The 90,832-nt window shown below is 66.8% G+C and carries 88 protein-coding genes; 49 read left to right on the top strand and 39 right to left on the bottom strand.

Features of this window, described 5'->3' with window-relative positions:
• Nucleotides 1-33: 33 nt before the first annotated feature.
• Nucleotides 34-2,334 (bottom strand): NADP-dependent malic enzyme, encoded by a 2,301-nt coding sequence (locus AC27VE_RS16800; RefSeq protein WP_427961504.1) that lies wholly within the window; start codon nucleotides 2,332-2,334, stop codon nucleotides 34-36.
• Between the two features lie 108 nt (nucleotides 2,335-2,442).
• On the opposite strand from AC27VE_RS16800, the gene AC27VE_RS16795 reads away from it, so the two are divergent.
• From AC27VE_RS16795 to AC27VE_RS16770, 6 genes are all read left to right on the top strand, one after another.
• Nucleotides 2,443-3,411 (top strand): LysR substrate-binding domain-containing protein, encoded by a 969-nt coding sequence (locus AC27VE_RS16795; RefSeq protein ID WP_006222584.1) that lies wholly within the window; start codon nucleotides 2,443-2,445, stop codon nucleotides 3,409-3,411.
• Between the two features lie 109 nt (nucleotides 3,412-3,520).
• Nucleotides 3,521-4,069: a hypothetical protein gene (locus AC27VE_RS16790; protein ID WP_488704480.1), complete on the top strand. Its 549-nt coding sequence runs from the start codon at nucleotides 3,521-3,523 to the stop codon at nucleotides 4,067-4,069.
• Complete coding sequence (locus tag AC27VE_RS16785) at nucleotides 4,069-4,560, top strand: hypothetical protein (RefSeq protein ID WP_488704482.1); 492 nt, start codon at nucleotides 4,069-4,071, stop codon at nucleotides 4,558-4,560. The genes AC27VE_RS16790 and AC27VE_RS16785 overlap by 1 nt, the downstream gene beginning before the upstream one ends.
• Nucleotides 4,561-4,662: 102 nt before the next feature.
• Nucleotides 4,663-5,001: an EF-hand domain-containing protein gene (locus AC27VE_RS16780; protein ID WP_488704479.1), complete on the top strand. Its 339-nt coding sequence runs from the start codon at nucleotides 4,663-4,665 to the stop codon at nucleotides 4,999-5,001.
• Between the two features lie 21 nt (nucleotides 5,002-5,022).
• Nucleotides 5,023-5,826: an AraC family ligand binding domain-containing protein gene (locus AC27VE_RS16775; RefSeq protein WP_488704478.1), complete on the top strand. Its 804-nt coding sequence runs from the start codon at nucleotides 5,023-5,025 to the stop codon at nucleotides 5,824-5,826.
• Between the two features lie 96 nt (nucleotides 5,827-5,922).
• Complete coding sequence (locus AC27VE_RS16770) at nucleotides 5,923-6,828, top strand: DMT family transporter (protein WP_488704477.1); 906 nt, start codon at nucleotides 5,923-5,925, stop codon at nucleotides 6,826-6,828.
• Here the strand turns inward: AC27VE_RS16770 and AC27VE_RS16765 are convergent.
• Entirely contained in the window at nucleotides 6,825-7,301 is a 477-nt protein-coding gene (locus AC27VE_RS16765; RefSeq protein WP_006222578.1) for a MarR family winged helix-turn-helix transcriptional regulator, read from the bottom strand. The two genes, AC27VE_RS16770 and AC27VE_RS16765, sit on opposite strands and share 4 nt — an antisense overlap.
• A gap of 133 nt (nucleotides 7,302-7,434) precedes the next feature.
• Between AC27VE_RS16765 and AC27VE_RS16760 the strand changes: the two genes are divergently transcribed.
• On the top strand, nucleotides 7,435-8,838 hold the full coding sequence (locus tag AC27VE_RS16760; protein ID WP_488704476.1) for an MATE family efflux transporter: 1,404 nt from the start codon (nucleotides 7,435-7,437) through the stop codon (nucleotides 8,836-8,838).
• On the opposite strand, the gene AC27VE_RS16755 is transcribed toward AC27VE_RS16760, so the two are convergent.
• Nucleotides 8,759-9,724 carry a LysR family transcriptional regulator gene (locus tag AC27VE_RS16755; RefSeq protein WP_488704475.1) on the bottom strand — a complete coding sequence of 322 codons (966 nt, stop codon included), beginning with the start codon at nucleotides 9,722-9,724 and terminating at the stop codon, nucleotides 8,759-8,761. The two genes, AC27VE_RS16760 and AC27VE_RS16755, sit on opposite strands and share 80 nt — an antisense overlap.
• A 136-nt stretch (nucleotides 9,725-9,860) precedes the next feature.
• Between AC27VE_RS16755 and AC27VE_RS16750 the strand changes: the two genes are divergently transcribed.
• Together AC27VE_RS16750 and AC27VE_RS16745 are read left to right on the top strand one after the other, a co-directional pair.
• On the top strand, nucleotides 9,861-10,277 hold the full coding sequence (locus AC27VE_RS16750) for an SEL1-like repeat protein (RefSeq protein WP_315134113.1): 417 nt from the start codon (nucleotides 9,861-9,863) through the stop codon (nucleotides 10,275-10,277).
• Nucleotides 10,274-11,044, top strand: a complete 771-nt coding sequence (locus tag AC27VE_RS16745) for a sulfite exporter TauE/SafE family protein (protein ID WP_280026540.1) — start codon at nucleotides 10,274-10,276, stop codon at nucleotides 11,042-11,044. The genes AC27VE_RS16750 and AC27VE_RS16745 overlap by 4 nt, the downstream gene beginning before the upstream one ends.
• A gap of 24 nt (nucleotides 11,045-11,068) precedes the next feature.
• Here the strand turns inward: AC27VE_RS16745 and AC27VE_RS16740 are convergent, their stop codons facing one another.
• The 3 genes from AC27VE_RS16740 to AC27VE_RS16730 form a co-directional block, all read right to left on the bottom strand.
• The gene (locus tag AC27VE_RS16740) at nucleotides 11,069-11,893 is read right to left on the bottom strand and encodes an SDR family oxidoreductase (protein WP_006222571.1); all 825 of its coding nucleotides are present in this window, start codon (nucleotides 11,891-11,893) and stop codon (nucleotides 11,069-11,071) included.
• Nucleotides 11,894-12,098: 205 nt separating this feature from the next.
• Nucleotides 12,099-12,248: a hypothetical protein gene (locus AC27VE_RS16735; protein ID WP_488704474.1), complete on the bottom strand. Its 150-nt coding sequence runs from the start codon at nucleotides 12,246-12,248 to the stop codon at nucleotides 12,099-12,101.
• Between the two features lie 146 nt (nucleotides 12,249-12,394).
• Nucleotides 12,395-13,282 (bottom strand): LysR family transcriptional regulator, encoded by an 888-nt coding sequence (locus AC27VE_RS16730; RefSeq protein WP_088589508.1) that lies wholly within the window; start codon nucleotides 13,280-13,282, stop codon nucleotides 12,395-12,397.
• 114 nt (nucleotides 13,283-13,396) lie between these two features.
• On the opposite strand from AC27VE_RS16730, the gene AC27VE_RS16725 reads away from it, so the two are divergent.
• The gene (locus tag AC27VE_RS16725) at nucleotides 13,397-14,293 is read left to right on the top strand and encodes an alpha/beta fold hydrolase (protein WP_488704473.1); all 897 of its coding nucleotides are present in this window, start codon (nucleotides 13,397-13,399) and stop codon (nucleotides 14,291-14,293) included.
• Nucleotides 14,294-14,451: 158 nt separating this feature from the next.
• Complete coding sequence (locus tag AC27VE_RS16720; protein WP_006222567.1) at nucleotides 14,452-14,784, top strand: hypothetical protein; 333 nt, start codon at nucleotides 14,452-14,454, stop codon at nucleotides 14,782-14,784.
• A gap of 113 nt (nucleotides 14,785-14,897) precedes the next feature.
• On the opposite strand, the gene AC27VE_RS16715 is transcribed toward AC27VE_RS16720, so the two are convergent.
• Together AC27VE_RS16715 and AC27VE_RS16710 are read right to left on the bottom strand one after the other, a co-directional pair.
• Entirely contained in the window at nucleotides 14,898-15,440 is a 543-nt protein-coding gene (locus tag AC27VE_RS16715; RefSeq protein WP_280026531.1) for a GNAT family N-acetyltransferase, read from the bottom strand.
• 6 nt (nucleotides 15,441-15,446) lie between these two features.
• Entirely contained in the window at nucleotides 15,447-16,016 is a 570-nt protein-coding gene (locus AC27VE_RS16710) for a helix-turn-helix domain-containing protein (RefSeq protein ID WP_488704472.1), read from the bottom strand.
• A 98-nt stretch (nucleotides 16,017-16,114) separates the two neighbouring features.
• Here AC27VE_RS16710 and AC27VE_RS16705 point away from each other — a divergent pair, with 98 nt between their 5' ends.
• The 8 genes from AC27VE_RS16705 (at nucleotide 16,115) to AC27VE_RS16670 (ending at nucleotide 22,732) form a co-directional block, all read left to right on the top strand.
• Nucleotides 16,115-17,635 carry a phospholipase D family protein gene (locus tag AC27VE_RS16705; protein ID WP_488704471.1) on the top strand — a complete coding sequence of 507 codons (1,521 nt, stop codon included), beginning with the start codon at nucleotides 16,115-16,117 and terminating at the stop codon, nucleotides 17,633-17,635.
• A gap of 83 nt (nucleotides 17,636-17,718) precedes the next feature.
• A complete protein-coding gene (locus AC27VE_RS16700) occupies nucleotides 17,719-18,429 on the top strand; it encodes a 2OG-Fe(II) oxygenase (protein WP_488704470.1) in 711 nt (236 codons plus the stop codon).
• 2 nt (nucleotides 18,430-18,431) lie between these two features.
• Nucleotides 18,432-19,091, top strand: a complete 660-nt coding sequence (gene alkB, locus AC27VE_RS16695; RefSeq protein WP_488704469.1) for a DNA oxidative demethylase AlkB — start codon at nucleotides 18,432-18,434, stop codon at nucleotides 19,089-19,091.
• A 101-nt stretch (nucleotides 19,092-19,192) separates the two neighbouring features.
• A complete protein-coding gene (locus AC27VE_RS16690; RefSeq protein WP_488704468.1) occupies nucleotides 19,193-20,200 on the top strand; it encodes a formylglycine-generating enzyme family protein in 1,008 nt (335 codons plus the stop codon).
• Between the two features lie 54 nt (nucleotides 20,201-20,254).
• Nucleotides 20,255-20,641 (top strand): VOC family protein, encoded by a 387-nt coding sequence (locus AC27VE_RS16685; protein ID WP_006222559.1) that lies wholly within the window; start codon nucleotides 20,255-20,257, stop codon nucleotides 20,639-20,641.
• 19 nt (nucleotides 20,642-20,660) lie between these two features.
• Nucleotides 20,661-21,470: an AraC family transcriptional regulator gene (locus AC27VE_RS16680; protein ID WP_488704467.1), complete on the top strand. Its 810-nt coding sequence runs from the start codon at nucleotides 20,661-20,663 to the stop codon at nucleotides 21,468-21,470.
• Nucleotides 21,471-21,575: 105 nt separating this feature from the next.
• A complete protein-coding gene (locus AC27VE_RS16675) occupies nucleotides 21,576-21,944 on the top strand; it encodes a cupin domain-containing protein (RefSeq protein ID WP_488704466.1) in 369 nt (122 codons plus the stop codon).
• 41 nt (nucleotides 21,945-21,985) lie between these two features.
• Nucleotides 21,986-22,732, top strand: a complete 747-nt coding sequence (locus AC27VE_RS16670) for an SDR family oxidoreductase (protein WP_167390091.1) — start codon at nucleotides 21,986-21,988, stop codon at nucleotides 22,730-22,732.
• Nucleotides 22,733-22,741: 9 nt separating this feature from the next.
• On the opposite strand, the gene AC27VE_RS16665 is transcribed toward AC27VE_RS16670, so the two are convergent.
• Nucleotides 22,742-23,275: an MgtC/SapB family protein gene (locus AC27VE_RS16665; RefSeq protein ID WP_488704465.1), complete on the bottom strand. Its 534-nt coding sequence runs from the start codon at nucleotides 23,273-23,275 to the stop codon at nucleotides 22,742-22,744.
• Nucleotides 23,276-23,424: 149 nt separating this feature from the next.
• Here AC27VE_RS16665 and AC27VE_RS16660 point away from each other — a divergent pair, with 149 nt between their 5' ends.
• Nucleotides 23,425-24,207, top strand: a complete 783-nt coding sequence (locus tag AC27VE_RS16660; RefSeq protein ID WP_088589497.1) for an SDR family oxidoreductase — start codon at nucleotides 23,425-23,427, stop codon at nucleotides 24,205-24,207.
• A 24-nt stretch (nucleotides 24,208-24,231) separates the two neighbouring features.
• Here the strand turns inward: AC27VE_RS16660 and AC27VE_RS16655 are convergent, their stop codons facing one another.
• On the bottom strand, nucleotides 24,232-24,924 hold the full coding sequence (locus AC27VE_RS16655; protein ID WP_006222553.1) for an HAD family hydrolase: 693 nt from the start codon (nucleotides 24,922-24,924) through the stop codon (nucleotides 24,232-24,234).
• 153 nt (nucleotides 24,925-25,077) lie between these two features.
• On the opposite strand from AC27VE_RS16655, the gene AC27VE_RS16650 reads away from it, so the two are divergent.
• Nucleotides 25,078-25,707 carry a 2OG-Fe(II) oxygenase gene (locus AC27VE_RS16650; RefSeq protein WP_488704464.1) on the top strand — a complete coding sequence of 210 codons (630 nt, stop codon included), beginning with the start codon at nucleotides 25,078-25,080 and terminating at the stop codon, nucleotides 25,705-25,707.
• Here AC27VE_RS16650 and AC27VE_RS16645 read toward each other — a convergent pair.
• Genes AC27VE_RS16645 through AC27VE_RS16635 form a run of 3 tightly spaced genes read right to left on the bottom strand, consistent with a single transcriptional unit; the run spans nucleotide 25,646 to nucleotide 28,617 of the window.
• Nucleotides 25,646-26,656: an alpha/beta hydrolase gene (locus AC27VE_RS16645; protein ID WP_488704463.1), complete on the bottom strand. Its 1,011-nt coding sequence runs from the start codon at nucleotides 26,654-26,656 to the stop codon at nucleotides 25,646-25,648. The two genes, AC27VE_RS16650 and AC27VE_RS16645, sit on opposite strands and share 62 nt — an antisense overlap.
• A 2-nt stretch (nucleotides 26,657-26,658) precedes the next feature.
• Nucleotides 26,659-27,543 carry an alpha/beta fold hydrolase gene (locus AC27VE_RS16640; RefSeq protein ID WP_488704462.1) on the bottom strand — a complete coding sequence of 295 codons (885 nt, stop codon included), beginning with the start codon at nucleotides 27,541-27,543 and terminating at the stop codon, nucleotides 26,659-26,661.
• Nucleotides 27,544-27,561: 18 nt separating this feature from the next.
• Nucleotides 27,562-28,617 (bottom strand): sugar phosphate isomerase/epimerase family protein, encoded by a 1,056-nt coding sequence (locus AC27VE_RS16635; RefSeq protein ID WP_488704461.1) that lies wholly within the window; start codon nucleotides 28,615-28,617, stop codon nucleotides 27,562-27,564.
• Nucleotides 28,618-28,727: 110 nt separating this feature from the next.
• Between AC27VE_RS16635 and AC27VE_RS16630 the strand changes: the two genes are divergently transcribed.
• Complete coding sequence (locus tag AC27VE_RS16630) at nucleotides 28,728-29,342, top strand: TetR/AcrR family transcriptional regulator (protein WP_088589627.1); 615 nt, start codon at nucleotides 28,728-28,730, stop codon at nucleotides 29,340-29,342.
• Nucleotides 29,343-29,354: 12 nt separating this feature from the next.
• Here AC27VE_RS16630 and AC27VE_RS16625 read toward each other — a convergent pair whose 3' ends face one another.
• Nucleotides 29,355-30,338 (bottom strand): Bug family tripartite tricarboxylate transporter substrate binding protein, encoded by a 984-nt coding sequence (locus AC27VE_RS16625; RefSeq protein ID WP_006222547.1) that lies wholly within the window; start codon nucleotides 30,336-30,338, stop codon nucleotides 29,355-29,357.
• Between the two features lie 87 nt (nucleotides 30,339-30,425).
• On the opposite strand from AC27VE_RS16625, the gene AC27VE_RS16620 reads away from it, so the two are divergent.
• The 3 genes from AC27VE_RS16620 to AC27VE_RS16610 are packed head-to-tail and all read left to right on the top strand — an operon-like array spanning nucleotide 30,426 to nucleotide 35,051.
• Complete coding sequence (locus tag AC27VE_RS16620; RefSeq protein ID WP_488704481.1) at nucleotides 30,426-33,050, top strand: aconitate hydratase AcnA; 2,625 nt, start codon at nucleotides 30,426-30,428, stop codon at nucleotides 33,048-33,050.
• Nucleotides 33,047-33,943: a GntR family transcriptional regulator gene (locus tag AC27VE_RS16615; RefSeq protein WP_488704460.1), complete on the top strand. Its 897-nt coding sequence runs from the start codon at nucleotides 33,047-33,049 to the stop codon at nucleotides 33,941-33,943. Before AC27VE_RS16620 ends, AC27VE_RS16615 begins: the two co-directional genes overlap by 4 nt.
• 52 nt (nucleotides 33,944-33,995) lie before the next feature.
• Entirely contained in the window at nucleotides 33,996-35,051 is a 1,056-nt protein-coding gene (locus AC27VE_RS16610) for a lactonase family protein (RefSeq protein ID WP_424625093.1), read from the top strand.
• A gap of 25 nt (nucleotides 35,052-35,076) precedes the next feature.
• Here the strand turns inward: AC27VE_RS16610 and AC27VE_RS16605 are convergent, their stop codons facing one another.
• The 3 genes from AC27VE_RS16605 to AC27VE_RS16595 form a co-directional block, all read right to left on the bottom strand.
• The gene (locus AC27VE_RS16605) at nucleotides 35,077-37,551 is read right to left on the bottom strand and encodes a TonB-dependent siderophore receptor (protein WP_488704459.1); all 2,475 of its coding nucleotides are present in this window, start codon (nucleotides 37,549-37,551) and stop codon (nucleotides 35,077-35,079) included.
• 98 nt (nucleotides 37,552-37,649) lie between these two features.
• Nucleotides 37,650-38,621 carry a FecR domain-containing protein gene (locus AC27VE_RS16600; protein ID WP_427961454.1) on the bottom strand — a complete coding sequence of 324 codons (972 nt, stop codon included), beginning with the start codon at nucleotides 38,619-38,621 and terminating at the stop codon, nucleotides 37,650-37,652.
• Nucleotides 38,618-39,139: a sigma-70 family RNA polymerase sigma factor gene (locus tag AC27VE_RS16595; RefSeq protein ID WP_488704458.1), complete on the bottom strand. Its 522-nt coding sequence runs from the start codon at nucleotides 39,137-39,139 to the stop codon at nucleotides 38,618-38,620. The genes AC27VE_RS16600 and AC27VE_RS16595 overlap by 4 nt, the downstream gene beginning before the upstream one ends.
• A gap of 131 nt (nucleotides 39,140-39,270) precedes the next feature.
• Between AC27VE_RS16595 and AC27VE_RS16590 the strand changes: the two genes are divergently transcribed.
• A complete protein-coding gene (locus tag AC27VE_RS16590) occupies nucleotides 39,271-40,932 on the top strand; it encodes an ATP-binding protein (protein WP_488704457.1) in 1,662 nt (553 codons plus the stop codon).
• 13 nt (nucleotides 40,933-40,945) lie between these two features.
• Here the strand turns inward: AC27VE_RS16590 and AC27VE_RS16585 are convergent, their stop codons facing one another.
• The 3 genes from AC27VE_RS16585 to AC27VE_RS16575 form a co-directional block, all read right to left on the bottom strand.
• Nucleotides 40,946-43,408 carry a TonB-dependent siderophore receptor gene (locus AC27VE_RS16585; protein WP_488704456.1) on the bottom strand — a complete coding sequence of 821 codons (2,463 nt, stop codon included), beginning with the start codon at nucleotides 43,406-43,408 and terminating at the stop codon, nucleotides 40,946-40,948.
• Nucleotides 43,409-43,546: 138 nt separating this feature from the next.
• A complete protein-coding gene (locus AC27VE_RS16580; RefSeq protein WP_488704455.1) occupies nucleotides 43,547-44,551 on the bottom strand; it encodes a FecR domain-containing protein in 1,005 nt (334 codons plus the stop codon).
• A gap of 11 nt (nucleotides 44,552-44,562) precedes the next feature.
• Nucleotides 44,563-45,072 (bottom strand): sigma-70 family RNA polymerase sigma factor, encoded by a 510-nt coding sequence (locus AC27VE_RS16575; RefSeq protein ID WP_006222537.1) that lies wholly within the window; start codon nucleotides 45,070-45,072, stop codon nucleotides 44,563-44,565.
• 158 nt (nucleotides 45,073-45,230) lie between these two features.
• On the opposite strand from AC27VE_RS16575, the gene AC27VE_RS16570 reads away from it, so the two are divergent.
• The 3 genes from AC27VE_RS16570 (at nucleotide 45,231) to AC27VE_RS16560 (ending at nucleotide 49,269) form a co-directional block, all read left to right on the top strand.
• A complete protein-coding gene (locus tag AC27VE_RS16570; RefSeq protein ID WP_427956005.1) occupies nucleotides 45,231-45,710 on the top strand; it encodes a sigma-70 family RNA polymerase sigma factor in 480 nt (159 codons plus the stop codon).
• Entirely contained in the window at nucleotides 45,707-46,714 is a 1,008-nt protein-coding gene (locus AC27VE_RS16565) for a FecR domain-containing protein (RefSeq protein WP_488704454.1), read from the top strand. Before AC27VE_RS16570 ends, AC27VE_RS16565 begins: the two co-directional genes overlap by 4 nt.
• A 110-nt stretch (nucleotides 46,715-46,824) precedes the next feature.
• Nucleotides 46,825-49,269: a TonB-dependent siderophore receptor gene (locus AC27VE_RS16560; RefSeq protein ID WP_488704453.1), complete on the top strand. Its 2,445-nt coding sequence runs from the start codon at nucleotides 46,825-46,827 to the stop codon at nucleotides 49,267-49,269.
• Here the strand turns inward: AC27VE_RS16560 and AC27VE_RS16555 are convergent.
• Nucleotides 49,266-50,078 (bottom strand): LysR family transcriptional regulator, encoded by an 813-nt coding sequence (locus AC27VE_RS16555; protein ID WP_488704452.1) that lies wholly within the window; start codon nucleotides 50,076-50,078, stop codon nucleotides 49,266-49,268. The genes AC27VE_RS16560 and AC27VE_RS16555 overlap by 4 nt on opposite strands.
• Before the next feature lie 112 nt (nucleotides 50,079-50,190).
• On the opposite strand from AC27VE_RS16555, the gene AC27VE_RS16550 reads away from it, so the two are divergent.
• Complete coding sequence (locus AC27VE_RS16550) at nucleotides 50,191-50,925, top strand: SDR family oxidoreductase (RefSeq protein ID WP_488704451.1); 735 nt, start codon at nucleotides 50,191-50,193, stop codon at nucleotides 50,923-50,925.
• Nucleotides 50,926-50,929: 4 nt separating this feature from the next.
• On the opposite strand, the gene fhuE is transcribed toward AC27VE_RS16550, so the two are convergent.
• The 4 genes from fhuE to AC27VE_RS16530 form a co-directional block, all read right to left on the bottom strand.
• Complete coding sequence (gene fhuE, locus AC27VE_RS16545; protein WP_488704450.1) at nucleotides 50,930-53,281, bottom strand: ferric-rhodotorulic acid/ferric-coprogen receptor FhuE; 2,352 nt, start codon at nucleotides 53,279-53,281, stop codon at nucleotides 50,930-50,932.
• Nucleotides 53,282-53,492: 211 nt separating this feature from the next.
• The gene (locus AC27VE_RS16540; RefSeq protein ID WP_088589483.1) at nucleotides 53,493-54,491 is read right to left on the bottom strand and encodes a FecR family protein; all 999 of its coding nucleotides are present in this window, start codon (nucleotides 54,489-54,491) and stop codon (nucleotides 53,493-53,495) included.
• Entirely contained in the window at nucleotides 54,488-54,991 is a 504-nt protein-coding gene (locus tag AC27VE_RS16535) for an RNA polymerase sigma factor (RefSeq protein ID WP_427955995.1), read from the bottom strand. Before AC27VE_RS16535 ends, AC27VE_RS16540 begins: the two co-directional genes overlap by 4 nt.
• Before the next feature lie 103 nt (nucleotides 54,992-55,094).
• Entirely contained in the window at nucleotides 55,095-55,337 is a 243-nt protein-coding gene (locus AC27VE_RS16530) for a hypothetical protein (protein WP_006222529.1), read from the bottom strand.
• Nucleotides 55,338-55,598: 261 nt separating this feature from the next.
• Between AC27VE_RS16530 and AC27VE_RS16525 the strand changes: the two genes are divergently transcribed.
• The gene (locus AC27VE_RS16525; protein WP_488704449.1) at nucleotides 55,599-57,704 is read left to right on the top strand and encodes a PTS sugar transporter subunit IIC/EAL domain-containing protein; all 2,106 of its coding nucleotides are present in this window, start codon (nucleotides 55,599-55,601) and stop codon (nucleotides 57,702-57,704) included.
• Here AC27VE_RS16525 and AC27VE_RS16520 read toward each other — a convergent pair.
• A complete protein-coding gene (locus AC27VE_RS16520) occupies nucleotides 57,697-58,578 on the bottom strand; it encodes a prohibitin family protein (RefSeq protein WP_006222527.1) in 882 nt (293 codons plus the stop codon). The genes AC27VE_RS16525 and AC27VE_RS16520 overlap by 8 nt on opposite strands.
• A 296-nt stretch (nucleotides 58,579-58,874) precedes the next feature.
• On the opposite strand from AC27VE_RS16520, the gene AC27VE_RS16515 reads away from it, so the two are divergent.
• Nucleotides 58,875-59,543 carry an aspartate/glutamate racemase family protein gene (locus AC27VE_RS16515; RefSeq protein ID WP_488704448.1) on the top strand — a complete coding sequence of 223 codons (669 nt, stop codon included), beginning with the start codon at nucleotides 58,875-58,877 and terminating at the stop codon, nucleotides 59,541-59,543.
• 7 nt (nucleotides 59,544-59,550) lie between these two features.
• Here the strand turns inward: AC27VE_RS16515 and AC27VE_RS16510 are convergent, their stop codons facing one another.
• Nucleotides 59,551-60,198, bottom strand: a complete 648-nt coding sequence (locus AC27VE_RS16510) for a DMP19 family protein (RefSeq protein WP_427955986.1) — start codon at nucleotides 60,196-60,198, stop codon at nucleotides 59,551-59,553.
• 181 nt (nucleotides 60,199-60,379) lie between these two features.
• Here AC27VE_RS16510 and AC27VE_RS16505 point away from each other — a divergent pair, with 181 nt between their 5' ends.
• Together AC27VE_RS16505 and AC27VE_RS16500 are read left to right on the top strand one after the other, a co-directional pair.
• Nucleotides 60,380-61,444: a M4 family metallopeptidase gene (locus AC27VE_RS16505; RefSeq protein ID WP_424625082.1), complete on the top strand. Its 1,065-nt coding sequence runs from the start codon at nucleotides 60,380-60,382 to the stop codon at nucleotides 61,442-61,444.
• Nucleotides 61,441-61,770, top strand: a complete 330-nt coding sequence (locus AC27VE_RS16500) for a protealysin inhibitor emfourin (protein WP_488704447.1) — start codon at nucleotides 61,441-61,443, stop codon at nucleotides 61,768-61,770. Before AC27VE_RS16505 ends, AC27VE_RS16500 begins: the two co-directional genes overlap by 4 nt.
• Before the next feature lie 15 nt (nucleotides 61,771-61,785).
• Here AC27VE_RS16500 and AC27VE_RS16495 read toward each other — a convergent pair whose 3' ends face one another.
• A complete protein-coding gene (locus AC27VE_RS16495) occupies nucleotides 61,786-63,018 on the bottom strand; it encodes an MFS transporter (protein WP_488704446.1) in 1,233 nt (410 codons plus the stop codon).
• Nucleotides 63,019-63,163: 145 nt separating this feature from the next.
• Here AC27VE_RS16495 and AC27VE_RS16490 point away from each other — a divergent pair, with 145 nt between their 5' ends.
• Nucleotides 63,164-63,964 (top strand): AraC family transcriptional regulator, encoded by an 801-nt coding sequence (locus AC27VE_RS16490; RefSeq protein ID WP_315134010.1) that lies wholly within the window; start codon nucleotides 63,164-63,166, stop codon nucleotides 63,962-63,964.
• Here the strand turns inward: AC27VE_RS16490 and AC27VE_RS16485 are convergent.
• Nucleotides 63,928-64,320, bottom strand: coding sequence for a DUF4148 domain-containing protein (locus AC27VE_RS16485; RefSeq protein WP_280026485.1), 393 nt, complete (start codon nucleotides 64,318-64,320; stop codon nucleotides 63,928-63,930). The genes AC27VE_RS16490 and AC27VE_RS16485 overlap by 37 nt on opposite strands.
• A gap of 226 nt (nucleotides 64,321-64,546) precedes the next feature.
• Between AC27VE_RS16485 and AC27VE_RS16480 the strand changes: the two genes are divergently transcribed.
• The 3 genes from AC27VE_RS16480 to AC27VE_RS16470 are packed head-to-tail and all read left to right on the top strand — an operon-like array spanning nucleotide 64,547 to nucleotide 68,536.
• The gene (locus AC27VE_RS16480) at nucleotides 64,547-66,043 is read left to right on the top strand and encodes an MFS transporter (protein WP_427955977.1); all 1,497 of its coding nucleotides are present in this window, start codon (nucleotides 64,547-64,549) and stop codon (nucleotides 66,041-66,043) included.
• A gap of 13 nt (nucleotides 66,044-66,056) precedes the next feature.
• Nucleotides 66,057-67,112 carry an HlyD family secretion protein gene (locus AC27VE_RS16475; protein ID WP_427955974.1) on the top strand — a complete coding sequence of 352 codons (1,056 nt, stop codon included), beginning with the start codon at nucleotides 66,057-66,059 and terminating at the stop codon, nucleotides 67,110-67,112.
• On the top strand, nucleotides 67,109-68,536 hold the full coding sequence (locus AC27VE_RS16470; protein ID WP_488704445.1) for an efflux transporter outer membrane subunit: 1,428 nt from the start codon (nucleotides 67,109-67,111) through the stop codon (nucleotides 68,534-68,536). Before AC27VE_RS16475 ends, AC27VE_RS16470 begins: the two co-directional genes overlap by 4 nt.
• Before the next feature lie 19 nt (nucleotides 68,537-68,555).
• Here AC27VE_RS16470 and AC27VE_RS16465 read toward each other — a convergent pair whose 3' ends face one another.
• The 5 genes from AC27VE_RS16465 to AC27VE_RS16445 form a co-directional block, all read right to left on the bottom strand.
• A complete protein-coding gene (locus AC27VE_RS16465) occupies nucleotides 68,556-70,970 on the bottom strand; it encodes a TonB-dependent siderophore receptor (protein ID WP_488704444.1) in 2,415 nt (804 codons plus the stop codon).
• Between the two features lie 59 nt (nucleotides 70,971-71,029).
• Nucleotides 71,030-72,019, bottom strand: coding sequence for a FecR family protein (locus AC27VE_RS16460; RefSeq protein ID WP_427955966.1), 990 nt, complete (start codon nucleotides 72,017-72,019; stop codon nucleotides 71,030-71,032).
• Entirely contained in the window at nucleotides 72,006-72,521 is a 516-nt protein-coding gene (locus AC27VE_RS16455; protein ID WP_488704443.1) for a sigma-70 family RNA polymerase sigma factor, read from the bottom strand. Before AC27VE_RS16455 ends, AC27VE_RS16460 begins: the two co-directional genes overlap by 14 nt.
• A gap of 76 nt (nucleotides 72,522-72,597) precedes the next feature.
• Nucleotides 72,598-73,377, bottom strand: coding sequence for a trans-aconitate 2-methyltransferase (tam, locus tag AC27VE_RS16450; protein WP_006226483.1), 780 nt, complete (start codon nucleotides 73,375-73,377; stop codon nucleotides 72,598-72,600).
• 170 nt (nucleotides 73,378-73,547) lie between these two features.
• The gene (locus tag AC27VE_RS16445) at nucleotides 73,548-74,534 is read right to left on the bottom strand and encodes a TerC family protein (RefSeq protein ID WP_035213838.1); all 987 of its coding nucleotides are present in this window, start codon (nucleotides 74,532-74,534) and stop codon (nucleotides 73,548-73,550) included.
• 106 nt (nucleotides 74,535-74,640) lie between these two features.
• Here AC27VE_RS16445 and AC27VE_RS16440 point away from each other — a divergent pair, with 106 nt between their 5' ends.
• The 3 genes from AC27VE_RS16440 to AC27VE_RS16430 all read left to right on the top strand — a co-directional run bounded on the left by AC27VE_RS16440 (nucleotide 74,641) and on the right by AC27VE_RS16430 (nucleotide 76,687).
• Nucleotides 74,641-75,534, top strand: coding sequence for a LysR family transcriptional regulator (locus AC27VE_RS16440; protein ID WP_006226485.1), 894 nt, complete (start codon nucleotides 74,641-74,643; stop codon nucleotides 75,532-75,534).
• Nucleotides 75,535-75,616: 82 nt separating this feature from the next.
• Entirely contained in the window at nucleotides 75,617-76,018 is a 402-nt protein-coding gene (locus tag AC27VE_RS16435; RefSeq protein ID WP_488704442.1) for a hypothetical protein, read from the top strand.
• A 51-nt stretch (nucleotides 76,019-76,069) separates the two neighbouring features.
• Complete coding sequence (locus AC27VE_RS16430) at nucleotides 76,070-76,687, top strand: hypothetical protein (RefSeq protein WP_427955958.1); 618 nt, start codon at nucleotides 76,070-76,072, stop codon at nucleotides 76,685-76,687.
• Here the strand turns inward: AC27VE_RS16430 and AC27VE_RS16425 are convergent, their stop codons facing one another.
• A complete protein-coding gene (locus AC27VE_RS16425) occupies nucleotides 76,688-77,089 on the bottom strand; it encodes a hypothetical protein (protein WP_006226488.1) in 402 nt (133 codons plus the stop codon). It abuts the gene before it with no gap.
• 148 nt (nucleotides 77,090-77,237) lie between these two features.
• Between AC27VE_RS16425 and AC27VE_RS16420 the strand changes: the two genes are divergently transcribed.
• Nucleotides 77,238-78,524, top strand: a complete 1,287-nt coding sequence (locus AC27VE_RS16420; RefSeq protein WP_488704441.1) for an XAC2610-related protein — start codon at nucleotides 77,238-77,240, stop codon at nucleotides 78,522-78,524.
• Nucleotides 78,525-78,527: 3 nt separating this feature from the next.
• Here AC27VE_RS16420 and AC27VE_RS16415 read toward each other — a convergent pair whose 3' ends face one another.
• From AC27VE_RS16415 to AC27VE_RS16405, 3 genes are all read right to left on the bottom strand, one after another.
• Nucleotides 78,528-80,894 (bottom strand): TonB-dependent siderophore receptor, encoded by a 2,367-nt coding sequence (locus AC27VE_RS16415; protein WP_488704440.1) that lies wholly within the window; start codon nucleotides 80,892-80,894, stop codon nucleotides 78,528-78,530.
• A gap of 173 nt (nucleotides 80,895-81,067) precedes the next feature.
• Nucleotides 81,068-82,063 (bottom strand): FecR family protein, encoded by a 996-nt coding sequence (locus tag AC27VE_RS16410; RefSeq protein ID WP_235659812.1) that lies wholly within the window; start codon nucleotides 82,061-82,063, stop codon nucleotides 81,068-81,070.
• Entirely contained in the window at nucleotides 82,050-82,556 is a 507-nt protein-coding gene (locus tag AC27VE_RS16405) for an RNA polymerase sigma factor (RefSeq protein ID WP_006226492.1), read from the bottom strand. Before AC27VE_RS16405 ends, AC27VE_RS16410 begins: the two co-directional genes overlap by 14 nt.
• A gap of 123 nt (nucleotides 82,557-82,679) precedes the next feature.
• Here AC27VE_RS16405 and AC27VE_RS16400 point away from each other — a divergent pair, with 123 nt between their 5' ends.
• The gene (locus tag AC27VE_RS16400) at nucleotides 82,680-83,261 is read left to right on the top strand and encodes a YdcF family protein (protein ID WP_488704439.1); all 582 of its coding nucleotides are present in this window, start codon (nucleotides 82,680-82,682) and stop codon (nucleotides 83,259-83,261) included.
• A gap of 54 nt (nucleotides 83,262-83,315) precedes the next feature.
• Nucleotides 83,316-84,359, top strand: coding sequence for a histone deacetylase family protein (locus tag AC27VE_RS16395; protein WP_424625072.1), 1,044 nt, complete (start codon nucleotides 83,316-83,318; stop codon nucleotides 84,357-84,359).
• A gap of 20 nt (nucleotides 84,360-84,379) precedes the next feature.
• Here the strand turns inward: AC27VE_RS16395 and AC27VE_RS16390 are convergent, their stop codons facing one another.
• A complete protein-coding gene (locus AC27VE_RS16390; RefSeq protein WP_006226495.1) occupies nucleotides 84,380-85,714 on the bottom strand; it encodes an MFS transporter in 1,335 nt (444 codons plus the stop codon).
• Nucleotides 85,715-85,846: 132 nt separating this feature from the next.
• Here AC27VE_RS16390 and cyoA point away from each other — a divergent pair, with 132 nt between their 5' ends.
• The 5 genes from cyoA to AC27VE_RS16365 all read left to right on the top strand — a co-directional run bounded on the left by cyoA (nucleotide 85,847) and on the right by AC27VE_RS16365 (nucleotide 90,807).
• Nucleotides 85,847-86,890, top strand: coding sequence for a ubiquinol oxidase subunit II (cyoA, locus tag AC27VE_RS16385; protein ID WP_427955945.1), 1,044 nt, complete (start codon nucleotides 85,847-85,849; stop codon nucleotides 86,888-86,890).
• Between the two features lie 81 nt (nucleotides 86,891-86,971).
• A complete protein-coding gene (gene cyoB, locus AC27VE_RS16380) occupies nucleotides 86,972-88,975 on the top strand; it encodes a cytochrome o ubiquinol oxidase subunit I (RefSeq protein WP_427955943.1) in 2,004 nt (667 codons plus the stop codon).
• A complete protein-coding gene (gene cyoC / locus AC27VE_RS16375) occupies nucleotides 88,968-89,609 on the top strand; it encodes a cytochrome o ubiquinol oxidase subunit III (protein ID WP_006226498.1) in 642 nt (213 codons plus the stop codon). Before cyoB ends, cyoC begins: the two co-directional genes overlap by 8 nt.
• Nucleotides 89,606-90,028: a cytochrome o ubiquinol oxidase subunit IV gene (gene cyoD, locus AC27VE_RS16370; protein ID WP_006226499.1), complete on the top strand. Its 423-nt coding sequence runs from the start codon at nucleotides 89,606-89,608 to the stop codon at nucleotides 90,026-90,028. Before cyoC ends, cyoD begins: the two co-directional genes overlap by 4 nt.
• Nucleotides 90,028-90,807 (top strand): SURF1 family protein, encoded by a 780-nt coding sequence (locus AC27VE_RS16365; RefSeq protein WP_006226500.1) that lies wholly within the window; start codon nucleotides 90,028-90,030, stop codon nucleotides 90,805-90,807. The genes cyoD and AC27VE_RS16365 overlap by 1 nt, the downstream gene beginning before the upstream one ends.
• Nucleotides 90,808-90,832: the final 25 nt, after the last annotated feature.

The following is a 90,832-nucleotide window of genomic DNA, read 5'->3' as shown; positions in this document are numbered from 1 at the left end:
TTACGGGGCATTTTTTTTGGCAATGCAAGCGCATCAGGCCGAGGTTTCCACCCGGTTGGCGTCCAGCACGGTCATGGCCGTCATGTTGATGATGCGGCGCACGGTCGAGCTGGAGGTCAGGATGTGCACCGGCGCATTCGCGCCCAACAGGAACGGACCCACCGCCACGTTGCCGCCGGCCGCCGTCTTGAGCAGGTTGTAGGCGATGTTGCCAGCGTCCACGTTCGGGCACACCAGCAGGTTCGCTTCGCCCTTCAAGGTGGACGACGGCAGGATGCGCATGCGCAACGCTTCGTCCAGTGCGCAGTCGCCGTGCATTTCGCCATCGACCTCAAGCTCGGGTGCCTGTTCGCGCACGATTTCCAGGGCGCGGCGCATCTTGGCGCCCGAAGCCGAGCTGCCCGACCCGAAGTTCGACCGCGACAGCAGCGCCACCTTCGGCGCCAGGTTCATGCGAGCCATTTCCTGCGCCGCCATCACCGTGAATTCGGCGATCTGCTCTGCCGTGGGCTCGTCGTTCACATGCGTGTCCACCAGCACCACCGTGCGCTCGTTGAGCAGCAGGATGTTCATGGCGGCGTACACGTTGTGGCCCGGACGGCGGCCGATCACCTCGTCCACGAAACGCAGGTGGTCGTGATAGGCGCCGACCGTGCCGCAGACCATGCCGTCGGCGTCGCCCAGGTGCACCATCATCGCGCCGATCAAGGTCAGGCGGCGGCGCATTTCCACGCGCGCCATTTCCTTGGTGATGCCACGGCGGCACATCAATTCCCAGTACGTGGTCCAGTACTGGTGGAAGCGTTCGTCGTATTCCGGGTTGGTCACTTCGACGTCTTCGCCCAAACGCAGGCGCAGGCCGAATTTCTCGATGCGCGACAGCAACACGGCGGGACGGCCCACCAGGATGGGACGCGCCAGGCCTTCGTCGACGATCACCTGCACGGCGCGCAGCACGCGTTCGTCTTCGCCTTCCGTGAACACGATGCGCGACTTGCCGCCGCCACGCACGATGCGCTTGGCCGCCGAGAACAGCGGCTTCATGAACGCGCCCGAGTGGTACACGAACTGCTGCAGCTGCTCTTCGTAGGCTTCCAGGTCGGCCAGCGGGCGCGTGGCCACGCCGCCGTCCATCGCCGCCTTGGCCACAGCCGGCGCGATGCGCACGATCAGACGCGGATCGAACGGCTTGGGGATCAGGTATTCAGGCCCGAACGAGATGTCGTAGGTGCCGTAAGCGGCGGCCACGACTTCGTTTTGCTCTTCTTCGGCCAATTCGGCGATGGCGTACACCGCCGCCATTTCCATTTCACGCGTGATGGTGGTCGCGCCCACATCCAGCGCGCCGCGGAAGATGTACGGGAAGCACAGCACATTGTTGACCTGGTTCGGGTAATCCGAACGGCCCGTCGCCATGACCACGTCGTCGCGCACGCCGTGCGCCACTTCCGGCAGGATTTCCGGCGTGGGATTGGCCAGCGCCAGGATCAGCGGGCGCGGGCCCATCGTCGCGACCATTTCAGGCTTGAGCACGCCACCCGCCGACAGGCCCAGGAATACGTCGGCGTCCTGGATCACTTCGGCCAGCTTGCGGGCTTCCGTCTTTTGCGCGAAACGCTCCTTGTCCGGGTCCATCAGCACGGTGCGGCCTTCGAAGACCACGCCTTCCAGGTCCGTCACCCAGATGTTTTCCAGCGGCAGGCCCAGGTCCACCATCAGGTCCAGGCAGGCCAGCGCGGCAGCGCCGGCGCCGGAAGTCACAACCTTGACCGACTTGATGTCCTTGCCCACGACCTTCAGGCCGTTGATGAAGGCGGCCGAAACCGTGATGGCCGTGCCGTGCTGGTCGTCGTGGAAGACGGGAATCTTCATGCGTTCACGGAGCTTGCGCTCGACGGTGAAGCATTCCGGGGCCTTGATGTCTTCCAGGTTGATGCCGCCGAAGGTGGCTTCCAGGCCGGCGATGATCTCGACCAGCTTGTCCGGGTCGGTTTCGTTGATTTCGATGTCGAAGACATCCAGGCCGGCGAATTTCTTGAACAGCACCGCCTTGCCTTCCATGACCGGCTTGGAAGCCAGCGCACCGATGTTGCCCAGGCCCAGCACCGCGGTGCCGTTGGAGATCACGCCGACCAGGTTGCCGCGGGCGGTGTAACGGTAGACATTGGCCGGGTCGGCCACGATCTCTTCACACGCCGCCGCCACGCCCGGCGAGTACGCCAGTGCCAGGTCGCGCTGGTTGACGAGCGGCTTGGACGCCACCACAGAAATCTTTCCCGGGGTGGGGAACTCGTGATAGTCCAGGGCTGCCTGGCGGTCGGAAGGGTTGTTCATGGGGCTGTAGCCTCGCTGTCTTGAATATGCAAAAATTCTAGGCCCCAAGACATAAGACGATCATTCGGATTTAATATTGTCCCATTACCTTTACCTTATGGCCTGTCTATGACAGCCTTTGACCCGGATGCCGTCATCCGGAAACTGACCTCGCGGCTGAAGATGCGCCATCTGATGCTGCTGCTGCAGATCGAGCAGCACGGGTCGCTGACCCGGGTGGCCGAACACATGGCCACCAGCCAGCCGGCGGTGACGAACGCCCTCGCCGAACTGGAAAGCATGTTCGACGTGCCGCTCTTTGACCGGTCGGTTCGGGGCATGACGCCCACCGCGCTGGGCGCCGTGGTGTTGACGCGCGCCCGGGGGCTGGTCCATGACCTGGGCCATCTGGTGCAGGAAATGGAGGCTGTGGCGGCCGGGCACGCCGCCCACCTGCAGATCGGGGTCATCCCGTTCGTGTCGGGGCAGATGTTGTCGGCCGCCATCAGCCGCACCCTGCCGCAAGGCCGTCGGATCACCGCCACCATCCACGAAGGGCAGGGCCCCGCCCTGCTGCGCCAACTGCGCGACCACACCCTGGACATCGTGGTGGGTTGGGCCACGCCGTCGGTCGACCTGAGCAATATCGATTTTGAAGTGCTGTACCACCAGCAACCGCGCCTGATCGCCAGCCGCCGCCTGGCCGCAAGGCTGGGCCGGTCGCGGCTGGAGTGGAACCGGCTGGCCGACCTGGACTGGATCCTGGGCACCCCCGGCAGCCCCATCCGGGAACAGGTGGCCGACATTTTCCTGCGCGCCGGCCTGCCGCCGCCGCCCCCGTCGGTGCAAAGCGATTCCTCCAAGCTGATCGGAGAAATGATCGTGGCAAGCGACCGCGCCGTATCCATCCTGCCCGCCGACATCGCGGACGAACTGGTGCGCATCGCTGGCGCGGCCATCGTGCCCTACTCCTTCGACTGGACGCTGCCGCCGATCTCGCTGTTCACGCGGGCGGACGGATTGCGCCGCAACGTAGACGCCTTGTTCGCCTCCGCGTTGCGCGAGGTCTATACCAAGGGCGCGCGGCCCGGCGCCTGAACCTGGCCGCGCGTGCGTCGGAATGCCAAGAAATGTAAAGGCCGCGCCCGCGCCGTGGCCGCGCCTCCTATACTTGCGGCGCCAAGCAACACGCAGGAGGGCACGCCGTTTGTTCACCATCTCGCCACCCCACGCGAGCCGTCGCGCGCTTGCCCTGATTGCCCTTGCGGCGCTGGCCATGTTGTCCGGCTGCAGCTCGCTGCTTAGCGAAGGCACCGGCGCCGCGGCCGGTATCGCCGGCACCGCCATCGCCAACAAAGTTACCGACAACGCCACCGTCGCCACCGGCATCGGCCTGGGCGTGCAGGCCGGCGCCAAGGCCGCGCTGGCCTATGCCCAGCGCAAGACCCGGGGCGAAGAACAAGACGCCATTGCCACCGCTGCCGGCCCGCTCGACGTGGGCGCCGTGGCGCCGTGGCGCGTGAAGCACCAGTTGCCCATCGAAAGCGACGCCCAAGGGCAGGTCGCCGTCAGCCGCGCCTTCGGTGGCGCGGGCCTGGAATGCAAAGAAGTGGTCTTCTCGATCGATACGCCTGCCAGCAAGGCCGGCGACGAACCGCTGCGCGAATTCTTCGTCACGACGGTCTGCCGCGACGGCGCGCATTGGCGCTGGGCGAATGCCGAACCGGCCACCGCGCGCTGGGGATCGTTGCAGTGATGCGCCGCGCATGCCTGCTGGCGCTGGCGGCGGCCCTGGGCCTGAGCGGCTGCCAAAGCTCCTCCATCGGCGGGGCGACGGGCGCCGTGGTCGGTACCGTCAGCGGCGCGGCCACGGCAAATCCGGTGGCCGGTTACGCCATCGGCGTCACGGTGCAGGCCGCGGTCGACGCCACCGTGAAATACGTGCTGCGCGAATGGAAGAACGACCAGCAGAACGTCATGGCCAACGCGGCAGGCGAATTGCCCATCGGCCAGGTGCGGCAATGGCAGATCCGCCACGCGTTGCCCGTCGGCAACGAACGCGGCGGCATCCAGGTGGTACGCGATATCGATACCCCCCTGGCGCGCTGCCGCGAGGTGCTGTTCACGGTAGAGCAGGACGACGCGCCCGCTCCCGCCTACACCAGCACGATCTGCCGGCACCCCGGCGGGCAATGGAAGTGGGCGGCGGCCGAGCCCTCGGTGGCGCGCTGGAACGGGCTGCAATAGGCCTACGGGGAAAAGGCAGCCAGGCATTCCGTTGCAGCGCGTTGAGGGGTTTTCGGCTACGCTGCAATCATCACGGCATTGGCCGGCAAGGGAATGAAAGACATGAAGAAGATGCTTACCTTGAGCGCCGCACTCACGGCGCTGGCTCTCGCGGCGCCCTTCGCCGCGGCACAGTCTGCCCAGGGCAATATCCGCCTGTCGCCCGCGCAGATGCAGCGTTTGGATACCGACAAGAACGGCGTCGTCAGCCAAAGCGAATATCAGGCCTTCATGGAAGAATCGTTCGCCAAGCTGGACACCAATGGCGACGGTTACCTGAGCAAGAGCGAGTTGCCGAAGGACCTGACCGCGGAACACTTCGCCGCCATGGACACCAACAAGGACGGCAAAATCAGCCGCGCCGAGTTCATCCAGCAGGTCATGAAGGAATACAAGGGCTAAGCCCTTGCGATCGGCCCGCTGATGCAGCCAGGCCAATTCATCATGCCGCGCAGCGCGCTCCCCGGCGTGCAGGCCGTGGCTGCGTGCAGCGGGCATGCCTTTTCGCGCCACACGCATGACCAGTTCGGCATCGGCGTGATCCGCGCGGGCGCGCAGGTCTCGCATAGCGGACGCGGCCGGGTAGAGGCCGGCCCCGGCCACGTCATTACCGTCAATCCGGGCGAAGTCCATGACGGCGCCCCCATCGGCGACGCCATGCGCGCCTGGCAGATGCTGTATCTGGACCCTGGCGTGATTGCGCGCAACGCGGCCGAGCTGGTCGCTGACGAAAGCCGCTACGAATTCGAACATCCCGCGCAGGACAAGCCAGGCCTGGCGCGCGACGTGCTGGCGCTTTATGCCCACGTCACGGACAAGGCGCCCGACGCGTTGGCGTGCGACACCCTGCTATTGCGCATCGTGGCCGCCGCGCACAGCCCCTATGCGCCGCAGGCGTCCTCCCGCGCGATCCCTGCCGCGATACGCCACGCCCGCGCCCTGATCGACGACGACCCGGCCGCCGCGCTGTCGCTGGCCGACCTGGCGGCGGTCAGCGGCCTGAGCCGCTATCAAGTGCTGCGCGCCTTTGCAGGCGCCACGGGCTTGACGCCCCACGCCTATCAGATGCAACGCCGCTTGCTGCTCGCGCGCCGGCTGATCCGCGAAGGCAAACCGCTGGCGGACGCAGCCGCGGCGGGCGGCTTTGCCGACCAGAGCCACATGACCCGCCTCTTCGTGCGCACCTACGGCGTATCGCCCCGGCGGTACGCGCTGGCGGCGCGCTGACCCGCCTCCCTTCCTTTCCCGCCCTGCAATTTCGTTCAAGACCCGCGGCCCGCCCGCGCCCTACGCTGCGCCTTTCTTCATACGCGGTAGATGGACATGAGCGGAAAGATGCAGGGGTATTGCTACCTGGCGGCGGCCATGGTGCTGGTGGGCAGCACGGTCGTGGCCAGCAAGGTCATCGGAACCGGGCTGCCGCCCTTCACCGCGACGGCGCTGCGGTTCGCCATCGCGCTTCCTTGCTTTGCACTACTGATGGCCGCGACCGGCGCGCGCCTGCCGCGCCTGGGCCGGCGCGACTGGGCTTTGTTGGCGGCGCAGGCCATCGCCGGCAGCGTGGGCTACACCACGCTATTGATCGCCGGGCTGCAGCGCACGTCCGCGGTGGACGGCGGCGTCATTCTGGGGACCCTGCCGCTCGTCACCGCGGCCATTGCGATCGTGCTGCTGGGCGAACGCCCGGGCAAGGCCATGCTGGCCGCCATCGTCGCCGCGGGCTTCGGCGTCTGGCTGATGACGCGCCATGGCGCTGACGCCAGCGGCGCGCCCTCGTGGATCGGCAATGCGCTGATCCTGGGCGCGGTCCTGTGCGAAGGGCTGTTCATCCTGCTCAACAAGCGGCTGCGCGTGCCCGTGCCGCCGCTTGCGCTATCCACCGTCATGACGGGCTTCGGGCTGGCCTTTTCTGCGCTGGCGAGCGTGGCGGAATCGCCCTGGCAGATCAGCGTGTCCGGCGATGCGTTGGTGGCGGTCGCTTACTACGCGGTGGTGCCCACCGTGGGCGGCTTCCTGCTCTGGTATGCCGGCGCCGCGCGCGTCGATGGGTCCGAAGCTGCGCTCTTCACCGCGTTAGCCCCGGCATCGGCCGTCGCACTGGCGGCTGGCCTGCTGGGCGAATCCCTGACGGGTGCGCAGATTGCGGGGATGGCTTGCGTGCTGGGCGCCGTAGCGCTGCTGGGATGGACAGGCCTCAGGCGGTCCTTGGCCACGCCCACGGGCCGTTAACCGCGGCTGAACGCCAGCGCGAATTCATCGGAAAAGATATCGGCCAGCGCATGCCGCAAGGCGGCCGCGCGCTCTGCGCCATAGGCGGCTTCGAACCGGTTCTGCGCGTCTTTCCACAGGCGTTTGGATTCCGCCAGCTTGGCGCGGCCCGCATCCGTCAGCGCCACGCGGCGGCTGCGGCCATCGCGTTCGTCGCGCGCCATCTGCACGTAGCCGTCCCGTTCCAGTGGTTTCAGGTTGTGCGCCAGCGCGGAACGGTCCAACACCATGGCGCGCGCCAAGTCAGTCATCGACGGCGTGCCGGCGCGCGCGATGTGGATCAGGATGGAATGCTGCGAGACTTTCAGGCCGCAGGGCGCCAGCACCGTGTCATACAACTGCGACACGCGCCGGGTCGCTTTGCGCAGCGCGGCGCCGTTGCAGACCAGGGGATCCGGAACGATGGCGGGGACGGAAGAATCGGCGGCGGACATGGCGGCGGGGACGGCAAGTTGGGAAGGGCAAGGCCATTACGCTACTGCCGGGCCAGGCTCGCGTCCAGCCCAATCTTGACAGGTATTGGCATATGCACGTAAATTTTACCGCATCCTGTTCCGGCCAACCTCCATGTCAGCGACACCTCCGCCACGCCCTGCCAATGCGCGCTTGCAGGCCATGCTTGAAGCGCCCATCGCCCCCACGCTGGCACGCCTGGCCTGGCCCAATATCCTGATGATGTCGGCGCAGTCGGCCACCGGCCTGATCGAGACCTGGTTCCTGGCGCGGCTGGGCACCTCGGTGCTGGCGGGCGTGGCGCTGGTGGTGCCCGTGCTGTTCCTGATGGGCAATATGTCCCAGGGTGCAATGGGCGGCGGCATCTCCGCCGCCGTGGCACGCGCGTTGGGCGGGGGCCGCCAGCAAGAGGCCGATCAGCTGGTGTTGCATGCCGTCGTGCTGAATGCGCTGCTGGGGCTGCTCTTCTGCGTGCTGCTGCTGGCCTTCGGACCGCAGCTGTATGGCGCGCTGGGCGCCGAAGGCGAAGCGCTGGAGGCCGCCCTGGCCTACTCCAACGTCATCTTCGGCGGCATCGTCCTGATGTGGTTGATGAACGCGTTCGCCAGCGTGATCCGGGGCACCGGCAACATGCTGGTGCCGGGCGCCGTAATCTGCGGCGGCGCCTTGCTGCTGATCCCCTTGTCGCCGTGCCTGATCTTCGGATGGGGGCCGTTCCCCGCACTGGGCGTGGCAGGCGGCGGCTGGGCGCTCGTCATCTATTACGGCGTGGGCGCGCTGATCCTGGGCGCCTATTGCGCCAGCGGGCGCAACCCTGCGCGGCTGGTCGCCAGCCGGCTGCATCTGAACCTGATGCGCAGCATCCTCAGCGTGGGCGCGCTGGCCACGCTGAACCCCTTGCTGACCAACGCGCTGGTGGCGCTGACGGCGGCGCTGGTCGGCGCGTATGCCGGCACCGCCGCCGTGGCCGGCTACGGCATCGCCGTGCGGCTGGAGTATCTGCTGATTCCGATCGCCTTCGGGCTGGGCGCCCCCATGGTCGCGATGGTGGCGTCCAACATCGGCGCGGGGCAGCCTGAACGCGCCATGCGGATCGCCCTGACCGGCGGCGCGATGGCCTTCGTGCTGGCCGAAGCCATCGGACTGGCCGCAGCATGCTTTCCCGAGGCCTGGCTGCGCCTCTTCGGCGCCGAAGACCACATGCTGCAGGCCGGCTCGGACTATTTGCGCATGGTCGGTCCGGTCTACGGGTTCTTTGCCCTGGGGTTCTCGATGTACTTCGCCTCGCAAGGCGCGGGCCGGCTGAAGTGGCCGCTGATCGCCGGCTGCCTGCGCCTGCTGGTGGCTGTGGGCGCGGGTGGTGTCGTCCTGCACCTGACCGGTTCACTGACCCTGTTTTTCCTGACGGCCGCCGTGGCGATGTGCCTGTACGGCCTGATCATCCTGAGCGCGGTCGCGTCGGGGTCCTGGTTCGACCGGGGCCATCTGCGCAGACCTCAGCCGCTGGCGCGTCCGTAGTGCGGGGCGCGTCGCGCAGCGCGTAGGCGACCAGTTCGGCGGCGTAGGCCGGCAAGGCGTCGCGCACGCACAGCACCAGGTCGCGCGTGGCCCAGTCATCGGCCAGCGCAACGCGCGCGACGCCCGCGGCGCGGCCGTAGCGCACCGCGGCCACGCGCGGCACGATGGCGATGCCCACGCCCTGCCCCACCATCCGGCATACCGCGTCGAAGCTGCGCAGGCGCACGCGGTACGACAGCACTTTTCCGCCGCGCCGCGCATGGTGCGCGATGTGCTCCTGCAAGGCGCTGCCTTCCACCAGGCCCACGAACTCCTCGTCCGCCACCTCGGCCAGCATGACGGCCGGACGGCCGGCCAGCGCATGGCCGCGCGGCACGATCAGCGTCAGCGGATCATGGCGGAAGGTAAGCGTATGCAGGCCATGCAGGTCCGTCGAATCCGCCAGCACGCCGATATCGCAGGTGCCCGCGCGCAGCGCATCGGCGATCTCGTGGCTGAGCCTTTCCTCCAGGTCCACCGATACGCGGGGATGGTCCTTCAGGAAATCGCCCAGCACCGACGGCAGGTATTCGCTAAGCGCCGTGGTGTTGCACAGCACACGCACGTGCCCCTTCAGCCCTTGACCATAGTGGTCAAGCTCGCCGCGCATGCGATCCATCTGGGCCAGGACCACGCGCGCATGATGCGCCAGCGTCCGGCCCGCCGGCGTGGGTTCAACGCCGCGATGTTCGCGCAGCAGCAAGGGCACCCCCAAGGTGTCTTCCATGCCGCGGATGCGTTCGCTGGCGGAAGCCAGCGTCATGTGCGAACGCTTGGCGCCCGCCGTGATGGAGCCGGTTTCCTGCACGTTCAGGAAAAGCCGAAGGTCGGTCAGGTCGAATCGCATCAGGCCAGCGTAGCACGCGTGCCTCAGGCCAGACCATAGGCAGGGTATGCCACTTCCCGATACCGGCTCGAGGGATTGGCGGCGCAGAATAAGGCATGCCCCCGGGGCTCCCCTGACAACTCTCCGGAATCAGATCATGAAACCCCTGAATCCATGTGCCCGCCGCGCGCGATGGCCAAGCCTGGCACTGCTGTGCCTGGTCTTGCAAACCTCAGGCAGCGCCATAGCCCAGCCTGGCCTCAGCGACTACACCACGCCCGCGCAGAAGTATGCCTTGGCGCTGGAAGCCCAGACCGAAGGCGACGTGCCTGCCATGCTGGCATGGCTGCGTGCCGCCGCGCACGACGGCCACGCCCCCGCGCAACGGCTGCTGGGCGTGGCGTTGATCGGGGGACCCGCCTTGTATGGCCCGGCCATGCCTACCGATCTGTGCGAAGCCCGGCAATGGTTGTTGCGCGCGGCGCGCCAGGAGGGCCCGGGCGCCGGGGACGTGGCCTACGCGCTCTTCAGCCGGCCCCGGCCCGCCCAGCTTTCCCAATGCGAGCGCCTGTGAACCCGCTGGACCTGTTCCCCGGCGGCACGCCGGCGCTGCTTGCCGTGACGGTCGCCGTGTTCGTCCTGGCCGGCGTCGTCAAAGGCGTGGTGGGCCTGGGCCTGCCTACCATTTCCATGGCGATGCTGGCCCTGGTCATGGCGCCGGCGCAAGCCGCCGCGTTGTTGATCGTGCCCTCGCTCATCACCAATCTTTGGCAGGCGCGGCCCTGGCCCACGCTCTTTTTGACGCTGCGGCGGATCGGCGCCCTGCAAGTGGGCGTCTGCGTCGGCACGATCGCAGGCGCACTGTGGCTGGGCGCGCCCAGCGGTCATTGGGCGAGCGTCTGCCTGGGCTTGGCGCTGATCGCCTATGCGGCCTGGGGCCTGTTCGGCTCGCCGCCCAGCGTGCCGCGCAGGCACGAACAGATGTTGGGCGCGGTGGTCGGCGTCGTCACCGGCGTGATCACCGCGGCGACAGGCGTGTTCGTGATCCCGGCCGTGCCCTACCTGCAAGCGCTGAATCTGGGCAAGGATGGCCTGATCCAGGCCATGGGCATTTCATTTACGGTGTCGACGGTGGCCCTCGCGGCAGGCCTTGCGTTAAACGGCGGCTACAGTTCCGGCGCGGCCGGGGCATCCGTGCTGATGCTGCTGCCCGCGCTGATCGGCATGGCGCTGGGCCAATGGCTGCGCAACCGCCTTTCCGCGCGCACGTTCAAGCTGTGCTTCATGATCAGCCTGGCGTTGCTGGGCGCGTACCAGGTCGTGCAAGGCTGGACCGCCTGAGCGCGGTCCAGCCCCCTTGGCAGGTCACGCCGCCAGACGCCGCTCGTCGACAAAACCGATCGACACCGACATCTCGCGCCAGCGCGCCAGTTCCTGCTGCACCGACTGGATCTTGCCGCGCGCCTGGTCGAAGGCATCCCGGCCCAGGAACAGATGCAGCGGCGCGTACTGCGCCTGCGCCGCGCTGATCAAGGCCTGGGCCGCCTTGACGGGATCGCCGCCCAGCTCTTGCCGCAAGGGATCGCGCGCCGCCATTTCGGGCGCATCACCGCGATCCGGGTGGGATCCCGCGCGCATTGCGCCCGGGTACACCAGCGACACACGCACGCCCCATGCCGACGCCTCGGCCGCCAACGCCTCGGTCAAACCACTGACCGCGAACTTGGCGGCGCTGTAGGCGCCCCATTGCGCGTAGCCGCCGTCAAAGCCCAGGATCGACGAGATATTGAACACGTGCCCGCTGCGCTGCGTGCGCATGCGCGGCAGCACCGCGCGGATGACGTTCAGCATGCCGAACACGTTGATATCGAACGTGCCGCGCAATGCATCGTCGGACAGGCTGTCCAACGATCCCTGCAACGCGTCGCCCGCGTTGTTCACCACCACATCCACGCCGCCGAACGCGGCCATCGTGGCGTCCACCGCACGGCGCACGTTGCGCTCATCGGCCAGATCCACCGACAAGGGCAGGAACTGCCCTTCCAGCTTGGCCCCCACGGCCTCCAGCAATGCATCGCCATCCCGGGCCGTCGCCGCCACCTTGTGACCCCGGTCCAGCAGCATCTTCACCAGAACCAGGCCCAGGCCCGTCGACGCACCCGTCACCAACCAGATTTTTTCGGTATTCATGCGATTCCCATCCCTTGCTAGCCTGCATGCTTGCAGCCGCCGGCAAGAGGCCGGGCGGCCAGGCCGGGTAAAGCATTCATGACTGATGCTTCGGCCCTGAGCCTGGTAGGGATATTAAGAATCGGGCGTGCTGGCGTACAGGCTCGTTCTTGCGTGAAACCTGCCTATTTCTACGCTGATGCTTTTTGCGCGGCAATGCGCGCGGTCAGCCCAGCGCGCTGCGGTAATGCTCGCTATCGAAGGCAGGCGCGGTGTCCTGCGCCACGGTGGCGGGCGCCGCCACCGGTTCGTCAGCCGTCTGCACGCCGAACAACGAGAGTTCCGCGTTGACCAATGCCAGAAAGAAATTCGCCATGATGACTCCTTGAGTGAAGCGTCCCGGCCGGCGGACTGCGCGCCGGCCTCGGTAAGGACATGTGCGTCATGGTGCGGGCCATGGCGCGTGGCGTCCATTTGCTTTACTCAATGGCGGCGATAAAGGCCGGCGATGCGTCGAGGCGCTCAGCGCCCGAAGCGGCGCCGCTGCCCCGTCTGCCTGACTGCCGCCACCAGCGCCTGCACCGCGGGTTCGGCCGAACGCAGATACGCGTAGAAGCGCGTCATCGGCAGGTCGGGCATGCCGTCATCGCGCGACAGGGCGCGCAAGCCCTCGCGCAACTGGCTGCGCGCAACAGGAGCCACGGCAAATCCCGCCAACGCGGCGGCTAGACAACCCGCCATGCTGCCGCTTTCGAATGCCGGCACCCAGCCTTGCTTCGTCTGCCCCAAGGCCGTGATGGCCGCTTCGCGATACACGCAAGGTTCGGGGAACACGGCCAACGGCACCTGGCGCCCGGGCTTCCACGGCTTGTCTTCCCCCCAGGCCCACACCAGGTCTTCTTCCCACAAGAGCTCGCCATCGTCCTGCACGCGCGCGCACTGCTTGCCGAACACCACATCCAGCTTGCCTCGCGCCTGCTGGCGCAGCAGGTCGGCGGTAACGCCCACCTTCAGTTCGATCGAAGCCTCCGGATGGCCGCGGTGAAACGCCTGCAGCACTTCGGCCAGCCACGCGCCCGCGAAATCCTCCGACGATCCGATGCGCAAGCGGCCCTTCAGGCGCGTGCCGCTCAAGCGGGCGCGCGCCTCGCGCTCCAGATCGACGATGTTGCGCGCGTAGGCGTACAGCGTCTCGCCCGCCGGCGTCACTTCGAAGCTACGCGTCGTGCGGTCCAGCAAGGTGGCGCCCGCCAGCACCTCCAGGCGCTTGATGTGGCCGCTGATGGCCGAGGGCGTCAGGGACAGCGCATCGGCGGCCAACGCGAAGCCGCCGCTGTCCACCACCTCCAGGAACGTGCGCAAGAGCGTCAGGTCCAGCACCACGCCGGCGGACTCGTTAGGAATATCCATCGCCTGCCATCCTTATATTCATGATTTATTGATAATAAGCGCTTATTCATCAAGAATCATGACAAGACCAGCCGCTATCGTGACAGCACCGTCACCGAAAGAAGGAACCCCATCATGACTGCCTACGCCCAGGTACAGACCCCTTTGCTGGATATCGCCTATCTGGAATGGAACCCTGCCGGATCCCGCACCGCCGTGCTGCTGCACGGCTGGCCCGACAGCCCCGAAAGCTGGAACACCGTCGCCGGACGCCTGGCGGCGGATGGCTACCGCGTGCTGTGCCCGGCCCTGCGCGGTTTCGGGCCGACCCGCTTTCGCGATGCCGCCACGCCGCGCAGCGGCGAACTGGCCGCTCTGGGGCGCGACCTGCTGGACTTCATCGATGCGCTGGGTATCGACCGCCCGCTGCTGGTGGGCCATGACTGGGGCGCGCGTGCCGCCGCCAACGCCTGCGGCCTTCGGCCGGGTGTCGCGCGGCAGCTGGTACTGCTGTCGGTGGGCTATGGCACCAACGACCCGAACCAGGTGTTGTCGCTGAGCCAGGCACGCAATTACTGGTACCACTGGTTCATGGCGACGCCGCGCGGTGCCGAGGCAGTGCGCGGCAACCGCCGTGAGTTCACCCGCACCATGTGGGACACGTGGTCGCCCGGCGCCTGGTACACGCCCGAGGATTTCGACGAGGCCGCGCGCGTCTTCGACAATCCCGACTGGGCCGACGTGGTGCTGCATTCCTACCGCCACCGCTGGGGCTATGCCGAAGGCGACGCCGCCTACCGGGCCGACACGGCGTTGCTGACGCCTGCCCCCGTGCTGACCGTACCCACGCTGGTGCTGCATGGCGGCGCCGACGCCTGCAACCAGCCGGCCACGTCGGAAGGCAAGGAGGCGTTCTTTCAGGGCGGCTATGCACGTCGCGTCCTGGACGGCGTGGGGCATTTTCCCCAGCGCGAAGCCCCGCAAGCCGTCGCCGATGCCATCCTGGCGTTCTGCGCCAAAACCGGCGCCTGAAGCCCGCCCGCACGCCTGGCGCGGCGCCCCATTCCGCCCCGCGCGGGCCGCCGGCTGGGCAGCCTGCCCCGGAATGGCGGATAATCCGTCTGTTTCCCGCCGCCGCGCGCGGCGGATTTTCGTGGGCGCCCGGCGCCCGACAGCATTCGGAGTCAGCTATGTATCGCGGCATTCAGGCGATTGAACAATTCATGGAATCCATCGGCCTGACCTGGCGCCCCGGCTCGACGGAAAGCGCCGAACTGCGCGTCAGCTACCGCATCGGCAACACCCGCCCCCTGGGCATCGACCGCACGCTGGTGGAATTCCACTGCGACGCGCGGCGCGCCAAAGTCTGGGTGCCCGAGTTTTCCCGCACCAGCTTCCACCAATGGTTCGAAGTGCCGCTGCAGGACTTCGAATTCACCCCCGGCGGCTCGATGCTGAAGATCAAGGCCGCCGCACGCGGCAATGCGCCCCCTTACAGCGTGGGCATCAAGCCGCTGGCTTGAATGGGCGCTGACTGAATAAGAAAGCCACCCTCGCGGGTGGCTTTTTTGTTGCCCCTTAGGGGGCTGCTTTTGTGGCCGGATGGGTGGCCTATTCCGTTGTCCGTCGGCCTTATCTACACCCGTTTGTACATGATCGTCGTCGCGTCCAGCTTGCCCGCATCATGCGGGTCGCGGCTGAAATGCGGGATCTGCCCCACCGTCACATAGCCCAGCGACGCATACAGGGGCTCGGCGCTGTCGCCGGTGCGTGTATCCAGCGTGATCAAGCTGCGGCCGATGCGCACCGCATGGGCTTCGGCCTCGCGCATCAAGTGGCGGGCGATGCCCTGCCGGCGGAAATCGGGGTGCACCAGAAGCTTGCGCACCTCGGCGCGGTGGGGCTGGTTGGGCGGCGTATCGCTATCCAATTGCACCGAGCCGGCGATGCGGCCGTCCTGACGCGCCACCCACAGCGCCAGCTTGCCGCCGGCCAGCGCCGGCAGGATCTTGTTGCGCCAGAACGCTTGCGCGTCTTCCGGGGAATACGGCAGGACGAAACTGACGCTGGCGCCGCCTTGCACGCAGGCGTGCAGCAGTTCGCCCAGCGCGGGCAGATTGGCAGCGGCGTCATCCGCCGTCAGCAGGGTCAATTCAAGGGTGGCGGGGTCGTGGGACATGGCGGTTCAGACGATGAAGAGCAGGTAGCGGGCGCCGCTATGCGGCGGTGTGATGAACTGGCTGGCGCCGAACAGTTGATAGCGCAGGCAGTCGCCCGGCGCCAGGATGTGGGTCTGGCCGTCGACGGTGATATGCAGTTCGCCTTCCAGCATCAGCAGGTGGTGCTCCAGCCCCGGCCGCGGCGATTGCTCGTAGCCGATGCGGGCGCCTGCCGCCAGCTCGCAGGCCAGCACTTCGCCCGCCAACTGCTGCGCCGGGGGAGACACGGAACGCCGCGTGAAGCCCGCACTGTCGTCGGCCCACACGGCCTGCGCGTGCTCGGGCACCAAGGGCGCGAAATCGTCTTCCACCATCACCATCAGCCGCGACATGGTCAAGCCGTGGGCCGCGCACAGCTTGCCCAGCACGCTGGCCGTGGGGCTGACCTCGGCGTTTTCCAGCCGCGAGAGCGTGGCGCGGCTGACGCCAGCCATCCCCGCCAATTCGTCCAACGACCACCCGCGCGCCAAGCGCAAGGCTTTCAGGCGCTGGGCGATGCGGCGGTCCAGATCGGCATCAATCGTTGTGTTTTCCATATTAGGGAATTTATTCCAAATATGGAAAATCATCAAGACCCGGTGCCTGCCACTTTTTTCGGCACAATACGGGCATGCTTTTGGCCAAACCCCTACTTATGACCGCCCTCTGCCTTTCGTTTCTAAGCGGATGCAGCCTGCCCCCGCTCGACAAGCGCAGCGAGTCCCAGGCGCTGACGCCCGAACAATCCGCCGCCACGCCCTTGGGCCGCGGCATCGCGCCGCTGGCGGCAGCGCATCCCGGCAAGTCGGGCATCCACCCGCTGTCCAACGCCTATGACGCTTTCGCCGCCCGCATGATGCTGGCGCGGGCGGCCGAGCGCAGCCTGGATGTGCAGTACTACATCTGGCACGACGACATGACGGGCACGATGCTGCTGGAAGCGCTGCACGCCGCTGCCGACCGGGGCGTGCGCGTGCGGCTGCTGCTGGACGACAACGGCACGTCGGGCCTGGACACGGTGCTGGCCGCGATGGACGAACACCCCAATATCGAAGTCCGCTTGTACAACCCCTTTGTGCTGCGCTGGCCCAAGCCCTTGGGCTACGTCACGGACTTCAGCCGCCTGAACCGGCGCATGCACAACAAGTCGTTCACCGCGGACAACCAGGCCACCATCATCGGCGGGCGCAACGTTGGCGACGAATACTTCGGCGCCGCCAACGGCGTGCTGTTCACCGACCTGGACGTGCTGGCGATCGGCGCGGCGGTCAATGACGTGTCGATGGATTTCGACCGGTACTGGGCCAGCGAATCCGCCTACCCCGTGGACCGGCTGCTGAAGAAGGCCGAGCCGGGCGCGCTGCAAGCGCTGGAGGAACGGGCCAGCAAGGTGGAAGGGTCGCCCGAAGCCGCCGCCTATGCCGACGCCATGAAGCAGTTGCCCTTCATCCGGCAATTGCTGCAAGGCGAGCTGCGCCTGGAATGGGCGAACGCCCGCATGGTCAGCGACGATCCGCGCAAGACGCTGGGCACCGCGCCGCCCGAGGCGATGCTGCCGCACCAGTTGCATGAAATCATCGGCGCGCCCGCGACCGATCTGGAATTGGTGTCGCCCTATTTCGTGCCCACGGCCGCGGGCACGGAAGCCTTCGCGAAGATGGCGAAAAGTGGGGTCAAGGTGCAGGTGCTGACCAATGCGCTGGAAGCGACCGACGTCGCAGTCGTGCATTCGGGCTACGCCAAGCGCCGCAAGGACCTGCTGGCAGCCGGCGTGGAATTGTTCGAGATGAAGCGCATGGCGGGCGAGGTCGAGCGCAACAAGAGCATGGGGCCCTTCGGCAGCTCGGGTTCCAGCCTGCACGCCAAGACCTTCGCGGTGGACGGGCAGCGCATCTTCGTCGGGTCGTTCAACTTCGACCCGCGTTCGGCCACCCTGAATACGGAACTGGGCTTTGTGATCGACAGCCCGACGCTGGCGGGCCGCATTGCCGATGCCTTCAAGAACGAGTTGCCCAAGGTGGCCTACCGCGTTTGCCTGGACGATAAAGGCGACTTGTATTGGCTGGAGCAGCGCAACGGGGAAACGATCCGCCATGACACCGAGCCGGGCACGACGGTGTGGAAGCGGTTTTCCGTCTGGTTCGTGTCGCTGCTGCCGCTGGAGCCGCTGCTGTGACCCCGGCGCAACAAGCGGAGTTCGCCTAGCGGCGGGCAGGCGTAGACTGGTTTTTTCTGCTTCGCCTTGCCTGCCCTCGCCCCATGGATATGCCGCCTGCCGCTCCCCTGCCCGACCTCGATTGGGCCCGGATCACCGAGTCGCTGGATGCGCATGGCAATGCCATCGCGCCCGGCCTGCTGACGCCCGCCCAATGCGCGGCGCTGGCGGCCGGCTACGCCGCGCCGGACGGCTACCGCAGCCGTATCGTGATGGCGCGGCATGGCTTCGGTCGCGGTGAATACAAGTACTTTTCCTATCCGCTGCCGCCGTTGCTGCAGCAGCTGCGCACCGCCTTGTATCCGCAACTGGCGCCGATCGCGAACCGCTGGAACCGGCAGTTGGGCATCAATGTGCAGTATCCCGCCGACCACGCCGCCTTTCTGCAGCGCTGCCATGACGCCGGCCAACGCCGTCCCACGCCCCTGATCCTGGAGTACGGCCCCGGCGACTACAACTGCCTGCACCAGGACCTGTACGGCGAACACGTGTTCCCGCTGCAGGTGGCGGTGCTGCTGTCGCGCCCAGGTCAGGATTTCACGGGCGGCGAATTCGTGATGACGGAAACCAGCAGCCGCGAACAGTGCGCCGAGGTGCTGCCGCTGCAGCAGGGCGACGCGCTGATCTTCACCGTGAACCAGCGGCCCGTGCCCGGCGCGCGCGGTTGGCGCAAGACCGCCATGAGGCACGGCGTCAGCGCGCTGCGCAGCGGCCGGCGCCACACGCTAGGGCTGATCTTCCACGACGCGCAATGACCATGACGACATCGCTGGACCTGTTTGGCGACGACGACACCGCGCAAAGCGGGCGCGAGGCAATCGGGCCGCAATCCTTCGTGTTGCGCGGGTTTGCCTTGCCCTTTGCCGAAGCGCTGCTGCAAGGCGTGGACACCGTCGCCGCGCAGTCGCCCTTCCGGCGCATGCAGACGCCGGGGGGCTACACCATGTCGGTCGCGCTGACCAATTGCGGGCAATGGGGCTGGACGACGGATGCGCACGGCTACCGCTATACGCGCATCGACCCGCTGTCCGGCCTGCCCTGGCCCGACCTGCCTTCGGCCTTCCTGGAACTGGCGCAGGCTGCGGCGGCCGAGGCCGGCTTTCCCGGTTTTGCGCCCGACGCCTGCCTGGTCAACCAGTACGAGCCGGGGTCGCGGCTGTCGCTGCATCAGGACAAGAACGAACGCGACTACGGCTCCCCCATCGTTTCCGTCTCGCTGGGCATGCCCGCCCTCTTCCTGTTCGGCGGCCACGAACGCTCGGACAAGACCGTGCGCGTGCCCCTGCTGCATGGCGACGTGGTCGTGTGGGGCGGCGTGGACCGGCTGCGCTATCACGGCGTGATGCCCATGAAAGACCTGCCGCATCCCAGACTCGGCAGCCGACGGATCAACTTCACCTTGCGCAAGGCAGGCTGAAGCGCAAGGCCCGTATGAGGGTTCCCCGCGTCTGGCTGTCTGGACGCAGCCGCCCTACTATGTCGCACCCTTGGCCCTGCGCCCCGCGCCCGCGACCCTCCATGCGTATCTGTCCCTGCCTGTTGCTTGCCAGTTTCCTGCTGTCGTCCCCGCTGCGCGCGGCCCCGTCCAGCGAGCCGCCTGCGTTGATCGAGAATTCACTGGGCATGGTGTTCGTCGCCATCCCCGCCGGCACGTTCCAGATGGGCAGCGACGAAACGCCCGAGGCGCTGGCGCGCGACTACCCGCAATATCCCAAGGACCGTTTCGCGCAGCTGTTCGACGAAGCGCCCGTGCATACCGTGCGCATCACCCGGCCGTTCTACCTGGAACGCACCGAGGTCACGGTCGGACAGTTCCGGCGCTTTATCGAAGCCTCCGGGTATGTGCCCGAGTCCGAGGCCGACGGCACGGGCGGCTATGGCTACAACGCCGCCTACGATCCCGACAAGTCCGAACGCGGCGACGCCTTCGAAGGCCGCGACCGCCGCTATTCCTGGCGTAACCCGGGCTTCGCCCAGACCGACGATCACCCCGTCGTGAACATCAGCTGGAACGACGCCCAGGCGTTGGCCCGCTGGCTGACCCAGAAGGAAGGCCGCGTCTACCGGCTGCCCACCGAAGCCGAATGGGAATACGCCTGCCGCGCCGGCACGCGCACGCGCTACCAGAACGGCGACGACCCGGCTGGCATGCCCGATGCCGGCAACGGCTTTGACGCCGACGCCCAACCGCTGTGGCCGAAATGGCAGGCGTTCGCCTCGGCCCGCCACGACGGTTACACGTTCACCGCGCCGGTGGCCACCTACGCGCCCAACGCCTTCGGCCTGTACGACATGCACGGCAACGCCTGGGAATGGGTGGCGGACTGGTACGGCGAGGACTACTACGCGCACTCGCCCACGGATGATCCGCAAGGCCCCGACAGCGGCAATGTGCGCGTGCGCCGGGGCGGCTCGTGGCACACCTGGGCGCTCTATACCCGGTCGTCCTACCGCAACTGGAACACTCAGGAAACGCGCTACCCGCTGGTGGGCCTGCGGCTGTTGCGCGAGGCCGACAGCCGGTAAAGGGCCGCGACGGGTTAGCATAGCCGCACGCTTAACCTCAAAGAGAGTCCTGACATGCATTCGCTGGGCCGTCTCGTCCTTCTCGTGAACGACTACGACACCGCCATTTCTTTTTACCAAGACAAGCTCGGCATGGAGGTGTTCGTCGATATGCCCGTGGGCCAGCAACGGTATGTGCACCTGCGCCTGCCGGAACAACCCGCGGTCGGCGTCTGGCTGCTGCAAGCCCTGACCCAGGCGCAACGCGACCGCGTGGGCGACCAGACCGGCGGCCAGCCGGTGGGCGTGTTCTACACCGACGACGTCGTGCGCGACCACAGCAAGTTCGCCGCGCGGGGCGTGCGCTTCACCAAAGAGCCCGTCCATGACGACACCACCGTCTACGCCCACTTCATCGACCTGTACGGCAACGAGTTCGTACTGGTGCAGGTGAAGAAGTAGACCCTGCCGCACGTCTGCCATGACGTTGGCCCAACCGAAGCAGGACTGGATACTGCGCGCCGCGCCCTCGGGCCATGTGGAGCGCATCGAAGCCTACTTCGGCGGTCATGGCTACGACATGCACCGCCACGACACGTACGCCATCGGGCGCACGCTGTCGGGCGTGCAAAGCTTCCACTACCGGCGCTCATGCCGGCACAGCCTGCCAGGCGGCACCATCGTGCTGCACCCTGACGAACCGCACGACGGGCAGGCAGGCACCGAAGCCGGTTTCCACTACCGCATGATCTACGTCGAACCCGCGCTGATCCAGCAAATCCTGGGCGGCCGGCCGCTGCCGTTCATCGCGGGCGGCCTCTCTGCCGACCCGCGGCTGCACGCCGCCAGCGAAGCGCTGCTGCAAAGCACCCGGGCGGCAATCGACCCCTTGCAGGAAGACGACGCGCTCTACGACCTGGCCCACGCGCTGTGCGCCGCCGCCGGCCGCCCTCAGGGACGCCGAACGGCCGACTACCCCGCCGCAGAGCGCGCCCGGCAGTTCATCCATGCCTCGCTCGGCCAGCCGATCACGCTGGACCAGCTGGCGCAGGCCGCGGGCAACGACCGCTGGCGCCTGTCGCGCGATTTCCGCGCGCTGTTCGGCACCAGCCCCTATCGCTACGTGATGCTGCGCCGCCTGGATCTCGCCCGCCGGCTGATCGCCGCCGGCCAGCCGCTGGCGGACGCCGCGGCCTGCGCCGGCTTCACCGACCAGAGCCACCTGACGCATCGCCATGTGCAGACCTACGGCATGACGCCAGACCGCTGGCGGCGGATGCTGCACGGCTAGCCCCGCCGTGCCGGGCCCGGCACGGAAAACCTGCAAGAACGTACAAGACGGCGCGCGCCCTGCCGCCCTATGCTGCAGGCGTCTTCCCCTTGTTCAGGCTCCGCCATGTCCCCCATATCCTCCATCAATATCGCCGGCAAGCTCGCGCTGTTCTCAGAGCACTGGCAGCCCAAGGTCATCGCCCAGATGAACGACTACCAGTTCAAGGTGGTCAAGGTGCAGGGCGATTTCGTCTGGCACAGCCATGCGGACACCGACGAGACGTTCATCGTCGTCAGCGGCCGGTTGCGGATCGAACTGCGCGACGGCCACATCGACCTGGGCCCGGGCGACATGACGGTCATCCCCAAGGGCGTGGAGCACAAGCCCTGCGCGCAGGAAGAGACTCACCTGATGCTGGTGGAACCCTGTGGGGTCGTGAACACCGGCGACCAGGGCGGCGCGCGCAGCGCCCCGAACGACGTGTGGATCTGAGCCTGCGTTCTGCTAACGTGGCAGTCATGCAGGAGAAAACCATGTCCAAAGTCATGCTCGTTACCGGCGGCAGCCGGGGCATCGGCGCCGCCGTCGCCAAACTGGCCGCCCGCCGCGGCTATGCGGTTGGCGTCAACTACCGCACCCATGCGGACGCCGCCGACGCCGTCGTGGCCGAAATCCGGCGCGAAGGCGGCCAGGCGCTGGCCATCCAGGCCGACGTCTCGCAGGAAGACCAGGTGCTGCGCATGTTCCACACGCTGGACGAGCGGCTGGGCCGGCTGGATGCGCTGGTCAACAACGCCGGCATCCTGGAAAAGCAGATGCGCGTGGACGACATGGATGCCGACCGCCTGCTGCGCGTGCTGTCCACCAACGTCATCGGCGCCTTCCTGTGCGCCCGCGAGGCCGTGCGGCGGATGTCGACGCGCCACGGCGGCCAGGGCGGCGCCATCGTCAACGTGTCGTCGGCCGCCGCCCGCCTGGGTTCACCCAACGAATATGTGGACTACGCCGCATCCAAGGGCGCGCTGGATACGCTGACGATCGGCCTGTCCAAGGAAGTGGCGCCCGAGGGCATCCGCGTGAACGGCGTACGGCCCGGCACCATCTACACCGAGATGCACGCCAGCGGCGGCGAGCCCGGCCGCGTGGACCGGTTGAAAAGCGTGATCCCGTTGCGCCGCGGCGGCTCGGTGGAAGAGGTGGCGGGCGCGGTGATGTGGCTGTTCTCGGACGAAGCCGGCTACACCAGCGGCTCCTTCATCGACGTCTCCGGCGGCAGCTGAACGCCGCCGTCAGACATTCCCCCCGGACTTCGTGCCGGGGGTGATCAGGTTCTTTTCCTGCCGCGAGGAAATGCGCGCCTCGACGCGCCGCAACACCGCCAGCACGAACAGCGCCATCAAGGTGCTGACCAGGGCCGTGGCCTCGCGGCCCATGCCGGCTGCCACGCCGATGGCGGCCGTCATCCAGATGCTGGCCGATGTGGTCAGCCCGCGGATCTCGCGTTCATCGCTCAGTTTGATGATCGCGCCCGCGCCCAGGAAGCCGATGCCTGCGATCACGCCTTGCAGCACGCGGCTGATGTCGCCGACCTGCATGCCGCCCTGCAACGGCACCAGCACGAAAATCGCCGCGCCCAGCGCCACCAGCATGTGCGTGCGCAGGCCCGCGGCCTTGCCGCTGCGTTCGCGTTCGTAGCCCAGCAGGCCGCCCAATATCACGGCCATGCCCAACCGCAGCACGATGCGCGTGGCTTCGCCCACATCGGGAATATCCGCGAATTCACTCCGCACGGTGGTCCAGATTTCCAGCCAGATTTCCGACATCGCCGCATCCTTGTGGCACAGGTGGTTTTCAGCATAGCAGGCGCGCGCCCGGATGCGCCATGCCGCGTTCAGGCTGGCATGCGGCCGGCAAGTGGTTTACAACCTAAGCGTGCGCCGCACAGGCAGGCGCGAATCGACAGGAGCGCTTCATGGATTTGCAGCTGGCAGGAAAACGCGTGCTCATCACGGGTGCGTCCAAGGGCATCGGCCTGGCATGCGCCGTGGCCTTCGCACGCGAAGGCGCGGACCCGATCCTGGTGGCGCGCGACGACGCCGCGCTGCATCAGGCCACCGCCGCCATCCGCGAGCAGACCGGCCGCGCCGCGCAAGCCGTGGCCCTGGACCTGGCCTTGCCCGGCGCTGCGGAAAAGCTGGCCAAGGACACCGGTCCCATCGACGTGTTGGTGAACAATGCGGGCGCGGTGCCCGGTGGCGCGCTGGACCAGGTGCAGGACGAACGCTGGCGCGCCGGCTGGGATCTGAAGGTGCACGGCTATATCAATCTGGCCCGTCACTACTACCCCGCGATGCGCGAAGCGGGCGCCGGCGTCATCGCCAACATCATCGGCATGGCCGGGGCCGCGCCGCGTGCGGACTACATCTGCGGCGCCTCGGCCAATGCCTCGCTGATCGCGTTTACGCGCGCCCTGGGCGGTGAAGCCCCGCGCCATGGCGTGCGCGTGTTTGGCGTGAATCCGTCGCGCACGCGCACGGACCGCGTGCTGACGCTGGCGCGCCAACGCGCGCAGGCCCGCTGGGGCGATGACAGCCGGTGGCAGGAAACGCTGTCGGACCTGCCGTTCGGCCGCCTGATGGAACCCGAGGAAGTGGCCGACATGATCGTGTTCGGCGCGTCGCCGCGCGCCGGCTACCTGAGCGGCACCGTGATCGACCTGGACGGCGGCGAGCAATACGCCAACCACGCGCGCTGAGCGCGCGTGGGCGACCGGCTGCGTTTAACGCGCGCCGGCCTGCCAGCCCGCCAGCAGCGCGGGCAGTTGCTTCATGTCGGTGAATACGTGGGCCACGCCCACGCCGCGCAGAGCCTCGGCCCCGCTGTGGCCGTTGGCGTCCGGGCTGTACCCGAACACCGTGGCACCTGCCGCCACGCCGGCGGTCGCGCCCGTGACCGTGTCTTCCACGACCGCGCAACGCTTGGGGTCTACGCCCAGCGCCTGAGCGGCGGCCAGGTAGACATCGGGAAACGGTTTGCTGCGCGGCATTTCATGGCCGCTGAAAACGCGCCCGTCAAAGCACTCGGCAATGCCCACCTTGGCCAGTTGCAGCTCCACCTTGCGGCGGTCGGCGCCCGAGGCCACGGCGATGCGGCCGTCCAGGGTCTGGTGCAGCGCGCGCACGGCGTCCGGCGCGCCGGGGATCTCCAGCAGGTCGCGGTCCAACGCGGCATTGCGGCGCTGGCGGAACACGTCGAACCATTCCGGGCCCAGCTTGACGCCGGTACGCGCCTCGATCAGCGGCAGTTCGTCCCTGACGGCTTTCCCGGTAAAGATGCGCATCGTCTCGTCATGCGTGATGTCCCAGCCCAGTTCGTTCAGCATCTGGGTCAGCACATGGCTGGTGATGGGTTCGGAATCAACCAACACGCCGTCGCAATCGAACAGGACGGCGTCAAACGGGAAATCAGTCATTACAGGCGGCATAGAATGGGTTCGTGAAGCCCACAAGCATACTTCAAGGCCCCTGAACGCTGCCCCACACGCCCCGGGTACGCAAGCAAGCACCGGAGTGACGAACGCCCCGCCCGCCCCTATCCTGTGGTGCTCCGAACGCCTTTTGCCGCCATGACGCCTGACCACACCCCGCTTGCCCACTACGATTGGGACCCTATTGCCCGCCAACTGGACGCCGAAGGCTGGGCGCTGCTGCCCGGTTTGTTCCAGGAGGATGCGGCGCGGCGGCTGGCGCGGACCGGTGCAGAAGCCGCGGCGTTCGATTCACTACGCGCCCACCTGTACCGGCAGTTGCTTCCTGTCGCGCGATCCTGGGCTGCCGCCTTGCAGCAGGACGCGGCATACCCTGACGATTTCTCCGCCTGGATGCAACGCAACCGCGATGCGGGACAGACCCGGCCGCTGACGGCGCTGCACTGCCTGCGCGCGGACGCGTATCAGCCGCTGATTCAGCATGCAGACGGCGCGCATGTCTTTCCCCTGCAACTCGTCGCCCTGCTGTCCCAACCCGGCACCGACTTTACCGGCGGCGAATTCGTCATGACCGAACAACGCCCGCGCATGCAGTCGCGTCCGATGGTGCTGCCCCTGGATCTGGGCGACGCGGCCGTGATCGCGGTATCGCATCGCCCCGTCCAGGGTGCGCGCGACATTTACCGCGTCACGGCCCGGCAAGCGGTCAGCCGGGTGCGCTCAGGGGAACGCACCGGGCTGGAAGTGCTGCTGCACGACGGCCCGTAGCCACGGGCGTATCGCCTGCCCCCAGCGCGGCCTGCATCGCCTGCCCCGCCAGGTCGAACAAGCGCCTGGCCGCCGGCGTAAGGCCCAGCATGTGGATACATGCGTGCACCATGCCCGGCAGGCGATGGTCCTGCGCTGCGACGCCGCCGTCGCGCAGCCGCTGCGCATAGGCCTCGCCCTCATCCCGCAGGGGATCGTACTCGCTGACCAGCACGGTGGCGGGCGGCAGGCCCTTTACGGTTTGCACCCGCAGCGGCGACGCGTAGGGCGACGCCCCATCCGCCTCGTTGACCAGGTACGTGAACCAGCAGTAGCGCATGATCTCTTCGGTCAGGAAGAAGTTGCGCCCGTACGTCTGGTATGACTGCGTCGAAAAGGCATGATCCATCACGGGGTAGATCAGCAACTGATGCGCAATGGGCGGCCCGCCGCGGTCCCGCGCCATGATCGCGGCGGCCGCCGCCAGGTTGCCGCCTGCGCTATCGCCGCAGATGGCAAGGCGCGACGCGTCGATGCCCAGCCGCACGGCATTCGCGCTGACCCATTGCAGTCCGGCATAGACGTCCTCGGCCGGCACCGGAAACTTGTTCTCGGGTGCCAGCCGGTAGTCCACCGAAAACACCTTGCACTGCGTCGCGTTGGCTAACGCGCGGCAAGGGTTGTCGTACAGATCCAGCGAACACTGGAACCAGCCTCCGCCATGTGCGAACACGATCGCGGGCAGCGCATCGTGCTGCGCCAGCCCGGCCGGCGTATAGGCGCGAATCCGTAACGGATGCCCGTCCTGGCAGCGCGCCTCGTGGTCGGTCACGGCGTCCACGGTCTCCGTCCCGCCCTGCAGCGCCCGCAGCCCCGTTTCGGTCGCGGCGCGGATGTCTTCCAGCACCAGTGGTGCGGATGCGCTGGACAGGCGCGTCAGGAAGGCGTTGATACGAGGATCGAGGGACACGTTCAACCCTCTTTCGACAGGAAGGCAAGCAGGTGCCCAGAGAACGCCTCATGGCATTCTTCGGTCACGAAATGCCCGCAGTCGTCAATGATGACGCCGGTCAGGTCGGTAGCGTTGTCGCGCATCGTGATCAGCGGGGCGTCCCGGGTCGCGTGTTCCGTGCCGATGGCCAGCGTGGGCATGCGCAAGCGGGTCTTCGAGCGCTCCTGGTTCTGCCGGATGGTCTCGGGAATGGCCCGATAGTAGGCAAAGCCGCTGCGCAATGCGCCCGGCGCCGAATAGGCGTCGATGTAGACGTCCGCGGCGACGCGGTCCCGCCGATGCGACCACTTGTCGAAAATGAAGCTCAGGTAGGCGCGCTCGCGTCCGGTGATCAGCGCTTCCGGCAGGTCTTGCAGCTGATTGAACATGAAATGCCATAGGAAGATGTTCTCTGCCGGCGGCACGAATATCGGCGGCGCAGGCGCCAGGCCGGGGATGACGGCCTCGGTCAGCACCAGCCGGCGGACAGCCTCGGGATAGTCGCTGGCCAGCGCATACGCCACCCACATGCCGATGTCGTGGCCGACGACCTGATAAGCCGCGTGCCCCAATTGCCCCATCAAGCGATGCAGGACGCTGGCCACGGCGCCGGTGTCATAGCCTTGGGCCGGACGCCCGGAGTCGCCCGTGCCGGGAGGGTCCACGGCGATGGCGGTATAGCCCGCCTCTGCCAGCGATTTCATGATGTGGCGCCACGTGAACCACGTCTGTGGCCAACCGGGGATCAGCAAGACGGGCGGGCCGTCACCCGCGATGGCGCAATGGATGCGATGGCCGTCGATCAGCGGGTACTGATGCGTCACGCCGTCGGCGGCGGAGAAGAATGAATCGGTTTGATGCGTCATGATGGAAGACTCTCGCGTTCAGGCGATGCCCAGCAGGGCGTGGATCTGTTGCTTGTCGATGGCGGCGCCGGCGAAGTCGTCGAACACCTTGGACGTGACGGGGATGATGTGGCGATTGATGAATTCCACGCCTTCGCGTGCGCCCGTTTCCTGGTCTTTCAGGCAGCACTCCCATTCCAGCGTGGCCCAGCCCGCATAGTCGTATTGCGCCAGTTTCGAGAAGATCGACTTGAAGTCGACCTGCCCGTCGCCCAGCGAACGGAACCGCCCCGCCCGGTTGATCCACGACTGATAGCCGCCATAGATGCCTTGCCGGCCCGTGGGATTGAACTCGGCGTCCTTCACATGGAACATGCGGATGTGGTCCTTGTAGATGTCCAGGTATTCCAGGTAGTTCAGCTGCTGCAGGACGAAATGGCTGGGGTCGAACAGCATGGCGCAACGGGCGTGGGCGCCGACGCGTTCGTGGAACATCTCGAACGTGATGCCGTCATGCAGGTCTTCGCTGGGGTGAATCTCGAAGCACAGGTTCACGCCCTGCTCGTCGCAGGCGTCCAGCACCGGCAGCCAGCGGCGGGCCAGTTCATCGAATGCCGTCTCGATCAGGCCCTCAGGCCGTTGCGGGAACGGGAACAGGTACGGCCACGCCAGCGACCCCGAGAACGTGCCCATCTCGGTCAGGCCCAGCCGCTTCGAGGCGCGGGCCGAATTCAGCAGCCCCTGCTTCGCCCAGGCCGTCCTGGCCTGCGAATTGCCGCGCGCATGCTCAGGCGCGAAGTTGTCGACCATCGCGTCGTAAGCCGGATGCACGGCCAGCGACTGGCCGAAGATGTGCGTGGTGAGTTCGCTGACGACCAACCCGTGAGCCGCCAGCGTTCCGGTGATTTCGTCGCAATAGTCCTGGCTGGTTGCCGCCGTTTCCGCATCGAAGAAGCGCTTGTCCCAAGCCGGAATCTGCAAGGCCTTGAAACCTACACCCGCCGCCCATTGCGCGATGGCCGGCAAGCTGTTGAAGGGCGCCACGGCGTCGCTGAATTGCGCCAGGTGCAGGCTGGGGCCTTTGATCGTCTTCATATCGAATCCTTAATTGTTTGTCGATCGACAAAGAATAGGCGATAAATCGGCGCGACGCAAATGCCATAGCGGGCGGTACACTGCGTCCAGATCATTTCACCGAGACCGTGATGGCAGGCAGACCCAGAGAATTCGACCGCGACCTAGCGCTTCAGCAAGCCATGCTGGCGTTCTGGAAACAGGGGTATGAAGGCACGTCGATGGCGGATCTGGTGGCGGCGACGGGCCTGGCCTCGGCGCGGCTTTATGCGGCCTTCGGATCCAAGCAGGACCTGTTCCGCGAAGCCGTGGCGCGGTATGAAGCGGGCGACGGCGCGTTTGCGGAAAAAGCGCTCGAGGCCACCGACGGCGTACGCGACGCCATCGAGAAACTGCTGACCGACGCGGTGCTGACCTACACCCGGCGCGGCCGGCCGCAGGGCTGCATGGTGGTCAGCGCCGCCACCAACTACGCGGCCGAAAACGAAGATGTCATGGCATGGCTCACCACGCATCGCAAGGCGCGTACGCAAGGCATCATCGACCGGCTTGAATCCGCCGTGCAAAGCGGCGAACTCAAACCCGGCACGGACGTGCAGGCGTTGGGCGACTACTACGCCGTCGTGCTGCACGGCCTGTCGGTGCAGGCGCGCGACGGCGTGGGCAAAGCGCGCCTGCTGGCAATGATCCCGCCGGCGCTGGGCGCGCTGGATGCGGTGTTGCGCCAGGGGCCGTCCCGGCCCTAGCGCGCACCGATTTCAGTTTTCGGCCGTGATGTGGCCGTCGGCCACGACCTTGGCGAATACCGCCGTCTGCGCCTTGATGAAGGCGCGGAATTCTTCCTGGCTCATGGGCTGCACTTCTCCACCCAGCTCGCGGATGCTGGCCACGAACTTCTCGTCGCGCAAGGCGCGCCCGATGGCGGCCGCGAGCTTTTGCTGGACATCGGCCGGCGTGCCCGCCGCCACGAATACGCCAAACCAGTTCTCCAGCGCGTAGTCCTTTAACGGCGCGTATTCCGCCACGGCGGGAATATCCGGCGCGAACGAGGCGCGCGTGGCCGACGTAACCGCCAGTGGCTTGACCTTGCCGCTCTTGATGAAGGGCAATGCGCCCGCGAGGCTGACGAAGGTCAGGTCCACGCTGCCCGCCGCCACGTCCACCAACTGCGCGGACGCCCCCTTGTACGGCACGTGCACCATCTTGATTCCCGCCAGCGACTGCAGCAGCTCGCCGTTCAGATGCTGCGGATTGCCCACACCGCTGGTCGCGTAGGTCAGCTTGTCCGGGTGCGCCCGGCCGTAGGCCACCAGTTGCTCCACATTGCTGACCGGCAGCTTGGGGTTGGCGACCAGCACGTTCGGCACGCGGGCGACCAGCGCGATCGGCACCAGGTCCTTTTCCGGCTGATATTGCATCTTGCCCTTGAAGACCAGCGGGTTGATGGCGGTTTCGCCCGCCGACCCAAGCAGCATCGTCGACCCATCCGGCGCCGACCGCACCACCGTCTGCGCGCCCAGCATGCCGCTGGCGCCGGGCTTGTTTTCCACCACCACGCCCTGCGGCATTTCGCTGCGCAGGCGTTCGGCCAGCAGGCGGCCCATGCCGTCCACCCCGCCGCCGGCGGCAAACGGCACGATCAAGCTGACCGGCCGGCCGACGTCGGCGGCCTGGACGGAAGGGAGCGGCGCTAGGGCCGTGGCCGCCAGAGCGGCGGCGGCAAGCAATCGGATGGGGGGCATGGTCTGTCTCCTGATCGGCCTGACCGGATGGCGGCCGGGTTTTTACTTAATTGCATTTTATAGATGCAATATGCAAAACTGGCAGCTATGGAAAACACCAATGCCTTGCTGCGCCACGCCCGCTTCACGCTGAACGGGGCCGCCCATACCTGCGTGGACCTGCCCGCCACGTTCGGCGCCGACTATTTCCGCCTGCCCGTCGTGCTGCGCCTGCTATTGGAAAACGCGCTGCGCAACATGCAAGGCGACGAGCGCGACGCTGCCGTCAACGCCTTGTTCGGCTGGCTGGCGCACGGCACCAGCGAAGCCGAGATCGCCTTCCAGCCCGGCCGGGTGCTGATGCACGACACCACCAGCACGCCCGCGCTGGTGGACATCGCCGCGATGCGCGACGCGCTGGCCGAGGCCGGCGTGGACCCGGCCGTGCTGAACCCGGTGTTGCCGGTGGACGTGTCGGTGGACCATTCGCTGGCCGTCGAGGCCTATGCGCAACCTGATGCCGCCACGCGCAACCTGGACCTGGAATTGCGGCGCAACGCCGAGCGCTATCGCTTCCTGCGCTGGGCGTCCAAGGCGCTGTCGAACGTGCGCATCCATCCGCCCGGCACCGGCATCATGCATACGATCAACCTGGAGCAATTGGCCACCGTGGTCTGCCAAGGCGACGACGGCGCCCTGCATCCCGACATGATGATCGGCACCGACAGCCACACGCCGATGATCAACGGCATCGGCGTTCTGGGCTGGGGCGTCGGCGGCCTGGAGGCGCAGACGGTGATGTTCGGCATGCCCACCCTGCTGCGCATACCGGACGTGATCGGCGTGCGCCTGACGGGCGCGTTGGCGGCGGGCGTCACCGCCACCGACCTGGCGTTGACCGTGACACAGCGGCTGCGCGCCATCGAGGTCTCGGGCGAGTTCGTGGAATTCTTCGGGCCAGGCGTCAGCACGCTGTCGGCCGGCAGCCGATGCGTGGTGGCGAACATGGCGCCCGAGTACGGCGCCACCACCGGCTACTTTCCGATTGACGGCGAAACGCTTGCCTATCTGCGCCAGACGGGCCGCCCGGAGGCCCACATCGCACGCGTCGCCGCCTATGCCGAACGCGCCGGCATCGCACTGGATCCCGAGGCCTCGCCGCGCTATACCCGCGTGATCGAGATCGCGCTGGACCGCGTGCAGATGCACGTGGCCGGCCCCAAGCGGCCGCAGGACCTGCACCCCTACGGCCAGACCCGCGCCCTGCTGTCGGCGCTGGACTTCACTCCGGCGGCGAGTGCCGACGGCGGCCTGCCCCGCCATCCCGTCGCTATCGCCGCCATCACCAGTTGCACCAATACGTCGGATCCCCGCCTGTTGATGGCGGCCGGGCTCCTGGCCCGCAAGGCGCGCCGGGCGGGCCTGCGCGTGCCGTCCTGGGTCAAGACGTCGCTCGGCCCCGGCTCGCCCGCCGCGGCCGATTACCTGGCCCGCGCCGGACTGCTGGACGATCTGGCCGCGGTCGGCTTCGACATCGTGGGCTACGGTTGCACCACCTGCATCGGCAACTCCGGCGCCCTGCCCGCCGCGGTCCAGGGCGCCATGGCGGCCGGCGCCATCCACCCGGTGGCGGTGCTGTCGGGCAACCGTAATTTCACTGGACGCATCCATCCCGACCTGGACCTGGGCTTTCTGATGTCGCCCCCGCTCGTCATCGCCTTCGCGCTGGCCGGGGACGCCGAACGCGATCTCAGCCAGGAATCGGTGCAGACAACGGCCGATGGCCGGGCCGTGCACCTGCGCGACCTGTGGCCGGACGAGGCCGAGATCGACGCCGCGCTGGCCCAAGGCTTGCGGCCCGACGACTTCCGCGCGGCCTTCAAGATCGCCAGCGCCAACCCGGCCTGGCAGGCCCTGCAATCACCGGATACCCCGCGCTTTCCGTGGGATCCCGCCTCCACCGCGCTGCGGCGTCCGCCGTTCGCCTCGATGCAGGCGGCCGGCCAATTGGGCCGCTACGCCGCGCATCCGCTGCTGGTGCTGGGCGACGACGTGACGACCGACCACCTGTCGCCCGCCAGCGCCATTCCGTCGGACAGCCTGATTGCGGACTTCCTCGCGGCGCGCGGCGACGACCGCAATGACCTGAACGTGTTCGCGTCGCGGCGAGGTAATTGGGAAGTGATGATGCGCGCGGCCTTCTACAGCAAGAGCCTGAAGAACCTGCTCTGTCCGGACGCGCCCGTGGGCCACACGCGGCATGCGGGCAGCGGCCGCGTGGAACCGATCTGGGAAGCCGCCGAACACTACCGCCAGGAACAGCAGCCGGTGGTGCTGCTGGCCGGCGCACGCTTCGGCACCGGTTCGTCACGCGACTGGGCGGCCAAAGGGCAGCGCCTCTTGGGCATCCGCGCCGTCCTGGCCGTCAGCTTCGAGCGGATCCATCGGTCCAATCTGATCGGTATGGGCATACTGCCCCTGCGCCTGCCCGAAGGCGTCACGCCCGCCACGCTGGGCGTGCAGTCCGGCGACCGCATCGAGATCGACGCACCGGCGGACACACTGGCACCGCGCATCGCCGTGCCGGTGCGTATCCTGCGGGCGGACGGCCGCGTCGACGCGCTGACCGCCACCGCCGCCGTCGAGACCCAGCTGGAGGTGCGTTTGTTGCGGATGGGAGGCGTCATTCCCGCTATCCTATCGGATACCCTCCAGCCCTCCTCGCCCCCATGAGCGCGCAAACCAATACCGTCACGAAAATCCTGGACCTGATCCGGCAGGACCGCCTGCCCGGCGGCTCGCACCTGACCGCGCAGAAGCTCGCCGACCGGCTGCGGCTGTCGCGGTCTCCGGTCAACGACGCCCTGGGCGTGCTGGAGCAGCACGGCATCGTGGCGCGCAAGCCCAACCGCGGCTACTTCCTGCAGCAGGACTTCGACGCCCTGCCCGAGGCGCACGCCGGCCTGGCGCCGCCGTCCGCCGACGACATCGTGACGCAAAGCTATTTCAAACTGGCCGACGAGCTGCTGCGAGGCGAATTGCCCATGCAATGCAGCGAGGCCCAGTTGCGCGTGCGCTACGCGCTGACCAACGCGCAGACGCAGGCGTTGCTGGCACGCGTGTCGCAAGAAGGCTGGGCGCAGCGGCGGCCCGGCTACGGCTGGGAATTCTCGTCCATGATGACCACGCCCGACAGCCTGCTGCAGTCGTACCGGCTGCGTCTGGCGCTGGAACCGGCGGCCTTGCTGGAGCCGTCTTTCCGTATCGAAAGGGCCGTGATCGAACGATGCCGCGCGGCGGAAAAACATCTGCTGGACGGCGGCATCACCACCGACACCGCCGACCAGTTGCACGAACGCGGCGTGCGGTTTCACGAGTCGCTGGTGGAAGCGTCCGGCAACCCGTTTTTCATCGACACGATCAAGCGCGTCAACCGGGTCCGCCGGCTGTTGTCGTACCGGTCCATGCAGGACCGCAGCCGCTACCAGCAGCATTGCGACCAGCACCTGGCCATCCTTGACCTGCTGGAGCGCGAACGCAATGAAGACGCCGCTGCCGCCCTGTCCAGCCATCTGCGCAGCACGCTGGACAACCTGGCCCGCATCAGCGGCATTTTGACTTCCTAGGCCGGGCGCTTGGCGCGCATGGCCGCTTTCTTTTCAAGCCGAGGATCGTTCCATGCACGTCTACATCGGTTCCCGCACCACGCGGGAACGCCATGCCCGTGGCGAAGGCATCAGCGTTTTCGATTACGCCCAGGACAACGGCACGCTGACCTTGACGCAAGTCGTCGGCGGCCTGGTCAACCCCTCTTATCTCCTGCCGCATCCGGCGCTGCCCGTGCTGTACACGGTGCATGGCGACAGCCATGAAGTCAGCGCCCTGCGCCGAGATCCGCGCACCGGCGCGTTGACGCCCTGGCGGCAACAAGGCTGCGACGGCCGCAACCCCGTGCATCTGGCGCTGGGCCCGTCGGGCCGCTACCTGATGGTGTCCAACCACCTGACGGGCACGCTGGCCGTGCTGCCCGTGGACGGCGACGGCGCGCTGGCGCCTGTGGCCCAGACCGTACCCATGTCCGGCGAACCGGGCCCGCACCGCAAGGAACAGCCCTTCGCCAAACCGCACTACAACCTGGTGGATCCATCGGGCCGCTACGTGGTGGTGCCGGACAAAGGCCTGGACCGCGTGTTCCTCTACGCCCTGGAGGATGGCGGAATCAGCGCCGAACCGGCAAGCGTCGCCGACACGCGCGAAGGCGCTGGCCCCCGGCACGCGGCCTTCCACCCCGCCGGCCGCTGGCTCTACGTCGTCAATGAACTGGACAACACGGTGGCCGCCTACACGCTGGCCGCTGGCGCGTTGCAGCCGTTCCAGGTGCTGCCCACGCTGCCCGACACCTATACCGGCAACAGCCGCGCCGCCGGCATTTCGCTGGATGCGCACGGCTGCCACCTGTACGTGTCGAACCGGGGCGACGACAGCATCGCCGTGTTCCGCATCGACCCGGTCAACGGCCGTCTGACGCCCGTGCAGCATGCCCCCTCGGGCGGCAAGACGCCGCGCTTTTTCACGCTGTCTCCCGACGGCCGCTTCCTGTTCGCGCTGAACGAAGACAGTGACACGCTGGTGCGTTTTCGCGTGAACGCGCCCGACGGCGCCCTGACGCGCGACGGCTACGAGCTGCGCGTGGGCAGCCCCGTGTGCATGGTGTTCGCCCGCCGCCGCACCTGATGGCCGGGCGGCGGGCAGCCGGCGATCAGAAGTCCATCGACGCCGACAGCATCAGCGTGCGCGGCACGCCCTGCGACACCGTGCCGTAAGACGCCACCCCCGACCAGTACGCGCGATTGGTCACGTTGACGACGTTGGCGCGGAACGTGACGTCCTTGCCCTGGATCTTCGTGGCATAGCGCGCGCCCAGGTCGAACGTCGTCCACGACGGCACCGACTGCGTATTGGCCTGGTTCACGTATTCGCGGCCCGTGTACATCATGCCGCCGGTCAGCGTCAGGCCCGCCACCCACGGCGTATCCCATTCCGCACTGAGGTTGGCCGAGAACTTCGGCACGCCCACCGGCTGGTTGCCGACGGTCGCCGCATTGTTGGTGCGCGTCAGCTCGGCGTTCAGGTAAGTGACGCCGCCCAACAGGCGCAGCCCGCGCACGGGTTCGCCGGACAGGTTCAGTTCCAGGCCGCGGTTGCGCTGTTCGCTGTCGGCGCCGTACACGCCATTGGTCAGTTGGCCGCTGGGTTTCGTGATCTCGAACGCGCTGAACGTCAGCATCGCGTCGTCCAGGTCTACCTTCACGCCCACTTCCTTCTGCTTGGCCTTGTAGGGCTTGAACACCTGGCCCGCGTTGGACGCGGTGGCCGGCGCCACATCGCCCTTGCTCAGGCCTTCGATGTAGTTCGCGTACAGCGACACGTTGTTCCAGGGCTTGATGACGAGACCGGCCAGCGGCGTGGTCGCGCTTTCGTCATAACTGACGGTGCGCACGCCGGTCGTGGCGTTGAAGTTGCGCGATTCGATGCGTTGCTGGCGCACGCCCAGCGTCAGCTGCGCGCGCTCGTCCAGGATGCTCATCGTGTCGGCCAGCGCCAGGCCGGACAGGTCCGACGACGACACTTTGGGCACGTTGCCCGGCGCCGGGATGTTCTGCTCGGGGCGCGTGATCGGGTGGTAGATGTTGGACGTCAGCGGCGTACCGGACACGCTGGCCTGCAGGTTGCGGTCGCTGTAGAGCGAGCCCATGAAGCTGACGGCATGGCGCACCGGGCCGGTATCGAGCTTGGCGCGCAGCCCCGCGTTGTACGTGCTGCGCTCCACCTTGAAGCGGAAGTTGTTGGGCGTGACCAGCGTGTCGCCGGCGCTGTTGATGATAGTGGGCGTCTGGTCCGACAGGCGCGACACATCGGTATCCGATCCGCCCGCGTCGGCGAATACCGTCAGGCGGTCGCTGACGTCGTACTCCACCCGCAGCAACGCCGACTGGCCATCCGACTTCCACCATCCCCAGGGCTGCGTCGCATTGCGGCGGCCATCGGCCGCGCGCGGCACGTCGATGCCGGAGGCAATCAGGAACGGACGCGTCGGCGCGTCGACTTTTTCGTTCTGGGTCAGCAGGTCCAGCGATGCGCGCAGGCGCTCGCCCTGATAGTCCAGCGACAGGGCGCCGATGTCGGTGCGTGAATACAGGTTGTCCAGCGGCGTGTCACCCTGGCGATGCATGCCGTTGACGCGCACGCCCCATTCGCCGTCGTTGCCGAAGCGGCGGCTCAGGTCCACCCGGGCACCGAATTGCGAGTCGCCCACGTAGTCAGCGGACACGCGCGTCAGGTCCTGCGGCAGCGAGCGCTTGGGCACCATGTTGATCACCCCGCCCACCCCGCTGTTGGGCGACATGCCGTACAGCAAGGCTGCAGGCCCCTTCAGCACTTCAACGCGCTCGATGTAATCGGTGAAGACGTGATAGTTGGGCGCCACGCCGTAGACGCCGTCGAACGCGATCTCGCCCAGGTTGCCTTCGCCGATGGGGAATCCACGGATGTAGAAGGAGTCCGTCACGCCGCCGATCTGGCCCGTGAAGCGCACCGAGGGCTCGGCATTCAGCGCGTCCGCCAAGGTGACGGCCTGGCGGTTGGTCAGCAGCTCCGAGGTGTAGCTCGTGACGTTGAACGGCGTATCCATCACGTCGCGATTGCCCAGCAGCCCCAGGCGGCCGCCGCGGGCCACCTGGCCGCCGGCGAATTCGGCCGGCAAGGCCGACGCGCTGACACCCGACCCGGCGACCGTGATGCTGGGCAGCAGCGTCGCGGCCTCGCCCTCGCCTTGCGGCAGCTTGCGCAGGGAATAGGCGCCCGCCCCCTGTTCGGCCAGGGCATAACCCGATCCGCTCAACAAGCGCGCAAACCCTTCCCGCACCGTGTAGGCGCCCGTCAGGCCTTCGCTTTGCCGGCCCGCCACCAGCGCCGGATCAAACGACAGCGGCACCCCCGCCGCCGCCGCGAATTGGGCCAGCACGTCGCCCAGCGGGCCGCCGGCGATCGCGTAGGACTTGCGCGCGGCCGACGTACCTGGGCCTGCGGCATCAGCAGCGGCGGCAGGCGTGGGCGCCCCCGCCACGGCCAGCAGCATCAACCCCATGCCGGCGGCCTGCAGCATCGCCGCCAGCGGCGACAGGACGGCCTGGCTGCGGGGCAGGCGTGACGAACGGGAGATTCGGGAAACCATGAAACGATCCTTCGTAGGGGACTGGGTGACGCTCGCATGTCGCGACGATTCACCCGGTACACCGGACGAAGCGGAAAAAAGTGTCAACGGATCGGCGATTAGTTTGTAACAGCCGCGCGGGGCGCGACCGTGACCCAGAACGGCGTCACCCGGCTGATCCGCACGGGTAAGGTCTTTTCGAGCAGGCGCAGGCTGCCGTCGGTATCGGCCAGCGGGAAGGCGCCCGAAACCCTTAGCCCGGCCACCGCGGGGTCGCAGCGCAGGACGCCCCGCCGATAACGCGCCAGTTCGTCCACCAGGTCGGCCAGCCGCCAGTTGCGCACGGCCAGCATGCCCTGCTCCCACGACGCGGATTCCGCCTCGGCCGTGGCCAGGGGTTCGACCTCGTGGGCGTTGAACACCGTCTGCTGGCCTGCCGGCACCACCACGGCTGCCGCGCCGGCATCTCGCGGCTGGATTTCCACCGACCCGTCGAACACCGCGACGCGGATGCTGGCGCTTTCATCGCGCACCATGAAACGCGTGCCCAACGCGCGGATCGTGCCTTGCGACGTCCGCACGATGAAGGGGCGATGGACGGGAGACGGGTCGCGGCCGGTGGTCAGCAGGATTTCGCCCGCGCGCAGCCACAGCACACGTTGTTCGGGGGTGTAGAGGATGTCGACGGCGCTGGCCGTGTTCAGCACCAGGCGGGTGCCGTCGGCCAGTTCCAGGTGACGCTGCTCGCCCGTAGCGGTGCGCACGTCCGCCGCCCATTCGCGCCACGGCAACGTGCGCCAACCGGCCCAGGCCGCCGGCCCCAGCACCAGCAAGGCGCCCAACGCGCGGATGGCCTGCCGGCGGCCCGGACGGTCCAGACGGCGCAGGGTGTCGCGCCCGATGGCGGGCGGCACCTGGCCGAACCCCCGCAGCATGTCCTCCACCCGCTGCCACGCCGCGCCATGCGCGGCGCTGCGGGCCAGCCAACGGTCGAACGCGGCGCGGTCAGCGGCGGAAAGCGTTTCGGATTGGAAGCGCACCAGCCAGCCGGCCGCCTCTTCCAGAATCGCGGGGTCGATCACCGCACTCATGCCGCGTGGACCTGATAAGCGACGAGGCAGGCGGTCAGCGCCTTCTGCATGTGCCGCTTGACGGTCGCCAGCGACACGCGCTGCGCCTGTGCAATATCGGCGTACGCCATGCCGTCGAACTGCGACAGCAGAAAGATCTCGCGCGTCTTGGCCGGCAAGGTCCGCAAGGTGGCGTCGATGACGTGCAGCGTTTCCAGGATCAGCGCCCGCATTTCGGGTGAGGGCACTTCCGGTGCGGGCAAGTGCGCCACCGCCGCCAGATAAGCATCTTCCACCGCGCGCCGACGCCAATGGTCCACCACCAGCCCCTTGGCGATGTGCGTCAGCAGCGCGCGGGGCTCGGCGCCCACGCCGTCCTTGCGGCGGCCGCTCATCAGGCGCACGAAGGTGTCGTGGGCCAAATCCGCGGCGTCGAACGAGTTCCCCAGCTTCTTGCGCAGCCATATCGACAGCCAGCCGTGATGGTCACGATAGAGCTTCGTGACGGTATCGGCGGGCAGCAGATCGGACGGAGGCAAGGCGCACCTCTAGGTAGCATGTAAATGGGAACGATTTCTATTTTATCTTATCCCGGACCCGGTTCCACCCCCCCTGCTGCGCGCCCCCTGTCGGATAAAATCAATCACCCTCGGCCACCGTCGCAATTACCATGCAATTTGACTCCTCCACGCCCTCGTTCCTTGCCGGCTGCGGCGAGATGGGCTTGCGGGTTTCCACCTTCGACTGGGCCGCCACGCCGCTCGGGCCGATCACGGCCTGGCCCAGCGCCTTGCGCGTCGCCGCCGGCATGGTGCTGTCGTCCCGGTTCCCCTGCTGCCTGGTCTGGGGCAAGGAACTGATCACGCTGTACAACGACGCCTTCACGCCGATCCTGGGCACCAAGCCCGATGCGCTGGGCCGTCCGTTCAGTGACATCTGGAGCGAAGCCTGGCCGATGATCGGCCCCATCGCCGACCGCGCGTTCGCCGGCGAAGCCACCTTCATCGAAGACTTTCCCTTGGAGATCCTGCGGTCGGGCCAGTCCGAAGACGCCACCTTCACCTTCTGCTACAGCCCGGTGCGCGACGAGCACGGCGTAGTGGTCGGCATCATGGACACCGTCATTGAAACCACCTCGCGGGTCAACGCCGAACGGGCCCAGGCCGAGGCGCTGCTACAGGCGGAAGACACGTTGCGCCAAAGCCAGAAGATGGAAGCCGTGGGGCAGCTGGCCGGCGGCCTGGCCCATGATTTCAACAACCTGCTGATGGGGATTTCCGGCAGCCTGGAATTGCTGGGCATGCGGCTGGCCCAGCAACGGCACAACGACCTGGAGCGCCACATCGAGGTTGCCCAAAGCGGCGCCCGGAGGGCGGCCGCGTTGACCCATCGCCTGCTGGCTTTTTCCCGCCGCCAGCCCCAAGACGCCAAAGCCACCGACATCAATCGGCTGGTCACCGGCATGGAAGACCTGATCCGGCGCAGCATCGGGTCGCGCATCACCCTGGACCTGGCCTGCGAGCCCGGCCTGTGGCCCGCCTGGGTCGATACCCATCAACTGGAGAACGCCCTCCTCAACCTGTGCCTGAATGCGCGCGATGCGATGCCGGGACAAGGCACGCTGGGGGTCTCGACGCGCAACGTCACGCTGGACGCCGCGCAGGCGGGCAGGCGCGGACTGGCGCCGGGCGACTACCTGCGGCTGCGCGTCACGGACACGGGCTGCGGGATGGCGGCGGATACGGTGCAGCGCATCTTCGAACCCTTCTTCACGACCAAGGCGGCGGGCGTGGGAACGGGGCTGGGCCTGTCGATGCTGTACAGCTTCGTGCGGCAGTCCCAGGGCCAGGTGCAGGTCCACTCGCGCCTGGGGCTAGGCACGGCAATGACGCTGTACTTCCCCCGCCACCAGGGCGCAATGGCGTCGCTGGAACAGGCTGCCCTCAAAGCGCCCCCGGCCGCGGCGCACGGGGAAACCATCCTGATCGCGGAAGACGACCCTTCCGTCCTGGCGGTGGCCGCCGAATCCCTGAAAGAGCTGGGCTACACCGTGGCCGAGGCGGCCGACGGCGCCGCGGCCTTGCGCCGCCTGGCCTCGCCCGAACCGCTAGACCTGCTGATCTGCGACCTGGGACTGCCTGGCGGCATCAGCGGCCATCAAGTCGCCGACGCGGCGCGCCGCTTGCGTCCCGGGCTGAAAGTGCTGCTGATGACGGGTTCGGGCCTGAGCGGCGTCGCCGCGTCCGCCGAAGAACCCGCCCTGCCCGTCCTGCCCAAACCCTTTGCGCTGGAAGACCTGGCAAGCCAAGTCCATGCGTTGATGCGCGGCTAAGCCGCGCAGGCCCTTATAGCTTGGGCGCGTAGCGCACCGTCAACATCACATTGCGCGGCTCGCCGTAGTAGTTGTTGCCGGACACCGTGTTGTAGGAAGGCACGTAGTACTTCTTGTCGAACACGTTGTTCAGGTTCAAGGCGAAGCTCAGCTCCGACGTGGCCTGGTACCCGACGCGCGCGTTCCAGACGGTGAACCCGGCCAGCTTGAACTCGCGGTCCGAACTGATCGTGTCGGTCTGCGTGTTCACGCCCGCACCCACGCTGACGCGGTTCATCATGCCCGGCAGCTTGTAGTTGGCCCACAGGCGCAGCATGTGCTTGGGCGTCCAGGTATTGAAGACCGCGCCCTGATTGTCGGGGTCCGACAGGTACTTGGTGGTGTTGTAGGTGTAGCCGGCGTACAGCTCCAGGCCCTTGACCACTTCGCCCGAGATCTCGGCTTCCAGGCCCTGGCTGCGCACCTTGCCTGACGCGCGCGAGCAATACCAGCCATCGCACGCGAAACCGGCATCGTAGTCGTTGACCGCGCGGTTCTTGTGGTCGTAGCGGAACACCGCAACGGACGTGTTGATGCGGCCGTCCATCAGTTCGCCCTTCACGCCCACTTCGTAGTTGTTGCCTTCGATGGGCTTGAGCAGGCTGCCGTCCAGGCTGCGTTCGGTCTGGGGTTCGAACACGGTGGTGTAGCTGGTGTAGGCAGACCAGTTGTCGGTCAGCGAATAGACCAGGCCGACGTAGGGGATGAACTTGCCCGACGTCGTCGACGTGGTGGTGGTGCCGCCGCTGGAATAGCCGTAGTCGAACCAGCCGACGCGGCCGCCGCCTATCAGCGCCAGCGACTCGATGGGTTTGACGCGCCACGTGCCGTAGAGGCCTTTCTGGCGGATATCGTAGCTGCTGCGCGAGTCATAGCCGCTAGTCGCGGCGATGCTGTCGATGTCCTGCCACGGGCGATGGTGATCGATGTCGAACACATTGCCGCCGGACTCCCAGGCGCGCGTGAAACGATCGGCCGTGGTCAGCTTGGAATAGCTGGCGCCCACCACCACTTCCTGCTCCATACCCAGCGCGGTGAAGTTGCCGTTGACCGACATGTCCAGCCCGCGCTGCTTGCTCTTGAAGTCCACGCCGAAATTGCCGTAGTCCAGCCCGCTTCCGTCCGGCAGGATCGGGCCGACCGCGCGTTGGTGCACGGTGGTGTTCTTCTCGTTCATGGCGACTCCCGCCAGCCGGAATCGCCACGCGTCGTTGAAGCGGTGGGTCACGTCGGCATTGAAGATGGTCTGATCGTTCTTCGCTCGATTCCACGTGGACCCGGTAAACGTCGAGCGCGGCAGATCGATGTCGCCGCCGCCCTCGTAGCGGGGATAGCCCACGAGCATCGGCCGCGAACGGCTGTAGCGGTTGCTGATGCCGATGCCCACCGTGGTGTTCTCGGTAACGTCGTAGTCCAGGGCGGCATACAGGTTGCGCGTCTTGTCCCACACGTAGTCGATGGCGGAATGGCTCTGGTCTTCATCCACCACCACGCGGCCGCGCAAGGTGCCCGCCGCGTTCAAGGGGCCGCCGGCGTCCAGCTGCAGGCCATAGTGGTCCCACGACCCGGCCTTGCCGGTGATGACCACCGACGGCTCCGCCCCGCCACGCTTGCGCACCAGGTTGATCGCGCCGCCCGGGCTGCCCGCCCCTTGCAGCAGGCCCGCCGCCCCGCGCAGGATTTCCACGCGGTCGTAGAACACCAGCGAATCCTGCTCCCAGTTGCCCAGGCTGTAGCTGTTGCGCAGCAACGCCACGCCGTCGTACTGCAGCAAATCCACCGGGAAGCCCCGGGCGTTGATTGCCACGCCCGGCCCCACGCCCTGCACGCCCACCATGCCGGCCGTATTGTTGATGGCGTCGGGCAGGCTCGTCATGTCCTGGTCATCCATGCGCTGGCGGGTCAGCACGGTGATGGATTGCGGGATGTCCTTTAAGGCCTGGGTGGTCTTGCCGATGGTGACGGCGGGCGACGTGTACGACGCCGTGCCATCCGTGGTGGCGTTGTAGCTGCCCGTCACGGTCACGGGCGCAAGCGTGGCGGCCTGTCCCGGCGCGGCGGCTTGCCGCAAGCGGAACCCGCCCTCGGGCCGCGCCACCGCCTGCAAGCCCGTGCCCGCCAGCAACCGCTCAAGCGCCGCGTCCACCGCGTACGTGCCCGTCACCCCATCCGTCCGGGCGCTGGCCGTCAACGCGGGATCGGAGGCCACCATGACGCCGGCCTGCACCCCAAACGCCCCCAGCGCCGCGCTGAGCGGGCCTGCCGGAATGCTGAACGCCACTGCCCGCTGGCCGGTCGTCGCCTGGGCGTACACAGCCGAGGGCCACGGCGCGGCAAGCATGACGGCGGGCAGCGCAAGGCGCAGCGCGGCGCTCAGACGGGTGCGAGGCAAAGTGAAGCGGGCAAGGACCGCGGCGCGGGCAGGACGAGAAGACATGAAAGGATTCCCTGGCTCTTGAAGGATGGCGCAGCCCGGGCGGGGGATCGTCCGGGCTGCTTTCCTTACATGAAGCGCGAGGTCGGGATTTACGCCGTTGCGGTTACAAATTAAATGAGAAGGGTTCCGGTTCCCCGCTCAGGCCAGCCCCACCGTGACCCAATAACGGGTGTAGTGGCGCACCCGCACGGGCAGCACTTCCTGCAGCATGGCCAGTACCTTGTCGCTATCGGCCAGCGGGAACGCGCCCACCACCCGCAAGGCGCCCGCCTCATCGGAACAGCTCAAGACGCCGGGACGATAGCGCCCCAGTTCGCGCAGGAAATCCGACAGGGGCAGTTCATCGGCGATCAGCATCCCGGTCAGCCAGGCGGACGTCGCAGGTTCAAGCGGACCGGAAACAAAGCCGCCCCCGGCCGAATAGTCGGCCTGTTCGCCGGCCGCCACGCGGCGCGGCGCGTCGGCGGGGTCCAGGCCCCGCACATCCACCGCGCCCTCCAAGACGGCCACCCGCAAGCTGCGGCCCCCATCCAGGTCGCGCACCAGGAAGCGCGTGCCCACCGGCGTCAGTACGCCGCTGCGGGTGCGCACGGTAAAGGGCCGGCCTTGCTTGTCCTGCGCGGTGGTCACCAGGATCTCGCCTTCCAGCAGCACCAATTCCCGCTGGCTGGCGGTATAGCGCAAGTCGACGGCGCTGCCGGTGTTCAGTTCCAGCAGCGTGCCGTCCGGCAGGGTCAGCGCCCGGCGTTCGCCGGTGCCGGTGCGCAGGTCGGCGGTCAGGCGGCGGATCGCACCGCGTTCGCCCACCGCCCACGCCCCCAGGCCCAGTCCGGCGGCCGACACCATCCAGCGGATCGCATTGCGGCGCGACTGGATCAGCGGCGCCTGCCGCAAGGTGCGCGCGGCCACGCCGTTGCCAGCCTCGGCCACGCCCAGGGCGACATCGCGCGTCAGCGCGCTCATGCGCTGCCAGGCCAGTTCATGCGCAGGCTGCGCCTGGCGCCAGCGTTCGAAGCCCGCGCGGTCGGCATCCGTCGCGTCCTCGCGCAGGCGCGCCCACCAGTCGGCGGCCTGGCGAATGACCTTGGGGTCGATCCGCCCGGCGTCCGGGGCATGCGGGCGCAGCAGTTTGGCGCTGTCCATCAGGCCGCGGCTCACCCGTAAACAGCCGTGTAGCAATGCACCAGCGCCCGGGCCAGCGACTTCTGCACCGCGTTGGGCGTGAGGCCCAGTTGCTGGCCGATCTCGGCGTAGGACAGGCCGTCGATCTGCGCCATCAAGAAGATGCGGCGGCTTGCCATGGGCAGGCTGTCCAGCAATTCGCAAACCTGTTCCAGCGCTTCCAGGATCAAGGCGCGCGCCTCCACCGACGGCTCTACCGCCACCGGCTGCAACGCCAGCGATTCGGCATAGGCCGTCTCCAGCGCCGCCCGCCGCGCACGGCCGATCAGTAGCCGCGTGGCGATCGTGCGCAGGTAAGCGCGCGGTTCGCTAAGCGGCTCGCGCACGTTGGCCCGGATCAGTCGTTCAAAGGTGTCGTGCGCCACGTCGGCCGCATCGGACGCATTGCCCAGCTTGCGCTGCAGCATGCCCCGCAACCATTGGTGATGGGCCAGATAGACGGTTTGCACCTCGGCGCGAGGGGCGAATGAAGAGGAAGGCATGACGTTGCGCCCCGGCGTCGCCGCCAGATGTCCACACACAATGAAAATGATTCGCAATTATAATTATCTTCGATCCGTTTACAAGAACCACGAATTCGTATTGGGGGAGCAGCATGAGGAGCGACTGCATTGCGGCGGGCACCGGGCCTGACAATGACATGAATCGCCTCTATCGCGATAACCACCGCTGGCTGCTGGACCTGTTGCGCCGCAAGCTCGGCGGCGACGCGGACAATGCCGCCGACCTGGCGCACGATGTGTTCGAACGCATTCTTTGCGCAGGCGCCATCGCCAGCGTGCGCGAGCCTCGCGCTTACCTGACCACCGTGGCCTCGCGGCTGACGGCCAACTATTACCGCCGCCTGGCGCTGGAACGCAGCTACCTGCAAGCGCTGGCCAGCCGCCCGGACGCCGTGCAACCGTCGGAAGAAGAGCGCGCCCTGGTGGTTGAAGCCTTGTCGGCAATATCGCGCGTCCTGGCGGACCTGCCCGCCCGCGCGCGCAGCGTTTTCCTGATGGCCCAACTGGAAGGCATGAGCTACCGCGAAATCGCCGACCGGATGAAGCTCACGCTGAACGTGGTGCAGAAAGACATGGTGAAGGCCATCGCCCATTGCTATCAGGCGGTCTACGCATGAGCGCCAGCGGTGGCGACCCGTCGTCCCTGTTCCAGCGCGAGCCGGGTGCGGCGCCGTTGCCGCCCGACGTGGTGCGGCAGGCGGCCACCCACCTCGTGCAATTGCAATCATCCCCTGGCGATCCCGGCGTGGCCGATGCCTGTACGCGCTGGCGGGCGGCCCACCCCCATCACGAAGCCGCCTGGCAGCGGGTGTGCGCGCTGCTCGCCATGCCCGGTGCGGCAACGAACCTGCAAGGGTCCGCCGCGCGCAGCGCCATCGAGCACGTCGCGCGCCAACGTGGCCGGCGCCGTTTCCTGGCGCTGGGCCTGACTGCCGGCGGCGCAGGCGCAATGGCCTGGTCGCTGGAAAGCGCACGCCCCTTGCGGGCGACCTTTGCCGACTACCGCAGCAGCACCGGCGAACGCCGGGAGATCGCGCTGGACGACGGCACGCTGCTGCTGATGAACACGGGCACCGCCCTCGATGTCCGGGACGAGGACGGACTGCGGCGCGTCATCCTGTTGGCGGGCGAGGTCATGGTGACGTCCGGCACGCAAGCGGGCCGGCGCACGCTGCGCGTGGATACCCGCTACGGCACCGTCTCCCCGGTCGGCACCCGCTTCAGCGTACGCGACACCGGTGAAGGCCATGCCCGCGTCGCGCTGTTCGAAGGGCTCGTGCGCCTGCAGCCGCGCAACGGCCAGGCCGTCTTGCTGGAGGCCGGCCAGGGCGCCGAACTGCATGACGACAGCGTGGCCTCGCCCGCCGGCTTGGACCTGTCGGCCGAATCCTGGACGCGCGGCGTGCTGATGGCCGAGCGCATGCCGCTTGCGCAGTGCCTGTCCGAACTGGCGCGCTACCGCCGCGGCATCGTGCGATGCGATCCGGACGTCGCCCAATTGCCGATCTCGGGCACGTACCCGCTGGACCGCACGGACCAGGCCTTGTCGCTGATCGGGCGGGTGCTGGACCTGCGGATCACGTACCGCACGCGCTACTGGGTCAGCGTGGGCCGGAAATAGCGCCTCGGCCCAGGTATTTTGTAACAGCCCGGCAGATTTCCAGGTCTCGCGTTTCATACGGGCAAGCCTGCCGCGATTGGCGGCATAGGCATCCAAGGAACGCAACGCCGATGACCCCGCACTCCCCTCTTTCCGCCGCGCGCCGCGGTGCTCGCCCTCCCGCGCCCTTCCGGCTGGCCGCCGCGGCGCTGGCCGTGACGGCCGTGTGCGCGGGCGTCGCCACCCCGGCCCAGGCGCAACCCCAGGCCCAAGCCGCTGCCCGCGACTACCGCATCCCCGCAGGCACGCTCGATAGCGTGTTGGCCCAATTCGGTGCGCAGGCCAATGTGCTGATCGCGATCAACCCCGCCCTGACTCGCGACAAGTCCAGCAACGGCTTGTCGGGCAGCCACAGCGTGCCCGGCGGACTGGCCTTGATCCTGCAAGCCTCGGGGCTGGAGGCTGTGGCGGAAGACGGCGGCACCGCCTATCAGCTGCGCCGCGCCAGCGCGGAACCCGGCGTGACAACGCTCGACCCCGTCACGGTGACGGGCATGCATGACAACTGGACGCCCCCGCCGCCCGCGCCCGGCGGCCAGGTCGCCACCGGCGGCCGGGTCGGCATCCTGGGCAACCGCGATGTCATGGACACGCCGTTCTCCACCATGAACTACACGTCGGCCCTGATTGAAAACCAGCAGGCGCGCAGCATCGGCGATGTGTTGGCCAATGATCCTTCGGTGGTGTCCGGCTGGCCCCGAGACAGCTACATCGACCAGCCGCACGTGCGCGGCTTCAACATCCTGGGCGAAGACATCACCTATGGCGGCTTGTACGGCGTGGCGCCCCCCACGAAAATGCCGGTCGAAACCGTGGAACGCGTGGAAGTGCTGAAAGGCACCTCCGCCTTCCTGCGCGGCATTTCGCCCGGGGGCAGCATCGGCGCCAGCATCAACCTGGTCCCCAAGCGCGCGGAAGACGATCCCCTCACGCGCTTTACCGCTACGTATGATTCCCGCTCGCAATTCGGCGGCCACATCGATATCGGCCGGCGCTTCGGCGAATCGGACCAGTTCGGCATCCGCGTGAACGGCGTCTACCGGGACGGCGAAGGCGCGGTTCGCGACAACAACAAGACCATGGGCAACGCCACCGTGGGCCTGGACTACCGCGGCTCGCGGGTGCGCCTGTCGGCCGACCTGGGCTACGACCGATTGAAGATCGAACGCGGCGCGTGGTGGTACTTCGTGGACTCCGGTTCGTTCTCGATCCCCAAGCCGCCGGGAAAAGACGTCAATCCCACGCAGAAATGGAATTACGCCAACTCGAAAACCCAGTACGGCATGCTGCGCGGCGAAGTGGACATCACGTCGAACGTGACGGCATACGCGGCGATGGGCGGACAGCATTCGCAGCGCGACATCCTGTCGCCGGAACCGGTCATCAGCAATTCGCAGGGCGACTTCATCGAATACTTTTCGTACCGCCCGGCCGAAACCCGCTCGACCACCGGGGAAGCCGGCGTGCGCGTCTCGTTCTCGACTGCCGCCATCCAGCATGAAGTCACGGTGGGCGCGACCGGCCTGTGGCAGAAGAACTACGCGGCCCGCGAATACAACGGCGAAGGCGCGTCGAACCTCTACGACCCCGTCTACTACCCCAAGCCCGATTTCACGACGGACCTCAACAATGTGCCCATGACCTCGCGCAGCAACCTGGCGAGCGTCGTGCTGGCGGACACGATGTCGATGCTGGACGGCCGGCTGCAGATCATGGGCGGCATCCGGCATCAGCGGGTAGACGTGACCGACTACACCAACGGCGTCGGCAATTCCTACGACAAGAGCGCCATCACCCCAGGCGTGGGCATCGTCGTGAAGCCCTGGCGCAACGTGTCGGTGTACGGCAACTACATGGAAGCGTTGAACAAGGGCCCGACCGCGCCGGACTTCGCCCTGAACGCGGGGCAGGTGTTCGCCCCCTACAAGAGCAAGCAGTACGAGGCCGGCGTCAAGGTGGATCTGGACACCTGGATGGCCACCTTCAGCGCGTTCCAGGCCACGCGGCCCAACGCCCAGTACGACCCCACGACACGGCTGTATTCCATGAACGGCGAACAACGCAACCGCGGGCTGGAGTTCTCGGTCATGGGCGAACCCGTGCGCGGCGTGCGCGTGCTGGGCGGCGCGATGCTGCTGGATGCCGTGCTGACGTCGACGCCCGATGGCAGGAACGACGGCGACAAGGCGGCCGGCGCGCCCAAATGGGTGTATCGCGCCGGCGTGGAATGGGATCCCTCTTTCGTGCCGTCCTTGACGCTGACTGCGCGCGTCAACCACGCCAGCTCACAATACGTGAACACCGGCAACACGCAGCAGATTCCTGCGTGGACGACGCTGGACCTGGGCGCGCGCTACGTGCTTAGCCTGCCCAACGCCAAGCCGGTCACCCTGCGTGTGGGCGTGGACAACGTGTTCGACAAGCGCTATTGGGCATCGGCCGCCGGCGTCAGCGGCGGTTGGCTGAACATGGGCAGCCCGCGCTCGGTATCGCTGTCGGCGCAGTTCGAGTTCTAGACAGGCTCGGCCTGGGGCGCCCGCGCCCGCAACGCCTCGACCAGCGTGGCCAGCACGGGTTTGTCCAGCGCCTGGACGGCATAGCACAGGCCCACGCGGCGAAACATTTCCAGTTCGCCGATGGGCCGGCCGGCAACGCCCGCCTGGCGCCGCACCAGGGACTCGGGCGCCACGCAGGCGCCCACGCCTGCCGCGGCCAGCTCCAGCGCCAGGCGCAAGGATCCGGCATGCGCGGCCGGCGCGCTGGCCGCTGCGCCGTAGTACGGCAGCAGGCGTTGATGGGTCGGATGAGACGGGCACACGATCCACGGCAGCGCGGCATCGCCGGCGCTGCCTTCCGGCACGGCCAGCACGTAGGGGTCGATGGACAGCGTCAGGAACAACTCGTCTTCGCAGCGCTCGTCTTCCGTCGACAGGCGCGCATCGCCCACGCATCCTTCCGAGAGCTTCACGAACAAGGCCGGCACCGCCTGCCGTGCTGCCTGCACGAAGGCAGCCACGTCCTCGCCGGCGATGTCAGCTTCGACGCCGATCTCGATTTCCGCCGCATTCGCACCCTGCCGGAACTGCTGCGTCATGGATTCCGTTTGCGACAGGAGGCGGCGTGCCTGCGGGTACAGGATGCGCGCGTCTTCCGTGACCGACACGCCGCGCGCCTGCCGTTCGAACAGCTGCGTGCCCAACAGGTCTTCCAGGCTTTTGATGGTGCCCGATAAGGCCGGCTGGCTGAGATGCAGCCGCCGCGCGGCGCCCGTGATGTTGCGTTCTTCGAAGACGGCGACGAAGGCTTTGAGTTGACGGCTATCCATAAGTTTTCCCGATTGCTGCGAAAAGAATAAACCATTTTTCAGGCGAAACATCCCGCCCTAGAATGATTTCCAACCCTTTCGCATACAGAAAACCAATACCTGGAGCCCCACCATGACCACCCCCGCCAAACCGCTCGTCATCATCACCGGCGCCAGTTCCGGCATCGGCCTGGCCACCGCCCGCCTCTTCTCGGCCCACGGCCACCCGCTGCTGCTGCTGGCCCGCAGGCTGGAACCGATGCAGGCGTTGAACCTGCCCCACACGCTGACGCGTTCGGTCGACGTGACCGATCGCCAGGCGCTGGCCGCTGCCGTACAGGAAGCCGAGGCGCGTTTCGGCCCCGCGGATGCCATCGTCAACAATGCGGGCGTCATGCTGCTGGGCGACATCACGCGCCAGGACCCGGACGAATGGAGCCGCATGCTGGACGTGAACATCAAGGGCGTGCTGAACGGCGTGCACGCCGTGGCGGCCGGCATGGCCGAACGCAAGCGCGGCACCATCATCAACATCGGTTCGGTGGCGGGCCGCAAGACCTTCCCCAACCACGTGGCCTATGTGGGCACCAAGTTCGCGGTGCACGGGTTGTCGGAAAACCTGCGTGAAGAACTGTCGGCCCACAACGTGCGCGTGGTCACCATCGCCCCGGGCGCAGTGGAAACCGAGCTGCTCGGCCATACCACCGACGAGAGCATCAAGACGGGCTATGAAGCCTGGAAGGCGGACATGGGCGGCAAAGTGCTGGCCGCCGAAGACGTGGCCAACGCCGTCCACTACGCCTACGCGCAGCCGGACGGCGTCTGCATCCGCGAGATCGTGCTGGCGGCCACCCGCCAGCAGGCCTGACGCCTTAGAACTTCGCGGTCAGGTTCACGAACACGCTTCGCGGTTCGCCGTAATAGACCTGATTCGCCACGCCGCCCAGGTAGTACTTCTTGTCGAACAGGTTGTTCAGGTTCAACTGGGCGGACAAGCGCGAATTGAAGTCGTAGCGCGCCATCAGGTTGTAGATGGCATAGGCCTTCTGCTTGGCGGTGACGGTGCCGCCGCCCGCGCTGACTTCGCTATACGTCGAAATCTGCCAGTTGACGCCGCCGCCCACGGTCAGCTTGCTGAAGTCGCCCGGCAAGCGGTAGGTCGTGAACAACTTGGCCATGGCGCGTGGACGTTCCGGGTTGACGGACACGCCCTGCGCATCGCGGCTGGTGTAGTAAGTGCCGCCGGCATAGGCGTTCCAGCCCGGGGTCAGTTGGCCGCTGACTTCCAGCTCGACGCCCTTGGTGGTGACGCCGTCTGCGGTGGTGTATGCCTGCTCGAACGACCCCGGCACCAGCGCGTCGCCATCCAGCACGGCGACCTTGCTTTGCTTGACCTTGAACAGCGCGATGGAGGTATTCAGCCTGCCATCCAGGTATTCGCCCTTCACGCCCACTTCGTAGTTCTTGCCCTGCACCGGATCCAGGTAATTGCCGTTGCGGTCGCGGTTGTCCTGCGGCTGGAAGATATCGGTGTAGCTGACGTAGGCCGAATAGGTGTCGTTGATGTCGTACACCACGCCGGCGTACGGAATGAACTGGGAATCCTTCTGGTCGCGCGTATCCGACTTGGATTTCCAGGTCGCGTAGCGGCCGCCCGTAATGGCGGTCAGGCCGTCGGCCAGCGACCAGCGGATGGCGCCGTATGCGCCTTCCTGATGGGTGACGGTCGCGCGCAGGCTGGCGTCCGTCCAGGTGGGCTGCGCAAACGATCCGTCCCACTGATAGAAGTTGCCGGTGCTGGCCAGCGAAGCGCTTTCAAACCCGTAGCGATAGAAGTCTTCGCCGTACCGGCTGCGCATGGCACCCACCACGACCTCGTGCTTGCGGCCCAGCAGCGTGAACGGCCCCTTGGCCTGCACGTCCAGCGACGTCTGCTGCGCGTAAGAATTCCAGTAGCCCGGCAGCGCGCGCAGGCCCGTGCCGGTCTCGCGGTCCAGGCTGCCATACAGGTACAGCAGCTTGGCGTCATACTCGCTCTTGCGCTGGGACCAGTCCGCGCGGACTTCCCAATCGTTCTCGAAGCGGTGTTCCAGCGTGGCGAACATCGTCTGGTTGGTCGTGTGCCAATAGGTCCAGTCCGCCGCCGTGGTCTTGGACCGGCGCCAATCGGTGGCCGTGCCGTCGCTGAACACGACAGGCAGGCTGCCCCAGGTGGAACCGCGCGGCCGCTTGTCCTGATAGTCCGCCCCCACGCTCAGCCGCGTGTTCGGTGTCAGGTCCGCGTCGATCACGCCATAGAAGACCTTCTTGTTCGCGTGGTACAGGTCGATATAGGAATCGCGGCCCTGGTAAAGCGCTACCATCCGCGCGCGCACGGTGCCTTCCTCGTTCAACGGCGTGGACATGTCCACGGTGCCGCGGTACTGGTTCCACGAGCCGAAGCCCGCGCTGACCGAACCCGTGAATTCCTTGCTGTTGGCGTGCTTGCGCACCAGGTTGATCGACGCGCCCGGGTTGCCCGCGCCGCTCATCAGGCCGGTGGCGCCGCGCACCACTTCAATGCGGTCATAGATGAACGAGTCGTTGTCGGATTCGCCATACATCGACAGGCCGATGGTGGTCGGCACGCCGTCGTACTGCAAGCTGTCGATATAGAACCCGCGCGACCAGAAGTCGGTGCGGTCGGTGTCTTCGCTGACCACCTGCACGCCCACGACGTTGCCCATCACCTCGTCCAGCGAACGCAGGTTCTGGTCGTCAATACGTTGACGCGTCACGACGCTGACGGACTGCGGCGTCTCGCGCAGCGACAGGGTCAAGCCGGTGGCAGCCGACGTGGCCGGCGTGGTGTAGGAGCCGGTGCCTTCGGTAACCGCCGGATCCGAGCTGCCCATCACCGTCACCGGCGCCAGGCTCGTCACGCCGCCGTCGCGCGTCAGGATGATGCTGTCGCCCTGCCAGCGGTAGGCCACGCCCGTGCCCTGCAACAGGGTCCGCAACGCGTCTTCGGGCGCCAGGCTGCCCCGCAGGCCGCGCGCGTTCAGGCCCGCCACCACGTCGGGCGCATAGAACACGCGCACCTTGGTCTGGGCGGCCCATTGCATCAGCGCGTCGCCCAGCGGCTGCGCGGCAATGTCGACCGACACGGCGCCGGCCTGGGCGCGCACGGCATCCGGGGCGCCGGCCAGCGCCAGGCCCAGGGCCAGCATCAGGGAGGAAAGCATGAAGCGCGGTGCCGCGCCTGCGCGGCGCGTCGCCGCGGTGGAATGACTGCTTGCGGGATGGGTCACGAATACCTGCTGTTTCGGTTCGACGGAGGGGATTGCGCGCCCGGCAATGGGCGTGCGGCGCATGCGCCTTCCTTCGTAGAACGCCTCAACCGCAGATAAACCTGAATCTCATTCCCATTTATTTTGTAACAGCGCTGGGCGGCGCTCAGTTCGCGTTGATGTCGATGGGCCCGCCGGGCCGTGGCGTCAAGCGCACCGGGGCCACCGCCGGCAAGGCGTCGACCAGCGCCTCGGGGCGGTCCAGCGAGAACGACGCCGACACGCGCAGCCGGCCCGCCTTGTCATCCGCCAAGCGCAGCGGCGTGGCCAGATAGCGGTTCATTTCGCGCACCACCTCGGTGAGCGGCGTGTTCTTGAACACCACCCGCCCATCGCGCCAGGCCGTGGCCGTCTGTACGTCGGCGGGCGCCGGCACGCCGATTGCCCCGCTGCCCGGCACCCGAATACCGTGGCCCGCGCGCAGCACGGCGCGGCCCAGGTTCCACCAGTGCCCGCCTGATACCTGGACCGTGCCGGACTCCACCAGCACGGCCACCTGATCCGCATCGCGGCGCACGTCGAACACCGTGCCCGTCACGCGCACCACGCCGCTACCGGCGTCCACGATGAACGGGCGCGCGGGGTCGGCGCTGACGGTGAAATTGATCTCTCCGCTTTCCAGTTCGACGTCGCGGCGCCCGGCATACAGCTTCACCTGGGCGCGGGTGCCGCCGTTGATCTCAAGGACCGAGCCATCCGGCAGGGTCATCTGGCGGCGCTCGCCACGTTCCGTGCTGACCATCGAGGTGAACGACGGCGCTTCCACGGGCAGGCTCCACCACACGCCCAAGGCCACCGCCGCCGCCCCCGCACAGGCCATCGCCACGCGCAGCACGAACCCGCGCTCGCGGCGCAGTCGCGGGCGCGGGGGCACTGCGCCGCCCAGCAGGCCTTGCACCTGGTCCCGCGACAATCCGGCGGCCGCCGTTCCCAATTGCTGCATGCGGTCGAATTCGCGCGCGGCATCGGGATGGGCGCGGCGCCACCGGGCGAACTCGCGGCGGTCGCGCCGCGTCAGCTCGCCCGAATGCCAGCGCGCGAACCACCACGCGGCGGTGGCCGGCTCGCGCGCTGCGTCGCGGTCGTTCGGAAAAGGCATGCTCATGGATTGTGTTCGCGCAGCCGGTCGCGCACGTGTTCAATGGCGCGCATGACATAGCGCTCGATCATATTCTTGGACAGCCCCATATGCGCTGCCACCTCGGCCTGCGTCCAGCCTTCGATGCGGTTCAGCACGAAGGCCTCGCGGCACTTGGGGGGCAATTCTGCCAGGACTTTGGCCAGATCGTCTGCCAGGCGCGATGCGCGCACCGGCGCGTCCGGGTCATCCAGGATCAACTGGTCGGCCTCGCCCAGCTCGTCCAACGGTATGTGTTCAGCCCGATCCTGCCGGCGCCAGCGGTCGATCAGCCGATGCCCCGCCGCCTGGAACAGGTAGCCGCGCGCCTTCAGCGCAACGCTGGCATCCGCTTTCAGCAGGCGCTCGATGGCGTCATGCGCCGCATCTTCGGCATCGTGCCGGTTGCCGGTGCGCCGGCTCCATACGCCCACCAGCTCGTCGTAATAGGCGAGCCAACCGGTGCGGGGCGAGGAAGGGCGGGACATGGACCAATCAAGTGGCGGAAAGCGGCAGGGCTGCGAATTTTACAAATAATTCTCATTATCGCAAGCGCACCGTCGCGTGTCCGCCACAACCTTGGCCGCTCCGCTAGTAATCCATGGGGCAATGGCTTTGCGCCGCCCGGATTTCCTGTATGTGGCGTTCGGCTTCTTCCTTCTCGGCCGCAGGCGGCAATGGCCGCCAACTCACCATGTTGCCGGGTGTCTTCACCGGCATCCAACCCAGCACGCTGTACAGCGTGATGGCAGTGCGTCCCGTGTCGAACCGTGTTTCGTAATAACCCTGCCGTTCCGGCGCGGTATCGCCGGACGTCCAATCCAACTGAGACATCCATGTCTCCTCATTGAAGCTTATTGGCTGGTGCGCCTACCCCGCGAATCGGGTGTGCAACCGCTTGATCGTATAGCGCTCCATCGAGCCTGTACTGCCACCTTGCGCCCGCTTTGCATTTCTTGACAGAGGGGAATCCCTAGGATTGCGCGCCATATCGATTGCTAAATCGGGAAAACAGCGGCTAGGATGTAGCAAAATATTCTTACAAACACGGGACCGAGCACTTGTTCGCCTGCTCGGGACCTTGGGCAGACCTCCATGCCGAAATCGATCTTGCCTCGCAACCCGAAAGATCGGCTGGCCTCTCTGGCAAGCGCCAGCGCGTTGCGCGCCATTCGCGAGGGCCTGCTCTGGACCTTGCCGTGCCTGCTGGTCACCGCCCTGTTCCTCGTCCTGTCCGTCGTCGCCCGCCAATTCGGCATGCCCGCCAGCGTGGTCGAACTGCTGACCGGCGTGCACGACAAGCTGTCGGGCATCATGCCCATCCTGGCCGGCACGTCCATCGGCTACATGCTGTCCTTCCGGTATCGCCTGCCCCATCTGCCCACCGCGTTCCTGTGCCTGTCGTTCGTGGTGATGGCCAGCGGCCTGATGGCGCCTTATCCCCAGGCGGCAGCCACGCTGGTGCTTTTCATCGCCATCGTGTCCCCCTTGCTGACTGTGCCCCTGATGGCGTGGCTGCACCGGCGCCCCTGGACACGGCTGGCGCCGGACGGACTGATCAGCGAAAACGTGCGTGACACGTTGAACATGGTGGTGCCCGGCTTGCTGACGGCCGGCGTGGTCCTGGTGACGCTGTCCGCCGCGTTGCGCATTCCAGGCGTGGCGCAATTCAACATCCCGTTGAACTTCACCTCGCTGGACAATCCCTTCACCTCCGGCGCGGTGATCGCCGGCCTGGATTCCCTGCTGTGGTTCTTCGGCATCCATGGCTACCATGCGATGGCGCCCGTGATGGACGTGATGGACCAGGCGGCCATGCTCAACGCCGTGACCCAGGCCGCTGGCTATGAAGGCATGTATGCGTTGAACAGCACGCTGCTGGGCGCCTTCGTGTTCATCGGCGGATCGGGCGCGACGATGTCGCTGGTGATCGCCATCCTGGTGTTCTCGCGCAACGAATCATTGCGCGTGCTGGCCCTGGCGAGCCTGCCGGTGTCGCTGTTGAACGTGAACGAGATCCTGCTGTTCGGACTGCCCCTGATCCTCAACCCGCGCCTGCTCATTCCATTCGTGTTGGCGCCCGTGAGCAATGCGATCATCGCGCTGGCCGTCGTGCAGCTGGGCTGGTTGCCAACCGCCTCCACCGAACTGCCCTTGACGTCGCCCGTGCTGTTCAACGCCTATATCGCCGCAGGCGGCAGCCTGGCCGGCGTGGCGTTGCAGATCGTGCTGGTGGGCATCGGCATGTGCCTGTACGCCCCCTTTGTCGTCGCGCAGGAACGCCAGCGCCAGGAAAGCGCGACCGTCTACTTCAAATCCCTGGATACGACCTTCCCCCGGTTGCAGGAAGAATCGCTGCTGTACGCGCACGACCCCATCGTGAAGATCTACGCCGACCGCGCACACCGGGCCACCGAAAACGCCCGCATCCGCGAGATCAGCCAATACGACTTCTACTTGCAGTTCCAGCCCCAGGTGTCATTGCGCAGCGGACTGTGCACCGGCTGCGAGGCCTTGCTGCGCGCCACCGGCCCGGAAGGCACGCAACAGGCGCCGATGGAATTCCTGCGCTGGCTGGCGCAGGCCGACCTGATGCGCGAAGTGGACTTGTGGGTGGCCAGGCAGGCGGTGCTGCAATGCCTGCAATGGCGCAAGCGCGATTTCGTGCTGCCGATGACCATCAACGTCACGCCAGGCACGCTGACCTCCGACGACTACCTGGAAAAACTGATCAAGGTGCTGGCGCAAGCCGGCGGACAGATCTCGGTGGAGTTGACGGAAGACGCGCTGGTCGAAGACGCGCAGGCGCTGCACACCGCGTTCGACCGACTGCACGCGATCGGTGCCCGGGTGTACATCGACGATTTCGGTACGGGCTATTCGGCCCTGAGCTACCTGCACCAATTCCAGATCGACGCGGTCAAGATCGACCGCAGCTTCGTGGTCGCGCAAGGCTCCGACCGAGGCGCGCTGGTCATGAGCGGCCTGCTGCGCTTTTGCGAGGCCTTGAACCTGCAGATCATCGTGGAAGGCGTGGAGACGGACCAGCAGCTGATGGCGCTGGATTCCCCTGCCGAGATCATCGTGCAGGGGTGGTACTACAGCAAGGCATTGTCGGGCGACAGCCTTGTGGACTTCACGCGCCGGCGGCAAGCGGCCCCGCCCATGCCGGCGCCTCCTTACACGTCGGCGCCTATTTGATGCCGATGAACGGCAATGCCGCGCCCGGCACCTGCGTGGCCGGCAGCACGCCGTCCCATTTTTCAACCGCGTTCAGGCTGACCAGATTGGTGTTGGCGGCCAGCGCCTCGGCCTTGGCGCGGATGGACGCCGCTTCGGCTTCGCCGCGCATGCGGATACCGTCGGCTTCAGCCGTGAACTGCTGACGGCGCGCGTCGGCTTCAGCCTTGGCCTTCACCACCTGGATCTCGGCGTTGATCATCGCCGTTTCCTTCTGCTGGCGCGTGGTCTCGATCTGCACCTGGGCCAGCATGCGTTGTTCGATGGAATGCTCATAGGCTTGCGAGAAGCCCACTTCTTCGATCTGCACGCCCACCACCTGCACCGGTGCGCCTTCCATCGTCTTCAACACGGCGTTGTTCACGTCCAGGCCCAGCTTCTGGCGTTCCTGGATGGCGCGCACAGCGGTGTACTGGCCGAACACGTTCTTCACGGCGTCCGGCGTCTTGCGCTCCAGCACGCGCATCTGCAGATTGCCGATGGTGCCGTATTCGGAATACAGCTCAGCCACATGCTCGGGCGGCACACGGTACGTGACGGACACCCGCAGGTGCGCCGGCTGCTGGTCGTAGCTATAGGCCTCCAGCTTTTCAAACACAAAAGTGTGGTCGCGCACGGACACCGTCATTACGTTGTCGATGAACGGCGTCTTGAAATCCAGGCCCGGCTCGGACACGCGCACGAGTTTGCCGTTGCGCAGCACGACGCCGCGTTCGCCCTGGTCTACCTGGAACCACGAACCGAACGCCAGGAACAGGATCAGCAGGAAGAGAATGCCGGTGCCAATGGCGACCTTGATGCTGCGCGGCTTGACCGCGCCGATCGTCTTGACCATCTGAATGTCTGTCGGCTTCACTTGGAGTCCCTATCTGTTTTTGAACGTTTACGGTCCGAGAGCACGGCCGCGATGCCGCGGGCCAGCAAGTAGGCGACCACTGCTGCGCCAACCAAGATCAGGAAATACCTCATCGAGCGTCCCCCCCGGGAAAGAAGCATCGGATTCTAGCCCGAGCCGGGGACGGATAGATGGCCCTATCGGGCGCGAGTGTTGCCAGACTTTGCAGAACGTTGCTGAGCATTCGGACTCTGCTACGCTTGGCCGTTTTTCCCCCTGTGAAAGGGACTTTGTCCATGCGAATCGCCTGCCTGCATACCGCCCAGAGCAATATCGCCGTCTTCGACCGCGCCGCGCAGGACGTATTCGGCGAGCCCGCACGCGCCACGCTGCAGCATCACGTGCGCGCCGACCTGCTGGAAGCGGCGGAACAGGCCGGCGGTATGACTGACGACGTCGCCTGCGCCACACGGGCTGCGATTCAAGCGCTGGCGGCGTCCGCGGACGTCGTGCTGCTGACCTGTTCCACGCTGGGGCCCGTCGCGGACGAATTGTCGGCAACGCTTGCCGTCCCCGTGCTGCGCGTGGACCGCGCGCTGGCAGAAGAGGCGATACGCGCCGGCCTGTCGATCGTCGCGCTGTGCGCAGTCGCGACGACGATGACACCCACCCGCGCGCTGTTTGAAGCGCTGGCGGAGGACTCGGGTGCGACGGTGGACGTGCGCCTGGTGGATGGCGCCTGGAACCACTTCAAGGCAGGAGACACGGACGCCTATCTGCGCGCCATCGCGAACGCGGCGCAAGAGGCCTACGCGCAGGGCGCGGATGCCGTGGCCCTGGCGCAGTCATCGATGGCCGGCGCGGCCGTATTGACCCGTTCGCATAAAGCCCCTTTAAGCAGCCCGGCCGCCGGCTTGCGCGCGGCGCTGGCGGCAATGAAGGCTGTGGATAGCGCGAAGGACTGAGACAGATTCAAGGCTGAAGGATCGCCCCGTAAACCTGCAACCCCAACCGGGACAACCGGTCGGGATATTCCCAGAATGCGTGGTCCAGCGCTTCCATTTCTTCTTGTTCGGCGTCGGTCATCGCGCCGTAAATGTCGTTCAGCTCCACTACCTCGGGCGAGGCCTCGAAGCGGTCGATCAGCCCACGCATGCGCGACAGCACGGCCAGCATGTGCGTGGCGCCCACCTTGCGCAAGGCCTGCAGGGCCAACTGGCAGGTCGGGTCGCCCCAATTGCACAGGAACTGCATGAAGCCGCCGTTGTTGATGTCGGCTTCCATCCGCCATAGCGCCACCAGCTCCTGGTCGACCCGCGACAGGCGGTCCAGCTGCCATTCGGCCGCGGCCAATCTCGCCATGGCCTGCTCGTAGCATTGGTCCCACAACAGGTCGTGCACATTCATCATGCCCTCGGCCGAGGGCTCCAGTAGCGCGGGCCAGACCACGCCAAAGCCGTCATCCACCAATTGCCATTGCTCGCGTTCGGCAGGCGTCGCGTTTTCCAGGCGGATGTGGCGCCTGATCGGTTCGGGCAACGTGTGGCCGTTGGCCAACGTCAGCAGCAGATGCGTGTCGGTCAACGCGATGGATTGAATGCGGTACGAGGTCAATGACATGTCAAAACCGAAGAACAGGAACCGGCGAACCTTACCGGCACCGCGCATCCCTGTCGAGGCGCACGCGTAGGCAGCGCTCGCATCAGGCCGCACACTGTTACGTCCTCGGGCCGAAGCCTTCTGCTACCGTAGTCTTGCCTGCACCGTGCCACTGGCCCGGCTCCCACGACAGAGACCGACTATGCCACGTCCTTCCGAGTCCGCCCCGCTGATCGGCGTGATCCCGCCCTACGTGCTGGACCGCTTGGCCCAACACACTGACGCCCGCGTCAGCATGCCGGCCGTCAAGACGCTGATCATCGACCAGCAACAGCGCAGTTTGCGCGAGATGGCCGAACAGCCACCACGCGCCACCCTTGCCCCCACCCGCCACGCCGCGCCTGGCGGCACGCCGCAACGTGCCGTGCATGACGCCGACAACACCACCACCCTGCCCGGCACGCTGGCGCGCGCCGAAGGCCGACCGGCCAGCGGCGACGCGGCAGTGGATGAAGCCTATGCGCACCTGGGCGCCACGTACAAGCTGTTCTGGGACATCTACAAGCGCCACTCCATCGACGGCCATGGCCTGCCGCTGGTGGGCACCGTGCATTATGGCGAAGACTATGACAACGCCTTCTGGAACGGCGCGCAGATGGTGTTCGGCGACGGCGACGGCGAAGTCTTCAACCGCTTCACGATCGCCGTCGACATCATCGGCCATGAACTCACGCACGGCGTCATCGATACCGAAGCCGGTCTGCTCTACCAGGGCCAATCCGGCGCGCTGAACGAATCGCTGTGCGATGTCTTCGGCGCACTGGTCAAGCAGTACGCGCTGGGCCAGACGGCCCGACAGGCGGACTGGCTGGTGGGCGCCGGACTGTTCACCGAAAAAGTCAGTGCCCGCGGGCTGCGCTCCATGGCCGAGCCCGGTAGCGCCTACGACGACCCGTTGCTGGGCAAGGATCCGCAACCCGGGCACATGCGCGATTACGCCGACACGCCGCGCGACAACGGCGGCGTGCACATCAATTCCGGCATCCCCAACCGCGCCTTCTTCCTGGCCGCCACCACGCTGGACGGGCCCGCGTGGAAAGGCGCCGGGCAAGTCTGGTACGACACGCTGTGTGACAAGCGCCTGCGCCACGATGCCGATTTCAAGGCCTTTGCCGCCCTGACGCTGACGGTGGCCGCCGAACGCCATGGCGCGGCCGTGCAGAAAGCCATCGGCCAGGCTTGGGCGGCCGTGGGAGTGCTGTCATGATCGAGCTGCCTCCGCTGGACCTCGTGCTGCTGGTGCGGCTAAGCCGAGAAGGCGGCCTGGCCTACCTGCCCGGCCTGTCGCAACCCCGCAGTATCAACCTGTCAACCTGCCCGCCCGGCGTGCGTCAGGACGTGTGCGACGCCCTGCAACGCGCCGCCCCGCTGGCCGTGCCCGAATGTGGGCAAGGCGGCGGCGATCAGCGCTACTTCCACATCGAAATGGTGATGGACCGCGACGACCAGACGGCCGTCAGTTTCGACGTGCCGGAAACGGATGCGCCCGATACGCTGGTGCGCCTGTGGAAATCCCACGCCGAACCCATGTGACGGCTCGGGTCCGCATCAGTGCGCGGCTGGCGCCGGCCGCGCGGCGTGCTCGCGGAACCCGCCGATCTGCAGCGCGCGTCCGGCATACAGGCCGATGATTGCCATTGCCACGCACAAGGCGGCGCATGCGCCCAGCGCCACGCTCCAGCTGTCCAGCCGGTCATGCAAGGCGCCCACCACGGCGGGGCCGGAGGCCGCAAACAGATAGCCCACGCACTGCGCCATGCCCGACAGCGCGGCGGCCTGCTGCGCGTGGCTGGCGCGCAAGCCCACAAAGGCCAGGCCCAGGATGATGCCGCCGCCCGTGCCCAGACCCAGCAGCACGATCCAGAGCGTGGCCCAGCCGGGCGCCGCGATCAGGCCGAGCAGGGCCACGAACGAGGCCGCCGCCGAGCAGAACGCCGCGCCGCGCTGATCCTTCAAGCGGCGCACCACCGGCGCCAGGAACAAGGCGGGGCCGGCGGACATCAGTTGCAGCAGCCCGTGCAGCGAACCCGCGCGTTCGGCCGAATACCCGGCATCAAGCAGGATAGCGGGCAGCCAGCTCACCGCGACGTAAAACACGAAGGAATTGATGCCCAGGTAGAGCGTCACGTGCCAGGCCAGCGGCGAACGCCACAGGCGGGCGCCGTGCGGCGCATGCGTGGTCGTCGAGGCCGGCGCCGTGTGATTGGACAGCTGCGGCAGCCACAGCAGCAGGCTGACCGCGGGTACTACGACGAGGCACAGCGTTGAAAAGCGCCATCCGCCCGTCGACAGGCTGGCCAGCGGAATCGCGACGGCGGACGCCACACCCGCGGCGATGCTCATGGTCAGCACATAGGCCGACGTCAACCCGGCCACGCGCTGCGGAAAGTCGCGCTTGACCAGGCTGGGCAGCAGGACGTTGCCGATCGCGATGCCCGCGCCGATGATGGCGGTGCCCACATAAAGCCCCCAGGACGCGCCCAGCGTGCGCGCAACGATGCCCAAGGCGATCAGCAGCAGCGCGCCGAACAGCGCGCGCTCCAGCCCGAAGCGGCGGGCCAGCCCCGCCCCGAACAGCGACACCACGGCAAACGCCAGCAGCGGCAGGGTGATCAGCATGCCGGCGGCGGTCGACGACAGGCCCAGTTGTTCGCGGATCATGCCGATCAGCGGCGCCACGCCGGTAACCGGCGCGCGCAGCGCCATGGCGATGCAAAGCATGCCCGCGATCAGCAGCACCGGGCGGCTGGTGGGGCGAGTGTGGGAAGGAATGTGAGTCATGGCAGCAATCTGTGAAATCAAAAGCCAATGCGGAAAAAAACCGCATTTCAGAGGCCTTAGCTTACGCACGCGCCGCTTTACCGAATTTCGAGACAATGACAAACTATCCCTGAATCCTGCCAACCTGCCCCTCGGCGTCATCGCCATGCATCACAGCCATTCCCCACCGCCCGCCTTCGATCCCAATGCCGCCGCGCAGTGGACCTTCGCCATGCCGGTGCATGCGGCCGAGCAGGACAGCGAATCGCCCACCCATCACCACCCCATGGGCCAATTGGTGCTGTCGCTGCGCGGCGGGGTGACCTGCTCGGTCCCCCAGGGGCTGTGGATGGTGCCGCCGCAATGCGGCGTGTGGATTCCGGGCGGCGTGCCGCACAGCAATCGCGTCACGGCCAACGGGCGCGTCTGCTTCTTGTTCGTGCCGGCCGGCACGCCCGGCCTGCCTTCCGCCTGCTGCACCCTGGCGATCTCGCCTTTGGTGCGGGAGCTGATCGTGCACCTGGCCGATCTGCCGCCTTCAGACACCACCACCGCCGCCAACCGCAAGCTGGCGGACGTGCTGGTGGAGCAGCTCTCACGCATGCCCACCGAACATCTGCACCTGCCCCTCTCGGACCACCCTCGCCTGCGCCAGATCGCCAGTGCCTTGAACGCCGACCCCGCCGACCGCAGCACGGTCGCGGAATGGGGCAAGCGGGTGGCCATGAGCGAACGCACGCTTGCGCGCCTGGTGCAGCAGGAAGTCGGCATGAGTTTCGGGCGTTGGCGCCAGCAACTGCACATCATCCTGGCTTTGCAGCGCCTGTCCGCGGGCGTGTCGGTGCAACGCACCGCCGAAGACCTGGGCTACGAATCGGTCAGCGCGTTCATCACGATGTTCAAGAAAACACTGGGCAAGACGCCCGCGCGTTACTTCGCGGACAAATCGGACGTGACGGGCGGATAGTCCAGCTCGCCGGACTTCATCACGCCGCGCGCGCGGGCCTCGCGCATTTCCGCCTGCACCGCTTCGCGGGTCTTGTCGGTGGACGCGGGCACGTTGGGCGGGTAGTCGAGTTCCCCAAACGTCACCATGCCTGCGGCCCTGGCGGCCGCCAATTCTTCGCGGACCTGGCTGGCAGTCTTCGTGCTGGTGGCTGGCAGGTCGACGGGGTATTGCTGTTCACCGTACGTGACCAGGCCCGCAGCCTTGGCCTCCATCAATTCGGCGCGCACCTGTTCGCGGGTCTTGCCTTCGGCGTGCGCGGCGCCACCCGTCAGGGCCAGGCACAGGGCTAGCGTGGAAAGTTGGAACGTGTTCATGGAATTCCTTTGCGGTTATCAAGTGCCGCCATGGTCGTCTGAACGCCCCCCGTGATAAATCCCCTGCCGCGCAATCCAGCGTTGTGCTGCACGCAAGCCTCGCCGCGCCGCGCCGGGATGCGCCAGCCTTGCACGCGGCGCAAGCCTGCATTGCGCCGCGCCCGGTGTTTCGCAGGCACGCATCTCCCTAGACTGAATGGCTCCTGTGTTCCAAGGCGTTATTCCCATGCAGTCTCCTTCATCGGCCTTTGGCCCGCGCATCCTGACCGGCCTGTCCGGCGTGCTGCTGGCCGTCATCCTGGCCGGCCTCAACGAGAACGTCACCAAGATGGCGCTTCCCGACATCCGCGGCGCGCTCGGCATCAGCTACGACCAGGGCACCTGGTTCGTCGCGGTGTATGCGGCCGCCTCGGTCTGCGCCATGGCCTTCGCCCCGTGGTGCTCGGTCACCTTTTCGCTGCGGCGGTTCACCGTCGCGGCGCTTGCCGCCTTCGCGGTATTCGGCGCCCTTTGCCCCTTTGCCCCCAACCTGCCCGTGCTGCTGCTGTTGCGCACCTTGCAGGGCCTGGCTGGCGGCGCATTGCCGCCGATGTTGATGACGGTCGCGCTGCGCTTTCTTCCGGCCAACATCAAGCTGTACGGCCTGGGCGGCTATGCGCTGACCGCCACGTTCGCGCCCAGCCTGGGCATTCCGCTGGCAGCCTTCTGCACCGACGTACTAGGCTGGCGCTGGGCGTTCTGGTTGGCCGCGGGCCCCGCGCTGCTGGCCATGGCAGCGGTCTGGAAAGGCCTGCCGCAAGATCCGCTCAAGCTGGAACGCTTCCGCCTGTTCGACTGGCGTGGTTTGCTGCTTGGCGCGCCGGCCCTTGCCATGCTGGTGATCGGCCTCGTGCAGGGCGACCGCCTGGACTGGCTGAATTCGCCGCTCATCGCCTGCCTGCTGGGCGCCGGCGCCGTGTTGATGGTGCTGTTCATGGCCAACGAATGGTCCCATCCCCTGCCGTTCTTCAAGATCCAGCTCTTGCGCAACCGCAACCTGAGCCATGCGCTCGTGACCCTGGGCGGCGTGCTGATCGTGCTGCTGGGCGTCATCCTGATACCCGCGAGTTTCCTCGCGCAGTTGCGGGGTTATCGGCCCCTGGAAACCGCACCCGTGCTGTTGACGATGGGCCTGCCGCAACTGATCGCGCTGCCGCTGGTCGCCGCGCTGTGCAATCTGCGCGCGGTCGACTGCCGCTGGGTGCTGGCGGGCGGCCTGGCGCTGCTGGCCGCGTCCTGCGCCCTGGGTTCCCAACTGACTCCCGTCTGGTCGCGCGAACAGTTCTATCTGCTGGAGGCCGTGCAGATCTTCGCGCAGCCCATGGCCGTCATCCCCTTGCTGATGCTGGCAACCGGCGGCCTCGCGCCACAGGACGGCCCCTACGCATCCGCCTGGTTCAACACCATCAAGGGATTTGCAGCCGTCGCCGCCACCGGCCTGCTGGACGCCCTGACGACCTGGCGCCGCAACACGCACGCGAGCCAACTGGCGGACCAGTTGGGCAACTTTCCCTTGAGCCTCGGCGGCGAAAGCACGGCGGCGCTGTCCCGGCGCGTGCAGGAACAGGCCGCCGTGCTGACCTCCGCCGATCTCTATCTGTGCATGGCCGGCGTGGCCGTGCTGCTGATCCTCCTGATTCCCTTTGTCGCGACCCGGATCTATCCGCCTCGCGCCGCAACCTGACATCGAGTCCCTGATGACGACACTTTCCTTACGCACCCTCCTCCCCCGTACCGCGGCGCTTGCCGCGCTGGGCCTGCTCGCCTACGGCGGCTGGTCATGGTCCGCCTCGACCGCCACCGAATCCACTGACGACGCCACCATCACCGCGGATCACACCATTGTCGCGCCGCAAGTCTCCGGTTTCATCGACGCCGTGCTCGTGGACGACAACCAGGACGTCAAGCAAGGCCAATTGCTGGCCCGCATCGACGACCGCGACTACCAGGCGGCCTTGGCCGCGGCCAGCGCCGAATTGGCCGTCGCCGCCGCGCAGCTGTCCAACGCGGCCGCCACGCTGGAACGCCAGCAAGCCGTGATCGACCAGGCCCACGCCGTCACCCGCGCCGACCTGGCGGACATCCGCTACGCCGAAAGCGAACTCCAGCGGCATCGCCGTCTGGCCAGCGAAGGCGCGGGCACGCAACAGGTGTTTGAACAGGCCAGAAGCCGGCTGGAGATGGCGCAGGCGCGCCAGGCCGAGCACCTGGCCACGTTGCAGGCCGCCCGCAAGCAGCAAGAGGTGCTGGTCGCGCAGCGCGATGCAGCCCGTGCGGGACTGCAACGCGCCCAGGCCTTGAAGGATCGCGCCGACCTGAATCTGTCGTACACGCAAATCACCTCGCCCATCGACGGCACGATCGGCCGCCGCGCGCTGCGCGTGGGGGCCTATGTCAGCCCGGGCACGGCAATCCTTGCCGTGGTGCCGTTGCAGCAGGCCTACGTGGTGGCGAATTTCCGCGAACGGCAACTGACGCATATGCGGCCGGGACAGACCGCGACCATCACCGTCGACGCCTATCCCGACGCGCCGCTGCATGGCCGGGTGCAGAGCATCGCGCCTGGGACGGGGCTGAGCTTTTCCCCCGTGGCGCCCAGCAACGCCACGGGCAATTTCACCAAGGTGGCGCAGCGCCTGCCGGTCAAGATCGTGCTGGACGCCCTGCCCGACAACGCGCCTCGGCTGCGCGCCGGCATGTCCGTCGAGGCCGTGGTCGACACCGTGGCCACGCTGCACGGGGACGCGCAATGACACACCGCCTGATCTCGCGCGCGCTGCTCTTGTCCACGCTGCTGGGCATCGGCGGTTGCGCGGTCGGACCCGACTTCGTCGCCCCGCAAGCGCAATTGCCCTCGCAATGGCGTGAGCCTGCGGCCACGCCGGCGCCCAGCGCCCCCGTGCAAGAGAGCCTGAACACCTCCTGGTGGGACAGCTTCGGCGATCCGACGCTGACCGCATTGATCACCGAAGCCACCGCGGCCAACGTAGACATCCGCATCGCCTATGAGCACCTGCGGCAAAGCCGGGCCGCGCTGGGCATCACCAAAGCCGACGCCCTGCCCCGCGTGGGCGCCGGCGCCAGCTACCAGCGCGGCCAGAACAGCGAGGCCGGCCTGGCCGATCCGTCGGGGCGCGACGGCCGCTCATCCTTCAACCTCTGGCAAACGGGCGTGGACGCCAGTTGGGAACTGGACCTGTGGGGCCGAGTCCGGCGCGAAGTCGAACAGTCGGGCGCACAGTCGCAAGCGGCGCTGGAAGCGCAACGCGCCGTAGTGTTGTCGATCCGCGCCGAGACCGCGCGCAACTACATCCTGCTGCGTGGCGCGCAGAACCAACTGGCCGTCTTGAACAAGACGCTGGACAACGCCAATCACAACCTGGCGTTGACCCGCCTGCGCCAGCGTGAAGGCGTCGCCACCGAACTGGACGTGTCGCAGGCCGACGCACAGGCAGCGGCGATAGAAGCAGCCGTCCCGCCGCTGGTGTTGCGGGTGGATCAATTGATGAATGCGCTGGCGCTGTTGCTTGAGCAGCCTCCGCATGCGCTGCACGAACGGCTGGCGGTGGCGGCGCCGATTCCCGGCGGCCCCGTGCGGGTACCGGTGGGCATGCCCAGTGAACTGGCTGAACGCCGGCCCGACATCCGCCGCGCGCAGGCCACGCTGCATGCGGCGGTGGCCGCCATCGGCGTGGCCGAGGGCGACTTCTATCCGCGCATCACGCTGTCTGGCAACCTCGGGTTTCAGGCCCTGCAGTTGCGGGACCTGGACACGGACAACGCCGGCATCTTCGGCGTGGGCCCGGCGCTGCGCATTCCGCTGTTCGAGGGCGGCCGCCTGCGCGGCCGGCTGCGGCTGCGCGAGTCGCAAGCGCAGGAAGCCGCCCTGCTCTTCCAAAAGACCGTGCTTGCCGCCTGGCATGAAGTCGACAACGCGATGACCGCCTATCAAGCGCAGCAGCTGGCGCACGCCAGCCTGGAACGCGCGTCGGCCAGCGCACGCCGCGCCCTGGTCAACGCGCAGCGCCAATATGCCGCCGGCGCGTCGGACTTCGTCAATGTGCTCAGCGCGCAGAACGCCGTGCTGGCCAGCGACCAGGCCCGCGTGTCCACGCAGGCCGCTGTGTCGCTGGCGCTGGTGGATCTTTACCGGTCGCTGGGTGGCGGCTGGCAATAGCCCTGCGCGCCGCGCGCCGTCACCAGCGATAGGTGACGGTGGCCATGACGGTGCGCGGCGCCCCGAAATAGCACCGCGTGTTGCTCAGGCACACGCCGACGTAATCCTTGTCGAACAGGTTGTTCACGTTCAGCGCGACGGACGCGTTGCGCCATTGGCCGCCGAAGGTGCGCAGGTCATAGCGCAAGGCGGCGTCCACCAGCGTGTAGGACGCCAGTTCGATCGTGTTGGACGCGTTGCCGTAGCGCTTGCCCACGTACCGCACGCCAGCGCCGGCCGACAGGCCCGCCAGCGCGTCGGTGAAGGCGTAGTCCACCCACGCGGACGCCTGCGAACGCGGGGTGATGCTGACCTGGTTGCCTTCGTAGCCGTCGTTGCTGCGTTTGTACTCGGCGTCGGTGTAGGTGTAGGAGGCCAGCACGCTCAACTGGCGGCTCAGTTCCAGCTTGCCTTCCAGCTCGACGCCGCGCACGCGCGTTTCGGCGGACTGCACGATGAAACCCGGGTTCACCGGATCCGTCGTGGCCATGTTGCGTTGGGCCACGTCGAACAGGGCGACGCCGACAAAGCTGTTGTGCCCGGCGGGCTCATACTTCACGCCCACCTCGTACTGCCTGCCGGTCGTCGGCTTGGCGGGCGAGCTGGGATAGATCAGGCCCGACGTGGGCTGGAACGATTCGGAGTAGCTCGCGTAAGGCGTGACGCCGTTGTCGAACAGATAGGCCGCACCCACGCGTGCCGTGAAGGCGTGGTCAGCACTGCGCGTGGCGGTGTCCGACAGGCGGTCCATCATGCTTTGCCGGACGCGGTCCCATCTCCCGCCCAGCGTATAGGTCCAGCGGCCCAGGCGGATCTGGTCCTGCGCATAGACACCCAGGCGCTCCTGATGCTGCAGGGCATCGGTGACCGGCAGGTCGGGGCGCTGGATGGTCTGCCCGTAGACGGGATTAAACAGATCGATGGGCGGCGCGCATTCGGCGGTGCCGCAGATCCAGTTCAGGCTGTCGTAGCGCTGGCGCGAATACTCCACGCCGGTCAGCAGCGTGTGCGTCAGCGCCCCCGTCGCAAAGCGCGACGTCAGCGTCGTATCGACATTGATGTCGTAGGACGTCTGGTCGGCGTCGAACAGGCGGCGGCGCAAGGTGCGGCGGTCGGGCAGCAGGCCGTTGCCGGTCACCGTGTCGAACTCCTGATGCACTCGCGTGTAGCGCGCGTTCTGCTGCAGCGAAAAGGTGTCGTTGAACGAGTGTTCCAGGCTGTAGCCCACGGCGGTCTGGTCCCGCAGATAGTGTTCGCGGTCCGGCTCGCCCACATAGCGGCTACGCGGCACGCTGCCGTGGGGGTTGTCGTGCAGGGTGCCGTCAGCGGGCAGATATTGCGGCAGGAAGCCGATCTTGTCCCGCTGGTACTGCGTCAGCAGCGTCAGGCGCGTGGCGGCGCTGGGCTGCCAAGTCAAGGACGGCGCCAGGAACACGCGGTCGTTCTTCACGTAGTCCACGGCGGTATTGCTGTCGCGCTGCAGGGCGACCACGCGGTACAGCCATTCGTCGGTCTCGCCGACAGGGCCGGTCAGATCGACGGCGCCCTGGAACCGGTCCTGGTTGCCGGCCTGCAATTGCACTTCGCCCGCGCGCTCGGCGGACGGCCGCTTGCTGATCATGCCGGTCAGCCCGCCCGGACCGCTCTCGCCGTACAGCACCGACGCCGGGCCGCGCAGCACTTCCACGCGTTCCAGGCCGAAAGGCTCGCTCTGCCAGATCGGCCCCAGGCGCAGCCCGTCCAGATACGACGAGGGCGAACTGAAGCCGCGCAGCGAAATCCATTCGATCTGGTTGTCCATGCCCAGCTGGTCGACCGACACGCCCGGCGTGTACTGAATGGCTTCCGTCACCGTCTGCACGTTGCGGGCATCCATTTCCTTGCGCGTCACGACGCTGACCGATTGCGGATTCTCAAGAATGGACGTGTCGGTCTTCGTGCCCGTGGCGCTACGCGAGGCCACCAGCCCCGGGGCCGGCCCCCAGGCGTTCTCGGCAACACCCGCACCCGTCACCGTCACGGTTTCCAGCGTGGCGGCGTCTTCGCCAGCCGGCCGCACCACGATGGCGCCGCGCTGCTCTTGCGCGGCGAGGCGCGTGCCGGCCAGCAAGGCCTGGACGGCCTGCATCACCGTCATGCGGCCAGACACCGCGGCCGCGCTGCGGCCCGCCACCACGCTGGCCTCGACCAGAATGGGCGTGCCGCTCTGGCGCGCCAGCGCGTTCAACGACTGGGACAGGGCGCCGGCAGGCAGGTCGACATCAACGACGGCGGTTTGGGCGGCGGCGGCCGCGCTGGCCGCGCCGATCGATGCGGCAAAGAGGCTGCGGATCAGGAAGCGGCGCGTTGCGCGCGGCGGGGCCAGGCGAGTCTTGTTGGTCTTGCGTTCGTTCATGGTCAATCCTAGGGAAGGTTCTGACCATGAAAACGAACGAGCCGCGGTTTACCGGACAATTATTTTCGGGCGGCGCGAACGATGCGCGCCCCGCCCCCGGCCACACTCTCGATCGCGACCGGCAGCACGCCCGGCAGCGCCGCCAGGAAGCGCGCCGGCTCACGCGCCGGGAAACTGCCGGTAACGCGCATCGCCTGCAACGCCGGATCGGCCGACAGTTCGATCGGCTGTTCGCTCCACGCGTTCCATTGCGCCACGGCCTCGGCCAGCGGCGTAGCGTCGAAGGCCAGCCAGCCCTGTCGCCAGGCTTCGTGCGTGCCGTCTGACACCTCGCGCACGCGGTCCAGCCCGGCGGGCGCCGTGCGCACCATTTGCCCCGGCTGCAACAGCAGCCCCTCGCCCGAGCCGTCCCGCCCCCACACGCGCACCAATCCGCGCTCGACCTGCACCCGCATCACGCCCGCCCGCGCGCTGACGCTGAATGCAGTCCCCACCACCTTGACCGTGCCCCACGGCGTGCGCGCCACGAAGGGCCTGCCGGGTTCCGACCGGACGTCCAGATACACCTGGCCCTGCGTCAACGTAAGTTCGCGCGCGTCGCGGTAGTAGGCAACGCTGGCGCGCGTGCCGGCATCCACCTCCAGCACGGTGCCGTCGGGCAAACCCAGCGACCGGACTTCACGCCGGGCGGTCTGGATGCCCAGCCGGTAGAGCGCCTGCGGCTCCTGCCAGCGCAGCAGCGATCCCAAGCCCAGCGCCAGCCCGCCGCCCGCAAACGCGCGCAGCAAGGCACGCCGGCTTGGCGCCGCAGCTTGCGGTTTCGGCAGATAGGACTGCAGGGCCTCCGTGACCGCGCCATCGGCGGCCCACAGCCGTTCGGCCCGCATCCAGGCCGCCTGGTGGCGCGCGTCCTGCGCCAGCCAGGCCGCCAGATGCCGGCGCGCCTTGTCGGCCGTGGCGGCGTCGCCGCCCGTGATGCGGGTCAGATAGGTCAACGCCCGTTCGATCATCCCGGGCGTGGGTTGCAGCGTGGTGTCAGGGCGATGCACGGTCCGCCCCTTCCTGCCACGCAGCGCAATCGAGCACCGCGCGCACGACGTGCTTTTCCACCGCCGCGATGCTCAGGTCCAGATGCTGCGCAGTCTCTGCGTGTGTATGGCCATAGACGCGCACCATCAGAAAGACCTCGCGCCGCTTCCTGGGCATGACCGCCAGCCGCGCCAGCAGGCGCTCGGCTTCCTGGCGTGCGCTGACCACGCGGTCGGCGCCAGGCGCGATCGCCGGCGACACCACGGCCAGCGTGTCCAGCATCGCCTGTTCGGCGCGCTTGCGGCGCGCTTCGTCGATGATCAGGTTCTTGCCGACGCGATACAGCAGCGCGCGCGGCTCGGCCAGCAGCCCGGCCCGCAGCTCCAGGCCCAGCACGCGGGCGTAGCTTTCCTGAACCACGTCCGACGCGTTGTCGCGGCAGCGCAAGGCGCGCGTGAAAAAGCCGATCAGCTCTTGGTAGTAGCGTTCAAGCACGGGACGGATCAGTCGGGGCGTGCGCAAGGCACGGGCTAATTATGAATGGTTCGCATTATCACACAAGCCACTCGCCCCGCCACGGCCGTCCCGCGCCGCGCCCTTACGCCTGCTTCGGACCCGCCACGATGAACAGCCGTGGGAACGGCAGCAGCACCGTGCCATCGGCAAGCGCCGGATAGGCCTCGGCAATCAGCGCCTGATAGCGCGCCAGGAAGCTGGCCTGCTCGGCGGCATCCAGCTTGTCCAGATAGGGGCGCAAGGCCGTGCCCTTGAACCATTCCACCACCGCGGCGGCGCCCGCCAGCGGGTGGTGGTAAGTCGTGCGCCACACGTCCAGCACGCCGCAATGCGGCTTCAGCAATTCGTAGTACCAGGCGGCGCTATGGCGCGGCGGATGCTTCACCTCGCCCGTCTTTGCGGCCCACGGCGCTTCGCCCGCCACCTGGCGCGCCAGGCGGTGCGCAGGTTCTTCCAGGTTGTCGGGAGTCTGCACGGCCAGGATGCCGCCCGGCGCCAGCTTGCCGACCAACCGGGGGTAGAGCGTCGCGTGGTCGGGCACCCATTGCAGCGCCGCGTTCGCCAGGATCACGTCGTACTGCTGCGGCGGATTCCACGTGGCGATGTCGGCCAGTTCGAACTCCAGCGCGGGCAGGCGCTTGCGGGCGGCCTGGACCATGTCTTCCGAGCTGTCCATGCCGATGACTTTCGCGTCGGGATAGCGGCTGGCCAGCACCTCGGTGGAATTGCCCGGGCCGCAGCCCAGGTCCACGGCCAGGCCGACGGACGGATTGGGCAACGCGGCCACCAGATCGCGCACCGGCCGGGTGCGTTCGTTTTCAAAAGCGGAATACTGCTTGGCGGACCAACTGTTGTTGCTCATGACGGCTCCTTGCCGGACGACTGTGTACGGTTGGACTCTACGCCTGCCGTATCCATATTACAAATATCTGGATAACAACAAAGTCATATTCAAACAATATGGCAAACCTGAAAAGAAAAACCCGCCGGGGCCAGCCGGCGGGTTTTCCACTGCGTTGCTGCGTTGACGGTTTACTGCGCCTTCAGTTCGGCGGACCGGGTCTTCCACAGCGAGAACAGCACGCCGCCCAGGATCAGGCTGAACGTCACGCCCAGCGAAATCGCAGCCGGCACCTTGCCGATGAAGCCGACCAGGAAGATCTTCGTGCCGATGAACACCAGGACCAGCGCCAACGCGTACTTCAGGTAGTGGAAGCGGTGGATCATCGCCGCCAGCGCAAAGTACAGCGCACGCAAGCCCAGGATGGCGAAGATGTTGCTGGTGTAGACGATGAACGGGTCGGTCGTGATGGCGAAGATCGCCGGCACCGAGTCCACCGCGAACACCAGGTCCACGAATTCGATCAGCACCAGGGCCAGCAGCAGCGGCGTCGCGAAACGCACCTTCTTCGACGTAGCCGGATCCGTCTCGGTCACCACGAACGCGTTGCCGCGCAGGCCTTCCGTGACGCGCATGTGGCGCTTCAAGAACTTCAAAATCGGGTTGGTCGCGATATCGGGCGTCTGGTCCGCGATCATCCACATCTTGATGCCCGTGAACACCAGGAATGCGCCGAACAGGTACAGCAACCAGCCGAAATTGCTGACCAGCGCGGCGCCCAGGCCGATCATGATGGCGCGCAGCACGATCACGCCCAGGATGCCCCAGAACAGCACGCGGTGCTGGTATTGGCGCGGAATCGCGAAGAAGCTGAAGATCAGCGCGATCACGAAGACGTTGTCCATCGACAGCGACTTTTCGATCATGAAGCCGGTGTAGTACGCCATGCCGCTGGCCGCGCCCAATTGCCACCAGACCCAGGCGCCGAACAGCAGCGCCGCGCTGATGTAGCCGGCCGACAGCAACAGGCTTTCGCGCACGCCGATTTCGCGGTCTTCCTTGTGCAGCACGCCCAGGTCAAAGACCAGCAAGCTGACGACGATGCCGATGAATAGCAGCCAACTCCAGGTCGGTGTCCCCAGAAAATCGGCCATGAAGAAGGTGATCAAAGTATCCATGAATGCCCCGCTGTGTTCGAAGGTGCCCATCATCCGGATACGGGCCAGATGGAGAAATCAGCCTGAAAGTGAGTTAAGGTTCGAAAAAACCGAAGTGAGCTCGATCATGCTGAACTACCGCCATCTGTACTATTTCTGGATGGTCGCCAAGGAAGGCGGCTTTTCCCGCGCAGCCGAACGGCTGGACATGGCCATCCAGACCATCAGCGCCCAGGTGCGCGAACTGGAGAAGAACCTGGGCCACCAGCTGCTCAAGCCCGCCGGCCGCGGCGTGGCGTTGACCGACGCTGGCAAGGCCGCTTTCGCCCGGGCAGAAGAGATCTTCCAGATCGGCCATGTGCTGCCCCAGGAAGTGCGGGCCGCGGCCACCAAGCCCGTCATCCGGCTGTCGGTGGGCTTGTCCGACGGTATTTCCAAGCTGGCCGCGCACGCCTTGCTGGGCCCCGTGCTGGACACCCCGGACCTGCGCCTGACCTGCCACGAAGGCGAGGTCGAGGAACTGCTGGGCGAACTGGCCCAGCACCACCTGGACCTGGTGCTGGCCGGCCAGGGCGCGCCCGCCAACCCCAACCTGCGGCTGACCAGCGACCGCCTGGTGTCCTCCCCTGTAGATTGGTACGGCCCGGCGCGGCTGGTGCGCAAGTCCGACACGCTGGACTTCCCGCGCTGCCTCGAGCGCCTGCCCGTACTGCTGCCCACCGGCCACTCCGTGCTGCGCCAGACCCTGGACCGCTGGTTCAACGAACAAGGCGTCTTTCCCAACGTGGTGGGCGAATTCGAAGACAGCGCGCTGATGTCGGTGTTTGCCGCCCGGGGCCTGGGCGTATTTCCGCTTAGCCGGCTGGGCGGGGACGACATCGGCCTGTTGCGCGGATTGCGCCCCCTGGCCCGCTGCGACGATGTGCAAGAGGAAATCCACGCCATCCGCAACCGCCGCGGGCAGCACCACCCCCTGGTCCAGGCGGTGCTGGCACATGCCAAGACTTCGGTTTTTTCTTAATGTTTGTCACAGCTACTCTGGTTTTTCAGAAATAGAATCCGCTTTATCGTGGACCCTCTTTTGAAATCGGAGTACCACTGCAATGAAAAAATTCATCTGGCTCGCTTTTGCCGTGCTTGCCGCACTCTGGACCGGGCTGGTAGCGCTGACCTTGCAACTGACCGACTGGGTCCTGGCAACCATCGCCACCGCTCAGGTGCCGGGCACGGCGCTGGACACGTCGCAATGGGTGGCGCCCGCCTGGGCCGCCGGCTGGGTCGACCCGGCCTGGCTGCAGTCGCTGCAAGGCGGCCTGGTCTGGGCCGCACAGGGCGTGAACCAGATCCTGCCCGTGGCCGGCAGCCTGGGCACGCTGATCTCGGTGCTGGGCTGGATCATCTGGGGCTTCATCATCGCCGGCCTGCTGGTCCTGGCGCTGATCCTGAGTTGGCTGGCGGGCAAACGCCAGCAAGCGGCCGAGGCTCCGGGACGCCAAGTGGTGTAATAAGGCTGGCAACGCGCCACCCGGCACGCTGCCTCCCTCAAGGAGCGTGCCGTGCCCACCCGATCTGCCTCAGCCCTGACGTTGTCCCTGGCCGCCCTGCTATCCGCAGGCGCCACGGCCTTGGCGCACGCTTCCCCAAGCCCTTCCGGCGTGGAAGTCTGCACGGTGACGGGCACCTCGGGGCAGTACAGCGTGCGCGTGCGCAATACCGGTACGGCGCCGCTGACGCGCGTCGACGTCACCGGCGTCCGGCTGGATGGCGGCGGCCAGGCCAAAGAAGCCCTGACCGTCAGCCTGGCCGACATTCCCCCCGGCAAATACAAGACCGCCATCCTGGCGCGCCATGAAGAATCGGCCGCGCTGGACAGCATCGTCACGTATTCCGCCGTAGACGGCACGGAAACGCCCCAGCAAGAGCTGTTCGCAGGCAAGGTCGCGCACGTATCGCCCGGCTCGGCCCTGCAGTACACGCTGGCGCCGCTGGCCGTGCGCGGCTGGACGGTGGCCTATGGCTCTGCAACGTCGCCCAGGCTGGAAGCTGGCAGCGCCGTCCTGCTGTCCTACCCCGTGCGCAGCGGCAAGAAGCCGGCGACCCGGCCTGAGGCCGGCCGCACGCCGTCCGCCGTGGTGCCGCTGACGCCCTGCCGCGAACCCGGCAAGAAATCCTGATCAGGTGCCGCTCAGCAGATCGCGCTCGTTCAGCAGCGCATAGACGATTTCGGGTTTGTTGTCGAAGCCGCGGCGGATGGCGGCAGGCAGCGCGGTGCGCGTCTTGCGGCACAGGCCCGGCGCGTCGTCCAGCTGGATCGAGATGCCGCGCGACGTGCGCACTTCGTTGTCGCTGGGCGTGATGCGGATCACGATGCCCAACTGCGCCTGGATCCGCCCCTGCATGGCGCGCAAGTCCTCCAGGCTGGCAATGCTTTCCAGCCGCGCCACCAGCCGCTTTTCCTCTTCCTTGGTCAGGCGCAGGATACGGATGTCGGCGGCCGGATCGGCCAGCAGCCGTTCGCGGTCGCACATACAGGCGCCCGGCGGACATTCTTGGCGGATAGGGAACGGCAGGTTCATGGAGGGTGGCGGGACAGCACCTGCGCAGACATTGCGCATCGTTCGATTCTACCCAGGATGACGGGCCGCCCCCGACGGCGCACTGCTCGTTTTCCCGCAATCGGCTGCGGTATATTGCCCCCCTCGATTCGAAGCTGGGGAGAGGCGGGTGAAACGAATACTGCTTGCGGGCGCGATAACGGCACTGGCGTTGCAGGGGCAAGGCGTACAGGCGCAAGCCGCCCCGCGCGACTATCCCTACCCCATCAAGGCCGGGATGTCGGGCGTGGTGAAGATCAGCGGCGGCGACGCCCAGCGCGCCACCGTGCGCGTGGGCAACGGACCCGAGCAGCAGCTCGCCAGCTTCGACGACGAGGAAGTCGACCAGATGGCATCCGTGGACATCGACCACGACGGCTACCGTGACCTGGTGCTGGGGCAAAGCGGAGGCGGCACGCAGCTCATCACCCGCCTGTTCCTGTACCGGCCCGCCACCGGCACCTTCCAGGAAATCCAGCACCCCGACAAGACGAGTCCCTGCCGGGGCTTCGTCAATCCGGTGTTCGACGACAAGCAGGCCCGGATCAGCGTGGGCTGCCGCTACGGCGCCGCCAGCAACGGCGCCGAGGAATACGTGCTGCGCCCTGACGGCACGGTGCACGCCACGTCGTGGTCCACCCAGGCCTTGTTCGGACTGGACGACGCGCCGGCCGAGCTGACCTACCACTTCCGCGAAGACGGCTCGACTGCACGCATCGACATCGAAGGCGAAGGATCCCCGCTGGAAGACGGCACCGTGCCGGTCAGCAAGCTGGACCTCTACGACACGCCCGACGTGAACGCCAAGCCGGCGATGACCGCCGCCGAAGGCGAGCACCTGGACGTGGTGGCGATCCGCCCGCGCGACTGGCTGCAGGTGCGCTACGCCAGCAAGACGGCGGGCGACGTCCTCAAATGGGTGCGCTATGGCGATCTGCGCGTGGACAAGCATCAACTGCCGGCGCATCCGCCGCAAGGCGGCCTGGAGCTGGAACTCGCCGACACCCTGGGCGACTGGAACGGCGAGGACGGCGGCACCTTCCTCCTCAGCGTGGCCAACCGCGGCGAAGCGCCGGCGCAATTGAAGGCGCCGCGCGTCTGGCTGTTGCTGACCAACGCGCAAGGCGCCCGCATCGTGCACCCGCTGTACCAGCGCGAAGGCGATACCCTGCACCCGGCCAACCCGCTGGGTTTTGCCCGCGACCCCGTGGTCTGGAGTCCGGACGAAGACGGCAAGCCGGCCTACATGGTCAACGACAACGGCTACGGCAGCGTCCCCTTCCTGCCCGCGCTGGCGCCCGGCAAGTACCGCGCCGCCGCCGTCGTCACCGACCCGGGCAATCTCGCCCAACCCCTCGTCTCCAATGAAATCGAGTTTGACTACCCGCTGCCGAAGCGGCCGCCCGCGCCGCAGTAAGCGCTACCAGTAGTAATTCAGGCTCAGCATGGCCTCGCGCTCCATGCCGCGGAACGTGTAGGTGTAGTAGCGCTTGTCGAACACGTTGTTGATGTTCAGCGCGACGCGGTAGCGCGGGGTCTCGTAGGCCACCGCCACATCCGCCAGCGTGAACGCCGGGTTGTAGGGTGTGGTGCCATCGGCCGCCGTGTTCAAGGGGGCCTTGCCGCGATAGCGCAAGCCGCCGCCCAACATCAGGCCCTGGATCTGATGCGGCCGGTAGTCCAGCCACAGGCTGGCCGTCTGGCGTGCCGTCTGAGCGGTCTGCCGGCCCACTTCGGCCGGCCGGTTGCTCTGCGTCGTGCGCGGATCCAGATACGTGTAGCCAGCCATTACGCGCAGTTCGCGCGTCAGCGGGAACTTGGCTTCCAGTTCCAGGCCCGTCGAGCGCACTTCGCCCGTCTGCACGTTAAATCGCGGATGGTCCGGGTCCTGCGTCGTCACATTGGTCTGGCGGATATCGAATACCGCCACCGTGAACAGGGCATCGGTGCCCGGCGGCTGGTACTTCAGCCCGGCCTCGTACTGCTTGCCTTCACGCGGCTTGAAGGCGCTGCCGTCGAACTGTTGGCCGGTGATCGGATCGAACGCCGTCGAATAGCTGACGTAGGGCGCAAAGCCACTGTCAAACAGATAGAGCAAGCCCGCGCTGCCCGTCGTGGCGGCATCCTTGATCTCGGGCTGCGTGGTGCTGCTGCGCGTCGTCGTCGCAAAGTCGCGACGCAGGCTGACGTTGCCGACCCAGCGGTTGAACTTCAGCTGATTCAGCGTGTAGACGCCCGTCTGCTTTACCGCGCTTTGCGACTTGTCCATGTCGGGATAATCCACGTGCTGGCCATAGACCGGCTGGTAGATGTCCAGGTTGGGGACGTCCCAGCCAAAGCCCAGCGCGTCGCGCTCCTGATAGCGCACGAAGTCCACCCCCATCGCGAAGGTGTGCTGCAAGCCCCCCCACACGAAGTCCTTGGACGCGCGGCTATCCACGGCCAACGTCTGCCCATGGGTGCGCTGCGCCAGGCTGCCGCGCGTGACGGTGCGCTTGTCGGCCAGCAGGTCCATCGCGTAGATGTGCTGGTAATCGATGTCGATCTCCGAATAGCGCAGGTTCTGCCGCAGCCGCCAGCCGCTGTCCGTATCGTGTTCGAACGCATAGCCGATGGACTTGGTGTCGCGGTCGAATTTATCGAAGTCCGGGTCGCCCGCCGTGCGGTGCAGCGGCAAGTCCGCGATCTCGGGATACGTGTACAGGTTCGGCCACCAGCTCTTGGGCGTGCCGCGCTCCTTGGAGTACGTCCCCAGCACGGTCAGCCGCGTCTGGTTCGTGATGTTCCACAGCACCGTCGGCGCCACCGAAAGCCGGTCGTCCTTGGACCCATCCGTGCGCCCGTCGCTCTTGCGGCCCGTGACGTTCAGCCGGTACAGCACCTTGCTGCCTTCGTCGAAGGCGCCGCCCAGGTCCGCCGTCACCTGGCGACGGTTGTAGGTGCCATAGCTCAAGCCCACGCTGTTGACCTGCCCGGGCGTGGGACGCTTGGACACCATGTTGATCACGCCGCCGGGCCGGCCTTGGCCGTACAGCACCGACGCCGGCCCCTTCAACACTTCGATGCTGTCCAGATCATCCAGGCTGTCGTTCCACGACCCGTAGGTACCGGCCGACAGCTGCTTCAGGCCGTCCTTGTAATAGGCGCTGCCGTCGCTGAAACCGCGGATCACGGCGCCGACCATGCGCACGTCGCTCGACCCCGACACCTCCGTCTGCACGCCCGGCGTGTACGCCAGCGCAGCCTCGAGGTTCCGAGGGGCCTGCATCTTGATCTGTTCCTGCGTCACGATCGACACCGAACGCGGCGTCTCGATCAACGGCACGTCCAGCTTGCCACTGGCGCTGGAAAGCGCCACATAGCTGTCGGCCGTTCCCACGGCCACGCCATGCACCGTCACCGGCTCCAGCTGCGCCGTGCCCGACGACGGCAGGCTTAGCGACACGTTGCGCCCGTCGCGTTGGAATGCGATGCCCGTACCCGCCAGCAGGCTGCGCAACGCGTCGTCCGGGGTCAGGTTGCCCATCACCGCCGGCGCATTGCGGCCGCGCACGGTTTCAGGCAGATAGAAGATCACCAGCGAGGCTTGCTCGCCCAGTTGGATCAGCGCATCGCCCAAGGGTTGGGCGGTAATGCTGATCGGCACCGGCGCGGTCTGTGCGACCGCGTCGGCGGGAATACCCCACGCCAGCGCCAGTGCCACGGCCAGGGCATGGCATCCGGCACCCAGGCCGGTCCATGCGGTCTTGCGCGCCGTCGATGCGCGCGCTATCACTTGCTTGTCCATGATGCGAAAAAATTCCAGTACAACTGCCCGCGCGATTTGCGCCCGACACCCTTGGCCAAAGGTTGCTTACAGGGTCGAGATCGACTTTCGTGAACACACCCCGTCCAGGGATAGACGCCACGGCCGGGAAAATTCCGGAATGATTCTCGCTAAATTAGTTGAAACAAAATAATTCAACGCGGTGCCAACACGCGGCCACCGTCGGGCGGATACAGGACGATCACGGGCGCGATCTGCGGCAACACCGCCAGCACGGCCTCCGGTTCGTCGATGGGCAGCGAGCCTGCCACGCGAAGTTGCGCCAGCTTCCTGTCATCGATCCGTAGCGGCTCGCGCAGATACCGGTTCAGCTCGGCCACCACCTGCGACAAGGGCGTATCGCGAAACACCAGGCGGCCACGCTGCCAGGCGGTGATGGCCGCGACGTTTTCCTGGTGCGGCGCGGCCAGCGGTTCCCCCTGCGCGTGACGCAGCACGTAGCCCGCCGTCAGATGTTGCGTGGTGCGGTTCCACCACGAGCCGGCCGAGAACGCCACACTGCCCTCTTCCACCGCCAGCGCCACGGCGTCACCGTCCCGGCGCACGTTGAATCGCGTGCCGGTCACGCGCACCTGAGCGTGGCCGCTCAGGACGGTGAACGGGCGCGCCGCATCGGGGCTGACGGTGAACAGGACTTCTCCGGCCAGCAGTTCCACCTCTCGGCGGTCGCCATACAGCGACACCCTGGCCTGCGTGTCCGTATTCAATTCCAGCAACGACCCGTCGGGCAGCACGACGCGATGGCGCTCGCCCTTGCCCGTCGCCAGCGCCTGGGTGAAATCCGCCTCGGGCGCCCATAGCCGCGGCCCGATAACGCCCGCCGTCGCCATCAACGCACAGGCGGCAGTCAATCCGACGGCGAACCGCCGGCGCCGCGGCGCGGCAGGTTCGCTTTCAGTCCGCTCAAGCATGGCGCGCAACTCAGCCTGCGGCACGGAATCGGCCACGCTCCACGTCGCTTCGACCGAACGGTACTGGCGCTGGTGCTCGGGATCCGCGGCCAGCCACGCGTCGCGCTCCTGCCTGGCATGCGCATCCAGCGTGCCCAGGCGTTCCCGCGAGAACCAGTAGATGGCCTGTTCGCGGGGCGATTCGGCGCGGTGCCGAGAAGAGGATTCAATGCGGGGCATGATCTTGCAACCGGTCATGGATGTGCGCCAGCGCGCGTCGCATGTATTTTTCCACCGAGCTTTGAGTCAGGCCCAGTTTCTGCGCGATTTCGGCCTGGGTATAGCCCTCTAGCTTGTTCCATAAAAAGACTTGCCGGCATTTCAGCGGCAGTTCCGCCAGCGCCGCCTTCAGGGCGTCGGCCAATTGCGCTGCGCGAATGGCCGATTCAGGATCGGACTGTACCGGATGTTCGGCGTCGGGCAATTCGTCCAGGCTCACCTGCTCGCGCCGCGATTGGCGCCGGATCTCGCCGTTCAGCCGGTTCTGGCTGGCGCCGTACAGGTACGCCTTGGGGTCCAGCACCGCCGCGTCGCCATTGCGCAGCATGTTCGCCACGACGTCGTGCGCCGCATCTTCCGCGTCCGGACGGCTGCTTCCACGGCGCGTCCACGTCCCGATCAGCTCGCGATAATGGGCGAGCCAACCTTTGTCGGAAGGCGGCGGGCGGGACATGGAAAGGCAATGGCAGAGGCACGGAAGGAAGGCGTGCATTATCAATCATGATTCTCATTACGACAAACGCCGTTCGCGCATGGTGCAGAATGCCATCCGGACTTCCACACTGAAACCGCCACCGTGACACGCCGCCCCCTGCCATCCCGCCTGACGCGTTGCCTCGCCGTCTTGGCCCTGCTGCTGATGCTTGCCGCGTTCGCGCTGGCGGCGGCCGGCCTTCTTATGGGCGCCCGCCCCGCCGATGTGGCGGTCGTGCTGGGCAACACCGTGCAAGCCGACGGACGGCCATCGCCCCGGCTGGCCGCCCGCCTGGACCGCGCCTACGAGTGCTATGCGGCCTCGCAATGCCGCATCCTGTTCGTCAGCGGCGGCGTGGATCCGGCCGGCGCGGACGAAGCCGCAGTCATGCGCGACTACCTGCTGGCGCGTGGCGTGCCCGCCGACCGCATCGTGACCGACAGCGCAGGCGTGGACTCCTGGGCCACCGCGCGGCATGCCAGCGCCTATATGCGCGAACATGGCTATACCCGTGCGTTGGCCGTCACCCAGTATTTCCATGTGCCGCGCACGATGCTGGCCCTGCGGCGCCAGGGTGTACCGGACGTCAGCGGCGGCTATCCGCGCTTCTTCGAAGGGCGCGACCTGTACTCCGTTTTTCGCGAGCTGCCAGCCGTAGCGTGGTACGCGTTCCGGCCGCTATAGTGGCGCTCTTGCCGTCAAACAGAATGCGTTGAACAACCCAAGGACCCCGACGCCGTGCAGATCTTCCACAACCCCGTCCATGACAAGCATGCTGGCCGCCAGGAGATGTTCCGCGGCAAGCTTGTTCCCTGCCACGAAACGCCGGCCCGGCTGGAATACGTGCTGGACGCGTTGCGTCAACGCGGCATCGGCGATCTGCTGGCCCCGTCCGCGCCCGACATGGACCTGATCAAGCGCGTGCACACCCCGCGCTATGTGGACTTCCTGGCCAGCGCATGGCGCGACTGGGTCGCGCTGGATCCGGCCAACGCCGACATCGACATCCTGCCTTCGGTCTGGCCCGTGCGCGGCTTCCGCCACGATATCGAACCCACCAATTTCGCGGCGCGCGTCGGCCTGTTCTCGTTCGACAGCGGCTGTCCGCTGACGGCGGGCACCTGGGAAGCGGCCACCGCCGGCGCAGCCTGCGCCATCGACGCCGCGCGCGCCGTCACCGCCTCCGGTGGCCCCCGTGCCGCCATGGCATTGACGCGCCCGCCGGGCCACCATGCCGGCGCCGATTTCTTCGGCGGCTACTGCTTCCTGAACAACGCCGCGCTGGCCGCGCAAGCCTTGCGCGACGCGGGCGCCGAACGCGTCGCCATCCTTGACGTGGACTACCACCACGGCAACGGCACGCAAAGCATCTTCTATGAACGCGGCGACGTGCTGACGGTCTCGGTGCATGGCGACCCGACCACCGAATACCCGTTCTTCCTGGGCTATGCCGATGAACACGGGGCAGGCGCGGGCGCAGGCGCCAACCTGAACCTGCCGCTGGCCGCGGGCACCGGTTTTGCCGCGTGGACCGACGCGCTGGAACAAGGCATCGCCGCCATCCGGGCGTTCAAGGCCGACGCGGTGGTGATCGCGTTGGGTGTGGACACCTACGAAGGCGACCCCATCTCCAAGTTCAAGCTGAAAAGCGCCGACTACCTGCAAGTGGGCCGCCATCTGGCCAGCCTTGGGCTGCCCGCGGTCTTCACGATGGAAGGCGGCTATGCCGTGGCCGACGTGGGGATCAATGTGGCGAACGTGCTGGAAGGCTTCGGCGGCTAAGCCGCCCAAGCCTTTATCCATCAGTCACGCGTTTCCAGCACCTTGTTGATGCGCAGCGCCAGCAAGGTGCACGCAGCGCCCGACAGCAGATAGATGCTGACGGCCACCAAGCCGAAACGCGCCGACAGACCCAGCGCGACCAGCGGCGCGAAGGCCGCGCCAATCAGCCATGCCATGTCGGACGTCAGCGCCGCGCCGGTATAACGGAAACGGCGCGTAAAGTTCGCGGTGACCGTGCCCGAGGCCTGGCCATACGACAGGCCCAGCAGCGCGAAGCCCACCAGGATGAACGCGTCCTGCCCCATCGGCCCGCCGCCCAGCAGCCACGGCGTGAACAGCGCAAACACGGCGATCAGCACGGCCAGCAAGCCCAATGTGGTGCGCCGGCCGATGCGGTCGGCGAGCCAGCCCGAAGCCACCGTGCCCAGGATGCCGATCACTGCGCCGATGATCTGCACGATCAGCACGTCGGATATCTGTTGCGTGGCGCTGACCGCGATCCAGGAAAGCGGAAACACCGTGACCAGGTGGAACAGCGCATAGCTGGCCAAGGCCGCGAACGCGCCAATGAAAAGGTTATAGCCCTGCGAACGCAGCATCTCGGCAATGCTGATGGGTTCAAGCTCGCCCTCTTCCAGCAGCTGCGTGTATTCCTCAGTGACGACCAGGCGCAACCTGGCGAAGAGCGCCACCACGTTGATGGCGAAGGCGACGAAGAACGGATAGCGCCAGCCCCACTCCAGGAAGTCGGACTGCGTCAGCGTGACGTGCAGATACAGGAACAGCGCACTGGCCACCATGAAGCCGACGGGCGCGCCCAGCTGGCCCATCATCGAATACCAGCCGCGGCGGTTGGGCGGCGCGTTCAGCGCCAGCAACGACGGCAACCCGTCCCATGAGCCGCCAAACGCCAACCCTTGCAGGCAACGAAATACGGCCAGCAAAGTGATCGCGTGCGCGCCGATGGTGTTGTAGCTGGGCAGAAACGCCATGCCCACCGTGGCGGTACCCAGCAGGAACAGCGCGACCGTCAGCTTTGTGGCGCGGCCCCAACGCCGCTGGATCGCCATCGACAGCGCGGTGCCGATGGGACGCATGATGAACGCGAAAGAGAAGATGACGAAGGCCCAGAGCGTGCCTTCCAGCTGCGGTTCGAAGGGGAAGAAGACCTTCGGAAAAACCAGCACGCAGGCGATGCCGAATACAAAGAAATCGAAGTATTCGGAGGCGCGTCCCACCACCACGCCGACGGCGATTTCACCCGGGGCCACCTTGGCGTGGCTGGCCCCGCCAGCCGTTGGCCCCGGGCCGGGAACAGCGGGGGCATGACCGGGATATTGCGTGGTGGTCGACATGGGTTTGCTCACTGTAGGAGGTCCGAAATACGCCACTGCCCTGCACACTTTTGTTCTTTTTACCCTAGATTTTTCGCGGCTTCCAGCGTAGTGTTGCGTTTACCTCCCACGGTTACGTTTCGAGGTATGGCTATGCCGTCCTTCACAAGGCTCCGCGGATTGATCCTGATTGCCGCCCTGCCATTGCTCGCCGGATGCAATGCGGTGCTGCTGTCGCCATCAGGCGATGTCGCGCTTCAACAGCGTAATCTGATCATCATCTCCACCGGCTTGATGCTGCTGATCATCGTGCCGGTGATCTTCCTGACTTTCCTGTTCGCGTGGCGCTATCGGGCCAGCAACAAGGAAGCCCACTACGACCCGGAATGGAACCACTCCACGATGCTGGAGCTGCTGATCTGGGCCGCGCCGCTGCTGATCATCATCGCGCTGGGCGCGTTGACCTGGGTCAGCACGCACCAGCTCGATCCCTACCGGCCGCTCGCACGCTTGTCCGAAGGGCGCGAGGTACCCGCGGGCACCAAGCCGCTTGTCGTCGAAGTGGTGGCGCTGGACTGGAAATGGCTGTTCCTGTATCCCGAGCAAGGCATCGCCACCGTCAATGAGATGGCAGCACCCGTCGACCGCCCCATCCAGTTCAAGATCACGTCGTCGACGGTGATGAATTCCTTCTTCGTGCCGGCGCTGGCGGGCCAGATCTACGCCATGCCCGGCATGCAGACGACGCTGCACGCGGTGATCAACCACCCCGGCGAATACGAAGGCCTGTCCGCCAACTACAGCGGCTCGGGATTTTCGGGCATGCGCTTCAAGTTCCATGGCCTGGACCAGCAGGGCTTCGACAAGTGGGTGGCCGACGCCCGCGCGTCCACCGGCAAGCTCAGCCGCGACGCCTACCTGAAGCTTGAACAGCCCAGCGAACGCAACCCGGTGCAGCACTACGCCACCTTCGCGCCAGGCCTGTTTGACGCCATCGTGAACCGCTGCGTCGAAGGCAACCGCATGTGCATGAAGGACGCGATGGCCATCGACTCGCAAGGCGGCATGGGCATTCCGGGCGCGCTCAACGTCACCACGCTGGACACGGAAACGCGCGAACGCCTGGGCCTGACCGGCACGCCGCCGCGCAAGTATGTAGGCGCCATGTGCACGTCCACCGAAGGGCTCGTGTTGTAGCGGCTTGCCGCGAGTCCGTCGCGACACGGGCCGGCCGATGCAGGGGCTTCATGAAATTGTGGTCTTTACGCTGGAATCGAGATGCCTGATCAACCAGACCTCATCAAGCTGATCTTCGGTCGACTGACCTGGGACGCCATTCCCCTCCACGAACCTATCCTGCTTGCCACCTTCTTCATGGTGGCGGTCGGCGGCATCGTCGTGCTGGGCTCCATCACGTACTACAAGAAATGGGGCTACCTGTGGCACGAATGGTTCACCAGCATCGACCACAAGAAGATCGGGATCATGTATGTGATCCTGGGCATAGTGATGCTGTTGCGGGGCTTCGCCGACGCCATCATGATGCGCTTGCAGCAGGCCGTAGCCTTCGGCGACTCGACGGGCTACCTGCCGCCGCACCACTATGACCAGATCTTCACCGCGCATGGCGTGATCATGATCTTCTTCGTGGCCATGCCGCTGGTCACGGGGTTGATGAACTACATCGTGCCGCTGCAGATCGGCGCGCGCGACGTGGCCTTCCCCTTTCTGAACAACTTCAGTTTCTGGATGACGACAGGCGGTGTCGTGCTGGTCATGATGTCGCTGTTCGTCGGCGAATTTGCGCGCACGGGCTGGCTGGCGTATCCACCCTTATCGGGGATCATGCAGAGTCCGGACGTGGGGGTCGACTACTACATCTGGGCCTTGCAGATAGCGGGGGTGGGAACCCTGCTATCCGGCGTCAACCTGCTGGTCACCATCGTGAAGATGCGCGCGCCCGGCATGACCATGATGCGCATGCCTATCTTCACCTGGACCGCACTGTGCACCAACGTGCTGATCGTGGCCGCCTTCCCCGTGCTGACCGCGGTGCTGGCCCTGCTGTCCATGGACCGCTACGTCGGCACCAACTTCTTCACGGCGGACTTCGGCGGCAACGCCATGATGTACGTGAACCTGATCTGGATCTGGGGCCACCCCGAGGTCTACATCCTGATCCTGCCCGCCTTCGGCATCTTCTCCGAAGTCGTGTCCACCTTCTGCAGCAAGCGCCTGTTCGGCTATGCGTCCATGGTGTACGCCACCGTGGTGATCACGGTGCTGTCGTACCTGGTCTGGCTGCACCACTTCTTCACCATGGGGTCCGGCGCCAGCGTGAACTCGTTTTTCGGGATCACGACGATGATCATCTCTATCCCGACCGGCGCCAAGATCTTCAACTGGCTGTTCACGATGTACCGCGGCCGCATCCGCTTCGAGGTGCCGATGCTGTGGACGATGGGCTTCATGGTCACCTTCGTGATCGGCGGCATGACGGGCGTGCTGCTGGCCGTTCCGCCTGCCGACTTCGCGCTGCACAACAGCCTGTTCCTGATTGCGCACTTCCACAACGTCATCATCGGCGGCGTGCTGTTCGGGCTGATGGCCGGCATCACGTATTGGTTCCCCAAGGCGTTCGGCTACAAGCTCGATCCGTTCTGGGGCAAGTGCTCGTTCTGGTTCTGGCTGGTGGGCTTCTACGTGGCGTTCATGCCGCTGTACGTGCTGGGGTTGATGGGCGTGACGCGCCGCGTGAACCACTTCGAAGACATGTCGCTGCAGATCTGGTTCCAGGTGGCGGCCTTCGGCGCGCTGCTGATTGCGTGCGGCATCGCCAGCTTCATCATCCAGCTGGTGGTCAGCTACCGCCGCCGCGACCAGTTGCGCGACAACACGGGGGATCCCTGGGACGGCCGCACGCTGGAATGGTCCACGTCGTCGCCCCCGCCCAACTACAACTTCGCGTTCACGCCGCGCGTGCATGACCTGGATGCCTGGTGGCAGATGAAGCAGCACGGCTACCAACGGCCGCAACAGGGCTTCATCCCCATCCACATGCCGAAGAACACCTGGGCCGGCATCGTGTTGGCGGCGATCAGCGTGGTGATGGGCTTTGCGCTGATCTGGCACATGTGGCCGCTGGCGGTGCTGTCGTTCGCGGCGCTGATCCTGGTGTCCATCGTCCATACCTTCAACTACAAGCGTGACTACTACGTGCCGGCCGACGAGGTCGTGCGCGAAGAAGATACCCGCACACGACTGTTGGCGAAACATGTCTGATACCTTGGCCCCCACCCTGCCCGGCGGCACCACGCCGCCCCCGGAGCCCGTGTTCTACGTCGCGGGCGAACACCATCCCAAGAACGGCACCCTGCTGGGGTTCTGGGTCTACCTGATGAGCGACTGCCTCATCTTTGCCTGCCTGTTCGCGACCTACGGCGTGCTGGGCCGCAACTACGCGGCGGGCCCGTCGGGTGCCGACCTGTTCGACCTGCCGCTGGTGGCGGTGAACACCTCCTTGCTGCTGCTGTCGTCCATCACTTATGGCTTCGCCATGCTGGAAATGCGGCGCAACCGCATCGGCGCCACCCAGCTGTGGCTGGCCGTCACGGGCATCCTGGGGCTGGGCTTCCTGTCGCTGGAACTGTATGAGTTCGCGCACCTGATCCACCAGGGCGCGGGTCCGCAGCGCAGCGCCTTCCTGTCGTCGTTCTTCACGTTGGTCGGTACCCACGGCCTGCACGTCACCTTCGGCATCGTCTGGCTGGTGACGATGATGATCCAGGTGCAGATGCACGGCCTGATCCCCGAAAACCGGCGCCGCCTGATGTGCCTGTCGATGTTCTGGCACTTCCTGGACCTGATCTGGGTGGGCGTGTTCACCTTCGTGTACCTGATGGGAGTGCTGCCATGAGCTCGCACATGGAAAACCTGGCCCATCACGGGCATGGCGGCCACGGCCATGGCGGCGGCCACGACCACCACGACGACGATGACGGCGCCGGCCACGGCACGCTGAAAAGCTACGTGACGGGCTTTGTCCTGGCGGCCATCCTGACCGCCATTCCGTTCTGGCTGGTGATGGACCGCGTCTTCGCCAATTCGCGCACGACCGCGCTGGTGATCCTGGCCTTTGCCGTGGTGCAGATCGTCGTGCACATCGTGTACTTCCTGCACATGGACGCCAAGTCCGAAAGCGGGTGGAACATGTTGGCGTTAATATTCACGCTGGTGCTGGTCGTAATCACGCTCAGCGGGTCAATCTGGATCATGTATCACTTGAACTCCAATATGATGCCCATGTCCACACACGACATGCGGAATATGCCCTGATGGCAGCAGTAAAAGACACTCACTCCGGCGACACCTCCCGTAATCCGCGCAGCAAAACCACCCTGGTCATCCTGGGGGTGGTTGCTGCCGCGCTCTTCGCAGGCCTGTGCGCCCTGGGCACCTGGCAGGTGCATCGCCTGGCCTGGAAGCGCGATCTGATAGCCCAAGTCGACCAGCGGGCCCATGCGGCCACCACGCCAGCGCCAGGCAAACGCGATTGGCGGTCGCTGAGCTTCAACAATGCCGAGTACCGCCACGTGGCCGCTTCCGGCACGTATCAGTACGACCGCCAGACGTTGGTGCAGGCCGCCACCGAACTGGGCAGCGGCTACTGGGTCATGACCCCGCTGCAGTTGCCGGACGGCGGCACGGTGCTGGTCAACCGCGGCTTCGTGCTGCCGGAATGGCGCAAGAACCAGGCCGCGGCCACGCAACCGCCGGCCGAAGGCAGCGTCACGGGCCTGCTGCGCATGGGCGAACCCGGCAGCGGCTTCCTGCGCAACAACGATCCCGCCGCCAACCTCTGGTATTCACGCGACCTGCCGGCAATCGCCGCCGCGCGCGGCCTGACCGACGTGGCGCCCTACTTCATCGACGCCGACGCCGCGTCCAGCCCCGGCCGGGATCCCGCGAAAGCGCCGGTCGGCGGCCTGACGGTGCTGAGCTTCCCGAACAACCATCTGGTCTATGCCATCACCTGGTATGCGCTGGCGCTGATGATCATCGTGGGTGTGGTGATCTTCGTGCGCGAAGAAAGACGCGCACGCCGCAAGGCCTGAGACCCCGCACGAAAAAAGCTCCCTC

Source organism: Achromobacter sp. 18P8.1.1, from assembly GCF_057799415.1.
The sequence above is the reverse complement of the archived record's forward strand: the minus strand, read 5'-3'. Positions and strand labels throughout refer to the sequence as shown.

Bases quoted from the DNA above. Each gene is read 5' to 3' on its own strand.
- AC27VE_RS16475 (WP_427955974.1), top strand. From the start codon at position 66,057: ATGACGACACTTTCCTTACGCACCCTCCTCCCCCGTACCGCGGCGCTT.
- AC27VE_RS16445 (WP_035213838.1), bottom strand. From the start codon at position 74,534: ATGGATACTTTGATCACCTTCTTCATGGCCGATTTTCTGGGGACACCG.
- AC27VE_RS16785 (WP_488704482.1), top strand. From the start codon at position 4,069: ATGCGCCGCGCATGCCTGCTGGCGCTGGCGGCGGCCCTGGGCCTGAGC.
- AC27VE_RS16465 (WP_488704444.1), bottom strand. From the start codon at position 70,970: ATGAACGAACGCAAGACCAACAAGACTCGCCTGGCCCCGCCGCGCGCA.
- AC27VE_RS16615 (WP_488704460.1), top strand. From the start codon at position 33,047: ATGAGCGCGCAAACCAATACCGTCACGAAAATCCTGGACCTGATCCGG.
- AC27VE_RS16660 (WP_088589497.1), top strand. From the start codon at position 23,425: ATGGATTTGCAGCTGGCAGGAAAACGCGTGCTCATCACGGGTGCGTCC.
- AC27VE_RS16635 (WP_488704461.1), bottom strand. From the start codon at position 28,617: ATGAAGACGATCAAAGGCCCCAGCCTGCACCTGGCGCAATTCAGCGAC.
- AC27VE_RS16390 (WP_006226495.1), bottom strand. From the start codon at position 85,714: ATGTCGACCACCACGCAATATCCCGGTCATGCCCCCGCTGTTCCCGGC.
- AC27VE_RS16770 (WP_488704477.1), top strand. From the start codon at position 5,923: ATGAGCGGAAAGATGCAGGGGTATTGCTACCTGGCGGCGGCCATGGTG.
- AC27VE_RS16710 (WP_488704472.1), bottom strand. From the start codon at position 16,016: ATGGAAAACACAACGATTGATGCCGATCTGGACCGCCGCATCGCCCAG.
- AC27VE_RS16700 (WP_488704470.1), top strand. From the start codon at position 17,719: ATGGATATGCCGCCTGCCGCTCCCCTGCCCGACCTCGATTGGGCCCGG.
- AC27VE_RS16440 (WP_006226485.1), top strand. From the start codon at position 74,641: ATGCTGAACTACCGCCATCTGTACTATTTCTGGATGGTCGCCAAGGAA.
- AC27VE_RS16780 (WP_488704479.1), top strand. From the start codon at position 4,663: ATGAAGAAGATGCTTACCTTGAGCGCCGCACTCACGGCGCTGGCTCTC.
- AC27VE_RS16495 (WP_488704446.1), bottom strand. From the start codon at position 63,018: ATGACTCACATTCCTTCCCACACTCGCCCCACCAGCCGCCCGGTGCTG.
- AC27VE_RS16515 (WP_488704448.1), top strand. From the start codon at position 58,875: ATGCGAATCGCCTGCCTGCATACCGCCCAGAGCAATATCGCCGTCTTC.
- AC27VE_RS16605 (WP_488704459.1), bottom strand. From the start codon at position 37,551: ATGGTTTCCCGAATCTCCCGTTCGTCACGCCTGCCCCGCAGCCAGGCC.
- AC27VE_RS16735 (WP_488704474.1), bottom strand. From the start codon at position 12,248: ATGGCGAATTTCTTTCTGGCATTGGTCAACGCGGAACTCTCGTTGTTC.
- AC27VE_RS16625 (WP_006222547.1), bottom strand. From the start codon at position 30,338: ATGCCCCCCATCCGATTGCTTGCCGCCGCCGCTCTGGCGGCCACGGCC.
- fhuE (WP_488704450.1), bottom strand. From the start codon at position 53,281: ATGCTTTCCTCCCTGATGCTGGCCCTGGGCCTGGCGCTGGCCGGCGCC.
- AC27VE_RS16725 (WP_488704473.1), top strand. From the start codon at position 13,397: ATGACTGCCTACGCCCAGGTACAGACCCCTTTGCTGGATATCGCCTAT.
- AC27VE_RS16640 (WP_488704462.1), bottom strand. From the start codon at position 27,543: ATGACGCATCAAACCGATTCATTCTTCTCCGCCGCCGACGGCGTGACG.
- AC27VE_RS16525 (WP_488704449.1), top strand. From the start codon at position 55,599: ATGCCGAAATCGATCTTGCCTCGCAACCCGAAAGATCGGCTGGCCTCT.
- AC27VE_RS16565 (WP_488704454.1), top strand. From the start codon at position 45,707: ATGAGCGCCAGCGGTGGCGACCCGTCGTCCCTGTTCCAGCGCGAGCCG.
- AC27VE_RS16535 (WP_427955995.1), bottom strand. From the start codon at position 54,991: ATGTCCCGCCCTTCCTCGCCCCGCACCGGTTGGCTCGCCTATTACGAC.
- AC27VE_RS16550 (WP_488704451.1), top strand. From the start codon at position 50,191: ATGACCACCCCCGCCAAACCGCTCGTCATCATCACCGGCGCCAGTTCC.
- AC27VE_RS16750 (WP_315134113.1), top strand. From the start codon at position 9,861: ATGAAACCCCTGAATCCATGTGCCCGCCGCGCGCGATGGCCAAGCCTG.
- AC27VE_RS16560 (WP_488704453.1), top strand. From the start codon at position 46,825: ATGACCCCGCACTCCCCTCTTTCCGCCGCGCGCCGCGGTGCTCGCCCT.
- tam (WP_006226483.1), bottom strand. From the start codon at position 73,377: ATGAGCAACAACAGTTGGTCCGCCAAGCAGTATTCCGCTTTTGAAAAC.
- AC27VE_RS16365 (WP_006226500.1), top strand. From the start codon at position 90,028: ATGGCAGCAGTAAAAGACACTCACTCCGGCGACACCTCCCGTAATCCG.
- AC27VE_RS16480 (WP_427955977.1), top strand. From the start codon at position 64,547: ATGCAGTCTCCTTCATCGGCCTTTGGCCCGCGCATCCTGACCGGCCTG.
- cyoA (WP_427955945.1), top strand. From the start codon at position 85,847: ATGCCGTCCTTCACAAGGCTCCGCGGATTGATCCTGATTGCCGCCCTG.
- AC27VE_RS16655 (WP_006222553.1), bottom strand. From the start codon at position 24,924: ATGACTGATTTCCCGTTTGACGCCGTCCTGTTCGATTGCGACGGCGTG.
- cyoC (WP_006226498.1), top strand. From the start codon at position 88,968: ATGTCTGATACCTTGGCCCCCACCCTGCCCGGCGGCACCACGCCGCCC.
- AC27VE_RS16505 (WP_424625082.1), top strand. From the start codon at position 60,380: ATGCCACGTCCTTCCGAGTCCGCCCCGCTGATCGGCGTGATCCCGCCC.
- AC27VE_RS16740 (WP_006222571.1), bottom strand. From the start codon at position 11,893: ATGAATACCGAAAAAATCTGGTTGGTGACGGGTGCGTCGACGGGCCTG.
- AC27VE_RS16600 (WP_427961454.1), bottom strand. From the start codon at position 38,621: ATGAGTGCGGTGATCGACCCCGCGATTCTGGAAGAGGCGGCCGGCTGG.
- AC27VE_RS16570 (WP_427956005.1), top strand. From the start codon at position 45,231: ATGAATCGCCTCTATCGCGATAACCACCGCTGGCTGCTGGACCTGTTG.
- AC27VE_RS16620 (WP_488704481.1), top strand. From the start codon at position 30,426: ATGGAAAACACCAATGCCTTGCTGCGCCACGCCCGCTTCACGCTGAAC.
- AC27VE_RS16610 (WP_424625093.1), top strand. From the start codon at position 33,996: ATGCACGTCTACATCGGTTCCCGCACCACGCGGGAACGCCATGCCCGT.
- AC27VE_RS16470 (WP_488704445.1), top strand. From the start codon at position 67,109: ATGACACACCGCCTGATCTCGCGCGCGCTGCTCTTGTCCACGCTGCTG.
- AC27VE_RS16760 (WP_488704476.1), top strand. From the start codon at position 7,435: ATGTCAGCGACACCTCCGCCACGCCCTGCCAATGCGCGCTTGCAGGCC.
- AC27VE_RS16685 (WP_006222559.1), top strand. From the start codon at position 20,255: ATGCATTCGCTGGGCCGTCTCGTCCTTCTCGTGAACGACTACGACACC.
- AC27VE_RS16555 (WP_488704452.1), bottom strand. From the start codon at position 50,078: ATGGATAGCCGTCAACTCAAAGCCTTCGTCGCCGTCTTCGAAGAACGC.
- AC27VE_RS16720 (WP_006222567.1), top strand. From the start codon at position 14,452: ATGTATCGCGGCATTCAGGCGATTGAACAATTCATGGAATCCATCGGC.
- cyoD (WP_006226499.1), top strand. From the start codon at position 89,606: ATGAGCTCGCACATGGAAAACCTGGCCCATCACGGGCATGGCGGCCAC.
- AC27VE_RS16490 (WP_315134010.1), top strand. From the start codon at position 63,164: ATGCATCACAGCCATTCCCCACCGCCCGCCTTCGATCCCAATGCCGCC.
- AC27VE_RS16435 (WP_488704442.1), top strand. From the start codon at position 75,617: ATGAAAAAATTCATCTGGCTCGCTTTTGCCGTGCTTGCCGCACTCTGG.
- AC27VE_RS16585 (WP_488704456.1), bottom strand. From the start codon at position 43,408: ATGTCTTCTCGTCCTGCCCGCGCCGCGGTCCTTGCCCGCTTCACTTTG.
- AC27VE_RS16540 (WP_088589483.1), bottom strand. From the start codon at position 54,491: ATGAGCATGCCTTTTCCGAACGACCGCGACGCAGCGCGCGAGCCGGCC.
- AC27VE_RS16800 (WP_427961504.1), bottom strand. From the start codon at position 2,334: ATGAACAACCCTTCCGACCGCCAGGCAGCCCTGGACTATCACGAGTTC.
- AC27VE_RS16665 (WP_488704465.1), bottom strand. From the start codon at position 23,275: ATGTCGGAAATCTGGCTGGAAATCTGGACCACCGTGCGGAGTGAATTC.
- AC27VE_RS16730 (WP_088589508.1), bottom strand. From the start codon at position 13,282: ATGGATATTCCTAACGAGTCCGCCGGCGTGGTGCTGGACCTGACGCTC.
- AC27VE_RS16575 (WP_006222537.1), bottom strand. From the start codon at position 45,072: ATGCCTTCCTCTTCATTCGCCCCTCGCGCCGAGGTGCAAACCGTCTAT.
- AC27VE_RS16530 (WP_006222529.1), bottom strand. From the start codon at position 55,337: ATGTCTCAGTTGGATTGGACGTCCGGCGATACCGCGCCGGAACGGCAG.
- AC27VE_RS16670 (WP_167390091.1), top strand. From the start codon at position 21,986: ATGTCCAAAGTCATGCTCGTTACCGGCGGCAGCCGGGGCATCGGCGCC.
- AC27VE_RS16630 (WP_088589627.1), top strand. From the start codon at position 28,728: ATGGCAGGCAGACCCAGAGAATTCGACCGCGACCTAGCGCTTCAGCAA.
- AC27VE_RS16775 (WP_488704478.1), top strand. From the start codon at position 5,023: ATGCAGCCAGGCCAATTCATCATGCCGCGCAGCGCGCTCCCCGGCGTG.
- AC27VE_RS16410 (WP_235659812.1), bottom strand. From the start codon at position 82,063: ATGCCCCGCATTGAATCCTCTTCTCGGCACCGCGCCGAATCGCCCCGC.
- AC27VE_RS16500 (WP_488704447.1), top strand. From the start codon at position 61,441: ATGATCGAGCTGCCTCCGCTGGACCTCGTGCTGCTGGTGCGGCTAAGC.
- AC27VE_RS16590 (WP_488704457.1), top strand. From the start codon at position 39,271: ATGCAATTTGACTCCTCCACGCCCTCGTTCCTTGCCGGCTGCGGCGAG.
- AC27VE_RS16425 (WP_006226488.1), bottom strand. From the start codon at position 77,089: ATGAACCTGCCGTTCCCTATCCGCCAAGAATGTCCGCCGGGCGCCTGT.
- AC27VE_RS16510 (WP_427955986.1), bottom strand. From the start codon at position 60,198: ATGTCATTGACCTCGTACCGCATTCAATCCATCGCGTTGACCGACACG.
- AC27VE_RS16580 (WP_488704455.1), bottom strand. From the start codon at position 44,551: ATGGACAGCGCCAAACTGCTGCGCCCGCATGCCCCGGACGCCGGGCGG.
- AC27VE_RS16795 (WP_006222584.1), top strand. From the start codon at position 2,443: ATGACAGCCTTTGACCCGGATGCCGTCATCCGGAAACTGACCTCGCGG.
- AC27VE_RS16650 (WP_488704464.1), top strand. From the start codon at position 25,078: ATGACGCCTGACCACACCCCGCTTGCCCACTACGATTGGGACCCTATT.
- AC27VE_RS16755 (WP_488704475.1), bottom strand. From the start codon at position 9,724: ATGCGATTCGACCTGACCGACCTTCGGCTTTTCCTGAACGTGCAGGAA.
- AC27VE_RS16705 (WP_488704471.1), top strand. From the start codon at position 16,115: ATGACCGCCCTCTGCCTTTCGTTTCTAAGCGGATGCAGCCTGCCCCCG.
- AC27VE_RS16675 (WP_488704466.1), top strand. From the start codon at position 21,576: ATGTCCCCCATATCCTCCATCAATATCGCCGGCAAGCTCGCGCTGTTC.
- AC27VE_RS16680 (WP_488704467.1), top strand. From the start codon at position 20,661: ATGACGTTGGCCCAACCGAAGCAGGACTGGATACTGCGCGCCGCGCCC.
- cyoB (WP_427955943.1), top strand. From the start codon at position 86,972: ATGCCTGATCAACCAGACCTCATCAAGCTGATCTTCGGTCGACTGACC.
- AC27VE_RS16485 (WP_280026485.1), bottom strand. From the start codon at position 64,320: ATGAACACGTTCCAACTTTCCACGCTAGCCCTGTGCCTGGCCCTGACG.
- AC27VE_RS16765 (WP_006222578.1), bottom strand. From the start codon at position 7,301: ATGTCCGCCGCCGATTCTTCCGTCCCCGCCATCGTTCCGGATCCCCTG.
- AC27VE_RS16405 (WP_006226492.1), bottom strand. From the start codon at position 82,556: ATGTCCCGCCCGCCGCCTTCCGACAAAGGTTGGCTCGCCCATTATCGC.
- alkB (WP_488704469.1), top strand. From the start codon at position 18,432: ATGACGACATCGCTGGACCTGTTTGGCGACGACGACACCGCGCAAAGC.
- AC27VE_RS16690 (WP_488704468.1), top strand. From the start codon at position 19,193: ATGCGTATCTGTCCCTGCCTGTTGCTTGCCAGTTTCCTGCTGTCGTCC.
- AC27VE_RS16715 (WP_280026531.1), bottom strand. From the start codon at position 15,440: ATGTCCCACGACCCCGCCACCCTTGAATTGACCCTGCTGACGGCGGAT.
- AC27VE_RS16415 (WP_488704440.1), bottom strand. From the start codon at position 80,894: ATGGACAAGCAAGTGATAGCGCGCGCATCGACGGCGCGCAAGACCGCA.
- AC27VE_RS16520 (WP_006222527.1), bottom strand. From the start codon at position 58,578: ATGGTCAAGACGATCGGCGCGGTCAAGCCGCGCAGCATCAAGGTCGCC.